Genomic DNA, 115,343 nt, shown 5'->3' with positions numbered 1-115,343 from the left:
CGACGTACGTGGACAGCGCCCGCAGCTTCCAGTTGCGCTCGTCGATGCCGGCCAGGCCGTCGGTGGACACGCTCTCGAAGCCGATCAGCATCATCATGCAGCCGCTCTCGTGCATGAGTTCGAGGATCTCGGGGTCCTTGTAGAAGGAGACGTCGGACTGACCGCTCCATTTGATGCCCAGCGGGACCAGCCGCCGCAGCAACTCCTTGGTCCGGGCCCGGTCGACCACGAAGTTGTCGTCGGAGAAGAGGACGTACGGGTTGTCGAAACGCTCGCGGACCAGCTCCACCTCCGCGATCACCTGGTCCACCGTCTTGTGGCCGAGCTTGTCGCGGTAGCGGATGGTGGCCGCGCAGAACCGGCAGGTGTGGGGGCAGCCGCGCGAGGTCTCCACCCACACGCTCGGGTAGTAGCGCTCCTGGGCCAGTTCCCAGCGGGGCCGCGGCGCCTGGGTGAGGTCGGCCCGGCCGCGCTGCCGGTAGACCGGTTTCAGCTCGCCCTGCTCGAAGTCGTGCAGCACCTGCGGCCACACCGACTCGGCCTCGCCGACGCACACCGCGTCGACGTGCAGCGCCACCTCCTTGGGGAGGAGGTTGGCGTGCAGCCCGCCCGCGACCACGGGGACGCCCCGGGCCCGGAACGCGGCCGCGATCTCGTACATCCGGTCCGCCTGCGCGGTCATTCCGGTGAGCGCGACCAGGTCCGCCTCGGCGTCGAAGTCGACCGGCTCGATGTTCTCGTCGACGTACCGGACGTCGTACTCGGGCGGGGTGAGGGAGCCGACGATGATCAGCCCGGTGGCGAAGCCGGTCCAGGTGTAGTCGAAGAACTGGAACTCGCGCGATTCCCTCTTGAACTGCTGGTGCTTCGGGTTCCGTCCGAAGAACGTGGCCCGGGGTGAGATGAGCAGGAGTTTCTTCGAGCGCCGCATGTGCCTGGTCCCTTCGGGTCGCTGTGCCGTCGCGGTGCTTTCGTGCGCGTCTCGGAGCCTGTGCCGGCCCGTCTCAGCCGGCCTCGACGATCCTGCGGCAGGCGGCGACGAACTGGCCGACGGTGTCGATGTCGAAGAGCTCCTCCTCGTCGATCTCGATGCCCAGCTCGTTCTCCATCGTGACGACGATCTCCAGCAGCACGATCGAGTCCACGTTCTGCAGTCCGCTCACCGGCGCGTCCGGTACGACCGTCTCCGGCGGCACCTTGGCGATCCGCGTGATCACCTCGCGCAGGGTGTCGAAGATCTTGTCCTCGGTTCCGGTGGTCATCGGTCTCCTCCTCGCTCGTCCCGCAGCGCGAACGACTGGCCCGCGCCGCCTCTCATGCCGCCCAGCCCGCTGGGCCGGGGCAGGTAGTCGGGCTCCGGAATGGCGATCCGCAGTCCCGGCCTGAGCCGGGCCGCCACGAACCCGGGTACGTCCTTGTTGTGTTCGGCCAGGTCGGTGTAGCGGCGCGCGTCCCCGTAGGCGAGGAAGGCGATCTCGGTGATCGTGTCCCCCTCCCGCACCGTGTACGTGCCGCCGATCTCCGGTCGGGCTGTGCTCATCGGTGCCTTCCTTCCGTCGGATTGCCTCTCTTACGGCCCGGTCGGCGGCGTCTTCGCTCAGCCGGCCGGGGGCAGCGCGCCGGCCGCGAGCAGCTCCGCGGTGTGCCGGCGGCGCGGCTTGCCCGAACTGGTCTTGGGCAGGGTGCCCTTCGGGATGACGAGCACGTCGGCGACGGGCACCCCGAGGCCGCGCTGCACCGCCCGGGTCACCCGGTGCGGCAGGTCCGCGGCCGGCGGGTAGGTCCGCGACTCCAGCACGATGCGCACGGCGGCGCTGTCGCCGTGCTCGGCCGCCACCGCGATCACGTTGTTCGGGCGTACGTCCTCGACCTGCTCGGCGATCCGCTCGATGTCGTGCGGCTGGTAGTTGCGGCCGTTGACGATGATCAGGTCGCGGATCCGCCCGGTGACATGGAGCTCTCCGCCGAGCAGGAACCCCGTGTCCCCGGTGTGCAGCCGGCCGTCCCGCCAGGTGCGCGCGGTGAGTTCCGGATCACCGTGGTAGGCGCTCGCCAGATGGTCACCGGACACGACGATCTCCCCCACCGTGCCGTCGGGGACGGTACGGCCCCTGGTGTCGACGACGCCGACAGACGTACCGGGGAGCGGACGGCCGCTGGAGACGAGTTCCAGCGCGCGCGGGTCGTCCGGCGCCGCGGGCCGTGCGACGGCCCCGCCGGTGAGCAGGTCCGCGTCCACCGTCCGGGTGATCATGCCCTCGCCCGGTGCCGCGGTGCACACGGCGAGGGTGGCCTCCGCCAGGCCGTAGCAGGGGAAGAGGGCCTGCGCACGGAAGCCGGCGGGGGAGTACGCGTCGACGAACCGGCGCAGGGTCTGCGCGCGGACCGGCTCGGCGCCGCAGCCGGCGATCCGCCAGCCGGACAGGTCCAGATCGTCCGGAACTCCGTCCCGGGCATACCGGGTGAGCAGTCCGTACGCGAAGTTCGGGGCGTAGCAGATGGTGCCGCGCACGTCCGAGACCAGCCGCAGGAAGCCGAGCGGGTCCCTGAGGAACTGCAGCGGGTTCATGTACCAGGTGGAGGTCTGGGTGACCACCGCCACCAGGAGTTTCCCGATCAGCCCCATGTCGTGGTACATCGGCAGCCAGCTCACCCCCCGGTCCCGCTCGCAGTCGATCTCCAGCGCCGTGGCCAGGGCCCGGGTGTGGGCCGTCAGCGCCCGGTGGGTGACCAGCACGCCCTTGGGGTCGGAGGTGCTGCCGCTGGTGAACTGCAGCAGCGCCGGGTCCCCGGGGCCGGGGGCCGGGGGAGTCGGGCCCGGCGGCGCCGAGGCGAGGTCCTCGAAGGTGCCCACACGGCAGGGCAGTCCGGCGTCGCGCAGGGCGGTCACGGAGTGGTCGCCGGCCAGACACAGCACCGCCTGCGACGCCCCGCAGATCCGCTTCAGCGCGGTGACCTGCTCGTTCCCCCTGCCGAACGCCAGCGGCGGGAACGCGGGCGCGGGCACGACACCGGCCCGCATGGCGGCGAGCAGCCCGAGGGTGAACTCCCTGAGGTCCGTGGCCACCAGCACCACCCGGTCGCCGGGCCGCACCCCGAGCCCGGCCCAACGCCGTGCCAGGTCCTCGGTGGTGCGGGCCAGTTCGGTGAAGGCGAGGGGGGTGCCGCCGGAGTCGAGGAAGGTCAGGCCCCGGTGGGGGCTGTCGAGTGCGGCCAGTACGTGCGACATGGTGTCGGGTGCGGTCACTTCGTCTGCCTCCCGGGGCGCGGTCCGGTGCGAGAACGGTGTGCGACTGCCCGCGTCGAGCGATTCCGGGCAGGTGGGGGCCCGCGTGGGGCCGTGTACGGCAGGCGCGACGTCGGGTCCGGTGTTCCTGAAGGTCCGCGCCGGGGCGGGGTACTCACGATCCCCGGCGCGATCCGCGGGCGACGCCTACGGCTGGGGGAGCGGCCGGCCCTCGACACGGCCGAGGACGGCCGGGCGCGGATCGGTGCCGTCCGGCGTACGGCGGTGCACGCCGATGGTGGCGACCGTCGAGCCCTCCGACAGATGGAGCGTCGACCTGAGGACGTAGGGGTCGCCCGCCTGGAAGGGGGCCTTGAAGACGACCGTCACCCGTTCCGTGAAGTGGCTGTCGACGGCGACGCCGGCCCGGTGCAGCAGCAGCGCGTGATGGCTCTCGAGCAGGGCGACGTACTCGCCGGTGTAGACGAACTGGTTGATGTCCGTGTGGTGCAGGCCGAAGACGCCGGTGTGCTCGGTGCCGTCGTCGGCCGAGGGCGCCGGTACCGCGCCGTCGGGGACGGCGGTCAGCGTCTGGAGGGTGGGGTGCGGCTCCTCCAGGGGCTGCACGGGCAGGTGCCGGATCTCCTCCAGCGGCTCGGAGACCAGCCGGGCGGCCGGTCCGGCGTGGGGCCGCAGCATGGCGAACACGATCCGCCCGGAGGCGCAGGGGGCGGGCTCCGCCGAGGTCGTCTCGCGGTAGCGGCGTGGATCGCCCGTGCCGGGCGGGGAGGAGAAGGTGTGGACGGACTCGTAGCCGAGCCGGGTGAGCCGGGAGCCGAGGCCGTGCCCGGACAGCTCGCTGTGGTGCAGCTCCACCCGGTGGTGGAGGGGGCCCGCCACGGCCAGCGGGACGGGCCGACGCCGTAGGTCGATGCAGGACACCACGGTGATGACACCGCGGGCCCGTACCGCCGCCACGTCGATGCCGCGGGCGAACTCCTCGTAGCTCAGCCGCATGCACGAGGAGACCAGGGTGCCGGTCCGGAGGCGGAACCGCGCGTCCAGATCGGGGAAGTCGAGGGGGGTGACGCTTTCGGCGACCAGCTTCTGCGGCGGTGACACCTTCTGGGGCGGTGACACCTTCTGCGGCGGTAACACCTTCTGCGGCGGTAAGGACGACGTGGAGTCGGACAAAGGTGCTCCTCTGGCACGAATGCGGCCGGCACGATGCGGCTGCCGGACCGGAAAGCGCTTCCTCGGCGGGGACCCATCATGCTGACCCACCACGTCCGTGGCTACCCCCCGGTACGCAGGACGGAGGATCTCGGGCCGTCGCCCCCCGGGATCCCTCGATTTGTCTCCGTCCGGCCCCGCCGCCGGAGATTATTGCGTTCCGGTTCCGCGGCGCGGCGGTGCCGTCGAGTTGCGCACCACGAGCTGGGTGCCCACCTCCATGTGCTCCATGAGCAGCCGCTGGCCCTCGATCAGGGACAGCAGGGCGCGGGCCGCCTTCTGGCCCATGTCGTGCAGCGGCTGGCGCACGGTGGTCAGCCCGGGGAAGCTCTGCGCCGCCTGCGGCAGGTCGTCGAAGCCGACGACGGAGAAGTCGGAGGGCACGGTGAGCCCGCGGGCCCGCGCGGCGTCGACGGCGCCCAGCGCCATCAGGTCGGCGCCGGCGACGACCGCCGTGGGGCGGTGTTCGGCGATCAGCCGGGAGGCGGCCCGGAAGCCGCTTGCGTAGGAGAAGTCGCAGGAGGCGACGAGCTGTTCCTCGACCTTCAGGCCGGCGAGCCGCATCGCGTCCTCGAAGCCCTGGAAGCGGATGGAGGTGCTCTCCAGGTCCTCCTCGCCGCGGAGGTAGGCGATCCGGGTGTGCCCGAGGTCGATCAGATGCTGGGTGCCCTGGCGCATCCCGTGGTAGTTGTCGACGCTCAGCCGGGGCAGGGGCACGTCCAGGCGGCGCGGGTCGATGATGACGCACGGCAGCTTCTGCCGGCGCAGCAACTCGACCGTGTCGTTCTCCAGGACGGGCGCGATCAGCAGGACGCCGTCGACCAGGCCGCGGCCCAGGAACTCGATCCGGTCCTTCTCCCGCACCGCGTCGTGGTACGAGGCGTTCACCAGCAGTTCCTGCTCGGCGTCGGCCAGCTCGTCGGCGACACCGCGCAGGATCTCCAGTCCGTACTGGCTGGTCAGATCCAGGGCGATGAGGCCGATGAGCCCACTGCGGCCGGCCTTGAGGTTGCGGGCCGAGACGTTCGGCCGGTAGCCGAGGCGTGCGGCCACCTCCATGACCCGGCGCCGGGTCTCCTCGGAGGCGCCCGGCTTGCCGTTCATGACGTTGGACACGGTCATCGCGGAGACACCGGCCTCCTCGGCCACCTGCGCGATGGTCACCCGCCCTGCCACCCCAACTCCTTCTGCCTGGTGCCGCTCGGCACACGACGACTTTAGAGCCTGCACCGTCCAGACCGTGCCATATATCGCTGGAAACTTTAACGATAAGTTGCCCGAGTGGTCAACGAAGCTCCCGGTGATGGCAGGGTTCGACCCTGCGAACAGGGCGGGAGTCGCTGTCCCAGGGGTGGAGTCGGGGATATGCGGAGTCACGCCCATCTGCTCGGATGGCCACGGAAAGTTACGTATAGATGTCGCGTAAGTTTTGCGTTACAGTCCCGGCCAACGGAAACCCCTGCAGACGTGACAAGTCGGTCCGTACCGACGATGGGTGAGGTGTGCAATGAAGCGCTCTGGGAGATGTCTCGCGGTCGCCACCACGGTCGCCGCCATGGCGATGTCGCTGGCCGCGTGCGGCGGTGACTCGTCCGGCGCGTCCGCCGACGGCACGGTGACCCTGCATGTGCAGGCATGGAAGGGCGGCGGTGCGGAGCCGGCGAACGTCGCCGAGATCAACAAGGCGTTCGAGAAGGCCAACCCGAAGATCAAGGTCGACTTCGAGTACATCACCGCGAACGACACCTACGTCCAGAAGCTCCAGCCCGAACTGCTGGGCGGCAAGGCCGGCGACGTCATCATGGTCGACACGGACAAGATGAAGAAGTGGGGCGCCTCCGGCTACCTCGCCGACCTGTCCGGGGAGTCGTGGACGAGCCGGATAGCCCCGGACGCCAAGCCGTTCGCCCAGACCGACGGCAAGACCCTCGCGATGCCGATGGAGCTGATCGGCATCGGCCTGTACGCCAACATGGACCTGTTGAAGAAGGCGGGCATCACCGAAGTCCCCGCCGACTGGCCGACGTTCCTCGCCGACCTCGCCCAGGTCAAGAAGGCCGGCATCACCCCGATCGCGCTGCCCGACAAGTCCGCCTGGACCGGCAGCTCCGTCTTCCAGGCCGCCGGATCGACCCTCGTCTACAACGGGAACAAGAAGTGGGACGCCGACTTCCTGGACGGCAAGGCCTCCTTCGACCCCGACTGGAAGGAGTCGCTGGAGCAGCTGAAGACCCTCGAGGACAAGGGGTACGTCAGCTGGAAGAACGAGCTCGGCGTCGACGAATGGGCGCAGGGCCCGCAGGACTTCAGCGCCGGCAAGAGCGCCTTCTGGTACCAGGGCGCCTGGCAGGTCTCCAACGTCAAGAAGGCCGGCTTCCCCGTCTCCTTCGCGCCCTGGCCGGGCGGCGCCGCCGGCACCAAGCCCAACGGCATGCTCTTCTCCGGCACCATGTGGGCCGTCAACTCCCAGTCCCAGCAGGGTGACGCGGCGCGCGAGTACGTCAAGTTCTGGTCGCAGAACCAGAACCTCGCCAAGTACCTCGAGGCCGAGCACGCGGAGTCGCCCTTCATCGGCGGACTGACCCCGGAGAGCACCGAGACCACGGCCTTCACCGACGCCTTCAAGGACGGCCGTTACCGGATCCTCCCGTCCAACTCCTGGTACGGCGCCGCCTCCGAGACCGCCACCGGATCCAAGATCCAGGCCTATCTGCTGGGCAAGGCGTCCGAGGCGCAGACCCTCAAGGACATCCAGACCGCGGCGTCCGCGAAGTAACACCCTGACCGGCTGTGGCGGGGGCGCGAAGAACGGCTCCTGACCGCCCCCGCCACGGCCACATCCGGGCAAGAGATCCGGGCAAGAGGAGGACCCCCGTGTTCCACCGACGGCGCGCCACCATGGCCGCCTTCCTGCTGCCGGCCATCGTCGTCTACGGCGTCTTCATGCTGTATCCGCTGGCCCGCGGCGTCTACCTGAGCATGACCGACAGCCTCGGCGGCCCGATCGCCCACTTCGTCGGCACCCGGCAGTACCGCGCCATGGCCGACGACGACGCCGTCACCGCCGCCCTCTGGCACACCGTGCTCTACGCGGTCGTCGTGGTGGTCGTGCAGAACGGCCTCGGCCTGCTCTTCGCGAGCATGCTGTTCCGCCGCCCCCGGGTCCGCAAGGTACTCAACGTCGTCCTGCTCACCCCGACGCTGATCTCCCCCGTGATGGCCGCCTTCATCTGGTCGTACCTGTTCGCCCCGACCGGCGGCATCAACGCCCTCCTCGACCTGGTCGGCCTGCACGGCCTGAACCACGTCTGGCTCGGCGACACCTCCACCGCGCTGTACTCGGTGGCCGCCGTCAACATCTGGATGTTCACCGGCTACTCCTGCGCGATCTTCCTCGCCAGCTACATGAGCCTGCCGGCCGAACTCCTCGAGGCGGCGGCCCTGGACGGCGCGAGCGGCTGGCGGCGCTTCCGCAGCGTCGAGTGGCCGCTGCTCGCCCCGGCGCTCACCGTCAACGTGACGCTCAGCCTGATCGGTTCGCTGAAGGTCTTCGAGTTCCCCCTCGTGCTGACCAACGGCGGCCCCGCCGGAGCCACGGACACCCTGACCCTGCTGGTCTACCGGAACGTCTTCGGCGGCGGGAAGTTCGCCTACGGCGTCGCGCTGTCGGTCGTCCTCCTCGCGACCGTGGTCGTCCTGTCCAGCGCCACCTCCTCCCTGCTCCGGCTGCGCGAGCGACGCATCTGATGGAACCCGACGGAAGCGGACGGACCGCCACCATGACTTCAGACCTCACCTCGCCGCCGGCCGAGACCCTGCCGCCCGCCGTCGTCAAGCACCCGGCCCCCGCCCGCCCCTCTCCGGGCAGCCCGCTGCGCCGGCTGACCGGCGGCCTCGGCACCGTCCTGCTCTGCCTCGGCACGCTGCTGTTCGTCCTGCCGTTCCTCTTCACGGTCGCCACCTCGCTGCGCACCGCCGCCGACGTGGCCCGCTCCCCGCTGGGCATCCCGCACTCGCTGACCCTGAAGAACTTCTCCGCGGCCTTCAGCCAGATCCACTACGGGCGCAGCACCCTCAACACCCTGCTCATCACCGGCCTGTCGTGCGTCGCCATCACCGTGATCGGCTCGCTCGCCGCGTACCCCCTCGCCCGGATCACCCAGCACTGGTCCACCGCCGTGTACCGGCTGTTCATCCTGGGCACCTCGATCCCGGTGTTCGTGGTGGCCGCCCCCCTGTACCTGCTGATGCGCGACCTGAACCTGCTGGACAGCTACACGGGCGTGGTCCTCATCTACACGGCCCTCAACCTCCCGGTCGCCGTGTTCTTCTACACCAGCTTCATCCGCTCCGTCCCCACCGACCTGGAGGAGGCGGCGGCACTCGACGGCTGCGGCGCGTTCCGCACGTTCTTCACGATCATCCTGCCGCTGCTGCGGCCGGTCACCAGCACCCTGCTGACCTTCGTCTCCCTGCAGATCTGGAACGACCTGCTGGTCCCGCTGGTGTTCCTGCAGGACCCCGACAAGCGGACCGTCATGGTGAACGCGTACTCGTTCATCGACCCGCACACCGTGCAGCCGACCACCCTCTTCCCGGCCGCGCTCCTCGGCGTGCTGCCGCTCCTGCTCCTTTTCGTCTTCTTCCAGCGCCAGGTGGTCGCCGGCATGTCCGCCGGCGCGGTCAAGTAACCGACGCGGCGGCGGCTTCCGCCGCTGCGACCACGAGGGAGGGACCCGGGCGCCGCGCTCCCCGGGCCTGCCCGTCCCCTCCTCCTCGGGCGCCGCGTCACCCGGCCCGCCACCCCTGCGCCGACCGGCGCCGCTCCGTGCCGCCCCGAGCCCCCCACTCCACCACGACCTCACCGTCCCGGGGCACCCCTGCCCCTGACGTACCGGAAGGACCCGCCACCGATGTACGTGGTCTCCTACTTCACCGACGCCGAAGAGGCGCTGCACCTGGCCTACAGCCACGACGGCCATGAGTTCGTGCCCGTGAACGGCGGGCGGCCCGTCCTGCGGGGCACGGTCGGCACCGGCAGACTGCGGGATCCGTTCATCGGGGTGGGCCCCGAGGGGCTGTTCCATCTGCTGGCCACGGACGGGTGGACGAGCCCGTACATCGTGCACGCCACCTCGGCCGATCTGCTCACCTGGTCCGACCAGGAACTCCTCCCGGTCATGGCCGAGGTGGACGGCGCCCACAACGCCTGGGCGCCGGAGTTCTTCCGGGAGCCCGCGACCGGCGTCCACCACCTCATCTGGTCGTCGGTCGTCGAGGCCGGCAGCAGCGCCGAGGGCCGGGACTTCGAACACCACACGCAGAACCACCGCATCTGGCACTGCACCACCGAGGACTTCCGTACGTTCTCGGCCCCCGACATCTTCTTCGACCCCGGCCACTCGGTCATCGACGCCACCGTGCGGGAGCTGGAGGGCGGCGGCTTCCTCATGGCGTACAAGGACGAGCGCGGCACCAACGACCTCGCCACCGCCCACAAGGACATCCATCTCACCACCTTCGACACCCCGGGCGGACCGTGGACGTCCTCCGTGGGACCGGTCACCCCCTCCGTGGTCGAGGGTCCGTCGATCTTCCGGCGCGGGGACGAGATGGTCATGATCTTCGACCACTTCCTCGAAGGGAGATACGGAGCGGCCCGCAGCAAGGACGGCGTGGACTGGGAGCCGGTCCCCCTCGCCCTGCCCCCGGGCATGCGACACGCCTCCGTCCTCGAAACGCCCCTCCCGCCAGCCCTGCCGACGCGCTGAGGCGACCGCATGAACTCCGGGCGGGCCGGGTCCGGTACCCCGCCCCGCCCGGGACCCGAAGAGCCGTGTCGCGTCCCGCGGCGCGGAGAACCCTTCACCCACCAAGGAGCGTCGCGATGAAGCGTCGCAGAACGGACCGCCCGGGCCTCAGGGCCTCGCGCATCCTCACCCTGCTCGCCACCCTGGCGGGCGCCCTCCTCCTCCCGGCCCACACCGCCCTCGCCGCCGGCACCACCTACTACGTCGACTGCTCGGCCGCCGCCAACGGCAGCGGCACCCAGGCCAGCCCCTGGAACTCGGTGAGCGGCGTCAACAGCACCACCTTCGCCGCCGGCGACAGCGTCCTGTTCGCCGCCGGCACCACCTGCACCGGCCAGCTGACCCCCGGCGGCTCCGGCTCCTCCGGCAGCCCCATCACCATGGGCGCGTACGGCAGCGGCGCCAAGCCGGTCATCGACGCACAGGGCGCCACCGGCCCCGTCATCCATCTCCTCAACCAGCAGTACTGGGAGATCGGCGGCCTGGAGCTCACCAACGCGGCCTCCTCCCCGAACTACCGCTCCGGCGTCCTCGCGGAGAACAGCTCCGGCGGGATCCTGCACCACATCCGGGTGCACGACATGTACATCCACGACATCACCGGCTACGGCGGCGGCTGGTACGCCACCAACGCGGGCGTCGGCGTCCAGACCGACCACACCACCCCCGTCTCCACCTTTGACGACATCGTGGTCGAGAACAACACCTTCGACCACGTCGACCGGATCGCCGTCGCCGTCACCCCGGACGGGGACGGCCAGGGCACCGGCCTGACCACCGGCACCGTCATCCGCGGCAACACGATGACCTACGACGGCGCGGACGACATCCTCGTTGTCAAGAACGACGGCGCCCTCATCGACGGCAACAAGGCGGGCTACGGCGGCGCGAAGAACACCTGCCCGCCCTCCGGCCAGTACTGCAACGGCGCCTCCGCCGGCATCTGGATGTCCGGCAGCTCCAACACCGTCGTGCAGAACAACGAGGTGTACTGCCACGTCAACGGAGCCGACGGCACCGGCTACGACGTCGACTGGGGCAACCACAACACCACGTTCCAGTACAACTACAGCCACCAGAACCTCGGCGGCTTCATGCTGATCATGCCGCCGTTCACCATCGCCAACGAGCCCACCTCGACCGTCCCGAGCGACGGCACGGTGATCCGCTACAACATCAGCGAGAACGACGGCACCAACACCGGCTGCCCCGCCTCCGGCACCCCCACCCACGGCACCGGCGTCTTCCACTTCGTGGGCAACATCCCCAACCAGAGCGGCAGTTCGGCCGCCGTCCCGCTCATCTACAACAACAGCGTCTACGTCAACAAGAGCGGCCTGAACACCCCGATCCTGTACTCCCGGCGCGGTTCCAGCGTCACCGGCACCCTGTCCTTCCAGAACAACGCCGTCTTCAACTACGGCACCGGCGGCTACTTCACGACCAGCGCCGGCTCCGTCTACTCCCACAACCTCTTCTACGGCAACCACCCCTCCTCCGAGCCCGCCGACGCGGCGAAGGTGACGGCCGACCCGCAGTTCCGCAACCCCGGCAACGCCAACGGCTCCTCCTCCTACACCGGCGAGAACGCCTACCAGGTCCACCCGTCCTCGCCCGTGCTCCGGGCCGGAGCGGTGATCGGCTCCAACGGCGGCAAGGACGCCTTCGGCAACACCGTCTCCGCGACGGCCGCGCCCAACATCGGCGCCTACAACGGCACCGGCGGCAACCTCCTCTCCAACCCCGGCTTCGAGACGGGCGCCTTGAGCCCGTGGACCCAGGCCAGCGGCAACGCCTCGTCCGTCACCGGCTCCAACGCCCGTACCGGCACGTACGCGCTGACCACGACGGCGAGCAGCAGCGGAGCCAACCAGACATTGACCGGCCTCAGCCCCAACACCACCTATCTGCTGACCGGTTGGGCCAAGGTCGCGAACGCGGGCGAGACGCTCGCCGTCGGCGTGAAGAACTTCGGCGGCACCGAGACCTACACCAACATCGCCACCACCTCGTACACCCAGGCGGCGGTGGTGTTCACCACCGGCTCCTCGAACACCTCGGCCCTGATCTACTGCTGGAAGAACGCGGGCGGCAGCGGCGCGGGATACTGCGACGACCTCGCGGTGGAACCCCTGTCCTCCGCGACCAACGCGCTCACCAACGCCGGCTTCGAGACGGGCGCCCTCACCCCGTGGGCCCAGAGCACCGGTACGGCGTCCGCCGTCGTCGCCTCCAACGCCCGCACCGGCACCTACGCCCTGCAGACCGGCGTCAGCGCCAGCGGCGCCATCCAGACGGTGAGCGGTCTGACCGCCGGCGGCACCTATCTCCTCGCCGGCTGGGCGAAGGCGGCCACCGCCGGTGAGGAGGTCGCGGTCGGCGTGAAGAGCTTCGGCGGCACGGAGACGTACCTGCGCACCTCCACCACCTCCTACGCCCAGCAGCCGATCTTCTTCACCACGGGCGCGTCCACCACCTCGGCCGGCGTCTACTGCTACAAGAACGCGGGCTCGGCGGCCGGATACTGCGACGACTACACCCTGATCAAGCTGCCCTGACCCTCGCCCCCCTGAGACCGTGGGCGGGCCGGTGCATCCGGCCCGCCCACGGGTGTTTGCCACGCCGGGACACCTTGCCCAGGCTTCCCTGACCGCGCGCGACGGCCGCGAGCTGCGGATCGCGCTCGACGAGGACTGCGGCACCCTCCTCGGTACGGTCGGTCCGCCGGCCTGCGACCCCCCTCCGGCCGCCGCACCCGTGTCACCGGCCGTCAGCGGTAACAGGTGGTCACACCCGGGCGCCACGGGCAGGCGAGGGCGGCGAAGCCGCCGTTGGCGGTGATGCCCACGGTCAGGGTGTCGCCGCCGTGCAGCACCCGGCTGTCCTGGACCAGCCCGTCGGCGCCGTCCCTGATCGTCTCCACCAGCCAGCGGCCCCGACCGATGTCCAGCGGCACCTCGGCGGTACGGGCGGCGCCCGCGTACACCGCGCCGACGAACCAGCGGTCCCCGCTGCGGCGCGCGAGCACCGCCTCCCGGCCGGGGGCGCCGGCGAGCAGCCGGGTGTCGTCCCAGGCGGCCGGGACCTGGTCGAAGTAGGCCCGGGCGAGCGGTCGTTCGTCGTACGACTCGGGGGTGCCCGCGAACATCTGCAGCCCCGATTCGTAGGCGACGGTCAGTCCCACCTCGGCCGCGTCGGAGTTGGGCCGCAGCCCGACGCGCTGGAAGGCGCCGGGGGTGAAGTCCATGCCGCCGACGACGTTCCGGGTGAAGGGCAGGGTGGTGAGGTGGGCGGCGGTGTTGGTGCGCTTCTCCTCGCCGCCGACCCCCTCCAGCGTCATCACGTGCGGCCAGGTGCGCTGGACGCCCTTGGGGATCGTGGAGCCGTGGAAGTCCACCATGAGGTGGTGGGCGGCGGTCTCCGGGAGGATCGCGTCGTACCACTGGAGCATGGACCGCGCCTCGGAGTTCATGAAGTCGATCTTGACCCCCTTGACACCCCACCGCTCCAGCGTGGGCAGCCACAGCGCGCGTTCCTCGGGTGTGTCGAGGTCGCGCTGATGGATCCAGACGATGATCCCGACGCCCTTGTCCCGTGCGTACCGGACGAGTTCGGGCATCCAGCTGGTGGCCGGCCAGTCGGGATCGGTGACGTCCCACTCGTCCTTCTTGAAGTACCAGCCCGAGTCGACCGCCTCGTAGGGCCAGCCCCGCTCGGCGGCGTAGTCGACGTACGCCTTCTGCGCCGCGAGGCTCTGCCCCGCCGTGCGCCCGCCGGCCAGCCAGGTCCACAGCACGGTGCCGGGGCGGATCCAGGAGGGGTCGGCGACCCGGGAGGCGGGCGCGAGGTCGTCGGTGAAGGTGGACCGGGTGACCGTAGCGAGGTCGCCGGTGACCAGGGCCCGCCACGGGGTGGCGAGGGGGCCGTCGGCGGGGACCCGCGCGTCGGCGAGCTGGACGCGGTAGGTGCCGGTGCCCTGGGTGTGGGCGAGCCGGGCGCCCGAGTAGGAGCCGGTCAGGTCGGACTCGGCGAGCAGGACGTACCCGCCCGGAGTGGCGAAGAGCGCCTGGTCGGAGTAGGCGCCGGTGGGAGCCGTGGCGGCGGTGTACGGGGCGAACTGCCCCTCGTTGTCGACCCGGTAGGTGCTCAGCCAGGCGTCCGCGTCCGGTGGCAGCTCGAAGGCGGAGGCCTCGCCGAGGACGTCGCCGTGACCGTCGGGCAGGACGTACCGGTAGGCGATCCCGTCGGCGGCGGCGCGGACCACGAGGTCGAGCCGGTCGCCCGCGGCGGTGGCGAACGACAGCCGGGTCTCCCGCATCCCGGCCCGGCGCTCCAGCCGCTTGCCGGACCTCGCCCGGTACCGCTCGTCGACCAGGCGGTCCGTGCGGTGCAGGAACCGTAACCCCCGTGACAGATCGGCCTGTTCGGTGACGATGCCGACGGGCGACGGCTCGACGGCCGTACGCCCGTCCCGGGACACCGAGAGGCTCAGCGTGCCGGTGTCGTCGTCGAGGGACACGCGTGCCAGGGGTGCGTGCGCCCCTGTCGAGACGGACCAGAGGTGGTCCTGCGGACCGGCCTGCGCGGGCCCGGTCGTCAGGAGTGCGGCCGTCAGCCCGGCGCAGAGCGCGGCGACCGCGGAACGGATCGGAACAGCCATGAGAACTCTCCCTGGGAGGGGTCCGGATCGGCGGTCGTCATCGGCGGTCGTCACGGAAGGCCCCAGGCCGCGCCCGGTTCGCCGACCGCGACGGGCGCGATGACCAGGTCGGGCCGGGCACCGGAGTGGATCAGCACCTCGCGGCCCCGGGGCAGGTCGATGGAGAGGACCCCGTCGCCCAGGTCGCGGGCGCGGGCCGGGGTGCCGTCGTCGAGGAGGACGGTGAGGGTGCCGCTCAGCCCGTGCCGGACCTCGAGGGGCTCGCCCGCGAGGCTCCGGATCCGGACGAACCGGGTCGCCCCGGCCTCACGGACCGCGCTGACGAGGAAGGCGCCCTGGGTACGGAAGTTGTGGAGGGTGAGGTCCGCCCAGGCGCTCGGGACGGCCGGGAAGACGCGGATCACCCCGCCCCAGCTCTGGCAGAACATGTCGTGCAGCGACTGTGAGGCGGACAGCGGTGTCTCGATCACCGGACCGGCCTCGGTGTAGTGGGTGTTGGCCTGGCAGGGGTAGCGGGTGGACGGGTCGAAGAACTTCCGCAGGCGGGCGAGCGCGGTGTCGCCGTCGCCGGTCATCGCGTACATCGAGGCGGCGCCGGTGTAGCTGTAGCCGCGGTGGGCGCCGGTCAGCGCGTGCCAGTGGGCGACGGACTTCGCGATCAGCTCCCGGTTCTCGGGCTGGTCCCAGTTGACCAGGTACAGCGGGTACACCATCAGCAGGTGCGAGTAGTGCCGGTGGGACTGCGCGTACGGGGTGTCGGCGCCGATCATGAAGCCGTTCGCGTCGACCGGGTACGGCGTGAGCTTTGCCAGTACCTCCTGCCAGTGGGGGGCCGACTCGTCCTGGATGCCGAGGAGTGCGGCGGAGTCGAGCAGGGTTCGGCAGCCCCAGCGGATCAGCGCGAGGTCGTAGTTGGTGTCCTGCGGCGGGACGACCGGGTACTCGGGGGACAGGGTGCTCGGCAGATGCAGCCTGCCGTCGCTGCCCGGGGTGAGGAAGTGCAGGTAGTAGGCGATGGCCCGGCGCAGCACGGGGTAGACCGTGTCGCGCAGCAGCGACTCGTCCATGGAGTGCCGGTAGGACAGCCACACGTTGTGCAGCGCCCAGGTGAGGTCGCCGGTCTCGGCGCCGGTGCCGGGGCGGCCCACCTCCCGGGCGGCGAACATGTCGGAGCTGCGTCCGACGCCGGAGCTGTCCGCGCGGTAGGGGGCGGGCACGTTGGCGATCAGCTGTTCCTGGTTCTGCCGCAGGGTGGTGGCGAGCGCGTCGAGCTCCGGGTGGTTGGAGCCGTGGATCAGCCAGTACTCCAGCTGCACATTGAGGTTCCACCACACGGCGGGCCACGGGGTGGGCTCCAGCCAGGGGCCACAGGTCGCCATGACGGGCCCGCCCGCGCGGCTGGCGGAGGCGACCTTGTAGAGCTGGATCCAGTGGAAGCTCTGCAGCCGCCCGTCGGGGAACGAGACGAAGCTCTTCGGGTAGAAGGCGTGCCACCAGCGCCTGTGTCGTCGTCTCAGGGCGCCGTACGAGACCGCGCGGCGCAGCTGGCGCAGGGAGTCGGCCTCGGCGGCGGCGCCGGAAGGGAATCCGTGGCCGACGCTCAGCAGCAGCTCGGCGCCGGTGCGGCGGTGGGCGGTGGCCGTCGCGCCGCCGCCGCTGAGGGGCTGGAGCACCTGCTCGGTGCCGTCGGCCGCGGTACGGGTGGTCCAGGGCGGGTTGGCGGTGTAGCCGGCGGGCGGGGCCTCGCTGATCCGGCGGGGGCTGACGGCGTCCTCGGGGTGGAAGGTCCAGACGGCCCGCTCGCCGCCGTCGGCCGTCACCCGGGCGGCCAGCACCTCGTCGTGGACGAACGCGGAGAGGGTGAGGGTGCCGGCCGTCGTGGTGACGGTGCCGGTGAGCTCGGCGTTCCACAGGCTCAGCCGCCAGTCGACGGCGGTGATGGTGCCGGCCGGTTCGAGTGTGAGATGTCCGACCGGCAGCCGGCAGGTGCCCCACCCGCTGCCGAACTGCGGCCGGTGGTCCTGGACCCGGGCGTGCTGGACGGTGAACCGGATCCGGTTCTCGCCCGGCTCCTGGTAGACCATGCTGCCGAGCCGACCGTCGCCGAGGAAGGGACCCTCGTACCAGCGGGTGGGCAGCCTGGTCCACAGCAGGTCCTGGCCGCGTAGGAAGTCCGTCCAGGCGCGGTCGGTGGTCATGGTGTCGCGGAGCTTCCAGGGGCGCCCGGCGGGTCCTCCGACGTCTGCCGCGGCAAGGGCCGGCGCGGGCAGTGCGGCGGTCGCCGCTCCGCCGAGGGCGGTGCCGATCACGGTGCGGCGGGGGATCGCCACGTCCTTCCCCGACTGCGAGGTCATCGTCGTCCTCCAGAGCTGATGGGTCATCAACACAGGTGATTCATCGGGTGTATTGGGGAACGTAGGCACCTTGTGTAGACCTGTCAATGACTCTGGCCCTTGACTGCTCCGATGTATTGGGGTTAAAGACACCTCATGAATCGGAGAAACCTCTTACGCGCGGGCGGCGGACTGCTCGCCGGCGGGGTCGTCGCGGCGGGTCCGGCCGCGACCGCCCCCACCGACGGCTGGACGCAGACCTCGTTCACCTACAGCTGGCACAAGCCCTGGAATCTCGACCTGAGCGAGCGCCACAGCTACAGCGGCGGCGTGCACCGCATGTGGGTGTACGCCACCGACGAACCGTTCCAGGAGGGCAGCGACACCGACCCGCGCACCGAGATGCGCTGGCAGGTCGACTACACCACCGGCGAGCGGATGTGGGACGCCGACGTCTATCTGCCCTCCGGCACCGACGGCGCGTCCTTCGTCCAGATCCTGCGCGGCGTCCACCCCTCGGGCACCCCGGCCACCGACATCATGCTCAACGTCTACGACACCGGCGGCGGCACCGTACGGCGCTACGACGGCACGGTGCTCAGGACGGACGCCTACGACACCTGGTTCAACGTGAAGATCGCCCATCAGGCGACCAGTGGCACCGGCACCATCAAGGTCTACCTCGACGACTCCCTCGCCCTCACCGTCGCCGACCGGGGCCCCGCCACCCGCTACTTCAAGAACGGCGTCTACGACCACGGCTCCGGCCGCGTCGAGGCCCGCTTCCGCAACATCCGCTACTGGACGCGCTGACCCCATGTGACGCACGTCATAACGGAGTTCTCCGGAGTGGCGTAATGACCGGCCCACTCCTCGCTCATCAGGGTGAGGCGGCGGAACCTGCCGCCGCCCCGCCCCTTTCGGAGACCGCCGTGTACATCAGCCTCGACCAGCCCATGGGCGCCTGCCTGCTCACCCATGACCAGCGGGAGCTGGCCGTGCCGGCCAACCTGCGCTGCACCTCCGACGACCCGCTCTCCGTACGGCTGGTGTTCCCCGCCAGTGCCGCGCTGGACGGCGAGGAGGTCACCTGGGTGCTGGCGCGCGCCCTCCTGGAAGAGGGGCTGGAGCGCCCGGCCGACGGGGGCAGTGTGCGGATCCGCCCGCACGGACCGGCCCACACCACCGTCGAGCTGCGCGCGGCGGAGGGCGCGGCCCTGATCCGCTTCGAGACGGCCGCCCTCCGGCGCTTTCTGCTCCGCTGGGCCACGGTAGGCGAGCGGGTCGCGGCCCCGGCCGAGCCGGTCGCCGTCGCGCCGGTGAGAACCATCGGGGAGCGGCGCACGCCTCCCCCGGCGAATCCCGCGTCCCGGCGGCAGGTGGCGGTACAGCGATCATGGGCGATGTGACGGCACGGGGGCCGCGGCCCGGCACCTGCATGATGCGGCTTGTCGGTTCGTGCTTCCAGGTCGTACCGTCCACACCTGTCGCGCCCCGACCGGATGGGCGTCCTCAACGAGCCGTTCGAACGTGAGACCGGTCAGTCGAACTCCTCCACGTACTCCTCCGGCGGCCCCAGCTCGGCGCGGTCCCGCAACTCCAGCGCCGTGCCCAGGCGTTCCAGCTCCAGGACCGTCACCGTGTTGTCGCCGGTCCGCAGCAGCGGGGCCGGGCAGTACAGGGTGAGTTGAGGGCCGGCCGCGCGGTAGCGGCCGAGCAGGAAGCCGTTCACCCAGACCAGGCCACGGACCGACCCCGGCAGTGCGAGGAACGTGTCCGCGGGGGTGCCGAGGTGGAACACCGCCGTGGCGAAACCCGCCCGGGTGCGTGCGGGGCCCGCGGCGACCGCGGCGGCCAGCTCGGCGGAGGCCCACTCCTGCAGCGCGACCGGTGCGCTGTCCCAGCCCTGGACGAGTCGCCGGTCGACCAGCACGGGACCGAGCAGGCCCTTGTGCCCGCCGATGCCGGGCCCGTAGTTCACCCGCCCGAGGTTCTCGACCAGCACGTCCAACCGTACGACCGCACCGGTGCCGTGAAGCGTCAGCTCCGGGTGGTCGGGATCGGCCACACCGAGCAGCGTGCCGTCGACGAGGACCAGGGCCCGGTCCCGTACGTCCTTCAGGACCAGCCGGTGCTCACCCGGCGGGACCAGGGGGTGGGCGGTGTACAGGACCATGCCCGCGTCCAGCCCGAGCCGCTCGAACGAGGCGGGACGCGGACCGGTGGTGACCGGGGCCGGCACGGCCCGCAGACCGGCCAGCACGTCCGCCCGGTGGACCAGCGGGAGCCGGGCCGCCGGGAGCTTGGGCGGGCGGACCTCCGAGCGGACCGGACCACGGGCCCCGAGCACCTCGCGCATCGCGAAGAACTTGGCGGTGAGACCGCCGTCCTCGGCGATCGGCGCGTCGGAGTCGTAGCTCGTGACCACGGGCCGCAGCCGGCCCTCCTCCTCGTTGGCGCCCGCCCAGAGCCCGAAGTTGGTGCCGCCGTGCGCCATGTAGAGGCTCACGCCGCCGCCGTCGGCGAGGATCCCGCGGAGCGTGCCGACCGCGCTCTCCACCTCCCGCACATGGTGCCGTCCGCCCCAGTGGTCGAACCAGCCGTTCCAGAACTCGGCGACCAGGAACGGCTCGTCGGGGCGGCGGGCGGCAAGGAGGCGCCGGGCGGCCTCGGGCCGGGAGCCCAGGGTGACGGCCGTCAGGGTGCCGGGCAGGGTGCCGCCGTCCAGCATGAGGTCGGTGGGGCCGTCGGCGGTGAACAGCAGTTCGCGGACGCCCCGTTCGACCAGCGCCCGCCGCAGCCGGCGCAGATACGCGTGATCGTCGCCGTAACTGCCGAACTCGTTCTCCACCTGTACCGCCACGACCGGCCCGCCCGCGCAGGCCTGGAGCGAGGCGATGCGCGGGATCAGCCGGTCGAACCAGCGGCCCACGGGGAAGACGAACGCGGGATCCGAACTGCGCAGGGCCACCTCCCGGGCGGTGAGCCAGCTCGGCAGACCGCCGTTGGACCACTCCGCGCAGATGTACGGGCCCGGCCGGACCACGGCGTCCAGGCCCTCCTCGGCCACCGTGTGCAGGAACCGCTCCACGTCCCGCCAGCCGTCGAAGCGCGGCTCCTCGTCCTCGCGGGGCTGGTGGAAGTTCCACGGCACATACGTGTCGACGGTGTTGAGGCCGAGGTCGGCCAGCCGGCGGATCCGGTCCCGCCACAGACCGGGATGGACCCGGAAGTAGTGCAGCGACCCGGAGAGGACGCGATGGGGGACGCCGTACCGGTGGAGGCGGCCCCCGTCCCAGGTGAGGGCCGCACTCGCCGCGTCGGTCGTGGTGTGGGCCGGACAGATGGGAGTCACGCTCGGCTCGGTCACCGTGCGAGCGTATGTTATCGATGCCATGTGTAACAAGAACGCTAGGATCGAGACCGGGGACCCAGATCTCGTCGGATCTCGGGATCCCCCTCGGGATCCAGGAGAGGCCGTCGCGAAGCCGGCGCCGGAGAGGGAGCGCCATGAGCGAGGGCACCACGCGGCCGAGGCAGCCGAGCATGGCCGACGTCGCCCGGACCGCCGGGGTGTCGGCGCAGACCGTCTCGCGCGCGCTGCGCGGCTCACCGAACGTCAACCCCGAGACCCGGCGGCGGGTGCTCGCCGCCGTGGAGCACACCGGCTACCGGTTCAACAGCGCCGCCCGCGCGCTGTCCTCCGGTCGCAGCCACACCATCGGGCTCGTGCTGCTGGCCTCCGGCGGCTACTACTCGCGCTCGGCGGTGACCGCCGGTGTCGAGGCCGCCGCGGGCGCGGCCGGGTACGCGGTGAACATCGCGACCATCGCCGCGCTCGACACCGGCCTCATGGAGCGGGCCCTGGCCCGCCTCGCCGACCAGGGCGTGGACGGCTTCGTGATCGCCGTACCGCTCATCTCGGTGACACCGAAGATGGAGGACATCACCCGCGACATCCCGACCGTCACCCTCGACGGCTCGCGCACGGCGGGCGCCCGGGTGCTCGGCATAGACCAGCGGGAGGCGGGCCGGGTCGCCACCCGGCATCTGCTCGACCTGGGGCACCGGCAGGTCTGGCACATCTCGGGACCCGACGAATGGATCGAGGCGCGCCGTCGCCGGCAGGGCTGGCAGGAGTGCCTGGCCGCGGCCGGCATCGAGGCGCCGCCACCCCTGGAGGGCGACTGGTCACCGGACTCCGGGTACCGGCTGGGACAGATCATCGCCATGATCCCGGAGGTCACCGCGGTCTTCGTGGCCGGCGACGAGATGGCCTTCGGAGTCATCCGCGCCCTGCGCGAACGCGGCCGCTCGGTGCCCGAGGACGTCTCGATCGTCGGCGTCGACGACATCGCCCTCGCCGCCTACTGCGCCCCGCCGCTGACCACCGTCCGCCAGGACTTCTACCGCTACGGCGCCGCGGCCGTCGCCCTGCTGCTGGAGGGCGACGAGGCCGGCGCCGAGGAGGCCGTGGCCACGCCGTCCCTGTCGGTGCGCGCCTCCACGGCGCCGCCGCGCAGCTCCTGAGACGCCCGCACCCACCGCACCGCGGCCCCTTGCGCCGCCCCCTGATCGGTGCCACCGTATGGCCTCATGTTATCGGTGCCACCGTAACAGGGAGGACCCCCATGAGGAGATCGCTCGTCCTCGCGGGCGCCGCGATCACGGTGCTCGGACTGCTCACCGGCTGCTCGGCCGGAGACGGGAGCGGTACGGACTCGGGAAGGACGACCCTGGAGGTCGCCGCCCTCGAAGGCGGCTACGGCCGGGACATGTACACCCAGGTCATCAAGGCGTACGAGACCGCCCACCCCGACATCGACGTCCGGCTGAAGATCTCGAAGAGCATCGAGGACGAGATCACCCCGAACATGAAGGCGGGCCGCTACCCGGACGTCGTGGTCCTCGGCCAGGGCCGCAAGGCCGCCCTCACCGAGACCCTCATCAAGGACAAGGCCCTGGAGGACCTCACCCCGGTCCTGAAGGAGAAGATCCCCGGCGAGTCGAAGACCGTGGGCGACAAACTCACCCAGGGCATCGTCGGCAACCTCAACACCAACCCCTACGGCACCGACAAGACGTATCTGCTGCCGATGTACTACGCCCCGACCGGCCTCTTCCACAACGAGGGCCTGTTCAAGGAGAAGGGCTGGAAGGTCCCGGCCACCTGGGACGAGATGTTCGCGCTCGGCGACACCGCCAAGAAGCAGGGCATCCCCCTCTTCACCTACCCGACCGCCGGCTACCTCGACTCGTACTTCTTCGCGCTCCTCGCCGACATCGGCGGCGAACAGTTCTACACGGACGTCATGACGTACAAGAAGGACGTCTGGAAGAGCGCGAACGCCCGCAAGGCCCTCGATCTCACCACCCGGCTGCTGAGCTATGCCGCCCCGACCACCGTCGGGTACGCCAACGAGCAGGACTTCACCAAGAACCAGCAGCTCATCCTCGACGACAAGGCGCTGTTCATGCCGAACGGCACCTGGATCGTGGGCGAGATGGCGGACGCGCCGCGCGCGAAGGGCTTCCAGTGGGCTCTGACCCCGCTGCCGGCGGTCACGGCGGGCGGCAAGCGCTACATCACCACCTCGGTCGAGTCGGTGTGGATCCCGACCGCGGCGCAACACAAGGACGCGGCCAAGGACTTCATCGCCTACCTCTACTCCGACGAGGCCGCGAAGATCTTCGCCAGGTCGAACGCCGTCCAGCCCATCGAGGGCATCGCGAGCAGCCTGACCGGCGAGAACGCCGCCTTCTACCAGGTCTACTCCGACCCGGACGTGTCCGCGCTGGTCGGCGGGTTCGCGAGCACCGCTCCCGTCGAGGGCGTCGACATCAAGGCCACCCTCTTCGACACCGCGAACAGCGTCATCAGCGGCGACACCACCGAGGACAAGTGGCAGTCCGCGCTGAACGAGGCCAGTGAGAAGCTCCGCGCGGCGGGCGACTGACGCGGTGACGACACTCTCCACCCCACCCCCGGGCTCCGCCCACCGCACACCCGGACGCCGGACCCCGCCGCCCGCACCTCCCCGGCGGGCGGCGGCCCGGGGGCGCGGCCCCACCGGCTTCGTCCTGGCCTGTCTGCTGCCCGCGCTGGTCCTCTTCACGGTCTTCATGGCCGTCCCGACCGTGAACGTGTTCCGGATGTCCTTCTACACCTGGAGCGGCTTCTCCCCGCGGAAGCGGTTCGTCGGGTGGAACAACTTCCAACACCTGCTGGACGACGACCAGTTCGTGCGCGCCTTCCAGAACACGGTCGCGCTCCTCGTCGTGGTGACCGTCGTGACGATGGGCGCCGGCCTGTTCCTCGCGGCGGTCATGACCCGCCAGCGGCTGCGCGGCCGGGGCCTCTACCGGTTCGTCCTCTACATCCCCAACGTGCTCTCGGTGGTCGTGATCGCGGCGATCTTCTCCGCCGTCTACGACCAGAGGAACGGCCTGCTCAACGGCACCCTCCGGCTGCTCTCCCTCGACGGCTGGCAGCGGATCTGGCTCGGCGACCAGAAGATCGTGCTCTACTCCGTCGCGATCGCCATGGTCTGGCAGTCGCTCGGCTACTACATGGTCCTCTACATGGCGGGCATGGCGAGCATCCCCGAGGAGCTCTACGAGGCGAGCGCGCTCGACGGGGCCTCCGCCGTCCGCCAGTTCTTCGCTCTCACCCTGCCGCTGATCTGGCAGAACCTGCGCACCACCCTGACCTTCTTCATCATGAGTTCCGTCAACCTCAGCTTCGTCCTCGTCCGGGCGATGACCGGCGGCGGCCCCGACGGCTCCTCCGAGGTGCTGCTCGACTACATGTACAAGCAGGCGTACACGAACTCGTCGTACGGCTACGGCATGGCGATCGGCGTCGTAGTCTTCGCGTTCTCGTTCCTCGTGTCGCTCCTGGTGAGCCGGGCGACCCGCCGCGAGCCCCTCCAGTTCTGAGGACCAGCCCATGACCACGCCAGCCGCCCACCGCCCCCGCGCAGCCCACCGCCCCCGCACCGCCCGGCTGCTCACCCACGCGCTCGTCGCCGCCCTCGCGCTCGCCGTCGCGGTACCGGTCGGCTGGGTGCTGCTCGCCTCCCTCAAACAGAAGAGCGAGTTCTTCGGCAGCCCCTGGACCCTGCCGAAGAGCGCGCATCTGCGCAACTACACCGACGCGTTCCTCGGCGCGCACATGGGCCGGTACTTCCTGACCTCGGCCCTCGTCACCCTGCTCGGCCTGGCCCTCGTCCTCGCCGTCTCGGTACCGGCGGCGTACGTCGTCGCCCGCTACGAGTTCCGCGGCCGCCGTCTCATCGAACTCGCCCTGATGGCAGGCCTGTTCGTCAACGTCAACTACATCGTCGTACCGATCTTCCTGATGCTCGTCGACTGGGACCGCGCACTGATCGACGTCTTCCCCGGCGGCTTCTTCATCGACAACCCGGCGATCCTGTCCCTCGTCTACGCCGCGACGTCCATCCCCTTCACCGTCTACCTGCTGACCGCCTTCTTCCGGTCGATCCCGGTCGAGTACGAGGAGGCCGCCGCGCTGGACGGCGCCTCCCGCCTGCGGATCATGACCAGGATCATGCTCCCGATGGCCCGCCCGGCCGTCACCACCGTCATCCTGTTCGACTTCCTCGCCTACTGGAACGACTTCATCATCTCGCTCACCCTGCTCCCGGGCGACGACAAGACCCTCCAGGTCGGCCTGCTCAATCTGTTCACCGCGCAGAAGGCGGCGGCCGACTACGGACGCCTCTACGCCGGCATGGTCATCGTCATCGTGCCGGTCCTCGTCGTCTACGCGCTCATCCAACGCCGCCTCATCGAGGGCATCGCCTCCGGCGGGGTGAAGGGCTGATCCGCACCCGCGCCACACCAGCGGAAGGACCATGGACATGAAGGAATCGACGCGTACGGCACTCCTGGTCGCCGCCCGTACGCTCGTCGCGGCGGCCTGTGTCGCGCTCGTCGTCACCGCCCGTACGACCGCCGGGTGGGGACATCTCCTGGTCATGCTCGCCGGACTGGCCGGTCTGCTGGCCCTGCTCGCCGCATACAACCGGCGGTTCCGGTGAACGCGCCCGCCGCGACCGGCCGCGAACTGGCCGCCGTCCGGCCGAGCCCCCGCCAACTCGCCTGGCAGGCCATGGAGTTCTACGGCTTCCTGCACTTCGGGATGAACACGATGACGGACCGGGAGTGGGGCGAGGGCCATGACGACCCGGCCCTCTTCGACCCGGCCTCCCTCGACGCCGAGCAATGGGTCGGTGCCCTCAAGCGCGCCGGGATGACCGGCGTGATCCTCACCTGCAAGCATCACGACGGCTTCTGCCTCTGGCCGAGCGACGTCACCGACCACTCGGTGGCCTCCTCGCCCTGGCGCGGCGGACAGGGCGACGTGGTCGCGGAGGTCGCCGAGGCGGCGCGACGGCACGGGCTGCGGTTCGGGATCTACCTCTCCCCGTGGGACCGCACCGAGGCCACCTACGGCTCCGGGACCGCCTACGACGACTTCTACGTCGCCCAGCTCACCGAACTCCTCACCCGCTACGGGCCGTTGTTCTCGGTATGGCTCGACGGCGCCAACGGCGAGGGCCCGAACGGCAAGCGGCAGGTCTACGACTGGGACCGGTACTACGCGGTCGTCCGGGAACTCCAGCCGGACGCGGTGATCAGCGTGTGCGGCCCCGACGTCCGCTGGTGCGGCAACGAGGCGGGGGAGACCCGCCCCGACGAGTGGAGCGTCGTCCCGCGCGCCCTCCAGGACGCCGAACGCACCGCCGACCGTTCCCAACACGCCGACGACACCGGCTTCGCCCGGCTGGTCCGCAGCGACGACCGCGACCTCGGCAGCCGGGCCGCGCTCGCCGGACACGAGGACGACCTGGTCTGGTACCCGGCCGAGGTCAACACCTCGATCCGTCCCGGCTGGTTCCACCACCCGGCCGAGGACGCCCGAGTACGGTCCGCGGAAGAGCTGTTCGCCATCTATCTGCGGGCCGTCGGCGGCAACTCCTGCTTCCTGCTGAACGTTCCGCCCGCCCGGGACGGCCGGCTCCGGGACGCCGACGTGACCGTGCTGGCGCAACTGGGGCGGCACATAGCGGACTTCGGGGCCCGACGCATCGAGGCGACCGTGACCGTGTCGTCCGGCGCCGCGGACGCGCTCGCGACCGGGTGGCGGCCCGACGCGGCGGATCCACGGCCGGCCGTCACCCTGTCCTTCGCGGGACCCCGAGCCGTCGAAGCGGTCGTCGTGGGCGAGGACATCGCCCAGGGCCAGCGCATCGAGCACCTCGTGGTCCGGGGCCGGCACCGGGACGGCCGGTGGACGACGCTCGCCGAGGCGCACGCGGTCGGCCACCGGCGCATCCTCACCTTCGCGCCCGTCGAGGTGGACGCGGTGGTCGTGGAGATACCGCAGACGCGGGACACACCCGTCGTCGACCGCGTCGCGGCCGTCGGAGCGGCGTCGTGAAGCGCCTGATCCTCGGCGTCACCGGCGCCTGTGTGCTCCTCGCCGCGCTGGCCGTCACCCTGGCCGCCGCCCTCGGCCACGACTCCTCCGACGACGTGGCCACCGTGGCCGGACACCCGGTGACCCGGGCCGAACTCCTCTTCCACATGCGCCGGTTGGCCCCGACCGTGCAGAACGAGCTGCGCACCCGGTACAGCCTGGTGGGCACCCCCACCTGGAACACCGAGGTCGGCGGCAGGACCGCGCTCCAGCGGCTGGAGGACCGGGCGCTGGAGGAGATCCGGCACGACAAGACCCTCCTCGTCCTCGCGAAGGAGCAGGGGCTGGTCGACTCCGTCGACCACAGGGCGTTCCTCGCCGACCTGGACGACGAGAACGACTCCCGGGCCCAGGCCATGGCGGCGGGGCGGACCGTGTACGGCGTCGCGCGGTTCTCCGCCGAGGAGTACTACACGCACCGCCTCACCGCACTCACCACGGCCCTCGAACAGCGGCTCGGCAAGGGCGCCGACGCGCCGCTGCACGTGACCGACGCCGAGGTCCGCCGCGCCTTCGACGCCGACCGCGACGACTGGAGCGCCAACGCCACCACGTACACGTACGCCCGACTCGTCGTACCCGTACGGAAGGGAACCTCCGCCGAGAGTCTGCAGCGCAGGGTGCGCGCGGCCGGCAGCCTCGCCGCCGTAGCCGACGCGGAACCCGGCGCGCGGCTGACGAGAGCGACGTACGACCCAGGCGCCTCCGGCGGACCGAACGCCCATGACCAGGACCTCGCGGCCGTGCTCGGCAAGCTCGCGCCGGGCGGGATCTCGGCCCCCGTCCGGGGCACCGGCCAGATCACCTACTACGAGCTCGACGGCAGGAAGGTCGACGAGGACAAGGCGTTCGCCGCCTACTCCCGGCGCATACGGCAGTCCCTCGTCCAGGAGAAGTTCGACCAGTACCTCCAGCGCCGTGTCGACCGGAGCGACATCGATGTCGACACCTCGGCGGTGGACGCCATCAAAGCGGAGGAAGTGCAGCCATGAGACCCGTCGACACCGGACCACCCCGCCGCCCACGGACGCTGTACGCGGGCTTCGTCGCCCTGCTCGCCGCCCTGCTCGTCGGAGCGCTCGTCCCCGCGGCCCACGCCGCCACCACCCGCCACCACGCCCCCTCCCGCACCGCCCTCGAGGCGGCCTGGCCGGGCAACACCCCCAACACCACCGGCGGCAAGGACTACTACCTCGACGCCACGCTCGGCCGCGACACCGCCGCCGGCACCTCCCCGGCGACCGCCTGGCGTACCCTCGCCAAGGCCACCGCGACGACGTTCGCCCCCGGCGACCGCATCCTGCTCAAGGCCGGCGAGCAGTGGCCGGACCAGCAGCTGTGGCCCAAGGGATCCGGCAGCGCGGGAAAGCCGATCACCATCTCGGCGTACGGCGATCCGAACGCCCGCCGCCCCTACATCGCGACCAACGGCAAGGTCCCCAGCCCCTTCAGGTCCGACGGCACCAAGAACCCGGCCACCGTCGGACTGACCGGCGCCATCGTGCTGCGCAACCAGCAGTACTGGGACATCGACAACGTCGAGCTGTCCAACGACGACGACTTCGCCACGGACATCACCTCGGGGACGTACGTCCGCGACGGCATCATGGTGTCCATCAACGCCGATCTGCTGGCGAGCGGCGCGGACAGCGTCATGGACCACTTCCGGATCTCGAACGTCCACGTCCACCACCTGGACGGCCCCAGCAGCTGGCAGAAGATCCACTACGGCGCCGTGGACTTCCAGGTCTTCGGCAGCAGGAACTACAAGCAGTACGGCACCGGCGGCTACTACTTCAAGGACGTCCGGATCGAGAACAACACCTTCGAGAACGTCGAACTGCACGCCGTCCAGTTCGCGTTCAACTGGTTCGCCGCCGACGGCACGGACGCCGGGCAGTACGACGAGAGCGGCAAGTGGCACGAAGGCTGGGAGCAGTTGTGGGTCCGTACCCGCGACCTCTACAGCCGTGACGTCTACATCGGCCACAACTACGCCGAGAGCATCGGCCAGGGCGCGATCCAGCTCGCCGACACCAAGAACATGACGGTCGAGTACAACGAGGTCAACGGCTTCCTCAAACGCTATGACGCGGTGTCCTGCGCGCTCTATCTGTGGGCGGGCGCCGACTCCGTCATGCAGTACAACGAGGTCTACGGCGGCCCGGACAACGAGTACGACGGCACGCCCTGGGACCTGGAGTACACCAACTTCAACGTCACGTACCAGTTCAACTACTCGCACGACAACGCGGCGGGCTGGATGGCCTACATGGGCAACAGCTCAGGCTCCGTGGCCCGTTACAACCTCAGCGTCAACGACAACGGCGTCCTGGTGAAGAACATGCTGTCGACGAACTACTCGCCGACCTACTTCACCAACAACACCTTCGTCTACGACGGCGCGGACCTCGACTACGTCCACGACGAGACGTTCCTGAGCCGCGTCTACTTCCTCAACAACGTCTTCCACAACACCTCGACCACGACCGCGACACCCTGGTACCGGCGTACGGGCGCGCTGCGGCAGGCGGTGTTCTCCCACAACGACTACTACGAGGCGAGCGGGACCCACTCCCCGCAGGAGCCCGCCGACCCGAGAGGGCTGCGGGCCGACCCGGGATTCGTCGGCGACCCCGACGACTACCTCACCGGACTGGGCGTGAACCGGATCCGGGAGGCGGCGGCGCACTTCGCGCTCCGCGCCGACTCGCCGCTGATCGACGCCGGTCGGTACAACCCGCACCTCGGCACCGAGGACTTCCTCGGCACCCACCTCTACTACGGCACCGCCCCGGACATCGGCATCGCCGAGCGCCCCGTCGGCACCAGGGTGGAGAACCCCGTCGACGACGACCCCGTCGAGGAGGAGACGGACCAGCGCGTCGACCTCGCGCTCGGCAAACCCGTCACCGCCAGCTCCACCCACCCCGGGGCGAACGGCACCCTCACCGCCGACAGACTCACCGACGGCAGCCTCACCACCCGCTGGGCGGCGGCCGACGACGCGGCCTACCCGGTCACCCTCGACATCGACTTCGGCGCGAACACCACCTTCGACCAGGTCTATCTGGACGAGTACACCGACTCCGGCACCAACCCGAGGGTGCGCACCTTCGCGCTGCAGCGGTGGGACGCCGGGACGGGGGCATGGGTGACGTTCGCGAGCCGGGACACCGGCATCGGCCATGACCTCACCGTCACCGGCTTCGGCACCGTCACCACCTCCCGGCTGCGGGTGGCGCTCACCGGGAAGATCGCCACGGAGCAGTACACGCCGACCATGACCGAGATCGCCGTGTACGACGGATGACCGTGAACGGTGGGTACGAGGGATGACCGCGACCGGTGGGTGGACGGCACCCGTCCACCCACCGGCTCCACCGCCTACTCGCCCTTCGGCGCCGCCTGCTGGACCACCTCGAAGGACCAGAGGGTGGCGGCCGAGGCGGCGGGCTTGGCCTGCTCGCCCTCCGCGCCGCCCCGGTGCGCGGACTTCATCGAGCCCTCCATCCACGCCTGGAACGACTCCTCGTCACGCCAGCGCGTGTAGACGAGATAGGTGTCGGTGCCCTCGACCGGGCGGAGCAGCTCGAACCACTCGAACCCGTCCGAGTTCTCCACGGCGTGCGCCCGCGCGGCGAACCGCTTCTCCAGGGTCTCCCGCTGCGCGGCCGGGACGGTCAGTACGTTGATCTTGACTACGCTCATGCCCCCATCCTGCCTCCCCGGGCGGCCGGGAGCGGGGACCACCCCCTACTCCTGCTCTTCGGGAGAGGGTTCGAGACGTTCCGCCTCCCGGGAGGTCCGTCGCGCCTCCCGGTCGGCGCGGGCGAGCGCGTCGGCCGTGGTGCGGTGCCGCTCGTCGGCCCGCTGTTCCTCGTCGGCCGCCGTCCGCAGTGCCTCCCGAGCCCGCCGCAGCGACTCCTCCGCCTCGTCCACCTCCCGCTGGGCCCGACCGCGCCGGTCCCGTGCCTGTTCTACGGCCGTCTCGGCGTCGGTGTGGTCCGCGCGCCGGTCGTCGAGCTTCCGTGCGGCGGCCTCCGCTTCCCGGCGGGCCCGGGTGAGACGTTCCCGGCGCCGCCGGGCGAGCTCGTCCGTACGATCCGTACGGGGAGGGTGCGGCGGCCTGCTGCGGACGGCGCCTTCCCGGACGGGCCCCGACGGGAAGCCCGACGGCGGGACGAGGGCGCTGTGCAGGCGGCCGGTGGCCCACCGGTCCGCCGCGTCGGGGTCGGCGAGCACGGCCTGCAAGGTGGCCGTGACCTCCGTCAGCACGGCGGCCGACAGCCGCTGTCCGGCGTCGCGCGCGAGGTCGGACGTCCGACGGGTCAGCGCGGCGACGATCGTGCGGCGCTGGGCGGACAGCTCCCTGACCCCGGCCGGGTCCAGTTCCCGGTGGGCCGTGCGCAGCGCCTGCCCCAGCTCCAGGAACCGGTGGCTCTCCTCGGGCTGTGACCGCAGGAGCAGGTTCGCGGCCCAGGCGGCGAGGGTGGGCCGGCGGGCCTCGTGGATCCGCCGGGCGTCCTCCGCCCGGCCCGCCGTCCGGGCGGCCATCGCGAGTTCCTCGCGGCGCGCCACGAAACCGGCCGGCGGGGTGGTGTAGAGCCCGTCGAGCACCGCCTCCACGTCGTCCGTCCCGTCATCGCGCTTCCGCTTGCCCGCCATGCTGCACAGCCTCCACCGGGCCACGGCCCCGCGCACGCCGGGCGGGACTCAGGCGACCGGCATGCCGGGCGTCTCGGCGGGGGGCCGGGTGCGCGTCCAGTCGAACAGCACCACCGAGCACACGGCCGCCAGCGCGCACCAGGTCGAGACGAACTCCAGCCGCCACAGTGCCCAGCACACCAGCGCGCCGACGGCGACGAGCAGGCCCAGCAGGGACAGCCGCCGGTCGCCGGAGAGAAGCAGGGATCCCACGGTGGCCAGCAGATAGCCCACGACGAGGAGCGGCGGACGGGGGAGGTCGAACGCGTAGCCGATCGTACGGCCGTGGATCTCGGCCGTCACCGGGCCGGTGGCCAGCCCGTACGCGAGGACCGCGGCGGTCGCGGTCCCCACCGCGAGGGGCACGGTCAGCCGGGGACGGGCGGGCGGCCCGGCCGCGCACCACACCCCGGCGGGCACCCACACCGCCAGCAGCGGCAGGGCGACGACGGCCCAGAGAACGGTCGCGGTCCCGCCGCCCCCGCCCCGGTGCCAGACGGCCGACTCGACGATCTGATGGGCCCCGAGCAGGAGCGGCAGCGCGGCGAGCGGCAGATCGCGGCTCTCCCGCACCCGCAGGACCGAGGCCGCCCCGACGGCCGCGATCCCGGTACCCGCCACCAGATCGGCCGTCGCACTCCAGCACATCCGGCCACCATAGGGGCGGCTTCCGGGGCAGGTCCGCCTGCCACACCCCGTGGCGTCCTCGTGCAGCACAGGCGGGCGCCGGTGCGCCGGTACGCTCCCGGTCACGACCTCGCCCGGACCAGCCCCGCGTCGTACGCCGTGATCACGGCCTGGATGCGGTCCCGCGCGCCGATCTTGGCGAGGACGCGGCCGACGTGCTTCTTCACGGTGGACTCGGTGAGGACGAGCCGTTCGGCGATCTCGGTGTTGGTCCAGCCCTGCCCGATGGCGACGAGGACCTCGCGCTCGCGGTCGGTGAGCGTCCGCAGCCGGGGATCCTCCGCCACGGGTGCCCCGCCGGGCGCGAGGACCTGATGGGCGTACGCGTCCAGCAGTCGCCGGGTCAGGCTCGGGGCGACGACGGCGTCGCCGGTCGCTACGGCGTGGATGCCCGCGACGAGTTCCTCGGGGCGCGCGTCCTTGAGCAGGAAGCCGCTGGCACCGGCCCGCAGCCCTTCGTACGCGTACTCGTCCAGGTCGAACGTGGTCACGATGAGGACGCGGGTGCGGCCGCCGCCCGCGACGATCCGGCGGGTGGCCTCCAGGCCGTCCATGCCGGGCATCCGGACGTCCATGAGGACGACGTCGGGGCGCAGTTCCGCGGCCAGCCGGACGGCCTCGGCGCCGTGCGCCGCCTCGCCGACCGAGTCCAGGCCCGGGGTGCCCTCGATCAGCATGCGGCCGAATGGCGGGCGTACGCCCGGCCGTTGACCGTGACCGTGCCCGCGGTGGGGGAGTCCAGTCCGATGATCATGCGCATCGTGGTGGACTTGCCCGCCCCGTTCGGCCCCAGGAAGGCGGTGACCTCGCCGGCCCTCACCGAGAAGCTCAGGTGGTCGACCGCCGTCCTGTCCCCGTATCGCTTGGTCAGCTCACGCGCTTCGATCATGGGAATGGGCCTTTCCTGCCTCGGACTCGCGGTGACGCGTTCGAAGGTAGGAGCGCGCGAGGCCCGATTCCTGGGCCCCCGGGGGAATCTTCGGTCCGCCCGTGGTACCCCGGTACCACGGGCGCCACCGCGTTCGGGCCGTCCTACGGTTCGGGGCAGTCCTCGTCGGTGCCCTCGACGCGCGTGCCGTCGGCGGCGGTCACGGTCACCGTCACCGGCTCCGTGACCCGCGTGGCGAGGCGACGGGCCCGGCCCGCCGTGCAGATCAGCTGCCGCTGGGCCAGGTCGGAGCGTTCGGCGAACACCCCCTGCGGCAGGGTGACCGACACCCGGCTGTCCTCCACCGTGGCCCGTACGGGCTCCGCGGCGGACGCGGACGCGGAGGGGGCCGTCCTGGCGTCCGGTTCGACCGGGTCGTCCTGGGGCTGCCCGGGTTCGGGGGTCGGGAAGAGGGAGGCGGGCTCCGCCGCCCGGGCCACCTGCGTGGTCCACCCCTTGGACCGCTCCACCACGTCCGGGCCCTCGAGCATCTGCTCGATGGCCACCGCGGCGTCCCCGGCCTCGGGGACCGCGCGCAGGACGGCGACCAGGGTGCCGTCCTGGACGAAGTAGAGCGGGGTCGTCGCGGTGATCCCGCTCGCGGGACCGCCCGCCTCGACCACGCCGGTCGAGGGGATGCCGCAGGCGGAGAGCGCGAGTCCCGCGGTGACGACGAGCAGCGCGGCTCGGTGGACCGGTCTCGTCACAGGTTCTCCCACGCCGACTCGTCCCGCCGCAGCGGGAGTTCCACGGTGAAGACGGCGCCGCCGCCGGGGTGGTTGGCCGCGCGGACCGTGCCGCCGTGCATCCGTACGTTCTCCTCGGTGATCGCCAGGCCCAGCCCGCTGCCCTCGGTGCGGGTGCGCGCGCTGTCGGACTTGTAGAAGCGGTCGAAGACATACGGCAGCACGTCCTCGGGGATGCCCGGCCCGCTGTCGGCCACCTCCAGGATCGCGTGCCGCAGCGTGGCGTGCGGCCCGCCCTCGGTCAGCGTGAGACGCACCGGACTGCCGCCGTGCCGCAGGGCGTTGCCGACCAGGTTGGCCACGACCACGTCCAGTCGGCGTGGATCGACCCGGCCGCGCAGCTCGTCGGGCCCCGGCAGCCGGGTCTCGACCAGGTCCGACCAGCCCCGGGAGGAGACCGTGCGCCGGATCGACTCGGCGAGGTCGATCTCGTCCAGGTGCAGTTCCGCGGCCCCCGCGTCGAAGCGGGATATCTCCATCAGGTCCTCCACCAGCCGGGCCAGTTTCACGGTCTCCTCGCTGATGAGCCGCACCGCGACCGCCGTGTCCGGGTCGAGCCGGGCGGCCTCCTCGTCCAGCACGTCGGTGACCGCCGACATGGCGGCCAGCGGGGTGCGCAGTTCGTGGGAGACGTCCGAGGCGAATCGGCGGGCCCGCGCCTCCATGCCGCGCAGCTCGGCGACGGAGTGTTCCAGCGCCGCCGCGGTCTCGTTGAACGTGTGGGACAGATCGGCGAGTTCGTCGGAGCCGTTGACGTCGAGCCGGGTGTCGAGCCGGCCCTCGGCGATGCTCCGGGTCGCCCGGCGCAGCGCCCGCACCGGCCGCAGCACCCCGCGCGCCGCGAACAGGGCGAGCAGCACGGCGACACCGAGGGCCGACGCGGTCGCCCGTTCGATGGCCGTGACCAGCGCGTCGACGGACCGCTGTTCGTCGGTCTGGGGCACGGTCAGGAAGACCTGGATCCCGGTGGGTGTCTGCGTGCCCTGGGCGGAGGCGAAGACGACCGTCATGCCGACGACCAGGGAGGTCCGTCCACCGCTGTTCACCCGCTGGAAGACGGTGGCCATACTGGAGCGGACGGCCTTGCGCAGGGCGGGCGACACCTCGCCGAAGCGGTCGCCGGGCGCCGAGGTCGCGCTGAGCCCCTCGTAGACGACGAGGACGCGCCAGGTGCCGGACGGCTCTGCGAGTGCCACGTTGGAGGCGAACTGGTTGAGCATGTCCTCGGTGGGCGGGTAGCCGATGCCCGTGGCGATCCGGCTGACCTGGGAGCGCAGCTGCCGGATCACGGTGTCCTGGCTCTGCTGGAGCACCCCGGTGCGCGCCTCGCGGAAGGTCAGTGCCCCGGTCGTCGTGGTGGCCAGGGCGGCGACCAGCCCGAACGCCACCACGAGCCGCACCCGCAGCCCGCGCAGCACCACCCGGGAAGGAGTGCGCGCCGCCTTCGCCGGGGTGCGGACCCGGTGCCGGGGAGTGGACGCCTGCTTCTGAGGCTGAGGGGTGGGGACGCTCGTGGCCCCTGTCCTGCGGGTCTCCGCCCGCGCCGCGCGTCTCACCGCGCCGCGAACCGGTAGCCGAAGCCGCGGACGGTCTGGATGTAGCGCGGTTCGCGCGGCGGGTCGCCCATCTTGGAGCGCAGCCGTTTGACACAGGCGTCCACCAGCCGGGCGTCGCCGTGGTAGCTGTGCTCCCAGACCGCCTCCAGCAGCTGCTGCCGGCTGAACACCTGCCCCGGCGAGGCGGAGAGGGTCAGCAGCAGCCGGAGTTCGGACGGGGCGAGCTGGACCGGGGTGCCCCGCACGGTGACGGACAGCCCGGCCCGGTCGACGGCCAGGTCCCCGTAGGTGTCGATCTTCGGCAGCCCGCCGTCGCCCGGGGCCGCCCCGCCCGCCCGGCGCAGCACGGCGCGGATTCGCGCGTCCAGCACCCTGGCCTGTACGGGCTTGACGACGTAGTCGTCCGCGCCCGCCTCCAGACCGACAACGATGTCCACGTCATCCCCCCGAGCGGTCGCCATGATGATCGGCAGGGTCTGGTCGACGGCGCGGACGGCGCGGCACACGTCCATGCCGCTCATGCCGGGCAGCATCAGATCGAGGACGACGACATCGGGCCGGAAGGACCGCAGCAGGTCCATGCCCTCCTCCCCGGTCGGGACGGCGGCGACCTCATGGCTCTGGCGGCGCAGCCCCAGTGCGACCCCTTCCCGGACGGCGCGGTCGTCTTCGATCAGCAGAACACGTGGCATGGGCTCAGTATCGGGAGCGGCCGTCCCCCGGCGGGCCACTGTTACCGGATGATCACATAGTAAGGATGATCATTCGTTACGAGTCCGTTACTCTCTGAGCCAGATCCTCTCACATGACATCCACAGTCTGGCTGCCGATGACCGAACATGAAGCAAGGCCCTCCTCCGCTCCCCGCCGCCGTCGGCGCGGCCCCGCGCACGCCTCCGCGCGGCGCAGGGGGAGGGCTCCGCTGTGGGGCGGGCTCGCCGCGACGACCGTCCTCGGGGTCGCGGGCTTCGCCGCCGTGGGATGGGCGCTGCCGGCCGGCAAGGACTTACCGGCACGGGCGGGAAGCTCCGAGAGCGCCGGGCCGAGCGCCTCCGAACCGAGCGCCTCCGAGCCGCGCGCCCCGGGGCCGAACGCCTCCGGGGCGGACGCCTCAGGGGCGAACGGCTCCGGGTCGAACGCCTCCGACCCGGCCGAGCCGACCCCCGGCCGCACCACCCCGCGCCCCGGCGCCTCCTCGTCGGCCTCGTCCGGCGCGGCGGCGACCGGCTCCTCCCCGAGCCCCTCCCGGACCACCGTCCCCATCCCCAGGACCGGCCCGGGCACCTTCGTCACCGCGTCCGGCGGCAGCGACCGGGTCGGCAAGGGGAAGCCGCTGACCTACCGGGTCGAGGTCGAGACCGGGCTCGATCTCTCCACCGCGGACGTGGCCGAGCAGGTGGAGGACATCCTGGCCGATCCGCGCGGCTGGACCGCCGACGGCGTCTCCGCCTTCCAGCGGGTCTCGAGCGGGACCACCGACTTCGTCGTCAAGGTGGCCACCCCCGCCACCGTCGACAAGATCTGCCTGGAGGGCGGGCTGGACACCCACGGCGACTTCAACTGCAACGTCTTCGGGAACGTCATGGTCAACCTGGAGCGCTGGGAACTGGCCACCCCCGTCTACGCCGCGGACGTCCCCTCCTACCGGGCGCTGATCATCAACCACGAGGTCGGCCACTTCCTCAAGCACGGTCACGTCGGCTGCCCCGGCGCCGGAAAACCCGCGCCCGCGATGATGCAGCAGATCAAGGGCATGAACGGCTGTGTCCCCAATGTCTGGCCCTACGACGCCGACGGCAGGCCGATCACCGGCCCCGCGGTGCCCTGACCGGCGCCGAGTACGATGACCGGGCACACGGGAGGATCGGTTCAGGTGAACGCTTCGGGCAGGCAGCGGCCCACGATGGCGGACGTCGCCGCGAAGGCGGGGGTCTCGCGGGCGCTGGTCTCGATCGTGTTCCGCAACCAGCCGGGGGCCAGCGAGGAGACCCGTGAGCGGGTGCTGAAGGTCGCCGACGAGATCGGCTACCGGCCCGACAGTGCGGCCCGGCTGCTCGCCCGCGGCCGCAGCCGCACCCTCGGCGTGATGTTCACCGTGCAGCAGACCTTCCACACCAACCTCATCGAGGGCATCTACCCCGAGGCCGAACGCCTCGGCTACGAAGTCCTGTTGTCGGGCTCCACCCGCAGCCGCAGCGAGGAGAAGGCGGTCGAGGCGCTGCTCAGCCACCGCTGCGAGGCGCTGATCCTGCTCGGCTCCTTCGTCGAGCCCGCGTTCCTCCACGACCTGGGGCGCCGCACGGTCGCCGTCTCCGTCGGCCGCCGCGTCCCCCACGCCCACGTCGACTTCGTCCACTCCGCCGAGGGCAAGGGCGTACGACAGGCCATGGAGCACCTCGTCGAACTGGGGCACCGCCGGATCGTGCACATCGACGGCGGCCAGGGCCCCGGCTCGGCCGAACGCCGGCGCGCCTACCGGGCAGCGATGCGCCGGCACGGACTGGAGTCCGAGGCCCGGGTCCTGCCCGGCGACCACACCGAGGTGTCGGGCATCGAGGCCGGCCGCACCCTCCTCGCCGAACGCGACCGGGGCCGGCCGCTGCCGACCGCGGTCCTCGCCGGCAACGACCGCTGCGCCATGGGCCTGCTGATGCCGCTGACCCGGGCCGGCGTCGAGGTGCCCCGCGATCTGTCCGTCGTCGGCTACGACGACAGCCACCTCTCCCACCTCATGCCCATCGGCCTGACCACCGTCCGCCAGGACGCGGTGCTGATGGCGGAACACGCCGTGCGCTATGCCGTCGAACGGCTGGAGAACCCCGAACTCCAGCCGAGGGAGGCGGTGTTGGAGCCGAAGCTGGTGGTACGCGAGAGCAGCGGTCCGGCACCGCGCGACCCGGCCTGAGCCGTACGGTTCCCGGCCGGGCTGCGGCTTCCCGGGTTACGCGGGCGGGGCCGGGTCGCCGTCGCGGTTTCTTACCGTCTCCGCCGCCTGCCGCAGTGCGGTGAGGGCCGTGCGTACGGCTCGGCGGGCCGCGCGTTCGGGGCGGTGCAGTACGTCGATGTGGCGGGTGGCGTGGATACCGCTGAGCGGGCGCAGTACCACCGCCGGGTGGGGGCGGGAGGTCCAGCGCGGCATCAGGGCGACGCCGCCGCCCGCGGCCACCACCTCCGCGACCACCGCGATCTCGTTGATGCGATGGACGATCTCCACCCTGCGTCCGGCGGCGGCGGAGACGGCCTCGACGGTGGCCATGAGCGGAAAGCCGTCGTGCACGGTGATCCAGGGCTCACCGGCGACGTCCTGGGGCGTCAGCGCGGGCTTGGCCGCCAGCGGGTGGCCGGCGGGCAGCGCGATGTCGAGGGGTTCCCGCAGCAGCGGGGTGGCCGTCGCGGTCCGCGGCCAGGGCGGCGCATGGTCGAGCCGGTGGGCGAGGACGAGGTCGTAGTGGCGGGTCAGCGCCGGGAAGTCGTCCTGCGCCACGTCCTCGTCGTGGAGGGAGACGCGCGGCGATCCCGGCGTGCTCAGCGCGCGCAGCAGCAGCGGGAAGAACGCGGCGGCGCCGCTGTGGAAGGCCGCCACCGACACCGCCCCGTCGGGCCGTTCGACGAACTCGTCCACGGCCTGGCGCGCCCGGGCCAGCGCGGTCTCCACCCCGATCGCCGCGTCGGCCAGCGCCTGCCCCGCGGCCGTGAGGACCAGCCGCCGCCCGTCGCGCTCGGTGAGCGGCACCGGAATCGTCCGCTGGAGCAGCCGCAGCTGCTGCGAGATCGCCGAGGGCGTCACCCGCATCGCCTCGGCGGCCGCGGTGACGCTGCCCAGCTCGCCCAGTTCCCGCAGCACCCGCAGCTGTCTCTCGTCCACCCCGTCAGTGTAGCTTCGCTTAAGGGTCCGTATAGCAACTGGTTGTTTACTTCAAAATGCAGCTCCGCAAGGGTGGATCCCATGCCACCCACCCGTCGTACGGACGTGGTGCTCCTGGCCGTCGCCGTCGTCTGGGGTTCCAGCTACCTGTCGGCGAAGACGGCCACGGCCACCACACCGGTGCTCCTCGTCCTCTTCGTTCGCTACGCCCTGTCCGCCCTCGCCAGTGTCGCCGCCGTCGCCGCCGTGCGCGGCAGGACCGGCCCCCTCACCCGGGACGAGGCGCTGCGCGGCTCCCTGCTCGGGGTCACCCAGGCCGCCGTCCTCGTCCTGGAGACCTACGGCGTCGCCCACACCACGGCCGCGAACGCGGGCCTGATCATCAGCCTCACCCTCGTCCTCACCCCGCTGCTGGACCGCGCCGGACGCCCCGGCGGACCGCCGCCCCCGTTCTTCCTCGCCGCCGGTGTGTGCGTCGCGGGCGTGGGCCTGCTCGTCTCCGGCACCGGTCTGCGCGCGCCCGGCGCCGGAGACCTGCTGATGCTCGCGGCGGCGGTGGTCCGGGCGGGCCATGTGGTGCTCGTCGGACGGCTCACCACGGGCCGGGCGATACGACCGCTGCAGCTGACGACCGTGCAGGTCGTCGTCGGCACGGCCCTGTTCCTGCCCTTCGCGGCGACCGGGCTGCCGGAGCTCGCCCGCATCGACGCCGTCACCTGGGCCCAGCTCGCCTACCTGGCCCTGTTCTGCGGTCTGTTCGCCTTCCTGGCGCAGACCTGGGCGGTGCAGCGCACCTCGGCGACCCGCGCGAGTCTGCTGCTGGGGACCGAACCGGTCTGGGCCCTCCTGGTCGGCATCGGCTTCGGCGGCGAACACCTCACCGCGCTCTCCGCTCTCGGAGCCGCGCTGATCGTCACCGGAACATACTGGGGGCAGGCCGTCGAACGCCGCACACGACAGCCCCGCCCGACCGTGACCGACCGCCTGCCCGAGCCGGAACCGACTGCCTGAGCGGGCCCCGGACCGGACCTAGCCCAGCGCCCGCAGGGCGGTCACGCGCTCGGCCAGGAAGCCCCGGCACCAGGTGGCGTGGTCCCCCTCGTATCCGCGCGGTCCGCACTCCACGACCAGCAACAGCCCCAGATAGAGGCCGTAGAGCGCCAGACGGTGACGGAGCGCCGGGGTGAAGTCGAGCCGGCCGCCGGCCTCGCGGTAACCGGCGACGAGAGCGCTGTCCGGGCCGACGTCCCCGCCGAGCTCCAGGGAGATCAGTTCGGCGGCCGGGTCGCCCCAGAAGGCCCGCTCGTGATCGATGAGACCGGTGATCCGGACGTCCGAGCCGTCGGCCCCGTCCTCGTCGGCGACGCCGACGAAGATGTTCCCCGGCCACAGGTCGAAGTGGACCAGACAGGGCCGGGTGACCTCGTCCAACGCGTCCGCGCCCGCCGCCACCAGGGCCCGTATCTCCGCCGGTGTCACGCCGAGTGCGGACCGCCAGTGGTCGGCGTCCTCCAGCAGCGCGTCCACCATGGCGGTGAACGCAGTCCGCCAGTCGGGAGCGGACAGCCCGGACTCCGGGGCCGGGTAGCCGAACCGGCCGTCCTCGGAGACCAGGGTGTGCAGCCGGGCGGTGATCGCGCCCAGCTCGCGCCGCAGCGCGCTCTCGGCCGCGGCGGGCAGCCGGTCGGCCGCCTTGTCCCACGGGGTGCCGTCCAGCACGGACACCGCGAGGAAGTCGTCGCCCGCGTACAGCAGTTCCGGGGTCGGCACCCCGCCGTCGGACAGCGACGCGAGCCGCCGGTACACCGCGGCCTCGGTCGCCATGATGCCCCGCTCGTAGCGCAGGACGGGGGTGCCGACGGACGGAGCGAGCTTCACCACCGCCGCGCGGCCGTCCTCGAACCGCACCCGGTAGGCGGTGTTGAACCAGCCGTCGGTCAGCTCCGCCTCCAGCCGGCACCCGGCACCCGTCGCCCCCCGCATCAGCGCGTCCAACTCCTCGGCGGACAGCCGTCGTTTGGTCAGGCTCTGCATGCGGCGGCTCACTTCCGGTCGTCGGCACGGGGGTGCTGGGAGCGCTCACATTCTGCGGGGTGCGCCGGTCCCGGTCCAGGTCTCAGCCGCCCGCGGCGCCGAACCACCTGGACAGCGCCACGTCCAGATTCCCCTGCTCCTCGCCGACCCAGACCACATGACCGTCGGGCCGCAGCAGCACCGCGGGCACGTCCACCTCCTCGCTGACGTCGACGACATGGTCGACCCGGTCCGCCCGGCCCGCCACCGAGAGCCGGCCGGTGCTGTCGAGCAGCAGCCCGCGCCCGCCGTGCAGCAGCCCGTACAGGCGCCCCCGCTCCTTCAGCGCCACGTCCCGCATCCGCCGCCCGAGCAGGTCGTGGCCGCCCTCGCCGAAGCCGACGTCGTAGCGGACCTCGACCGCGGTGATCATCCCGGTCAGGTACCGGTTCACCTCCTCGAAGTCCATCAGCCTCGAGAACAGCTCCCGCAGCGCGGTCGGACCCGGTTCCGCCCCCAGCAGCGTGATCGCCGCCCGGGTGTTGTCCAGCACCCGGGCGCCCACCGGATGCCGTTCGGTGTGATAGCTGTCCAGCAGCCCTTCCGGCGCCCACCCGGCGACCTCGGCGGCCAGCTTCCAGCCCAGGTTGAACGCGTCCTGGACGCCGAGATTGAGCCCCTGCCCGCCGGTCGGCGGATGGATGTGCGCCGCGTCGCCGGCCAGCAGCACCCGCCCCACGCGGTAGCGCTCGGCCTGCCGGGTGGCGTCACCGAACCGGGACAGCCAGCGCGGCGCGCGCGCCCCGAAGTCGGTGCCCGCGAAGGCCCGCAGCTGCTTCCCGAACTCCTCCAGGGTCGGCGGGGACGTCCGGTCCTCGGCCACCCCGTCGGCGGGCACGATGACCCGGTACGTCCCTTCGCCGACGGGGGCCGCGCCGAAACGCAGCTGGGTCCTGCGGACCTCCTCCACCACGGCGTCGATCCTCGCGGGATCCTCCGTCAGCTCCATCTCGCCCAGCAGTGTCTCCACGGTGGCGGGCTCACCGGGGAACCCGACCCCGAGCTGCTTGCGCACCAGGCTGCGGCCGCCGTCGCACCCGACGAGGTAGCGCGAACGCAGCCGCGTCCCGTCCGCCAGCTCGACCGACACCCCCTCCTCGTCCTGGCTCAGCCCGACCACTTCGCAGCCGCGCCGGATCTCGGCGCCGACCTCGACGGCCCATTCGTTCAGCAGTCGCTCGGTGACCGGCTGCGGGTGGGCGAGGCCGTACGGGTGCGCCGTGTCCAGCCCGTCAGGCCACGGCTTGACGATGCCGCCGAACAGGCCCCCGACCGAGAACCTCTTGCTGACCGCGGCGAACCGCTCCAGCAGCCCGCGCTGGTCCATGATCTCGACGCTCCGCGCGTGCAGGCCCTGCCCCCGGGACTGCGGGGTCGGCTCGGCCAGCCGCTCCAGCACCACCACGTGCACGTCGTGCAGCCGCAATTCGGCGGCCAGCATCAGGCCGGTCGGTCCGCCGCCCACCACGATCACGTCGATCATCGAAATACCCCCGGTTTCCGCAGGTTCCTGGCTCAGGCCGGAAATTCTGCAGGACACGGGGGGTCTTGCCGCAAGACCCCCCGTGTGCTATAGGTTGAGAGTGGCAGGGAGCGAACAACTCCCTGCCTTTTCGCGGGGCCTTTTCGTGCGCTATCCGACCTGTGCCCTCCGCCACTCCACTTCCTCGGCAGCCATCGGGGCCCGGATGCTGTACACGTCGCCGACCTGGAGATTGTCCGGAGTGCTGTACTCACCGTAGGTACCGATGACTGACACAGCCACTTCGGAATCGGGCTGCCAGAAAGTGCGGAAGTACGGGGAGTTCGCCGGGAATTCCGGGATCTCCAGAAGCGGGACGCCGCGCCGCTCCAGTAGGCGTTTCAGCTTTTCGAACCGAAGCCTGGGAGTGAACCGCCCGTACCGGGCGCGGATCGTCTCGTTGACGAGAGTGCGGTCCCGGTACGCGAGCCGGTGCACCTGAAGGGTGAAGTGGTTGCCCGACCAGGGATGGTCGGCACCCGCGCGGTCCCAGTAGAACTCGGCGAGGCCGTAGTCACGGCTCAGGCTGCGCTCGCCGAAGACGTTCTCGGCGAAGTCGGACCCCAGGACCCGGGTGACGCGGTCGGGAGAGTCCGCGGGGCCCACGCCGAGCAAGGTGCCGGTAGTGACGACTTCCATGTAGAACGCCAGGGAGTACGGGGTCAACCTCATCATCCTCTCGAGAGGGAGGTTTTGGGCCCTATTTTTCCGCCTGGAAGGCCTTCAGGATCCGTTCGGCCGCCAGTGTGGCCGTCAACTCGCCTTCCCGTACCCGCTGTTCGAGGTCCGGCGCCAGGGCCCGTACCGCGGGATCGGCGTGGAGGCGGCCCAGGAGTTCGTCGCGGACCATGCTCCAGGTCCAGCCGACCTGCTGGTCCCGCCGCTTGGCGGTCAGCCGGCCGGTCGAGTCCAGCAGCGCGCGATGCTGTTCGAGGCGTTCCCAGACCGTGTCCAGGCCGGTCGACTCCCGGGCGCTGCAACTGAGCACCGGCGGGGTCCAGGCCGGGTCGGGGCCGTGCATCAGCCGGAGGGCGCCGGAGAGTTCGCGCGCCGCGGCCTTCGCGTCGCGTTCGTGCGGGCCGTCCGCCTTGTTCACGGCGATCACGTCGGCGAGCTCCAGGACGCCCTTCTTGATGCCCTGGAGCTGGTCGCCGGTGCGGGCGAGGGTGAGCAGGAGGAAGGAGTCGACCATGTCGGCGACGGCGGTCTCGGACTGGCCGACGCCGACCGTCTCGACGAGGATCACGTCGTAGCCCGCCGCCTCCATCACCACCATCGACTCCCGGGTGGCCTTGGCGACCCCGCCGAGGGTGCCCGCGCTGGGGGAGGGCCGTACGAAGGCCGCCGGGTCGACCGCCAGGCGTTCCATCCGGGTCTTGTCGCCCAGGATCGAGCCGCCCGTACGGGTCGAGGACGGGTCGACGGCCAGGACCGCCACCCGGTGGCCCAGCGAGGTCAGCAGCGTGCCGAAGGCGTCGATGAACGTCGACTTGCCGACCCCCGGCACCCCGCTGATCCCGATCCGCCGCGCCCGGCCGCTGTGCGGCAGCAGCGCGGTCAGCAACTCCTGGGCCAGTGCCCGGTGCTGGGGCCGGGTGGACTCGACGAGCGTGATCGCGCGGGCGATCAGCGCCCGCTTCCCGTCGAGCACACCCTTCACATACGTGTCGACATCGATCACAGCTCGTGCCCGAGGTCGGCACCCAGCCTCGCCACCAGGTCGTGCGCCGCGTCCGGGATCACCGTCCCGGGCGGGAAGACGGCCGCCGCGCCCATCTCCAGGAGCGTCGGCACGTCCTGCGGCGGGATGACCCCGCCCACCACGATCACGATGTCCTCACGCCCCTCCTCGGCGAGCGCCTCGCGCAGCGCCGGGACGAGGGTGAGGTGTCCGGCGGCCAGGGACGAGACGCCGACGATGTGCACGTCGGCCTCCACGGCCTGCCGGGCCACCTCGGCCGGGGTCTGGAACAGCGGGCCGACGTCGACGTCGAAGCCGAGGTCGGCGAAGGCGGTGGCGATCACCTTCTGGCCGCGGTCGTGGCCGTCCTGGCCCATCTTGGCGACCAGGATGCGCGGACGGCGGCCCTCGGCCTCCGCGAAGGCGTCCACCAGGGCGCGGGTGCGCTCCACGGACGGGGACTCGCCTGCTTCGGTTCGGTACACGCCGGAGATGGTACGGATCTGGCTTGCGTGGCGCCCGTACACCTTCTCCAGGGCGTCGGAGATCTCGCCGATGGTGGCCTTCGCGCGGGCCGCGTCCACGGCCAGCTCCAGCAGGTTGCCCTCGCCGCCGGCCGCCCGGGTCAGCGCGTCCAGCGCGTCCTGGCAGGCCCGCTCGTCGCGCTCGGCGCGCAGCCGCCGCAGCTTCTCGATCTGCTGGGAGCGCACGGAGGAGTTGTCGACCTTGAGGACGTCGATCGCCTCGTCGTTCTCGACGCGGTACTTGTTGACGCCGATGACCGGCTGGCGGCCGGAGTCGATCCGGGCCTGGGTGCGGGCCGCGGCCTCCTCGATGCGCAGCTTGGGGATGCCGGCGTCGATCGCCCTGGCCATGCCGCCCGCCGCCTCCACCTCCTGGATGTGCTGCCAGGCCCGGCGGGCGAGGTCGTACGTCAGCTTCTCCACGTACGCGCTGCCGCCCCACGGGTCGATGACCCGGGTGGTGCCGGACTCCTGCTGGATCAGCAGCTGGGTGTTGCGGGCGATGCGCGCCGAGAAGTCGGTGGGCAGCGCGAGCGCCTCGTCGAGGGCGTTGGTGTGCAGCGACTGGGTGTGGCCCTGGGTCGCCGCCATGGCCTCCACACAGGTCCGCGTGACGTTGTTGAAGACGTCCTGCGCGGTCAGCGACCAGCCCGAGGTCTGCGAATGGGTGCGCAGCGACAGCGACTTGGTGTTCTTCGGGTCGAACTGCTTCACCAGCTTCGCCCACAGCAGGCGTGCCGCCCGCAGCTTGGCGACCTCCATGAAGAAGTTCATGCCGATCGCCCAGAAGAACGACAGCCGGGGCGCGAACGCGTCCACGTCCAGGCCCGCCTCCCGGCCCGCCCGGATGTACTCCACGCCGTCCGCGAGCGTGTACGCCAGCTCCAGGTCGGCCGTCGCACCGGCCTCCTGGATGTGATAGCCGGAGATGGAGATGGAGTTGTAGCGGGGCATCCGCTGCGAGGTGTACGCGAAGATGTCGGAGATGATCCGCATCGACGGCTTCGGCGGATAGATGTAGGTGTTGCGGACCATGAACTCCTTGAGGATGTCGTTCTGGATGGTCCCGGCCAGCTTCTCGGGCGGTACGCCCTGCTCCTCCGCCGCCACGATGTACAGCGCCAGGATCGGCAGCACGGCGCCGTTCATCGTCATCGACACGGTCATCCTGTCGAGGGGGATCCCGTCGAACAGCTGCCGCATGTCGTAGATCGAGTCGATCGCCACGCCCGCCATGCCGACGTCACCGGTCACCCGCGGGTGGTCGCTGTCATAGCCGCGGTGGGTCGGCAGGTCGAAGGCGACCGACAGGCCCTTCTGGCCGGCCGCGAGGTTGCGGCGGTAGAAGGCGTTGGACTCCTCGGCCGTGGAGAAACCCGCGTACTGGCGGATCGTCCAGGGCTGGTTGACGTACATCGTCGGGTACGGGCCGCGCAGATACGGGGCGATGCCCGGGTGGGTGCCCAGGAAGTCCAGGCCCTCCAGATCCTGCCCGGTGTACAGCGGCTGGACCGCGATGCCCTCCGGCGTCTCCCAGAGCAGATCGTCCCCGCCCGCCGCCTTCTTCACGGCCGTACGCCACTCGTCGGCCCCGGCGCCGACGGTCGGGGTCCCCAGCTCGATCCCGGAGAAGTCGGGGATGGAGGGGCCGGAAGGGGCGGTCATCAGGACACTCCCATGCGGTCGAGGGTGGCGGACAGGACGGCGACCGCGTCGCAGCCCGCGAAGACGTGGTCGTCGACATCCGGGTACGGCCCGGGACGCCCGGCGAGGAACACCTGCGCGGCACCGGCGGCCTTCAGTCGCGCGGCCTCCGCCCCGGCCCGCTCCTCGTACAGCGCGTCGCTGGAGCACAGACAGGCCTCCGTGGCCCCGCTCTCCTCGAACGTGCCCTCGGTGACCGGCTCGATGCCGCCCGCCTGGAAGAGGTTCGCGGCGAAGGTCAGCCGCGCGGTGTGCGCGGCGGCCGGACCGAGCGCCGCCAGGAAGATCCGCGGCCGGGAGCCGGCCCTGGCCAGATGGGCGTCCGAGCGGGCCCGCAGCTCCTCGAACGCCTCGTCGCGGCGCACCCGCGGCAGACCGCCGGAGCGCGGGGTCGGCGCGCTCTCCCGGACGACCGGCTTCTCGGCGAGGAACGGGAACTCGCTGACCCCGGTGATGGGTTCGCGGCGCTTGGCGAGCCGCTTGGAGCGCTCCGCCCAGGTCGTCGCCAGATCGGTGCGGATCCGGCCCGAGCGCAGGACGGCCGCCTGGCCGCCGTCGCGCTCGATCGTCCGGAAGAACTCCCAGCCCGCGCGGGCGAGTTCGTCCGTGAGCCGCTCCACGTACCAGGAGCCGCCCGCCGGGTCGATCACCCGGGCGAGGTGCGACTCCTCGATGAGGATCGTGGAGGTGTTGCGGGCGATACGGCGCGCGAACGCGTCCGGCAGCCCGACCGCCTCGTCGAACGGCAGCACGGTGACCGACTCGGCCCCGCCCGCCCCCGCGGCCAGCGTGGCGACGGTCGCGCGCAGCATGTTCACCCACGGGTCGCGGCGCGTCATCATCACCGGCGAGGTCACCGCGTGCTGGACCTGGGCGCCCGCGGCGGGCGCCCCGCACACCTCGGCCACCCGGGCCCACAGCCGGCGCGCGGCCCGCAGCTTGGCGATCGTCAGGAACTGGTCGGCGGTGGCCGCGTACCGGAACTCCAGCTGGGCGCAGGCCTGTTCGACACTCAGCCCGGCCTCGGTCAGCGCCCGCAGATACGCCACACCGGTCGCGAGGGAGGCGCCGAGCTCCTGGGCGGCCGAACCGCCCGCCTCGTGGTACGGCAGCGCGTCCACCGTCAGCGCCCGCAGCCCCGGGTACTCCTCGGCGCACAGCCGCGCCAGCGCGGCGGCCGGCGCGAAGTCCGACGCCTGCCCGGTACGGGCCTCGTGCCCGAGCGGGTCCGCCCCCAGATTGCCGCGCGCCGCGTCCTTGCCGACGCCCCGCTCCTCGTACAGCCGCAGCAGCTCCCGCGCGGCCGGCTCGACGTCGGTCCCGGCGTCGAGGACGACCGGCGCGAGGTCCAGATAGACCCCGTCGAGCACCCGGCCCAGCGACGACACGGGGATGCCCGCCTCGCCGACGACCAGCCACAGGGAGGTGACGCCGTTCTCCAGGTCCGCGAGCACCGCGCCGTTGTCGGCCACCGCGTGCCGCTGCCGTACGTCCCACCCCCCGAGCGTGTTCCCCTCCGGCCGGCCGGACCGGACGAAGGGGGCGAACCCGGGGAGACCCGGCTCGGGCGCGGCGTCGTGCGCGGTGTACAGAGGACGGGTGCGCAGCCCGTCCTCCAGCGCGGTGGACAGGGCTTCCTCGGCCTGAGCTCCCTCGACGTCCTTGCCCGACTTGCGCAGCACGCCCGCGACGAGGCGCTGCCACTGCTCGTGGGTGGAATCCGGGAACTCGGCGGCCAGCTCAAGCCCGTCGTCAGGCAGGACCGTCATGCTCGGATGGTAGGCCAGAGGCGCAAAGGGGCAGCAGAGGGCGCGGCTGTGACCTTGCCCTCCCCGAGAATGTGACCCCGTTCACCGGCCCTCCGATGCCCGCCGTTGGGCCGTTCGGCCCCGCCCCGGAGGCCCGTCACGATCACGGCTGGAACGGTGTCCGTAGGGGATCTCCCGTCCGGACGATCGCCGTGACCCGCCGTCGTGGGACCAGGGGGAGTGGTGAGTGACAGCCCGCAGGTCACGCTGACCGGCGCGCGCGGGGACGGCTCCGCGAAGACGGACCGCGCCCCGTGGCGGTCCCGGCCGGACGCCGGACCGCTGGTCGTGGCCGGCGCCTTCACACTGGCCCAACTCCTGCTCGTACGGCCCTGGATGGGGCTCGGCTGGGACGAGTCGGTCTACGTCAGCCAGGTCTCCTCGCACGCCCCCGCCGCGTTCTTCAGCGCCCCGCGCGCCCGTGGCGTCCCACTGCTGGTGGCGCCGGTCGCGGCCTGGTCGTCGTCCACCGCACTGCTGAGGATCTACCTGGCCGTGCTGTCCGGGCTCGGACTCCTCCTCGCCCTGCGCGCCTGGCGCGGTGTCTTCCCCGCCCGGGTGCTGACCACCGCCGGCGCCCTGTTCGCCACCCTGTGGGTGACGCTGTTCTACGGCCCGCAGGCCATGCCCAACTACTGGGTCGCCGTCGGCGCCCTGGCCGCCACGGGGTACTTCCTGCGCCCCCGGTCCCGGCGCGCCCTGTGCGGTCTGGCCCTGAGCGCAGCGCTCATGGCCTGGATGCGCCCCACGGACGCGGTCTGGGCGACCCTGCCCCTGCTCGTCCTGCTGGTGGGCGTACGGCGATGGCGGCGCCCGGCGCCGCTGCTGGCACTGGCCGGCGGGCTCGCCCTGGGGGCCGCCGAGTGGGTGATCGAGGCGTACGTCTCCTACGGCGGCCCGGCGCGGCGCCTTGCCGACGCGTCCCGCATCCAGGGCGGCCTGGGCTGGAACCTCGCCGTCGCGGACCAGCTGCGCGGCCTGTCGGGACGTACGCTGTGCCGCCCGTGCACCGGCGACCTGCCCCCGGTCGTGCTGACCCTGTGGTGGTGGGCCCTGCCGTTCCTCGCCGCCGGCGCGGCCGTCGTCGCCGTCCGCGCCCGGCGCCCGGCGCTCACCCTGGTACCGCTGGCCTGCGCCGCCTCGGCGGCCTTCCCCTACCTCTTCCTGATCGGCTACGCGGCCCCCCGCTTCCTGCTGCCCGCCTACGCGCTGCTCGCCGTGCCGGTCGCCGATCTCCTGGTGCACGGGGTCAGGGCGCCGGGGCGGATCCGGCGACGCCTGACGACGGCCCTGGTGACCCTCGCCCTGGCCGTGCACCTGGCCGTGCAGTTCGCGGTGCTGGACCACACCGTGCGGCGCACCACCGCCGCCCACCGCGAGTGGGCCCGCACCGCGGCCGCGCTGCACCGACTGGGCGTCCGCCCGCCCTGTCTGCTCACCGGGCGCGACTACGTCCCCGTCGCGTACTACGCGGGCTGCGCGTCCGCCGCGGTCACCGGCCACGACGCCAACACCACCGCCGACGCCATCGGCCGCGCCGCCCGGACCCGGCCCGTCGCGGCCCTCGTACCACCGGGCGGCGCGCCACCCGCCCACGCCCGCGCCTGGACCCCCGCCCGGGCGGGCGGCCTGCTGGCGTACCTCGCGCCGGGACCCCGAGCGCCGTCGCCGCCCTGACCGCCCGGTCCCGCACAAGGTATGCGCAAGATCGGTGCCGCATCCTCACGGGACCGGTCCTCGGTCCCGAGGCCGGATCACCCGCCTTGTACAGGGAGACAGAGGATGAAGCTCCGGAACTGGGCCGCCGCCACGTCCGTCCTGCTGGTCGCCGCCACCGGCGTCGCGCTCGCCCCTCCGGCCGGCGCCGCCGCCGACGCGAGCTGTTACGGGTCGAGCTGCGAGGGCAAGGACCCCGCCACCTACTGCGCCGACGACGCGATCACCCCGTCGGGCGGCGCCGTCTGGCTCGGCACGGCGTATCTCGAACTCCGCTACAGCCCGAGCTGCCGCGCGGCCTGGGCCCGCATCTCGCGCGCCGGCTACAACACGCTGGACCAGTCCACCCCGTACGCGATCGTCCACCGCACCAGCGACGGCCGTGAGTACAAGTGCACGGTGGCGACGTCGGGCACCGGCTGCTACACGAAGATGGTGAACGACATCGACGTCACCTCGTACGCCAAGGGCATGTGGGACAGCGGCTCCCGCGTCTACGAGGACCGGACCAGCGCGTACTGACTGGCCGGGGCCGGGCTTCAGCGCACCGGGAAGCCGAAGGAGTAGCCCTGCTCCTTGAGCCAGGGCAGGATCCGGCGCAGCGCCTCGACGGTCTGGGAGCGGTCGCCGCCCGCGTCGTGGAAGAGGATCGTCGGCCCGTTGGGCAGCTCCTGCTCGACGGTGGTGACGATCGCGTCGGCTCCCGGGCGCTCGAAGTCCTTGGAGTCCACGTTCCAGCCCAGCGGGCGCATGCCGCGGGAGGCGGCGAGCTTGCGGCTGTACGGGGTGAAGGCGCCGCCGGGCGCCCGGTAGTACATCGGCCGGACGCCTCCGGACGCCTTGGTGATCATCCGCTCGGCGTCGAGTATCTGCTGCGACTGGTAGGCCTCGGACTTCTTGTCCATGGTGGTGTCGTGCGACACCGAGTGGTCGCACAGCCGGTGCCCGGCCGCGACGACCTCCTTCACCAGGTCCGGGTGGGCCTGCGCCTGCGTGCCCACCATGCAGAAGGTGGCCTTCACCCCGTACTCCCGCAGCACGTCGAGGACCTGCGGGGTCCACTCGGGGTCGGGGCCGTCGTCGATGGTGATGTTGACGCCCCGCGCCCCCTTGTCCGAGGCGTGCGCGATGGTGATGTCCACCGGCTTGATGTCACCGCCCGGCTTGGCGGAGCTCTCCGCCCGGGACCCGGTACCCGTGGCGCCGGCCTGCGTGGCCCACACCGAGGCGCCGGCGGCCAGCACCGTCACCCCGAGCGCCGCCCCGACCATCTTGCCGTACCAGCCCCGCCCGTTGACGTGCCGCGCCATGTCCGCCCACTTTCCCGCTGTTCCTCGTCGACCTTCGGTCGCCTTCCGATCACCTGGCAGGACGAGGAACGGGGCCCCTGGGATCCGTTCGTTACGGATCACGGACAATTCCAGGGGAGTTCGCGGACAACTCGGCGGGCGGCGGCCGGACGGGCACGTCGTCCCTCACCGGCTCCGCGGGCGCGAACGCCCCGACGCGGCGGTGCCCCGATCGGCCGCGCCGCACATGCACCGTCAACTACTCCGAGTAAACTATCATCGCACTCCGTGATGACAGGGGTGTGGTGTGTCCGCATCGATGGTCCGACCCCTGCCGTCCTGGAGGCGATTCATGGCATCTGTGCCGCGTCGTGGAGTACTGAAGGGCCTGCCGCTCGCGGCCGGGGCGGCCATCGCCGGGAGGGCGACCGGCGCACACGCCGACGCGCGGTCCACGGCACGCGCGGCCACCGGCACCCCCTTCCCGCAGCCCGCGACCCGGACCGTCCGGTTCCGCCCGCGCCGGCTGGAGACCCGGCTGACGGTCGGGTTCACCGAGCAGCGGCTGCCCGGCGTCGGCACCGTGCTCACCCGCACCTACGACGGTTCCCTGCCGGGGCCGACCCTGCGCGTGCGCCCCGGGGACTCCCTGCACGTCACCCATGTCAACGCGCTCCCGCCGAACCCCGCCCCGGCCCACCACGACCTCGGCATGAACGTCCCGCACGGCTTCAACACCTTCAACCTGCATCTGCACGGCATGCACGTCGACCCCACCGGCGAGGCGGACAACGTCTTCCGCTCCTTCGAGCCGGCCGGCGCCCCCGGCAGGGCCGCCACCAGCTGGCGCAGTGTCGTCGACATCCCCCTCAACCACCCGGCCGGGACGTTCTGGTACCACCCGCACCACCACGGATCCACCGCGACCCAGCTGCTGAACGGCCTGGCCGGCGTGATCATCGTGGAGGGCGACATCGACGCGGTGCCCGAGGTCGCGGCGGCCAAGGACATCGTCGTCTGCATCAACGAACTGAAGGTGTCCGGCGGCAAGGTGCCCGACCTGTCCTCGGAGGCCGTCTACGACGGCATCGCCTCGACCTTCCTGGTCAACGGCGCGCCCAACCCCACCCTGACCATCGCCCCGGGCGAGGTGCAGCGCTGGCGGATCGTCAACGCCGGTGCGCTCACCACGCTCTATCTGACCCTGGACGGCCTGAAGGCGTACCAGATCGCCGCCGACGGCATCACCTTCATGAAGCCCGCCCCCGTGACCGCCTTCCAGCTCCCGGTCGGCGGCCGGGCCGACCTGCTGGTCCGCGGCGGCGAACCCGGCGTCCACCGGCTGACGGCGGGCGGAGTGAGCCAACCCCTGATGACCCTCAAGGTCACCGGCGTCCCCCGCACGATGTCACTGCCCACCCGGCTGCCCGGCCGGCCCACCACCCTGCCCGAACCGACCCGTCGGCGCTCGCTGATCTTCCGCAGCTACGAGAACGTCTTTCCGGGCGACTTCCCCAACGCCTACCGCATCCTCGGCGAGGGGGAGACCCCGCCCACCGACCCCCGGGCCGGGCGGTCCGATGTCCAGTGGGGCCGCTTCCGGCCGGACTACGTCAACCACCGTGTGCGGCTCGGCCAGGTCGAGGAGTGGACCGTCACCAACGACTCCCGGCGCCACGCCCACCACCCCCTCCATCTGCACACCAACCACTTCCTCGTCACCGAGATCAACCACCGTCCGCTGGCCACCCCCGTCTGGCACGACACCGTGGGCCTCCCGCCGCACGGTTCGATCACCTTCCGGCTGCGCGCCGAGGACTTCACGGGCCGCTCGATGGTCCACTGCCACCAGTCCCAGCACGAGGACGAGGGCATGATGCAGATCATCGAGTACGTGCGCTGACGGCACGAGGACGGCTCCCGGCCGAGGCGGCCGGGAGCCGTGTCGACGACGGTGTCGAGGACAGGGGAGCTACTCGACCTTGACCCAGTCGAGTGTGCGCTCCACCGCCCGCTTCCAGCCCTCGTAGCCCTCCGCGCGCTGGTCCTCCGACCACTGCGGCTCCCAGCGCTTGGACTCCAGCCAGTGGGTGCGCAGTTCGTCCTGGTCCTGCCAGAAACCGGTGGCCAGGCCCGCCGCGTAGGCGGCGCCGAGCGCGGTGGTCTCGGCGACGACCGGACGGCTCACCGGGACGCCGAGCACATCGGCCTGGATCTGCATGCACAGATCGTTCGAGGTGATCCCGCCGTCCACCTTCAGGACGTCGAGATGGACCCCGGAGTCCTGCTCCATGGCCTCGACGACATCGCGGCTCTGGTAGCAGATGGCCTCCAGGGTCGCCCGCGCCAGATGCTCGTTGGTGTTGTAGCGGGCGAGGCCGACGATCGCGCCGCGGGCGTCGGAGCGCCAGTACGGGGCGAACAGACCGGAGAAGGCGGGGACGAAGTACATGCCTCCGTTGTCCTCGACGCTCCGGGCCAGTGTCTCGCTCTCGGGCGCGCTGGAGATGATCTTCATCTGGTCGCGCAGCCACTGCACCGCGGACCCGGTCACCGCGATCGAGCCCTCCAGGGCGTAGATCGCCGGGCTGTCCTGGAACTGGTAGGCCACGGTGGTGAGCAGCCCGTTCTGCGAACGCACCAGCTCGGTACCGGTGTTGAGCACCAGGAAGTTGCCGGTGCCGTAGGTGTTCTTCGCCTCGCCCGGGGCGTAGCAGACCTGGCCGACGGTGGCCGCCTGCTGGTCGCCGAGCACACCGGCGATGGGGATGGCCTCGCGCAGCGGCCGGGAGGTCCGGGTGGTCCCGTACGCCTCCGCGTGCGAGGAGGGGTTGATCTTCGGCAGCATCGCCCGCGGAATATTGAAGAACCCCAGCAACTCGTCGTCCCAGTCGAGGGTCTCGAGGTCCATCAGCATGGTGCGGCTGGCGTTGGTCACATCGGTGGCGTGGATGCCGCCGTCGGGACCGCCGGTCAGGTTCCACAGCACCCAGGCGTCGGTGTTGCCGAAGAGCGCGTTGCCCTGCTCGGCCGCCTCACGCACGCCGTCGACGTTCTCCAGGATCCACTGGATCTTCCCGCCGGAGAAGTACGTCGCGGGCGGCAGCCCCGCCTTGCGGCGGATGACGTCGCCCTTGCCCTCGCGTTCCAGGGCCGCGGCGATGGAGTCGGTTCGGGTGTCCTGCCAGACGATGGCGTTGTAGTACGGCCGGCCGTTGCGCGGGTCCCACACCACGGTGGTCTCACGCTGGTTGGTGATGCCGATCGCCGCCAGGTCGGTGGGGGAGAGGTTCCCGTGCCGCAGGGCGTTCTGGATCACGGAGTTGGTGCGCTCCCAGATCTCCACCGGGTCGTGCTCGACCCATCCCGCCTTGGGGAGGATCTGCTCGTGTTCCAGCTGGTGCTTCGCCACCTCGTTGCCGTTGTGGTCGAAGATCATGAAACGGGAACTGGTGGTGCCTTGGTCCACCGCTCCCACGAAGTCCGCCATGGGGATGCCGCCTCTTTTGTCGGGGGTGTCAGTCCTCGGGGGCCGGTATGCGACCGGGAGGCTCGGGCTCCGCCGTGGGCAGGAACCGGCCGATGAAGAACTTGTAGAGGAAGGCGCCCAGCAGACCGCCGATCAGCGGACCGACGATCGGCACCCAGAAGTACAAGTTGTCGTACTGATCTCTCCAGGCTGTGCCGTACCCCGTGATGAAACTCGCGAGTCTGGGGCCGAAGTCACGTGCCGGGTTGATCGCGTATCCCGCGTTGGTGCCCCATGCCATACCGATCCCCACGACGATCAGGCCGACGATGAACGGGGCCAGGTTCGCCTGGGGCGGGTTGTTCAGCAGGTCCGTGACGGCCAGGATCAGCAGCAGCAGGATCGCGGTGCCGATGACCTGGTCACGGAACGCGCCCCACTCGTGGACCGGCAGATTGGGGTTGCCGTTGGCCGGGAGGGTGGAGAACACGCCCTGGGACTTGATGGTGTGGCCCGGGTCGTACTTCCCCAGTGCTTCGGTGTAGTTCCAACGCACGATGAGGGCCGCGACGAAGGCGCCGAGGAACTGGGCCACGACGTAGGGCGCCACCTTCTTCCAGGGGAAACCCTTGAACGTCGCCAGGGCGACCGTCACCGCGGGGTTGAGGTGTGCGCCGCTCAGGCGTCCCGCGGTGTAGACGCCCAGGGTGACGCCGAGACCCCAGGCCCAGGCGATGCTGTCGTGGTTGCCCAGCCCGCCCGGGGGTGTCGTCAGTCCTCCACCGGCCACGACCTGGGCCACCACGCCGCAGCCGAAGAGGATGAGAACCATGGTCCCGGCGAATTCGGCCGACACTTCGCCGACCAGTGCCGATCTTTTCAGCCGCTCAGCCATAGCAGCTCGATTCCCGCCGGCCTCAGGACCGGCCGTAGATTGCCCCGAGTCCTCACGGGATCAGAATAGGACGATCAAGCACTTACCGCACATACAGAATATTTATCTGCGGTGGACGGGGTGGGGCCCGGTGGCTGTTTCCCGTCGGTCTGGACGCCGTGCTTCCGGATTCCAAGGTGTGCTGGGGATTCGGTGCAGAAAGTTTGGTTGAATTCTGTAGTTCGTAGGGAGAGGAACGGCGCGTGAGTGAACCGACTGGTCTGGTCTGCCCGGAATGCGGTGTGCCGAGGGCGGCGGACGGCAGTCCGGCCTGCTCATGCGCCCGCCGCGCGGCCGACGCCCACCTGGAGACCCGCGCGGCGGAGACGGCGGCCGCCGAGGACTTCGATCCCCTGCGTATACGTCCCTTCGCGGAACCGGCGGTCGCGGAGGAGGGCACCGGGGACTTAGCGGCGCCGGTCGCCGGGCCGGGCCGCGACGGCGCGTCCGAGCCCACGGCGGCCCCCGGTGCACAGTCCCCCACTTTCGGTGATCGGCCCCAGGCGCCCCTTACCGGAAAGGCTGAAGGGGCCGGAGCTGCCGGAGCTGCCGAAGCAGCCGAGGCAACTGAAGCAGCCGAAGCGGTCGACGTGGCCGAAGCAGTCGAAGCAGATGAAGCAGATGAAGCAGATGAAGCAGCCGAGGCAGTCGAGGCAGTCGAGGCAGTCGAGGCAGTCGAGGCAGATGAAGCGGCCGAGGCGGTCGACGCGGTCGGAACGGGCGGAGAGCGGTGGCGGCCCCGGCGGCTCGTGCAGCTCAGCGGCGTGGGGGCGGCCGCCGCCGTGCTGGTGACCGGCGGCGCGATCGCCGCGCTGTTCACCTACCAGAGCCCCTCGCGGGAGGGCACGGGCCCCGACGACATCCGGGCGAGCGTGCCGGCCGGAGCCACCGGAACCGGCACGGCCTCCGCCGGCCCCTCCGCCACGGCGTCCCCCACCCAGACGTCCGCGAGCCCGACCGCGTCGCCGAGCGCCACCCCCTCCGAGAGCGCCGCCACCCCCACCGAGTCCGCCGCGCCGACCGCGTCCCCGACCGGCACCGGCGCCACCTCCACCGCGGCCCCCGCGCCCAGCCCGACCGGCGGGCAGGCCCCCGTGCTCCGCCCCGGCGACAGCGGAGCCGAGGTCACGGAACTCCAGCTCCGCCTGGCACAGGCCGGTTTCTACGACGGTGACGCCGACGGCGAGTACGGCAGCGAGGTCGAGAGCGCCGTCCGCCGCTACCAGCTCGCCCGGCTCGTCCTCACGGACGAGTCGGGCGTCTACGGGAAGGCGACCAGGGCCGCCCTGGAGTCCGAGACCTCGGAGCCCTGAGCCGGTCTACTCGCCCGAGGGGGCCGGCAGGGAGACGCCGAGGGCCACCGGGGTACCGAAGTTCGGGGTGCCGTCGGCGTTCCAGGTGAACTTCTGCGCCCGGGTCGTACGGTTCATGTCGCAGCCGCCGCTCGCCGAGGAGTTGGCGTGGTAGACCATCCAGTCCTCGGTCCCGTCCGGCGACTTGAAGAAGCCGTTGTGGCCGGGGCCGTACACGCCGTTGGCGTTGGACCGCTGGAAGACCGGATTCGGCGACTTGACCCAGGACGCGGAGCTGAGCGGGTCACCGCCGTTGTAGGTGAGCATGCCCAGCTTGTAGTCGGGCGTGGAGCAGTGGCTCGCCGAGTACACGATGAAGGTCTTCCCGCCGCGCTGGAGGACCTCCGCGCCCTCGTTGACCGCGCCGCCGACCGTCTCCCAGCCGTAGGCCGGGGTGGACAGGATCCGGCGGGTGCCGCTCGCGGTCCACGGGTTCGACAGCGGCCGGATGAACATCGGCTGCGAGCCGTTGTAGAAGGTGCCGAGCAGATAGAGGTTCCCGTTGAGCTGCAGGATGCTCGGGTCCAGCTCCCAGGTGTTGTCCTGGGTGGGGTCGAGCAGGTCGGCCTTGAAGCTGTAGGGCCCCATCGGGTCGAGCCCGGCGCTCTCCAGGACGTGGATGCGCTGGGTGCCCAGGTCGTACGGCTCCCGTCCGGCCGTGTAGTAGAAGTACCAGCGCTTGCCGTTCGGCCCGTCGAGCAGATGGAACTCCGGCGCCCACATCGTGCCGGCCCCGTTGGGCCGGGTGAGGTTGAAGATCACCTGGTCGGTGGCGGTGGCGAGACCGGCCAGGGTGCTCGCCTTGCGCATGGTGACCGTCGAGTTCCAGGTGGTCGTCGCCAGGTAGTAGTAGCCGTTGTAGTACGTCAGCCAGGGGTCGGGTCCGTGCTGGGAGAGCGGGTTGGTGAAGGTGCCGGCGGGTGTGGTGCCGCCGGCGGTGAAGCCGGGCAGCCGCCACACCCTGCCGTTCGCGGACGAGCACGGCAGCTGCACGAGGTTGGTGTTCGACGCGGACGAACCGCCGCTCGGCGCCACGCACTTGCCGGAGGCGACGGAGACCAGGTTGAAGGTCTTGTCCGTCCCGGACACGGTGACGGGAACGAGCCGCCACTGCTGGTTCGTGCCGCCGTGGCAGGGCCACTGGATGACCGCGGCGTTGTCCGCCGTGGACGCCCCGTAGACGTCGACGCACTGACCGGACTGGGTGGTGATCGTGTAGGTGTCGCCCGTCCCGCTGACGGGGGTGTGGCCGAAGTTCTGGTTGGCGGCGCCCGAGGAGCAGGTGAAGGCCCGCAGCTGGGCGCCGGCGGTGGTCGAACCGCCCGGCAGGTCCAGGCAGTTGCCGCCGTTCTGGTTGACCCCTGTCGAGCTGAAGGAGACGGCGGCGGACGCGGGCGGTGCCACCAGGAAGGCCACCGCCAGGGTGAACAGCGCGAGCAGCGCGCACAGGCATCTGGACCGGGTCACGGGCTGTACACCTTCGCTTCGAGGAGGCCGACGGAGTTGGAGCCGTTGCTCGTGAGCAGCACGCGCAGGCGGGTGGTGCTCGTGGCGGTGAAGGTGACGCTGTCGTACTGGTTCTTCGCCAGCGGATAGCCGCTCGCGCCGGGCACGTCCACGTACGAACTGCCGTTCCAGTACTGGAGTTTCCAGGACGCCGGCATGTCGATGCCCTGGTCGTCGTCGAAGAAGTACACATCGGCCCGGTTGACGGTCCTGGCGGTCGGCCAGGTCAGTTCGGCCCACTGCTGGCCCGTCTCCGGCCAGGTGCCCCAGCGCGGGTTCACGGTGTCGTTGGAGGAGGGCGGGTCGATGCCGTCGTTGACGGCGGTCACGGTCTCCCAGGGTGAGGTGTACGAGGCCGTGGCGGTCGCGGACGTGGCCTGGTTGGCGGGTGGCTGGACCCCGCCCCGGTTGAACACCTTGACCTCGGTGAGGCCCGTTCTAGCCCCGGAGGCGTTGGTGGCCAGGACCCGGATCCGCTGGGCGGTGACCGCCGGGAACCTCACCAGGTTGTAGTTGGCCCTGGGGGCGGCAGGGCTCTTGGTCTGGCTCGGCACGTCCACCCAGGAACTGCCGTTGTAGTACTGGAGGGTGTACGCGGAGGGCGCCCGGTAGGTCGTACTCGCCGGGCGGCTGTCCTTGAAGTACAGCCGGACCTCGTTGAGTTGACGTGCGGTGCCGAGGTTCAGCTCGTACCAGTCCTGTGCGCCCGAACCGCTCGCGCCCCAGAACGGCTCGTTGGTCGGATAGCCGTCGACCGCGCCGGAGGCGGCGGTGCCGGAGCCGGTGGAGGAGGCGGAGACGGTCGCCCCGGCGGCGAGGTTGGTGAGATCGGCGGTCAGGTCGACGCCGGCCTTGGCGAGCATGTCGGTCATCCGGGCGCTGTCCTGCACGACCTGGTTCGGCGCCTGGAGGCCGGGGACGGCCGTGTGGAAGGAGACCGTGCCGCTGGTCGTCACCTCACCGGTGGCCGGGTCCCAGGTGAACGGCACCAGGGAGTTCACGGTGGCGGCCCGGCTGCCGTTGACGTAGATCGAGTAGCCCTCCGGGACACCGGGGTAGCGCACCACACCGTCGGCCGGGTCGTCCCAGACGATCGACAGATCGGCGTTGCGGTACCGCAGGTTGTTGACCGTGAAGTGGCTCCAGCCGATGTCGATCGGGGAGAGCTCGACCTTGGCGTCGTTGCGCGGTCGCAGCCCCGCGGCGTCCTCGATCACCGTCCAGCTGCTGCTGCCCAGGATGTTGTGGTGGATCCAGGAGCGGTAGGTGATCGCGCTGCCGTTCCAGTTCGCCCAGAACTCGTTGGCGTCCGGCCAGGCGGTGTTGCCGCCGACGTACTGCGCCCAGGTGTTCCAGTACAGCAGCTTCTTGTAGTCGGTCGCGGTCATCCAGGAGTTGGGGTAGTTGCGCAGCACCGAGGAGTACAGCCGGAACTGGACCGTGGAGTTGATCGTGGAGAAGTTGTTGGAACCGGGTTCGCCGGCGTCGGCCGCCGCCTTCTTGTCGACCTGGTTGGCCGTGTAGAAGGGGAACACCGGGTACTGGGCCGGGTCGTCGTACAGCCGCAGCGCCTGCCGGTAGGTGGCGGTGTTGGGGACGGCCCCGACCGAGAACGGGTAGTAGTTGTTGATCTCCTTCCACGGCACCCATTCGTTGGTCGACTTGAGCCGGTGCTCGAACAGCTGGCGGTTCGGGTTCCACAGGACGTTGACGATCGCGTCCTTGATCTGGGTCGCGAGCGTGCGCATCTCGGTCGCCTTGGCCGTGTTGCCCACCGCCTCGTAGGCCTGGGCCGCGGCGAGCGCCCCGCTGTACTGGTAGGCCGACTCGGCGCGGTCCATGTTCCCGGGCTTCCAGTGGAAGGAGACGGCGTCGGCGTCGTTGCCGGTCAGCGCGCCCCAGTCGTACTCGATCAGCTTGTTGTTGTCGTGGTCGTAGTACGCGAGCTGGCCCTTGACGTCGCCCTCGGCGTAGTGGGCCAGGTTGCCCGCGATGCCGGGCTGGCCGCCGTGGATCTGATAGCTGCGCCAGGCCGCCTCGGCGATGTACTGCGTGTAGCTGTTGGACCAGTTCTCCGGATCGCCGGGGTTGTCGAGGAACCGCCCGCCCTTGGAGACCTGGCCGACGCTCAGCCAGTCCCCGTACGCGTAGGACGGATCGCGCAGGTACTTCAGGTCGTCGATGTGCATCGGCTGGGTCAGCGCGATCGCGTTGTTGTAGCCGAGGACGCCCTCGGTGGAGGTCGGGAACTGGAAGGTCTGCCCGGGGATGTCGGCGTCGAGGTTGTTGAAGCGCATCAGCCACCAGCGGTAGTAGATGTTCTTCTTGATCGCCGGTTCCGGTACGTCGATGTAGGGCACGTTCTTCGCCCACCACAGGTTGTAGGCCCGCACATGCGTGGCGAAGGCGGTCGCGGCCGAGTAGCCCGCGTAGGCGTTGTACTCGGTGAGCGACTCGGGGATCTCGTCGGTGACGAAGCCCATGACCACCTTGGCGGTCACGGTGGCGCCCGCCGCGACGGTCACCGACCGGTTCAGACCGCCGCTCGAGACGGTGAAACCGTCACCGGTCAGCCGGGGGCGGAGCGTGGTGAGGTTGTTGTACGCGTTCACCTGCCCGGTCAGCTCGCTGCCCGAGCCGGACGTGGCGTAGGGCGAGGTCGCCCGCAGCTGGAGCGTGGTGGACGCGCTGCCATTGTTCTTGATCGACAGGTTGGTCACGGCCACGTTGTTCTCGGTGATGAACTTGGTCTGGGTGACCGTGACCGAGCCGCTGGTGTGCACGCTCTGCCAGTTGCTGGGCGCCTGGCGGCGCTGGGAGACCTGCTCGGTGAAGGTGTCCGGGGTGATCGCGACGGTGTAGGCGTTGTTGTCGCTGATGCTCTCCCAGTAGGCGACATGGCCGCCGAAGCCCAGCACCGAGGGGTCGTGGGTCTTCATGAACAGCGCGCGTCCCCGGCTCATCAGCCAGGGCCCGGCCGGGTCGTCACCGGTGCGGGCCAGCAGCCGGTCCATCCAGAAGTCGGTGCCGGAGCTCTCCGCGTCGTAGATGCTCCGCATCATGTCGCCCGGGGTGTAGGCCACGGGCGGGGCGGGGATCGCGGGCCCGCTGAAGGTGGGGAACCCGATGGTCTGCGCGGCGTGCGCCGACGGCGTGACGAGGAGGGAACAGAAGGTCAGTAACAGGGCGACGAGCAGGGCGTGCGGTCTTCTCATCGGAGGCTCCCTGGGGCGGGGTGACGAGAGGCACGGAAAAGGGACCTGAAACGTTTTCGGGCACCGTAGGAGCGTGCTGATGGCGTGTCAAGAGAGCGCGATGAGACCGGAGTCGGGTGACGGTGCGGTGCGGAGCCGGTGTCGGGCTCTCAGGACAGCGGGGCCGTGGAGCCCCGGATGACCACCCGGCAGCGCAGGGTCTCCACCCCGGAGCGCCGGGCCCCGCCGATCGCCCCGGACAGGGCCTGTGCGGCGGCCCGCCCGACCTGCTCCAGGTTCATGTCGACGCTCGTCAGCGGCGGACGGGAGGCGGCGGTCAGGACCTGCCAGTTGTCGAAGCCCATGACCGCCACGTCCTCCGGCACCCGGTGCCCGCGCTCCCGCAGCACGTCCATCACGCCCCGGGCGATCTGGTCACTGCCGCACAGCACCGCGTCGACCTCGCGATGCCGGTCCAGCAGCAGCGCGGTGGCCGCCCGCCCCCACCCCTCCGACCAGGCCCCGAACCGTGCCTCGCCGACCGGGGCGAGACCGGCGGCGGCGAGCGCGGCCGCGGCCCCCTCGGCCCGGTCGTGCGCCGCGGCGTAGCCCAGGTCGCCGGTGATGTGCGCGATCCGGGTCCGGCCGCAGGCCAGCAGATGCTCCACCGCCATCCGCCCGGCGTCCACGTTGTCCGGGACGATGGAGAGGTCCTGCGGGTCGTCCGAGGGCGCGTACGCGTAGACCACCGGAACGGGCAGCTCACGGCCCAGGGACGGGCGGGGGTCGGTCCGGCTGCCCACCACGATCAGCCCGTCGACCCGGCGCCCGAGCAGCGCCCGGACATGGTGCTGCTCACGGATCGCGTCGCCCCGGGCGTCACAGAGGAAGACCGCGACCTCGCCCGCGCCGAAGGCGTCCTCCGCGCCCATCAGGATCGGGATGCTGAACCGGCCCTCCAGGTCGCTGGTGAGCAGTCCGACCGTGCCGGAGCGTCCCACGAGCAGTCCGCGGGCCAGCTGGTTGGGCCGGAACGACAGCCGCTCGGCCGCCTCGATCACCCGCTGCCGGGTCTCGGCGCGTACCTGGCTGCGGCCGTTGAGGGCCTTGGACGCGGTGGCGACGGACACGCCCGCCAGCCGGGCGACGTCGCTCAGGGTGGCGGGGTGCGAACGGGCGGAGCCGGCGGCCGGGGTCATGCGTAAACGGTACGCGAGAAGTTTCGGTACGACACCGAAAACCGTTGCGGACGGGGGGATTGACGACACGTCAGACCGGTTCTAGCTTTCAGAAAGCCTTTTCGGTTCCTTTCTGTCGAGGTCCTTTCTGTCGAGGGGGAACGCCATGGGGAGTACGACCCGATCACGTGGACCGATGAACCGGCTCGTCACCGGTGCCCTCGCGCTTCTCGTCGCCGCCGGTCTGGTGACGGCCTGCGGCTCGGGGAACGACAGTGGCTCCCCCGGCAGCGGCACGGCGGACGCCAAGGGTCTCGACGACGGCAGCAAGCTCACGATGTGGACCCGGGCCGCGACCCGGCCGCAGAGCGAGGCGCTGGTCGAGGCGTACAACGCGGCCCACAAGAACAAGATCGAGCTGACCGTCGTCCCCACGGACGACTACCAGGCGAAGGTCGGCGCGGCGGCCGGCTCCCACGACCTCCCCGACCTGTTCGCCTCCGACGTGGTGTTCGTCCCCAACTACACCTCCAGCGGGCTCTTCGCCGACCTCACCGGCCGCATCGACGCGCTGCCCTTCGCCGACAAGCTCGCCCAGTCGCACATCAAGGCCGGGACGTACGAGGGCAAGAAGTACGTCGTGCCGCACACCCTCGACCTCTCGGTGCTCTTCTACAACAAGGACCTCTACCGCAAGGCGAAGCTCGACCCCGAGAAGCCGCCCACCACCCTCGCCGAGTGGGATCAGCAGGCGCGGGCCGTGGACGCCCTGGGCGGAGACGTCAACGGCACCTTCTTCGGCGGCAACTGCGGCGGCTGCGGAGTCTTCACCTGGTGGCCGTCCATCTGGGCCGCCGGCGAGGAGGTCCTCAACGAGGACGGCACCGCGGCCGATCTCGACTCCGCCACCGCGCAGAAGGTCTACGACACCTACCGGGGCTGGGTGCGGGACGACATCGTCGCCCCGGGCGCCAAGGACGAGAACGGCACCACCTGGACCGGCGTCTTCCCGAAGGGGAAGGTCGGGGTCATGCCCATGCCGTCGACCACGCTGGGTCTGATGCCCAAGGGCCTCGACCTCGGCGTCGCCCCCATCCCCGGGCCCGACGGCGGGAAGTCCACCTTCGTCGGCGGCGACGCCATCGGCATCTCCGCCACCAGCAAGAAGGCCGACCAGGCCTGGAACTTCCTCGCCTGGTCCCTGGGCGAACAGGCCCAGGTCGACGTGGTCGCCGCCCACAAGGACGTGGTCGCCCGCACCGACCTCGCCGCCAACAAGTACTCCTCCGCCGACCCGCGCCAGGTCACCATCAACCAGCTCGTCGCCGACGGCCGCACCCCCTACGCGCTGAAGTTCGGCCAGACCTTCAACGACCCCAACGGGCCCTGGCTGACCCTCATGCGCGACGCCGTGTTCGGCGACGGCGGATCCCTGGAGAAGGACAACAAGGCCGTCACCGCCTCGCTGGCCGACTGACCGGAGGACAGCATGCAGGTGTCCCGCAAGGTCCAGGGACTCGGCTACGCGGCCCCCACCGCCCTGTTCGTCGCCGTCTTCTTCCTGCTGCCGCTGCTGCTCGTCGGGCAGATGTCCCTCAGCGACTGGCCGCTGCTCGCCGGCGACCGGGGCGCCAACGCCCCCGAGAACTACACCGACGTCACCGACGGCACCCTGTTCTGGCCCGCCGTCCGCTTCACCCTCCTCTACACCGCGATCGTCACCGTCGTCCTCCTCGGCCTCGCCCTCCTCCTCGCCCTCCTCGTCCAGGAGTCCCGCCCCGGCGCCGGGTTCTACCGCACGGTCTACTTCCTGCCCGGCGCCCTCGGCCTCGCCTCCGCCTCCCTCCTCTTCTGGGGCCTGTACAGCCCCACCACCGGACCCCTCAGCCGCCTCCCGCAGCACCTCGGACTCGCCGACGACCCGGTGTCCTTCCTCGGCACCCCCACCTCCGCCCTGCTGTCGACGGTGTTCCTCGTCGTCTGGAAGTTCGCCGGCTTCTACATGCTGATCCTGCTCGTGGGCCTCCAGCGCATCCCCCACGAGGTGTACGAGGCCGCCCGCATGGACGGAGCGAGCCGCGCCCAGACCTTCCGTTCGATCACCCTGCCCCTGCTGCGCCCGTCCCTCGCCCTGTCGCTCCTGCTCTGCGTGACCGGATCGCTGCTCGCCTTCGACCAGTTCTTCGTCCTCACCAAGGGCGGACCGGACAACAGCACCGTCACCGTCGTGCAGTTGATCTACCGGGAGGCCTTCCAGCGGATGGACCTCGGCACCGCGGCCGCCCTCTCCATCGTCGTACTCGCCGCGCTGCTCCTGCTCAACGCCCTGCAGTTCCGCGGTCTGCGCCACGCCGACGAGTCATGAACCCCACCACCTCGAAGGAGGGACACCCCCGGTGCCCACCCGCACCCCAGGCCGGACGCCCCACCACGTCCTCGCCGGAGGTCTCGCCGTCGTCTTCCTCTTCCCCCTGCTGTGGAACGCCTGGGCCTCGGTCAGCGCCCAGCCCGGCACCGCGCAGGAGTCCGGCTACGGCCTCGGCAACTACCGCACCCTGCTGGAGTACGACGCCGGCCTGGGGCGGTACCTCCTCAACAGCACGGTCGTCTCGGCCCTCACCGTCGCCCTGACCGTGAGTGTCTCCCTGCTGGGCGGCTACGCCTTCGCCCGCTTCACGTTCCCCGGCAGGAACCTGCTGTTCCTGCTGACCCTGGCCATCCTCATGGTCCCGTACGCCACCCTCCTCATCCCGCTCTACGTGCTGCTCGGCAGACTCCATCTGCAGAACTCGCTGATCGGGCTGAGCCTGGTCCTCGCCCTGTTCCAGCTGCCGTTCGCCACCTTCATGATGCGGATCTCCTTCGAGGCGGTCCCGCGGGAACTGGAGGAGTCCGCGCTCGTCGACGGCTGCGGCACGGCGGGCGCACTGCGCCGGGTCCTGCTCCCCGCGGTGCGACCGGGGCTGATCACCGTGGGGCTCTTCGCGTTCCTCGCGGCCTGGAACGACTTCATCGCACCGCTGATCCTCATCTCGGACAGCGAGAAGGCGCCCCTGCCGCTGGCCGTCGCCACCCTGCGCCAGCAGAGCATGGGCGCCGTCGACTACGGGGCCACCGAGGCGGGCGTGGTGGTCCTCGCCGTGCCCTGCCTGCTGGTCTTCCTGCTGCTGCAACGCCACTACGTACGGGGCTTCATGTCGGGCGCTCTGAAGGGATGATGGCGTGAAGGAGAACACCACGGGGTCCGCAGTCCTGCCGGTGGCGCCGAGCCGGGGGCGGCTGCGGCCGCTCGGCCTCGACGAGATCCGTATCACCGGCGGGTTCTGGGCCCGGCGCCGCCACGTCAACGCCACCGCCACCCTGGACCACTGCCGCGACTGGATGGAACGCGTCGGCTGGACCGGCAACTTCACCGCCGCCGTCGAGGGCCGGATCCACCGGGACCGGCGCGGCCGGGAGTTCGCCGACTCCGACGTCTACAAGCTCCTCGAAGCCATGTCCTGGGAGACGACCCACGGCGCCGACCCGGACCTGGAAACGGCCATCGCCGCCGCCCAGGAACCGGACGGCTATCTGAACACCGCCTTCGGCCGCCCCGGCCAGCAGCCCCGGTACAGCGACCTCGAATGGGGCCACGAGCTGTACTGCTACGGGCACTTGATCCAGGCGGGCGTGGCCCAGGCCCGGGCCCGGGGCGACGGCGAACTGGCGAAGACCGCCCGCCGGGCCGCCGACCACGTCTGCGCCACCTTCGGCCGGGGCGGCATCGAACGCGTCTGCGGGCACCCGGTGATCGAGACCGCCCTGGTCGAACTGGCCCGGCTCACGGGCGAGCAGCGCTATCTCGACCAGGCCGCCCTGTTCGTCGACCGCCGAGGGCACGGCACCCTCGCCGACGGCGAGTTCGGCCGCGTCTACCACCAGGACGACCTGCCGGTGCGGCAGGCCCGCGTCCTGCGCGGCCATGCCGTGCGCGCCCTCTACCTCGCCGCCGGCGCGGTCGACGTGGCCGTGGAGACCGGGGACGACGACCTGCTCGCCGCCGTCGTACGGCAGTGGGAGGCCACGGTCGCCCGGCGCACGTATGTCACCGGCGGCATGGGCTCGCACCACCGTGACGAGTCCTTCGGCGACGACTTCGTCCTGCCGCCCGACCGCGCCTACTCGGAGACCTGCGCCGGGGTGGCCTCCGTCCAGCTGAGCTGGCGGCTGCTGCTCGCCACCGGTGAGCCCCGGTTCGCCGACCTGGCGGAGCGGACCCTGTACAACGTCGTCGCGGCCTCCCCGTCCGAGGACGGCCGTGCCTTCTTCTACGCCAACACGCTGCACCGGCGCCGCCGCGGCACCGTACCCGCGAAGGACGCCGAGAGCCCGCGCGCCGAGTCCAGTCTGCGCGCGCCCTGGTTCGCCGTGTCCTGCTGCCCGACGAACGTGGCCCGAACCGTGGCCGCGCTGCCCACCTACCTGGCCACGACGGACGACCACGGCCTCCAGCTCCACCAGTACGCCGACGCGGAGATCTCCACCGGCGGCATCGGCCTGCGGATCCGCACCGACTATCCCTCGGACGGCCGGGTCACCGTACGGATCGACCGGTCGCCCGAGCACCCGTGGACGCTGTCCCTGCGGGTGCCGGCCTGGGCGGAGGGCGGGACGGCCCGGCTGGTCGAACCGGACGGCACGAGCCGGACCGTTGCGCCGGGCACGGCCACGGTCACCCGTTCCTTCCGCCCCGGGGACGAGATCCTTCTCGAACTCCCCGTCGCGCCTCACTGGATCGCGCCCGACCCGCGCATCGACGCCGTACGCGGCACGGTCGCCGTCCAGCGTGGGCCGCTCGTGTACTGCGCGGAGTCCGTGGACCTCCCGGACGGCCACGAGGCCGACGCGATCCGGGTGGACGCGTCCGCCGCGCCGCAGGACGGGCCCGACGGCACCGTGGTCGCGCCCGGTGACCTCACCGCACCCGCCGCACGGGCCTGGCCGTACCGGCCGCTCGACCGGACCCCCGCACCCGTCGCCGACCGCACGGGCATCGTCCTCGTCCCCTACCACTCCTGGGCGAACCGGGGCCCCTCGACGATGCGGGTGTGGCTGCCGACGACCGACCCACGCTGACCGCCGATCGGAGCCCCCACATGAGACGACCCCCCACCCGCAGGCGCCTGTTGGGCATCGCCGCCGGTACCGCCGCGGCCACCCCCCTCCTGCCGCTGACGGTCCCCGCGCGGGCCGCGGCGGCCACGGCACCCGCGGCCACCACCTGGCCGGTCCAGCCCTTCCCGCTGGACCGGGTCACCCTCGGCGACGGTGTGTTCCGCCGCAAGCGCGACCTCATGCTGGAGTACGCCCGCTCCTACCCCGCCGACCGCATCCTGGCCGTCTTCCGGGCCAACGCCGGTCTCGACACCCGCGGCGCCCAGCCGCCCGGCGGCTGGGAGACCTCCGACGGCAATCTGCGCGGGCACTTCGCGGGTCACTTCCTCACCCTCCTCGCCCAGGCGTACGCCGACACCCGGGAGGCCGCGCTCAAGTCCAAGCTGGACTACGTGATCGGCGCGCTGGCCGAGTGCCGGCAGGCCTTCGCCGAGCACGGCTCGCCCAGACCCAGCCACCCGGGCTATCTGGCGGCGTACCCGGAGACGCAGTTCGTCCTGCTGGAGAGCTACACGACCTACCCCACCATCTGGGCGCCGTACTACACCTGCCACAAGATCCTGCGCGGGCTGCTCGACGCCCACACCCTGGCCGGGAACGCCCAGGCGCTCACCCTCGCCTCGGGGCTGGGGGACTGGGTGCACAGCCGGCTCGCCCGGCTGCCGAAGGCGCAGCTGGAACGCATGTGGTCGATCTACATCGCCGGGGAGTACGGCGGGATGAACGAGGTGCTGGCGGACCTGTACGCCCTCACCGGCCGGGCCGAACACCTCGCCGCCGCCCGCTGTTTCGACAACACCACGTTGCTGGACGCCTGCGCCCAGGACCGCGACATCCTCGACGGCCGGCACGCCAATCAGCACATCCCCCAATTCACCGGCTATCTAAGGGTGTTCGACCACACGGGAGAGGCGCGGTACGCCGACGCGGCCTGGCATTTCTGGCGGATGGTCGCGGGGCCCCGGACGTACAGCCTGGGCGGTACCGGCCAGGGCGAGATGTTCCGCGCCCGGGGCGCCATCGCCGCCACCCTGGGCGACAACAACGCCGAGACCTGTGCGACGTACAACCTGCTGAAGCTGAGCCGGCAGCTGTTCTTCCGGGAGCCGGACCCGGTCTACATGGACCACTACGAGCGCGGCCTGACCAACCACATCCTCGCCTCGCGCCGGGACGCCCGCAGCACGAGCAGCCCGGAGGTCACCTACTTCGTGGGGATGGGCCCGGGGGTGGTGCGGGAGTACGACAACACTGGTACCTGCTGCGGCGGCACCGGCATGGAGAACCACACCAAGTACCAGGACTCGGTCTACTTCCGCTCGGCCGACGGCGGGACCCTGTTCGTCAACCTCTCCGTCGCCTCGACCCTGCGCTGGCCGGAGCGCGGGTTCGTCGTCGAGCAGACCAGCGCCTTCCCGGCGGAGGGGGTGCGCACCCTGACGTTCCGCGAGGGCGCCGGCGCCCTCGATCTCCGGCTGCGGATCCCGTCCTGGGCGACGACCGGGGTGACCGTCACCGTCAACGGGGTCCCGCACCCGGCCCCGGCCGTACCGGGCAGCTATCTCTCCGTGAACCGGACCTGGCGGCCCGGCGACCGGGTGCAGATCTCCACGCCGTACCGTCTGCGCGTCGAACGCGCCCTGGACGATCCCACCGTCCAGTCGGTGTTCCACGGACCGGTGCTGCTGGTCGCCCAGAGCCCGGCTCAAGGGTTCCGCGCGTTCTCCTTCTACAAGGACTTCACCCTCCAGGGAGATCTGGCCGCCGCGATCGGACCCGAGGGCCGGCCGCAGTACTTCACCACCCACGGCCTGACCCTCGCCCCGTTCTTCGTCGCGGACTCCACCCGCTACCACGCCTACTTCCGGCGCACCGAGCCCGTCGTGGTGTTCGGCACGGCCGACTCCGGCGTCCCCAACCGGGCCCGCGGCGACGGACTGACCTTCCTCGACGTCCTCTGGGCGGGGGCGCCCTTCGCCTCGCAGGCCCGCTTCCTGGACGCGGTGCGGGCCCTCGCCGACGCCTGGCTGGCCGAGGGCCGCCTCACCCGGGCCGAGCGCGACGCCGTGGTCGCCGCCGCGGTCCGGGCGAATCTACGGCGCTGAGGGCCGTCGGCGCGCACCCGTCAGCGCCGTACGAGCTCGATCCGGTACGTCGTCGTCCGTGACCCGTCCTCACCGGTCACGGCGACGACGGCCAGGTGCCTGCCGGACTCGCGAGTCCTCGTGACCGTCACCGTCGCATACGGGTCACGGGCCGTCGCCGTGACGACGGCGCGGGCCGGGTCGGCGGTGACCACGTGGTAGTCGGTCGTCCCGGGGTCGAAGGCCGCGACCGGGACACCGGCCACGTCGATCGACCCGGCGGCCGAGTCGGCGGAGACCCCGGCCGCCTTGGCGTACACCTCGATCTCGCTCATCGTGATGTACCCCCCGGCCCGTGCCGTCATCACCAGCCGCACCCCGGTCGCCGGCCCCGCCCTCAGCGGTACGTCCACCACCGGCGTGCCCTCGGTCCCGACCGCGATCTCGTCGCTCGCGTCGGCCCAGCCGCCGGCGGAGTCGCGCACCTGCGCCTTCAGGACCGCCGGGAAGGAGGGGTTGCTCCCGTCCCGGTAGAAGTGCGCCACGAGCCGGGTGAGATCGCGGGCCGCCGGCAGGGTGAAGGTGATGGTGTCGGACGGGTTCTTGGTGGTCCCCGGCTTCCAGTTGGACCAGGCCTTCTCGGAGGTGTCCCCGTTGCGCAGGCGCTCGGCGGAGTAGCCGCTCTCGGTGAAGGTGGCCGCGACGGACACCTCGGGGTCCGGGGCGAGATCGGTCTCGGCGGGCTCGGTGACCTGTACGCGGACGGTCGCCGCCGCCGTGCCGCCGTCGACGATCCGCGCGGTGCCGTGCAGCGTCACGACCCCGGTCGCCGCGAACGCGTCCTCGGGCGCCGGGTCCCAGGTCACCGGCAGTTCGGTCCGGCCGCCGTGCGCGCCCACGCCGACGACCGTGGCCGGCAGCCGTGGGCCGCCGCCGACGTAGGTCTTGGCGCGGCCGGGCAGCGTGGCGGCGACGGTGTCCACGGTGACGACGGCCCGCGCGGGGATCGCCCGGCCGAGCGGATCGACGGCCCGGCCGGTGACCCGTACCGTGCCCGGCACCCGCCAGGCCCCCTCCGACGGGAGCCGCCACACCACGGGGAGCGCGCCACGGGCGCCGTCCCGGTACACCGGGGTCACCGTGGTGGGGAGTTCCGGCGTCCGGCCGGGGGTGGTGAACACCTCGGCGGGCCGGGTGCGCAGCACGGTCTCGTCGGTCACGGTCCAGCGCTGGTTCGCCGCCGAGGTCGGGGTGTACGCGGACACCTGGGCGCCGTCCGCCGTGGACTGCCCGGTGACGTCGAGGAGGCGGCCGGTGGCGGCGTTGACGAGGGTCCAGGTGCCGTCGCCGGTGGTGGACAGGATCCACTGCGCGGCGGCGTCGGGCGCACCGCCGGCCGGGTCCTCCAGGACCGCCTTGCCGTCCCGCACGGCGAGTCGCCTGCCGGTGGCGGCGCCGACGACGGCGTAGCGCTCGCGGTTGCCGAGGCCCCGCGTCAGCTGCTCCACCCGCCACAGCTGTGGGGCGGCGGCCGGGTCGGTCGTACGGATCACGGGGGCGCCGCCGTCCGCGGAGGGCGTGAGCGACTTGCCGCTCTGTGCGCCCTGCACCCGGTAGACGTGTCCCTTCCGGACGAGTGCGGCGTCCTTCGCCACGCCGCCGACGCCCGAGACCTGGAAGGTCGTGACCGACTTCGCGGGGACGGTGAGCGTGGCCGACCGGCCGGTGACCGGGACCGGGGTGCCCCGGACGAGGGCGCCCTCCGCGCTCGTCACCACCGGGGTGACGGTGGCGCCCGGCGCGACCCCGGCGAAGCGGGAGAGATCGAGGGTGACGGCGCGGGCGGTCGTGCCGCCGTTGACGTGCACGACGGTCGCCGCGCGGCCGGACCGGGCGACGGCGGCCACGCTGGAGGTGTCGTCGACCTTCACGAAGTGGTCGCCGGGGCGGATGTAGTGGGTGAAGTTCCGGATCGTGTGGAACTTGGAGTTGGTGCGGATCGGGCAGGTCTCCAGGGTGTCGGCGGCCGTGCAGGTGAAGGGGACGTGGACGCTGCCCCAGTTCTTGCCCGCCGCGGCCTGCGGGAGCGCGTCCTCGATCGGCTGCCAGAACACCCAGGCGGAGGGCTCCAGTTCCCGCATGTCGTCGACCATCCGGGTGGCGATGCCGAGTCCCGGGTCCATGCCGGTGTAGTCGGTGCCGGTGCCCCAGGTGCCCTCGACCTCGCTCATCCACAGATTCTTGTCGGCGCCCTTGGCGATGTCCCGGGCGGCGGTGCGCATACCGGTGCCGTAGGTGTGGACGTTGAGCTGGTCGACGGCGGCGCGGGCGGAGGTGTCGTAGGCGTTCCAGTTCTGGGTGAAGATCGTGGGGTTGGTCTCGTCCATCGCCGAGACCCCGGCGCCGGTCGAGGCGCCGCGCAGGGCCTTGTCGAGGGCGAGGAGCACCTTCTGCTGGAGGGCGGGGCCGGCGTGCGCGCCCTCCTGGCGGCCGCCCGTGGGCCGGCCGTCGGCGCCCAACTGAGTTCCCCAGTAGGTGGTGTTGGGCTCGTTGAGCGGGTCGATGGTGTCGAAGGCGATGCCGTGTTCGCGCTCCAGCCGCTCGGTCACACGGACGAGGTAGGCCGCGAAGTCGTCCACGCGGTCCGCGCGGATCTGGTCGGCGCCGGAGTCGAAGCCGCCGGAGACGTATCCGCTGACCGTCTGGAACCACGGCGGTGAGTTGCTGAACGCCTCCCACCGGGTGACCTTGTCCTTGATCTGGTCCACCCACCAGCGCTGGCCCGCGTCGGCGTCCCCGTTCCAGTCGTCGGGATCGTTCGGGTCCCACCAGTCCGTGTCCGTACGGGTGGTGCCCTCCGGGGCCTTCCAGAAGCCCTCCATGGTTGCGCCGGCCTTCATGTAGTCCTGGCGGACGTCGGGGGCGTTGCCGCCGCCGATGTTGTAGCGCGCGATGTTCAGCCGCAGCCCGTCCTCGCCGAAGAGGAGGTCGACCAGGCGCCGCCGGACCGGCTCCGGGTAGCCGCCGGTGGCGTTGGCGAACCAGACCAGGCTCGTCCCCCAGCCCTCGAACTCCTGCTGCCGGTACGACGGATCGATCCGCACGGTCACCGCGGCCGTCGTCGCCGGGGTGACCGCGACGGCGGCGGGGGTGGAGGCGGTGACGAGACCCGCGCCGAGCATCAGGGGCACTGCCGGCACCATCGCCCGGATCATGCGCTGCCGTCGGAACACGGAACCCCCCAGAATCGACCAGAAGCGATCAGCTTCAGGTATGCTCAGCGACAGTAATGAGCACGTCAAGACGGTGGGTGTCCGCCGGGGACGGAAATCAGCCCGCGGCCGGGGTCAGCTCGGCCAGCAGCAGGGTGCGGTCGTCGGCTCCGGGCGTGCCCGAGGGCAGTTGCAGGAGCCGTTCGCACAGGGCGGGCAGCGCGGCCGGGTCGCCGGCGTCGGCGGGCTCGGCGACGGCCTCGTCCAGGGCGCGCGCCAGCCGGCCGATCTCCTGGTCTATGTCGGCCTCCCGGGACTCCACCAGACCGTCGCTGTAGAGGGCGAGCAGGGCCGGTTCCGGCACGGTCAGCACCGTCGGTTCGTAGCTGCCCGAGCCGAGACCGAGCGGCAGGCCCGCGCCGGTCAGCGCGACCGGGGAGGTGCGCCCGTCCGGGCCGCGCAGCAGCGGCGGCGGATGCCCCGCCCCCACCAGGGAACAGGTGCGCTCCCGCGCGTCCCACTCGGCGTACACACAGGTCGCGAACGAGGCCCCGGGCGTCTCGCTGGCGAGCGCGTCGAGCCGACGGATGACCTCCGCCGCCGGGATGTCCAGACCCGCCAGCGTACGCAGGGCCGTGCGCAGCTGGATCATCGCGACGGCCGACTCCGGGCCGTGCCCCATGGCGTCCCCGACGATCAGCCCGACCCGGTCGCCCGGCCGCCGCAGCACGTCGTACCAGTCGCCGCCGACCACACTGCCCTTCCCGGCGGGCAGACAGCCGTGCGCTATCCGGCACCCCTCGAGCTTCTGCGCCGGACCCGGCGGCAGACTGTCCCGGATGGCCAGGGCGGTGCGGCGCTCACGCTCGTAGCGGCGCGCGTTGTCCAGCGCGACACAGGCCTTGGCGGCCAGCGCCTCCACGGCGGCCACGTCGGCGGGCCGGAACGGCGCCCGCCCCTCTTTGCGCGTGCACGTCATGAAGCCGATCGGGACACCCCGCAGCCGCAGCGGGACGACCAGGAAGGCCCCCACCCGCAGCAGATCGCCGCGGCGCGCCTCGCCGTCCCCGGTGGCCGTCAGCCGCTCGGCCATGTACGGGTCCACCTTGTCGAGCACCTGCGCGTGCCCGGCCAGGAGGGCCTGCGCGTAGGGGGTGTCACGCGGGAAGGACACCATCTCCCCGACCGGCAGCACCCCCTCCCAGTCCTCGGCGGCCCCGGGCCCCACCCGCAGCGCCAGTCGGCGCGCCTCGACGCGCCGGGTGTCCGAGGCCGGCGGCGCGTCCTCCGCGCGCCGCCAGCGCTCCAGCAGGTACAGGGAGGCCGCGTCGCAGAATCCGGGCGTCAGCGCGTGCACGACATGGCTGCCGGTCAGCCGCAGATCGAGTTCCGAGCCGATGACATCGGCCGCGGGGGAGAACACCGACCGGCGGGGCGAGGACAGGGGGTCGGGTGAGTCGGAGCCGCGGCTGTGCGGGTCGTTCCGCAGGGTCGTGCCTTTCGGGTGGGACGGCCGCGTGGCGGGGACAACGGATCACCACGCGTAGTCGGCCACTATATGATGAAGCGTCAAGTCACGAGATCGCGCGGCAAGTTGCCGGCCGCGGAACGACCTCTTCCGGCCGTTGTCAGGACGGTTCCGGGCGGCCCGCGCGCCACTCCTTGTAGGCGGCCACCGCGGTGGGCAGCGTCGGGAAGATCAGCTCCTCGCCGACGGACCGAGTCAGACCGTACGCGTCCAGGTCGTGCCGCAGGTCCTGTTTCACCCGTGCCAGCGCGAACACCACGTCACGCCGGGCGAGTTCGCGGCGCAGCTCGTCGACCGCGTCGAGCGCGGTGATGTCCACCTCCACATTGGCCTCGGCGTTCAGCACGAACCACCGCACCGGATCCTGCTGTTCGTCGACCGCGGCCAGCGCCCGGCGCCGGAAGTCCTCCGCGTTGGCGAAGAACAGCGGGGAGTCGTACCGGTACACCAGCAGCCCAGGGATCGTGGTGGCCTGCGGATAGTCGTCGATGTCGTGCATCCCGGCCAGACCGGGCACCAGCCCCTGCACCGCGTCGTGCGGACGGGCCACCCGGGTCAGCAGCTCCGCCACCGACAGGCCGACGGCGACCAGCACGCCGTACAGGATGTCCAGGAGCAGCACGCCGGCCAGACAGCCGACGGCGAGCAGCAGCTCACGGCGGCGGAAGGAGGCCAGCCGGCGGAAGCCCGCCAGGTCGATCATGCGGATCGCGGCGTAGACGACGAGCGCGCCGAGGACCGCCGACGGCGTGTGGGTCAGCAGCGGCCCCAGGAAGAGCAGCACCGCGAGCACCACCGCCCCCGCGAACAGGGAGTACGCCTGGCTGCGGGCGCCCGCCGAGGAGGCGAGCGCGGTGCGGCTCGCGCTGCTGCTGACCGGGAAGCCGTGCAGCACGCCCGCGCCCAGGTTGGCCGTGCCCAGCGCCAGGAACTCCTGGTCGGCGTCGAGCTCGGGGCCCTCGGTCTCGGGGCCGGCGAACGCGCGCGCGGTGAGCACGAAGTCGGTGTAGGCCACCAGCAGCACGCCCACCGCGGGCAGGACGAGCTGCGGCAGGTCCGAGAGGTGCGGGACGGACAGGCTCGGCAGGCCCGAGGGGATCTCGCCGATCACCTTCAGGCCGTAGCGCTCGTCCAGGTCGAACAGGGCCACCGCCGAGGTGGAGAGGACCACCGCCAGCAGCGGGCCCGGAAGCCTGGGGAACCAGCGGGCCACCACGAACAGCAGGGCGAGGATGCCGGCCGAGAACAGCAGCGTGGCGAGGTGGAGGTCCGGCAGGTGCGTGACGAACGACCACACCTGCGGGAAGAACTTCGACCCCGTGGTCTCCACCCCGGTCAGCTTGGGCAGCTGGTCCACGATCATGATCAGGGCCACGCCGGCCAGATACCCGATCAGGACCGGCCGGGACAGCAGGTCCGCGACGAAGCCCAGCCGCAGGGCCCACGCCGCGAGACACAGCAGGCCCACCGTGACGGCCAGCGCGGCCGCCAGCACGGCGTAGCGCCCCGGATCACCGGCCGCGAGCGGGGCCACCACCGTGGCCGTCATCAGCGCGGTCGTCGACTCCGGGCCCACCGACAGCAGCCGCGAGGAGCCGAACAGCGCGTAGAGGCCGAGCGCGGGCAGGATCGCCCACAGCCCGGCCACCGGCGGCAGCCCGGCCACGCCCGCGTACGCCATCACCTGCGGCACCAGATACGCCGCGACCGTCACCCCGGCGAGCAGGTCGCCGCGCAGCCACGTACGGCGGTATCCGGCCAGGACCGCGAGCCCGGGCAGCGGGCGGAACCTCGACGGGGCGTGCGACATGGATCTCCTTCGGCGGACGCCTTCAGCATCCCCCTGGGTGGGAGTGCTGGCGACAGCATCGCAGGGCGTCGTGGCCCGGGAGGGACCCGGCGGGACCGGACGAAGACGGAGTCGTCGCCCGGCGCGGAGGCGTACGTCTCAGCTTGCGGAGGTTGATGAGATGTCAGGACCGCGCATGGTTCAGGCCCAGCAGCCGTTCACGGTCGCGGCGAGGCCGTCCATGGCGTCCTTGATGTCGCTCGCGTTGGCGGTGGAGCCGTTCTCGATGAAGGAGAACACCTTCCACTTGCCGTCCTTGCCCTGGGTGAGGCCGCTCAGCGCGATCGCCCCGGTCAGGGTGCCGGTCTTGGCGTGCACCTTGCCGACGGCGCACGAGGAGTTCACGTCGTCGAAGCGGCCCCACTCCGGGCCGAGGGTGCTGCCGGCCTCGCCGGAGACGGGCAGGCCGTCCAGGATCGAGCCCAGGGTGGGCGCGTACCGGTCCTGCGTCAGCAGTTCCAGGATCTCCGCGAGGGTGGCCGCCGGGATGCGGTCGGCGCGGGAGAGGCCACTGCCGTCGTACATCTCGAAGTTGGCGAGGGACACGCCGTACCGCTCGCTCAGCACCTGGCGCACCACCTCCGTGCCGCCCTCGAAGGTGGCCGGGCGGCCCGCGCCGAGGGCGGTCATCCGCAGCAGCGTCTCGGCGATGTTGTTGTCGCTCTTCTTCAGCATGGTGTGGACGATGTCCGACAGCGGCGCCGACTGGTGCCGGGCCACCGGCACGTCGTGCTCGCTCGCGGTGGCGCGGGTGACGTTCCCGTCGACGGTGACGCCGTTCGCGGCGAGCTGCCGGGCGAAGACCTGCCCGGCGTCCAGCGAGGTGTCGTCCACTCCGTGCCCGTCGACGACGAGCGCGCGCACCGGGGCGACCGAGTCCGGGTAGTAGCCGGTGTTCCAGCCGTTGGCCAGGCTCGGCTCGGGGAACAGGCTGTCGTCCACGGCGACCTTCACGGAGGTCAGGCCCGCCGCCTTGAGCCCGTCCACCGCCGTCTTCGCCAGCTCGGCGAGGTCGGCGCCGGTCAGGGTCCGGTCGCCGCCGCCGACGAGGGTCAGCCTGCCGTCGCCGTAGACGACGTTCGTGGTGAACCGGTGATCCGGGCCGAGGACCGTGAGGGCGCCGGTCGCGGTGGCGAGCTTGACGTTGGACGCGGGCATCAGCGCGGTGGCCGCGTTGTGGTCCCACAGCGTGGCGTCCGACTCCGCGTCCAGGACCACGCCGCTGACGTTGGAGCCCAGGCGCGTGTCGAGGACGCGGGTCTCGAGGTTGGTGACCATCTGCTGGTCGTCCGCGTCGAGGGTCGCGGTCTTGGCCGTGGTGCCGATGCCCTTGCCGGCCGCGAAGGCCGAGGGTCCCGACAGCGCCACCGAGGCGACGGGCACGGCCATGGCGAGCACGAGCGCCCGCCGCATGCCGGTGCCGTGCTGCCGGGGCCTGCGGTGCCGACGCCGGCCGCCGGGCTCGAAGGAGGCGGTCGAGGTCTCCGCGGTCATGTCACTCATGGGGTTCGAGACTTTCTGTGGGGGCACTGTGCAGCGAACTCCGGCGCACATTACCGGAATTGATCGCTCACCCGGCCGGCCCCGGGGTGGGTCTGCCCGCAGGCGCGTCCGTCCGTGCACCGGGGGACGGCGCCGACGGCGTGAGCGGGTGCCCTTACAGATCGATACGCTGTACCGTACGATGACTCGTATGCCCCGCCGCACCCCCGCCCTGGACCGCGCCACACCGGACCGGATCGCCGAGGCCGCCCTCCTCCTGATGGACGAGGACGGCCCCGAGGCGCTCACCTTCCGCGCCCTCGCCGCCCGGCTCGACATCTCCCTGGCCTCCCTCCAGCGCCGCTGCACCGATCTGTCCGGGCTGCTCGACCTGTGCCTCGACCACCTCGCCGCCCGGCTGCCCGAGCCCACGCCCGGCGGCGACTGGGCCACCGCCACCGAGGCCCGGTTCACCGCGCTGTACCGGCTGCTGGTGGATCACCCGGGTCTGCTCGTGCTGCGCGGCGCCCGCCCCTGGCTCGGGCAGCACCTGCTGGCCCGGCTGGTCGAGCCGCAGCTCGCCGACAGCCTCGCCGCCGGGATGAGCGCCGAGGAGGCGATCGCCGCCTACCGCCGGATGTATCTGCTGACCCTCGGCAGCGCGAGCTTCGTCGACCACCGAGACCCCCGGTCCGCCCAGGCGCTCACCCGCACCGCGCTCGCCGCCCTGGACCCCGAGGAGTTCCCGGCGCTGACGGGCCATCTGACCGCGATCGTCCCGGCGGTGACCCGGCACGACGTCTACTACGGCGCGCTGCGCCAGCTGATCCGGGCGGCCGCCCCGACCCCGGCCCCCGCCGACACCCCCTGAGGACCTCCATGACCACCCCCGCACGCATCTTCAGCAGCGACAACACCGCCGGCGCCTCCCCGGAGATCGTCGAGGCCGTGACCCGGGCCGCCGCCGGCCAGGCCAAGCCGTACGGCGCGGACGACCTCACCGCCGATGTCCGGCGCCGCCTGGGCGAGATATTCGAACGCGACGTCGACGTCCTGCTCGTCTCCACCGGCTCCGCCGCCAACGCCCTCTCCCTCGCCGCGCTCACCCCGCCCTGGGGCAGCGTGCTCTGCCACCGCGACAGCCACATCAACAACGACGAGTGCGGGGCGCCCGAGTTCTACACCGCGGGCGCGAAGCTCGTTCCGCTCGGCGGCGAGGACGCCAGGATCGACCCCGACGAGCTGCGGGCGGCCGTCCGGCACAAGGCCGGGGACGTGCACAGCGTGGAGCCCTCGGTGGTGAGCCTGACCCAGGCGACCGAGACCGGCGCCGTGTACACCCTCGACGAGATCGAGACCCTGGGCTCGCTCACCCGGGAGGCCGGGCTGCGCCTGCACATGGACGGGGCCCGGTTCGCCGGAGCCGTCGCCGCGCTCGGCCGCACCCCCGCCGAGCTGACCTGGCGGGCGGGCGTGGACCTGCTGTCGTTCGGCGCGACCAAGAACGGCACGATGACCGCCGACGCGATCGTCGTCTTCGACCGCTCCCTCACGCCCGAACTCGCCTTCCGCGCCAAGCGCGCCGGCCAGCTCGCCGCCAAGATGCGGTTCCACGCAGCCCAGCTGGACGCCTATCTCACCGACGACCTGTGGCTGCGCAACGCGGCCCACGCCAACGCCATGGCGGCCCGCCTCCAGGACGGGCTGAAGGCGCTGCCCGAGGTGGGCCTGCTCGGCGTCGCGGACGCGAACATCGTCTTCTGCCGGCTGCCCCTGCAGGTCACCGAAGGGCTCCTCGCCGAGGGCTACGTCTTCTACCACGACCGCTGGGAGCCGGGCGTGGCCCGTTTCGTCACCTCCTTCGCGACGACGGAGGCGGACGTCGACGGTCTGCTGGAGGCGGTCCGCCGGCACGCGGGTTGAACCGCGCCTCAGCCGACGATCCGGCCCAGTTCGATCCGCGCGAGGTCCGGGGCCGGTCCGTCGGCGTTCGCGAAGGTCACCGTGTTGGCGCCCGCGACCAGGTCGACGGGGACGGCCAGCGTCCAGAAGTCGTCCCGGCTCCAGGTGTTCTTGAAGGTCACCCGGAGCGGGGCGCCGTCGCCCACCGTGATGTCCGCCGTACGCGAGACGATGTCCGTGTTGTAGGCGTGGCCGTTGTCGCGCCGGTCGTCGTGGGCGTAGTGCACGACCAGCAGATGGCGGCCCGGCCGGGGCGCGTCCACGGTGAAGCGGGCCGTCCCCGCCGGGGCGCCGCCGAGCCCGGTGACCCGTCGGCCGCCGGGGGCGTGGGCGCAGTCGACCGGCCGGGCGCCGCCCGCGAGGACGGCGGTGGCGGCCCCCTGGACCAGGACGCCGGCCTGCGAGCCGTCGCCGGACACCTCCAGGGCGCGCAGCGCGGCCTGCCCCGCCGTGACGGTGACACGGTTGTTGCCGGCCGCGAGATACAGCCGGAGCGGCCGGCCGGGCACCGCCGTCACCGTCGCGCCGTGCAGGGCCAGCTCCACCTCCGACGAGGCCCGCGGCACGACCGTGAAGTAGCCGTCGCACGGGGCGTACACGTCGAAGACCGCCCCGTCGCCCGCGCCCAGCACGAGCGCGCCGGTGCCGGTCCCGGCCGACGAGGAGTAGTCGTACGACGGTGCGCCGACGGTCTCCGCCAGCGTCGCCTCGTACACGGTGGACGGGGGACCGGTGCGGGCGGTCAGATCCAGGCGGTCGAGGGTCGTCTCGCCGTCGTCCGCGGCGAGCGTGAGGACGTGTGTCCCCGCCGCCAGCTCCACCTGGAGCTCCTTCCGGCCGCCGTGGGCCCCGTTCTGGGTGGACGGGTACGTCACCGTGACCGGGGCGCCGCCGTCGATCGACAGCCGCTGGGTCGCGGGGCCGCCCGACCCGTTGCCGTACAGGATCGCCAGGTCGTAGGCGCCGTCGGCGGGGACCGTCACCGTGAGGTCCACCTTGCCGCTGGGGGAGCCGAGCGACTCGACGTTCCGCGTCCCGGAGGCCGCGTAGCCGTTGGCGTCGCCCACCGTGCCATGGGTGCGGACCCGCCCGCCGGTGACGGCCGCGTCCTCGGCCTCGTACGACGCCGACCAGGGGACGTGGGCGGGGGCCGGGGTACCCCGCCCGGCGGGGGTGAGGACGATCCGGTAGGCGGACATCCGGCGCAGGCCGCGCAGCGGCACGGTCACCGAACCGTCCCCGGCCACCCGCACCTTGGTCCGCGCGAGGACCCGCGGCGCCGCGTGCGGCCCCTCGTACCCGGACCAGGCGGCCTCGGCGACGGTCGCGACGACGGTACGGCCGAAGACGTCCGGGGCGATGTTCCGTACGACGACGTCGGCGTCCCCCGGCGCACCGCCGAGCAGGACCTGCGTCTGGCGCCGCCCGGTGTCGAGGGAGGCGAGACCCTGGAGGGTGTCGACGGTGTGCGGCTCGGGCGGTGTCACCCGGACGGTGTCGCCGGTCAGGCCCGCGTACCAACGGAAGAACCACCAGCCGCCGTTGGGGACGTTCATCCGCACCACGTTGCCGCTGAGATTGCCGGCGGCGTCCCAGTAGGCCTGGTGGGCGTACACCTTGTTCCGCTCGAACATCGCGACCCACTGCACGAGTTGGCCCGGCACCGACAGGTCACGGCGGTTGCCGTACTCGTCGATGTTCACCGCGAGCGGCCCGACGCCCAGCTCCCGTTCGATGGACCGGTACTCGTCGTGGTGGGCCTGGAAGTCCCGCAGCGAGGAGGAGTCCAGCTCGTGCCAGGTCATCACCTGCGGCAGGACGTCCTCGCGCCGGGCGAAGGCGAGGAAGTCGGTCAACAGGCGGGCGTGGTAGGCCGCTTCGTTGGGCCCGGCGATCCGCGCGTCCGGGTGGAGCGCCCGGATGCGCCGGTACACCGTCCGCCAGTCCCGCAGGAACCGGTCCCGGCCGGCCTCGTACTCCGCCGGGTCGGGGGCGTCGAGGCGGTACCAGATCTGGTCGGGCTCGTTGAAGGGGACGTACACGAACCGGTCGCGGTCCGGGCGGGCCGCGACCTCCCGGACGATCCCGTCCACCCGGGGCAGATAGTCGTCGATCCCCAGCTCCTCGTACGGCCACCGGGCGTAGACGTCCTGCAGCAGCACGTTGATCTCGCCGCCGCCGTTGCGGAAGAAGGACTCCGCGACGGTGAGCGCGTCCCCGTTGGGGTGCTGGGCGCCGCCCTCCGGTTTCTGCGAGACGCCGGTGATCCGGAGCGGGGCGAGCACGGCGTCGCCGGGGACCCCGTCGTCGCTGAGTCCGTACAGCGCCCCGTTGGCGCCGTGCAGCACCGGGCCCTCGGACGCGGCGAGGTCGACGGTCAGGCGGCGCGGGACGGAGGCCGGCGCGGGCGGGGGCCCCGAGCTCTCCCGCACCAGCAACTTCGGCTCGCGGACGGGGTACATGTGCGGCGGCACCGGCTGCTCCGACGGTGGCGAGGTCTCCTCCAGCGCCGAGTGCAGCAGGGCGAACGCCGCCCGTCCCAGACCGGCGAAGTCCAGCCGTACGGTGGTCAGTCCCGGGGTCAGGAACGCGGCGTGCGGGGCGTCGTCGAACCCGGCCACGCTGACCTCGCCGGGAACCGCCCGGCCGCACTCGTGCAGGGCGCGCAGCACCCCGAGCGCGAGGTCGTCGTTGCCGCACAGGACCGCCGTGACGGCCGGGTCCCGGGCCAGCCGCAGGCCCTCCGCATGACCGGCCTCGGGCCCCCAGCCGCCTTGCAGGGGACGGGGCTGCGGCGCGCCCGCGTCCCGGAGCGCCTGGCGCCAGCCGCTGGTGCGCGGGCCGGTGCGGCGGGCGCCGGAGGGGAGCGCGACGTAGTGCACGGTCTCATGGCCGAGGGAGAGCAGATGCCGGGTCGCCTCGTAGGCCGCCCGGCGGTCGTCGGTCCACACCCAGGGCCGGCCGTCGCGGGGCGGGCTCGCGGGCGTCTCGACCACCCCGACGACCGGCAGTCCGGGCGGGACGCAGTCCAGTGCCCGCACTCCGGCGGGGTCGTAGGCGATCACGATCAGTCCGCCGCCGTTGTCCGCCGCCCGCCGCACCTCGGCGGTCACGGCGGCCTCCTCCGCCGATTCCAGGACCCCGATCCCGACGGAGTAGGAGGCGGCGCGGGCGGCCTCCTCGACTCCCCGCAGCACGGAGGCGTACCCGTAGTGGGTGGTGTTCGCGGTCAGCACGGTCACCGCCCTGCGGCGCCCGCTGGCCAGCGCGAACGCGGTGGCGTTGCGCCGGAAGCCGAGCGCCTCGACGGCGGCGAGCACCCGCTCGCGGGTGGCCGGGCGCACCCGTGGATGATCGTTGATCACCCGGGACACGGTCTGGTACGAGACTCCGGCGGCGGTGGCGACATCCCGGATGCTGGCTGGCCGCCCGGTGTGACCGGTCACATGCATGACGGGATTGTTACCGGTCACACGGGGGCCGTCAAGAGGTGTCTGCGCGGTCGGTCTACCAGGTGTGCGCGACGTCCACCACGAGATGGCCGTCGAGCTGGAGCACCCGGAAGGGCAGCCGGGCCCGCACCCCGAGGCCGAACTGGGTCTGCCCCTCGAAGCTGCTCGCGAACCTGGTGTCCCGGAAGGTGCGGTAGCCGGTCAGGTCCACACCCGGCAGGGGCTGTCCGGCCCGGGCGGGGTAGGTGGACGTACCGGTGTTCGGGTTGTAGGCGGGTGCCCGCACGATGACTTCCAGGATGGCCCCGCCGCCCACCGGGATGGGCTTGCCCGACGGGTCCTGGATGAGCTCGTCGACGTAGTGCACGGTGTACCCGAGCTGGTCGGCGGAGGCGGCCGGGACGTCGACGACGAACCGGTCGTAGCAGTCGTGGCGGCCGGTCCTGACGTTGGTGATGTACTCGCCGGACGTGCTGGCCCAGCTGGTCTTGTCCAGGCTGCCCCAGCCGGTCGGGCAGGCGGCCGCCGCCCGGGGAGCGGCGGCCGGGGCGGCCACGGCCGGAACCGCGGCCGCGCCCAGCGTCGCGGTCAGCAGGACTGCGGTCGCCCAGACGGTCTTGCTTCGTACCATCTTGTTCCCCCAAGGGTGTGAGTGTCTGGTATCAGGGGAGACAGTCTGGTTGGCCCGAAGGTTGCACGTCGTTTACCCGAAAGTCGGGGAATTCCGCTTTCTGCCCTACGACAGGCTCGTGGTGGTGTAGGCGCACTCCGTGTAGATGTACCCGGGCTCCAGCTTGGCCGTGTCCGAGGCCGGTGAGGCGAGGCTGTCGCCGTTCGGCTTGTGCAGGAAGTACGTGGTGCCGACGGGCAGGCTGATGGTGCGCTCCGGGTAGTTCCTGTTCGCGTTGCACGGCTTGAAGCCGATCGAGAGCGTGTCGGCGAAGGAGTACGTCTTGCAGCTGCCGCAGCCCTTGAGCTTGAAGCTGCCGGTCACCGGGCCCGTGTACATGACCGTGATGTCGTCGGGGCTGTCGTTCTGCACGGTCACCGAGATGCTGCCGCCGGAGCGGGTGGTGGGCAGCTTCTTGCCGGCGGCCGGAACCGTCTGGGCGATCTCCGCGGCGATGGCGATCTTCTTCGCCAGGGCGGCGTTCTTGGCGCTCTTGTGGGCGGAGGCGTACTCCTCCATGGTTGTCTGCGCCTTGTCGAAGTCGCCGTCCTTGTACTGGTCCACTCCGCAGTTGTACGTGCCCGACGCGGCGCTGACGGAGGCCCGGTCGGCGTCCTTGGCCAGCGCGCCGGTGACGCTCCCGTCCTCGGCCGAGATGGTCTGGATCTGGCCGCTGAGGGTCTTGAGCTGCTCGACCGCCGTGCACGGGTCGCTGCCGCTCAGCCCCTTGACCTTCGCGGAGACGGCCGAGCCCACGGCCGGCTCGACCTTCGCGGCCGGCGCCGAGTCGGGGAACGTGCTGAGCAGCTCACCGAACTGCGCGGCCCAGGTGGACTGCCCGCTGGTCAGCCCGTCCGAGGCGCACTCGTAGAGCGAGGTGGCCAGCCGGTCGTCGGGCCAGGTCTTCAGGTCGCTCAGGTCGGTCTCGGGCATCTTCTTCGGAACCGTCCGCAGATAGTCGAGCGGGGCGATCGCCTCGCAGTAGTCGCCCTTCTCGTAGGCGGCTCCGACGGTCGCGTAGTACGTCTTCATCCGCGCCGGCACCTTGGCGGCCGCCCGTGAGTCCGGGTGGTCGGCGCTCAGGTTCTCGTAGACCTCCAGCGCCTCGCGGTAGTCGGACTGCGCCGAGGAGAACGCCCGCCCGCCGGCCGCCTCCACCTGCCGGTCGGCCTGGTCGAGCCGGTCGAGGAGCATCTGCTGCGTCGCCTCGTCGCGCGCCCCGTCGTAGGCCACGACACCCCCGGCCGGCGCGACGAGCAGCACCAGCCCCAGCGCGAGCGCCAGCGGCGCGGACGGCGGCCAGGCCAGCCGGGTCCGCAGCCCCACCACGGCGCCGTGCGCCGCCACGGCGACGAGGAACAGGACGTACAGCACCAGCGCGAACCCCGGCACCCCGTCCGGATCGGCGGGCAGCGCCACGAACAGCAGCACGGCGGTCGCGGCGAGACAGGCCGCCATCAGCACCCAGCGGCGCACCAGCGCGTAACCGAGCCCGAGCCCGCTGAGGTTGAGCACCGCCACCGCGACCGCCCGCACCCCGTCCGCCGGGGCCGGCGGCGGCGCCACCGGCATCGGCGGCACCGGCGGCATGACGAATCCCTGGTCGTATCTGCCGTACTGGTCCCCGGACATGGCGGCCTCCCCCGTCAACTGCACCCGCGTAGCTCTGATTTGTCAGTCTATCGGGCGAAGAAGAGGCAATGACAGGCCGTTTTGTCGATCGGGCGGACCGTTCAGCCGTTCGTGACGTTCGCCGTGACCAGACGGAGGAGGTGCTTGGCGAGGGCGTCCTGTTCCGGGGTGAGGCCCATGGCGTCGCCGATGGCGAGGGGGACGCCGGTCGCGCGGTCGCGGAGGCGGGCGCCGGCCTCGGTGAGCCGCAGGGCGACCGAGCGCTCGTCGTCGGGGCGGCGCTCGCGCCGCAGGAGTCCCTGTGCCTCCAGCCGCTTGAGGAGGGGGGAGAGGGTGCTGGACTCCAGCTGGAGCGCCGCGCCGAGCTCACGGACGGAGATCGAGTCCTGCTCCCACAGCACCAGCATCACCAGGTACTGCGGGTAGGTGAGGCCGAGCTCGTCCAGCAGCGGACGGTAGCGGGCCGTGACCGCGCGGGACGCGGCATACAGGGCGAAGCAGAACTGGTCGTCCAGGAGCAGGGATCCGTCGGTCGGTGCGGCGGCTTCGTCCACTGCGCTGCTCCCGGTGTCTGCGCTGGTCATGGCGGCACCACCCTATCGTTCGAGTCCTCTCGATTCTATCGCCTGCAAATTTATCGAGAGCTAATTAGTTGTGCACGACTTAATCGCGGGCTACTGTTCTGGACGTGCCGCCCTCCCCGACCGGGACTACCGTCGGAGACTGCCCGCGGCACCCCGACCGAGGAGGTCGTCATGACCGACACAGCCGCCCCGCGCCCCGTTCTCGAACCCGCCGCCCAGTCCTTCGTCGAGGCGACCGCGAACCCGCCGTACCTGTTCGACCTCGGCCCCGCCGACGGCCGGAAGGCGGTCGACGAGGTGCAGTCGGGTGATGTCGTCAAGCCGGTGGTGGAGGAGGAGTGGATCACTGTCCAGGGTGGTCCGACGGGGAGTGTGCGGGTGCGGATCGTGCGCCCGGCCGGAGCCGAGGGCACCCTTCCGGTGATCTTCTACATTCATGGTGCGGGGTGGGTGTTCGGCAATGCGCACACGCATGACCGGCTGGTGCGTGAGCTGGCGGTGGGTGCCCAGGCGGCGGTGGTGTTCCCGGAGTACGACCTGTCGCCGGAGGTGCGTTATCCGGTGGCGATCGAGCAGAACTTCGCGGTGGCCCGGTGGGTGGTGGCGGAGGGTGCCTCGAAGGGGCTGGACGGTTCGCGGATCGCGGTGGCCGGTGACTCCGTCGGCGGGAACATGACTGCGGCGCTCACCCTGATGGCGAAGGAGCGGGGCGGGGTCCCGCTGGTGCAGCAGGTGTTGTTCTATCCGGTGACGGACGCCTCGTTCGACACGGCCTCGTATCACCAGTTCGCCGAGGGGTTTTTCCTGCGGCGGGACGGGATGCAGTGGTTCTGGGACCAGTACACGACCGATGAGGGCGAGCGGGCCGAGATCACGGCGTCGCCGTTGCGGGCGAGTGTGGAGCAGCTGAGGGATCTGCCGCCGGCGCTGGTCATCACGGGTGAGGCGGATGTGCTGCGGGACGAGGGTGAGGCGTATGCCAACAAGCTGCGTGAGGCCGGTGTCCTGGTGACCGCCGTCCGGTTCCAGGGGATCATCCACGACTTCGTGATGCTCGACGCCCTGCGCGAGACGCAGGCCGCGCAGGCTGCCATCACCCTCGCGGTCGGCACCCTGCGCGACGCCCTGCGTCAGTGACCGCGGCCGTTACGGGGCCGTGAGGTCGAAGGTCAGTACCCCGCCCCGGGCGGGGAAGGAGTCCGGCAGCCAACGGGGGTCCGTGGGAAGGCCGTTGAGACGGACCTCGCGGACCCGGGAGTGGGTGTCCGAGGCCTGCGGGGCGACGACGGTGATGTTCACGCCGTTGCCCCGGTGGATCACGGTGACGGGGAAGAGCGGGCTGGCCAGGGCCAGTTGGGGACTGCCGGGGATCTGGGGGTACATGCCGAGGGCCGCCCAGACGGCCCAGGAGGACATGGCGCCGAGGTCGTCGTTGCCGACCAGACCGTCCGGGCCGTCCCCGAAGAGTGTGATGAGGATGCCCCGTACGGTGTCCTGGGTGCGGTCCGGGCGGCCCAGGTAGTCGTACGCCCAAGGGGTGTTGAAGGACGGCTCGTTGCCGAGGTAGGCGTACGGCTGGTCGGCGCCCCCGTTGTACTCGGTGAAGAAGGCGTCGAGGCGGGCGGTGACGGCCGCGTCGCCGCCCATGGCCGTGAACAGGCCGGGCAGGTCGTGCGGGACCATCCAGGTGTACTGCGCCGCGTTGCCCTCGACGTAGTCCCGGCGCTGCGTCGGCCTGAAGGCCGGCCAGGTGCCGTCGGCGCGGCGGGGCTGGAGGTAACGGCTGTCCGGATGGAGCAGGTTGCGCCAGTTGCCCGACGCGCGCTCCAGCGCCGCCCGGGTCTCCGTCTCGCCGAGCCGGCCGGCCAGCTGGGCGAGGGCGGCGTCGGACACCGCGTACTCCAGGGTGGTGGCCGCCGCGCCCCAGACGCCCTTCGTTCCGGCGGGGATGTAGCCGAGCGTGTCGTACGACGCGTGTCCGGGGCGCTGCCGGTCGTCCTGGCGGCCGGCGACGGCCGTGCGCAGCAGCTCGCGGGCCTCGAAGCCGGTGCCGCCGAAGGCGTGGACCGAGGCGGCCATCGCGGGCAGCGGATCGCCGACCATGACGCCGGTGCCGCCGTTGGCGAGCGTCCAGCGGTCGAAGTAGCCTGCCTGGCGGCCCTGTTCCAGGATGGACTGGGCGACGTCCGAGGCCTCGCGCGGGGCGAGGAGCGCCAGCAACTGGATCTGCGAGCGGTACACGTCCCAGCCGGAGAAGTTCGCGTACTGCACATGTCCCGGCCGGGTGCGGTGGACCAGGCCGTCGAAGCCCCGGTACCGGCCGTCGGCGTCGCTGAAGGCGCCGGGATGCAGCAGGGAGTGGTACAGCGCGGTGTAGAACATCCGGCGCCGTGACTCGCTGCCACCGGCGACCGTGATCCGGCCGAGCCAGCCGTTCCACTGCTCGCGCGCGGCCCGCCGTACCTCGTCGAGCGAGCGGCCACGCTGCTCCACGAGCGTGTTGCGGCGGGCGGCGTCCTCGCTGACGAAGGAGATGCCGACCCGCACGGTCACCTCGCGGGTGCCGGGGGCGAACGACACGTACGCCCCGGACGTCCGCCCGTCCAGCGGCTCGCCGTGCGCGAAGGGGCGGTCGAACTCCGCGTGGAAGTAGAGGCGGTAGCGCACCGACGTACCGCAGAAGCCGCCGCTGTCCGTGAAGCCGGACAGGGACCGGGCGCCGACCGTGACCGCGCCGGTGGCCTTGTTCCAGGCCCGCCCGGCGTCGACGGTCAGCCCGGCCGGCTCCTGGACGCCCGCCGGGAAGGTCAGCCGGGCGACGCCGGAGCGCTGGGTGGCGGCGATCTCGGTGCGGATCCCGTTGTCGAAGTCGACCCGGTAACTGCCGGGCGCCGCCCGCTCGTTGGCATGGGAGAACGTGGCGTACCGGGCCTCCGGGTCCGGCGCGGGCCGACCCGTCAGCGGCATGAAAGGTACGTTCCCGTAGTCGCCGCAGCCCGCGCCCGACAGATGGGTGAGGCTGAAGCCGCGGATCCGCCGGTCGGCGTAGGCATAGCCGCCGAACTGGCGGGTGACCGTGTCCGGGCTCCACTGGATGCCGCCCAGCGGTGCCGAGGCACCGGGGAAGGTGTTCCCGCCGCCGCCTCCGTGGCCCCAGTCCACCCCACCCGGCTTCGTGCCGACGAAGGGGTTGACGTAACGGGCCGGGTCGGCGACGGACGGCACGGACGTGACGTCGGCCCGCGCGGGCGGGGCCAGCAGCACGGCCGCCGCCACGGCGGCCCCTAGGCCGCGTCCGCAACGTCCCGCCTGCCTCGCGACGCCCGCCCTGCGGGCGAACGACGGGACTTTGCGGACACGGCCCAGAGGTGACAGGCGCAAGGAGATCTCCTTCGTCGCGGGAGGCCGGCTAGCGCACGGCGGGGGAGACGCCCACTGTCACCGCCCCGGCCGCGCACACCGAGCCGCCGTGCCGGACGACACCCGGAAGTCAGGCACACGGCGCAGTCCCGGCCGGCCGCGACCCCTGTGAACAGGGCGGACGCCTGGTTCGTAACTCTGGGTAACCCCGTCCGTGACGTAAGGTCGAGACGGGGGGGAGAAGGCCGGAAGGGGAGGGGATCGCGTGCCGCCGGAGCCGGTGCGGTTCATGGTGCTGGGCGCCCTGCGGGTGTGCCGGGGGGAGACGGAGCTGGACGTCGGCGGGCCGCAGGAGCGCGCCTTCCTGGCGCTGCTTCTGACCAGGGCGGGGCAACCGGTCGCCGTGGGCGAGATCGTGGACGTGCTGTGGGGCGCGGAGCCGCCGCGCAGCGCGGTCAACGTCGTCCGCCGGCACGTGGGTTCGCTGCGCCGGCTCCTGGAACCCGGGCTCCCCGCCCGCGCCGAGGGCCGCTGGCTGATCCGGGACGCGGGCGGCTACCGGCTCGTCACCGACGCCGACTCCGCCGACCTCCCGCGGTTCCGCGCGCTGCGCGAGGCGGCCCGCCACAGCGGGGACACCGCACCTGACCGCACGGTCGAACTCCTCACCGAGGCACTGGAGTTGTGGCACGGACCGATCGGCGAAGGCGTCCCCGCGCCCGCCCGCAGCCACCCGGCGTTCGAGGCGGTCGAGCGGGAACGCCGCACGGCCGCACGGGAGCTGGCCGACGCGGCGCTGCGCGCCGGACTGCCGGAGCGGGCCCTGCCGCCGCTGCGCCGGGCCGCGGCCGACCATCCGCTCGACGAACCCGTCCACACGGGCCTCCTCCGGCTGCTCGCCGCGGCCGGTCACCGCACCGAGGCGCTCACCGCGTACGAGACCGTACGGACCCGGCTCGCCGAGGAGTTGGGGATCGACCCCGGCCCGGAACTGAGGGACGCCCACGACGCCCTCGCCGCCCACGCCGCGCCCCACGCCCAGGACACCCCCGCCGCCCTCCCTCATGTCACCCCGTCCCAACTGCCGTACGACCTTCCCCTCTTCACCGGCCGAAGGGCCGAACTCGACGAGGTGCTCGCGCTGTTCGACGCCGAGCTGCCCCGTCCCGGGACCGTGGTGATCGGCGCCGTCGGCGGCATGGCGGGCGTCGGCAAGACCACCCTCGCCGTGCACTGGGCGCATCGGATCGCCGACCGGTTCCCGGACGGGCAGCTCTATGTGAACCTGCGCGGCTTCGACCCGTCCGGCGCGGTGCTGGAACCGGGGGAGGCCGTCCGCGGCTTCCTCGACGCCCTCGGCGTACCCCCCGAACGCGTCCCGCGCGGACCGGACGCGCAGACCGCGCTCTACCGGAGCCTGCTGGCCGGACGGCGGGTCCTGGTCGTGCTCGACAACGCCCGCGACGCGGCGCACGTGCAACCGCTGCTGCCCGGCTCACCCGGTTGTCTGACCATCGTCACCAGCCGCGACGAACTGCCCGGCCTGGTCGCCGCCCACGGGGCCCGCTCCCTGACCCTGCACCCCTTCGACGCGGACCAGACCCGCGCCTTCCTCGTCCGCCGGCTCGGCGCGGCACGGGTGGCCGCCGAGCCACGGGCCGCCGGGGAGATCGGCGCCCTGTGCGCCGGGCTGCCCCTCGCCCTCGCCTGTGTCGCCGCCCGAGCCGCCGCCCACCCCCACTTCCGGCTCGCCGACGTCGCGGCCGAACTGCGCGAGGCGCACGGCAGCCTCGACGCCTTCGCCCGCGCCGACGCCTCCGTCGACGTGAGCACGGTCTTCTCCTGGTCCACGAACGCCGTGTCCCCCGACGCGGCCCGCCTGTTCCGGCTCCTGGCCCTGCATCCCGGCCCCGACGTCACCCTCCCGGCCGCGGCCGCCCTCGCCGGCCTCCCGGAGCGCCGGACCCGCCGACTGCTCGCCGAACTGACCGGCCTCCACCTCGTCGCCGAGCACAGCCCCGCCCGCTACTCCTTCCACGACCTGCTGCGCGCCCACGCCGGCGAACTCGTCCACGAGCACGAGACCGAGACCGAGCGGGAGACCGCGCTCGACCGGCTCCACCACCACTATCTGCACACCGCGCACGCCGCCGACCGCCTCCTCGCCCCCAACTCCGACCCGCTGCCCCCGCCGCCCGCACCCGAGGGCGCCCGGCCCGAACCGCTCGCCGACGACCACCGCGCCCTGGCCTGGCTCACCGCCGAACACGCCGTCCTGCTCGCCGTCGTCGCCACCGCCGCCGCCTCCGGCCGGCCCGCACGGGAACGCCTCGCCTGCCAACTGGCCTGGTCCCTGGAGCCGTTCTTCGACCGGCGCGGCCACTGGCACGACGCGCTCACCGCACAGCGCACCGCTCTCGACACCGCCCGGCGGCTCGCCGACCCCGTCCTCCTCGCCCGCGGTCTGCGCGGACTGGCCCGCATCGAGGGCCGCCTCGGCCTGCACACCCGCGCCGTCCCCCGCCTCGAACAGGCCCTCGACCTCTTCACGGAACTCGGCGACGACACCGGCCGCGCCCACACCCACCGCAGCCTCGGCTGGGAGTGCGACCAGCGGGGCGACCTGCCCGGCGCCCTGCACCACAACCAGCTCGCCCTCGCCCTGTTCCGCGCCCTCGGCGACCGGGCGGCCCAGGCCAGCGTCCTGAACTCCGTCGGCTGGTACCACGCCCTGCTCGGCGAGTACCGGCAGGCGCTGACCCACTGCCACGAGGCCCTGCGCATGCTCCAGGACCTCGGCGACCGGTACGGCCAGGCCGCCACCTGGGACAGCATCGCCTACGCCCACCACCACCTCGGCCGCCACCCGCATGCCCTCCTCGGCTACCGCAACGCCCTCGCCCTGCTGCGGGACCTGGGCGTGCCCTACGTGGAGGCCGACATCCTGACCCGCTCCGGGGACACCCATCTCGCCATGGGCGACCAGGGGTCCGCCCACGAGGCGTGGACGCAGGCGCTGGCCCTGCTCAGGGAGCTGGGCCACCCCGACGCGGAGGCGGTCGAGACGCGGTTGAGGGGTGGGGAGGGACGGGCCGGTGCCTGCTGAGCCGCCCCGGTTCCAGGTGCTCGGGCCGGTGCGGGTGTGGCGCGGCGGCCGGGAACTCGACCTCGGCTTCCCCCAGCAACGCGCCCTGCTCGCCCTGCTCCTGCTGCACACGGGCCGGACCGTGCCGACCGGCGAGATCCTCGACACGCTGTGGGCGAAACGGCCGCCCGCCAGCGCCCCGAACGTCGTACGCCGTTACGTCGCCACCCTGCGCCGCCTGCTGGAACCCGGACTGCCGCCCCGCGCCCCCGGCCGCCGTCTGCTGCGCCGCACCGGCGGCTACCTCCTCGAGGCGGAGACGGACGAGGTCGACCTCCTGCGGTTCCGTGAACTCACCCGGCAGGGCAGGCGGGCCGCGGCCACCGGCCGGGCCGAGACGGCGGCCCACCGGTTCACCCGGGCCCTGGGGGAGTGGCGCGGCCCGCTGGCGATGGGCATCCCCGAATCCGTGCGCACCCACGTCCAGTTCACGGCCGTACACCGTGAACTCCTGGACACCGCCCGCCTCGCGGCCGACGCCGCCCTGCTGTCCGGGTACGCCGACCCGGTCCTCCCCGCCCTGCGCGCCGCCGCCGCGCAGGAACCCCTCGACGAGCCCCTGCACGCCCGTCTCGTGCTCGCCCTCGCCGCGTGCGGTCTGCAGGCGGAGGCGCTCAGGGCGTACGACGACATCCGCCGCCGTCTCGGCACCGACCTCGCCCTCACCCCCGGCCCGGAACTGACGGCGGCCCACACCCGCGTTCTGCGGCAGGAGGTGCGCCGCTCGGGTGCCCCGAGCGAGGCCGGGAGGCCCGCACGCGTCCCCTCCGCGGGCGAGGCCTGGGCGTCCTCCGGCGCGGGCCTCTTCGTGGGACGGAAGGACGAGTCGGAGCGGCTGTCGGAGCTGGCGCGCGGCTCGGGCGTGGTGCTCGTCGGGGGGATGCCCGGGGTGGGGAAGAGCGCCCTCGCGGCCCACTGGGCGCACCGGGCGGCAGCCCGGTACCCGGACGGGCCTCTGTACGTGAACCTGCGCGGATCCGCGCAGGGCCGGCCCGCCCTCGAACCGGGCGACGCCCTGCGGGAGTTGCTGACGGCCCTCGGGGTGCCCGACCGGCGTGTGCCCGACGGGCCGGCCGCCCGGGCCGGGCTGTACCGCACGCTGCTGGCCGAGCGCCGCGCCCTGGTGGTGCTCGACGACGCCCTCGGCACCGAGCAGCTGCGCCCGCTGCTGCCCGCCGCGGCCGGTTGCCTCACCCTCGTCACCAGCCGCAACGCCCTGCCCGGACTGGTCGCCGCGGGCGCCCGGCCGCTACGGCTCGAACCCCCGTCCGCCGAGGACGCCCAAGCGATCCTCGCCCGTCGTATCGGCCCCGGACGGATCGCCGCGGAACCGACGGCCGCCGACGAGATCCTCACCCACTGCGGCCGGCTGCCGCTGGCCCTCACGGTCGTCGCCGCCCGGCTCGCCGGCCACCCGTGCCTCCCTCTCACGACCGTCGCCGCCGAACTGCGTGCCGCGCACGGCGGCCTCGACGCCCTGTCCGCCCTGCGCCCGGCCCTCCTCGCCTCCCACCACCGGCTTCCGGACGACAGCGCGCACCTGTTCCGGGCATTGTCCCGGCACCCCGGCCTCCTGATCACCGCGGCGACGGCCGCGGCACTCACCGGGCTGCCGGTCCGCCGGACCCGCCTCCTCCTCGGCCGGCTCGCCGAATCCCACCTCCTCGCCGAACCCGCGCCCGGCCACTACACCCTGCACGCCCTGCTGCGGGCCCTGGCGACCGAACTCACCGGCACCGGTGAGCGACCCGCGCCGAACTGACCGCCGAGGCCGAACCACCGCCTTCGAGGCCGCCCACACCCGGCCCGCGCCCCCGGCCGCACCCTCGGCCCGCATCCCGCCCCCACCCCGCCCTCACTCCGCTGTCACTTCTTTTGCACATCCGGCGACCTACCGTCCGGGCACGTGACCACCACCATTTCCGTCCGTACGCCCCTGGGCGTCGAGATCCTCACCCACGAACACGGCGGGGAGCCTCGCAAGCCGCTGCCCGCCGAGGGCCACCCGCACCCCGCGCACCGGCTCCTGGCCCGGACCACCGGCGAGTACCTCTTCGTGGGCCTGCGGGCCGCCACCGCGACACCCGCCCCCCGGCCCCACACCCTCGCCCTCAGCCCCGGGGACATCTGCTTCTACGACGTCCGGTACGCCCCCGTCCTGGACTTCCCCGAGCGGTTCCGGGCGACGGTGTTCCTCGTGCCGACCGACCTGTTGGGGCTCACCGAGGCCGACGCCGGGCGGATCACGCGCACCCCGGTCGCCCACGCCTCCCGGCTGGGCTCCCTGCTCTCCCCGCTTCTCGCCGACCTCGCCCGTGCGGCGGCCGAGGCCCGTCCCCAGGTCGGTGAGATGCTCGCCTGGAACGCGGTGAACCTCCTGTCCACCCTCGCCGTCGAGCAGCTCGGCGCACGGACGCCCGACCCGGAGTCCACCCGGTCGCCGGCGCTGACGCGCGTCCTGGAGTACGTCGAACTGCACCTGACGGAACCGGAGTTGTCACCGGAGGGCATCGCTCGCGCCCACCACTTCTCCGTGCGCTACCTGCACAAACTGTTCAAGGACGAGGGCACCACGGTCGGCCGCTGGATCCTGCGCCGCCGCCTCGACGAATGCCGGCGCGACCTGATGCGCCACGGCCGCGGCAGCCGCACCATCGCGGCGGTGGCCGCCCGCTGGGGCTTCCTGAGCGCCACCCATTTCAGCCGGGTCTTCCGGGCCGCCTACGGCATGTCCCCCCGTGAATGGCGCGACACCGCGGGCCGCGCCGACCGTTTCCCCCGCTGATCCGCCGGCGCCGGGACGGCGAGTGCCGTGCGCTGTGAGGACATCGCCGGTGCGCCTGCGGGCAAATTCCGGCGACCCGGCGGAATTAGCGTCCGTGACGAGAACAACGCACAACGACAACAGCAGGAGATGCCATGTCCGACGTCGTAGAGCCGGTCGTGCCGGTGCTCGAGCCCGAGGCCGCGGCGTTCGCCGAGGCGACCGCTAACCCGCCGTACCTTTTCGAGCTGGCTCCGGCGGAGGGTCGTAAGGCGGTCGACGAGGTGCAGTCGGGTGATGTCGTCAAGCCGGTGGTGGAGGAGGAGTGGATCACTGTCCAGGGTGGTCCGACGGGGAGTGTGCGGGTGCGGATCGTGCGCCCGGCCGGAGCCGAGGGCACCCTTCCGGTGATCTTCTACATTCATGGTGCGGGGTGGGTGTTCGGCAATGCGCACACGCATGACCGGCTGGTGCGTGAGCTGGCGGTGGGTGCCCAGGCGGCGGTGGTGTTCCCGGAGTACGACCTGTCGCCGGAGGTGCGTTATCCGGTGGCGATCGAGCAGAACTTCGCGGTGGCCCGGTGGGTGGTGGCGGAGGGTGCCTCGAAGGGGCTGGACGGTTCGCGGATCGCGGTGGCCGGTGACTCCGTCGGCGGGAACATGACTGCGGCGCTCACCCTGATGGCGAAGGAGCGGGGCGGGGTCCCGCTGGTGCAGCAGGTGTTGTTCTATCCGGTGACGGACGCCTCGTTCGACACGGCCTCGTATCGCCAGTTCGCCGAGGGGTATTTCCTGCGGCGGGACGGGATGCAGTGGTTCTGGGACCAGTACACGACCGACGAGGGTGAGCGGGCTCAGATCACCGCTTCCCCGCTGCGGGCCACGGTCGAGCAGCTGAAGGACCTGCCGCCGGCGCTGGTCATCACGGGTGAGGCGGATGTGCTGCGGGACGAGGGTGAGGCGTATGCGAACAAGCTGCGTGAGGCCGGTGTTCCGGTGACCGCCGTCCGGTTCCAGGGGATCATCCACGACTTCGTGATGCTCGACGCCCTGCGCCCGACCCACGCAGCCGACGCGGCCATCACCCTCGCGGTCGGCACCCTGCGCGACGCCCTGCACGTCTGACCTCCACGGCGCGTTCGCCGACGCCACCAGCTGGTCCGGCGTCTACGTTCTGGAGGAGGGCGGGCCTCGGTGAGCTCCAGGGCCGCTTCCCGCTGCCGCGGTTCGGCGCCGAGCGGGCCGGGGCCACCGTCGTCGAGCTGGAGGGCGCCTCGCACGCCGTCGCCGTGTCCCGCCCCAAGGAGGTCGCCGACCTGATCCGCGACGCGGTGCGCGCCACGGGCTGACGGCCTCGCCAACACCGCGCGGACGGCTCCCCCCTGTGCACGTCCGCGCGGTGTCCGGCCGGCCCCGGAGGCGCTACCAGCTCACCGGCAGCTCGTGGACGCCGTACACGATCCCGTCGTTCTTGAACGGGATCTCCGCCAGTCCCGCGGCGACCCGCAGCCCCGGCACACGGCGGAACAAGGTGGCGTACACCACCTGGAGTTCGATACGGGCCAGCGGCTGGCCCAGGCACTGGTGGATGCCGAAGCCGAACGCCATGTGCCGGCGGGCGTCGCGGCGCACGTCCAGCCGGCCCGGGTCGGGGAAGCGGTCCGGGCTCCAGTTGCCGGTGGCGCCCGGGATGATGACGCCCTCCCCGGCGCGGATGTGCTGCCCGCCGACCTCGAGGTCCTCGAGGGCGAGCCGCCGCTGACCGCTGTGCACGACGGTCAGATAGCGCAGCAGCTCCTCCACCGCGCCCGCCAGGACCTTGTCGTCGTCGGCGTCCCGGACGACCGCGAGCTGCTCGGGATGCTCCAGCAGCGCCAGCACGCCCAGGGAGATCATGTTGGCGGTGGTCTCGTGCCCGGCGCCGAGCAGCAGCACGCCCAGCATCGCCGCCTCGTGGCGGGTCAGGTCGCCGGAGGCGGTCCGGGCGGCGAGGTCGGAGAGCATGTCGTCGGCCGGGTCGGCGAGCTTCGCGTCGAGCAGCCGCTCCAGGTACCGGTAGAGGGCGATGTTGGCGGCCCTGGTCTCCTCCGCGGTCGAGTCGCGGCTCACCCCGACCTTGCTGTGCCGCTGGAAGAAGTCGTGGTCCTCGTAGGGGACGCCCAGGAGTTCGCAGATCACCAGCGACGGCAGCGGCAGCGCGAGGGCGTCGACCAGGTCGACCGGGTTCGGCCCGGCGAGCATCGCGTCGATCAGCTCGTCCGTGATGCGCCGGACCGCCGGCCGCAGCGCTTCCATCCGCTTGATGGTGAACGGCGCGGTGACCATCCGGCGGATTCGGGCGTGGTCGGGGTCGTCCATGTTCAGGAACGACGGCGGCGTCTTCCCGGCGGTCTCCTTGAACCCGGCGCTGAGGTACGGGAAGCCGGGCCTGGTGACGTCGACGCTGAGCCTCGCGTCGCCGTACAGGGCGCGCTGGTCGTCATAGCGGGTGACGAGCCAGTGCGTACTGCCGTCCCAGAGGCGGACCCGGGAGACCGGCTGCTCGTCGTGCAGGCGCATCATCTCCGGGGGCGGCGCGAACGGACAGGCCGGGTCCCTCGGCATGGGGAAGTCGGGGACGGACTCGGACGGGTCGTGCGCGAGGATGGGGGTCATGGCACTCCTGGTGGGGGGAACGTCCACCGTCATGCAACCGCAGCCACCTGACAACTCCCCGTCAGAATACTGACGTTCGCCGGTACGTGACCCAGGTCACGGCCGCCCGCGGGTGTGCCTGCGACGGCGTACGAGATCGTCGGCGGCCCCCGGCCAGTGCGGGTGGTCGAAGGTGAAGCCCGCGGCGAGGAGCCGCCCGGGGACGACACGGCGGCTCTTCAGGAGCAGCTCGGTGTCCGAGCGCAGGGCGAGCGCGCCGAGCTCCGCCATCCAGGCCGTCGCGGGCAGCCCCACCGGGACGCCCCACGCGCGGCGCAGCGCCCGCATGAAGTCGCGCTGCGGCAGGGGGCCGGGGGCGGCCAGGTTCACCGGTCCGGCGAGATCGTCCCGTGCGACGAGGAACTCCACCGCGCGCACGAAGTCCCGGTCGTGGATCCACGAGACGTACTGCGCGCCGCCCGCCACCGGGCCGCCCAGGCCCAGCCGGGTCAGCCACGACAGCACGTCGAACACCCCGCCCCGGTCCGGGCTCATCGCCATCGCGGAGCGCAGCGCCACCTTGCGGGTGTGCGGGGTGTCTGCTGCCTCCAGTTCCCGCTCCCAGGCGGTGGCGATGCCGACGCTGTAGCCCCAGTAGTCCGGCACGTCGGGCTCGTGACCGCCGACGACCCCGGTGTCCTCGTCGTTGGGCGCGTCGAAGCGGTGGGCGTAGATCGTCGCGGTGCTCATCTGCAGCCACACCTTCGGCGGCCGTACGGCGGCGGCGATCGCCTCGCCCACGACCCGCGCCGAGTCCACCCGCGAGTCCATCATGGCCTTGAGGTTCTCCGGCGTGTAGCGGCAACTCACGCTCCGCCCGGCCAGGTTGATCACGACATCGCTGCCGTCGACCTCCTCGAACCAGGCCCCCGGGGTCCCCCCGTCCCACGCGACCTCGCCGGGCCCGGACGGCCGCCGGCTGAGCACGACGACCTCGTGCCCGCCCGCCGTCAGGGCTCGGCGCAGCACACTTCCCACCTGCCCGGTCCCCCCGGGCAACACGAACTTCACGAGCAGGCTCCCCTCGCTGTGTACGGGGGAGCCTATCCGATGTTTTGAACGTGTTCAAAACATCGGGTCTACCAACAGGGCTTGAAGGAGCTGATGCGGTCGTTGGCGCCCTCCACCAGGACACCGGCGGCGGAGCGGGCGGGGATCCACATCAGCATGTCCCCCTGGTAGTCGATGTTTTGGTAGAAACAGATGTCCCGGTCGGTCCGGTTGACGATGGAGCTGGTCCGGTCGTTCATGTAATCGCCGATGTTGGACCGGTACGGATCGGTCTGGCCGACCATGCGTCCCTGGAAGTAGATGTCCTGGAAGACGCACACCATCGCCGCGGGGCAGTCGCTCTCGGCGGCACTCGCCGAAGGGGCCGCGGCCAGTGTGCCGCCGGCCAGAGCGGCCGTCATCGCCGCGGGAACGGCGGCTCGTCGGACGATTCGCTTGAGCATCATGGGTTCTGTCCTTCGTTCAGGAATGTTCCAGAAGGAAGGGAATCACCGTCCGATTGTTCAACTGTTGTCCGCTGTCCTGGAGTTCACCTCGGCCGCCGTTCCTCTCCGCTCATCAGGTCAAGCGTCCCGGACTCTTGACTCGGAAAGGCGTCAGTCCGCATTCTCATCGCACTATCTTGCGTCGGTCATGACAACACCAAGGGCGGTCAAAGCGCCCTCGTCGACCGCGCGACCCGCCGACCGAGGGACGTGGGCTGTGACCATGAGCGGACGCCCGTACCGCAGACGCCGAGACATCACCGTCGTCTCGCTGCTCCTTCTCGTCCTGGCCTCGATCCTCGGCCCCGCGCAGAGTTCGGCGGCCGGGACCGACTGGTGGACGCCCACCTCCCGGCCGTCCCCGGACTCCCAGATCAATGTGACCGGTGAGCCCTTCACCGGCACCAACTCCGCCGGGGAGGTGCGCGGTTTCGTCGACGCGCACAACCACCTGTTCTCCAACGAGGCCTTCGGCGGCCGGCTGATCTGCGGCAAGGTGTTCTCCACGTCCGGTGTCGCCGACGCGCTCAAGGACTGTCCCGAGCACTACCCCGACGGCACGCTCGCGCTCTTCGACTACATCACCCACGGCGGCGACGGCAAGCACGACCCGGTCGGCTGGCCGACGTTCGCGGACTGGCCGGCGTACGACTCGATGACCCACCAGGCGAACTACTACGCCTGGGTGGAGCGCGCCTGGCGCGGTGGACAGCGGGTGCTGGTCAACGACCTCGTCACCAACGGCATGATCTGCTCCGTCTACCCCTTCAAGGACCGCAGCTGTGACGAGATGACCTCGATCCGGCTGCAGGCGAAGCTGACGTACGACCTCCAGGCCTACGTCGACGCGATGTACGGCGGCACCGGCAAGGGCTGGTTCCGGATCGTCACCGACAGCGCGCAGGCCCGTGAGGTGATCAAGGCGGGCAAGCTGGCCGTGATCCTGGGCGTCGAGACCTCCGAGCCGTTCGGCTGCAAGCAGATCTTCGACATCGCGCAGTGCAGCAAGGCCGACATCGACAAGGGCCTCGACGAGCTGTACTCCCTCGGTGTGCGCAGCATGTTCCTGTGCCACAAGTTCGACAACGCGCTGTGCGGCGTCCGCTTCGACGAGGGCGGCCTCGGCACGGCCATCAACGTCGGGCAGTTCCTGTCCACCGGCACCTTCTGGCAGACCGAGAAGTGCACCACCGCGATGCACGACAACCCCATCGGCACCGCCGCCTCCGACGCCGAGGCCGACCTGCCGGCCGGCACCGAGGTCCCGGACTACGACGAGAACGCCCAGTGCAACACCCGCGGACTCACCTCCCTCGGCGAGTACGCCGTGCGCGGGATGATGAAGCGCAAGATGATGCTCGAGATCGACCACATGAGCGTCAAGGCCACCGGCCAGGCCCTGGACATCTTCGAGGCCGCCGGCTACTCGGGCGTGCTCTCCTCGCACAGCTGGATGGACCTCAACTGGACCGAACGGGTCTACTCCCTCGGCGGGTTCGTCGCCCAGTACATGCACGGCTCCACGGACTTCGTCACCGAGGCGAAGCGCACCGAGGCGCTGCGCGACGAGTACGGCGTCGGGTACGGCTTCGGCACCGACTTCAACGGCATCGGCGACCACCCCGCCCCGCGCGGCGCCGACGCCGCGAACAAGGTGACGTACCCCTTCAAGAGCGTCGACGGCGGCTCGGTCATCGACAAGCAGACCACCGGCTCCCGCACCTTCGACTTCAACACCGACGGCGCCGCCCAGGTCGGCATGATCCCCGACTGGATCGAGGACATCCGCAAGGTCGGCGGGCAGGACGTGGTCGACGACCTCTTCCGGGGCGCCGAGACCTACCTGGACACCTGGGGGGCGACCGAACAGCACCAGGCGTCCGTCAACCTCGCCCAGGGGCAGACCGCCACGGCCAGTTCGTCCGAGTCCAACCCGTTCACCAGCTACCAGCCCGGCCGGGCCGTGGACGGCGACGACGGAACCCGCTGGGCCAGCGACTGGAGCGACGACCAGTACTGGCAGGTCGACCTGGGCTCCACCAACCGAGTCTCCCGCGTCACCCTCGACTGGGAGCGCGCCTACGGCAAGTCGTACCGCATCGAGCTCTCCACGGACGGCACCACCTGGACGACCGCCTGGTCCACCACCTCCGGCGACGGCGGCCTGGACACGGCCAAGTTCACCGGCACACCCGCCCGCTACGTCCGGGTCCACGGTCTGGACCGTGGCACCGACTGGGGATACTCGCTGTACGAGGTGGGCGTCCACAGCGCCTAGCCGCACAGCACACGACACTCGGGGGACACGGATGGCGCGCATGCCGTCGGCGCAGCGGCGCAGGCAGTTGACGGAAGCGGCGATCAGGGCGATGGCCCGGGACGGCGTCCCCAGGACGACCACCCGGTCCATCGCCGCCGAGGCCGGCGTGTCCCTGAGCGTCTTCCACTACTGCTTCGACTCCAAGCAGGCCCTCGTCGAGTCCGTCATCACGACGCTCACCGCCCACTCGGTGAGCGTCGTGAAGGAGGCACTCCTGCCCAGGGCCACCCTGGGGGAGACGGTCCGGGCCGGGTTCCAGGCCTACTGGGACCACGTCCGCGCCCACCCCGACGCACACATGCTGACCTACGAACTCACCCAGTACGCCCTGCGCGAGCCCGGCTTCGCCCATCTGGCACGCCGGCAGTACGAGCTCTACGAGGAGGCGTACGCCGAGCTCATCGGGGAGCTGTGCCGGAGCATGGACCTCGAACTCGGCGTCCCCGTCCCGGTCCTGGCCCGCTATCTGGCCGCCCTGACCGACGGGCTCACCCTCAACTACCTGGTCCTCGGTGACGCGGCCGCCGGGACGGACGTCCTCGACATGGTCACCGCCCATGTCGCCGGCCTCGTGCGCGTCAGCGGCCCTTGACCTGCGCCACCAACGCCCTGAACTCCGCCCACTGGACCGCTGGTCGCGTCAGCCCGCGCCGCTCCAGATAGCGGGCGGTGGCGCGCCCGGTGTGGCCGAGGACCTTGAAGGCGTCGGTGGGGCGCCCCGAACCCATCGGCTCCACCACCCGCTCCGGCACCAGCAGCCAGGACTCCCCGGCCCTCCTCAACTCACCGCGCACCAAGGCGTTCTGCATGCGGTTGATCTTCTCGTCGTGCCGGTGCACGAGCAGCGAGGCGGGGCCCGGGGAGGCGGCGCAGTCGGCCGGGACCGGCACGGCGAAACCGCCGTCCGCCGGGACGGGCCGGGTCCGGGCCAGCACCGGTGCCCCGGAGGCGTCCCGCGCCGCCAGCACCGCGCTCGAATAGCGGGCGAGCCGATCGGCGCCCAGGAGACCGCCGCCACCGCCGACAGGGGTGCCCGAGGGGACGAACGGCTCGCGGACGACCACCTGTTCCGGCGTGACCGTGATCAGCAGCCGCAGGTAGTACCAGGCCATCATCCGGCGCAACGGCACCGAGACGTACGCGCGGCTGTGCGGCTGCCGCTCGAAGAGCATCCGCCAGTAGTCCTCGGCGCCCTGCGGACCCGTCCTGATCTCGTCCGGGCACTCGGCCCGGCCGCCGACGAACACCTCGGGCGCGGAGTCGAGACCGCTGCCGGTCGGATCGGAGAAGAGCAGGGCCACCCGGCCGTCGCGGCGGATGTTCAGGGCCTTCTGCGCGAACGCCAGGGACGTGGACAGCAACAGCGTCCCGTCCGGGCGCCGCCGTACCGCCGTCGGCCAGACCAGCGGCGTGCCGTCCTTGGCCAGCGTGACGAACTCGCAGGTGCGGTAGGCGTCCAGGACGTCGAGCGGGGCGGAGTCGAGTACGGCCATGTCCCTACCGCCCTTCCAGCGGGCCGCGGATGACCCGGACGGCGGCATCGTACTGGCGTCTGCCGACCGCCGCCCACAGCAGCCGGCCGAGCAGCGGGGCCTTGCCGAGGAAGAACCGCCGTTCCTCCGGCGTCGCTTCCTCCAGCAGCGCGCCCAGAGCGATGAACAACTTGTTCCTCGGTATGCGCTCCAGACCGCGCGTGCCCACCAGATCCCACTCGGCGACCGACAGATGCGCGGCGACCAGCGGGAGCACCGACCGCTCCTCGTCGTCGAGGTGTTCCAGCAGTACGGCGCGGTGGGCGTCCAGGGCCAGGGCGAGTTCCTCGCCCGCGATGCGGTCCGCCGCCCGCTCCCAGACGGGCGCCCACTCGCCGACCGCCTTCAGGGTGCCGTCGATGCGCCGGTGCTGCTCCTCCATCCGGTCGACGAGTTCGCCGTCCCGGGCGACCCGGGCGTGCAGCAGCGGCCAGACCAGTTCGTCCTCCAGCGCGTGGTGGTGGTGCAGGCCGTCCACGTACTCGCGCAGATGCCCGGCGACCTGCGCAGCGCGGGCCGTGCCGCCGTCGGGCACCGCCCGCACCAGCCGGGGCAGCAGCGCCGACTCACGGCGGAAGACACGGTGGACCACGACCATCTCGTGGGTGTACGGCCGCTCGGCCGGGGGAAGTTCGTCAGTCGTACTGCTGGGGGACACGCTCGGGAGCTCCAACACTCGGGTACCGGCAACGGTCTCCCAGGGTCCCGCCCCCGCTTGGTGACTGCTTGGCGTCCACTTGGCGCGTTTATCGTCTGTTGACGGGATCGGGCGGCGGCTCGGGTAGATTCCCGCGGCGTGCTGCGTATTCGAGTCCTGGGTTCGCTGGGTGCCGAGGTCGGGGGCACACCGGTCGGGCTGGGCGCGCCCCGGCAGCGGGCCGTGCTGGCGCTGCTGACGGCGGCCCGCGGCACCGTCGTACCGGTGGACCGCATGACGGACGCGCTGTGGCGCGGGGAACCGCCCGCCAAGGCCACGGTGTCCCTGCACACCTACGTCTCCCACCTGCGCCGCACCCTGGAGCCCGGACGGCCGCCCCGCACCCCGGCGACCGTCCTCGTCACCGCCCCGCCCGGCTACTCCCTGCGGCTTCCCCAGGACGCCGTGGACGCCTGGCGCTTCGAGGCGTCGGTGCGCCGGGCCCGCCGGGCGCCGGCCGAGGAGGCCCGCGCCCTGCTCGCCGAGGCCCTCGGCTGGTGGCAGGGGCCCGCCTACGCGGAACACGCGGACGAGAGCTGGGCCGCGTCGGAGGTCGCGCGACTGACGGAACTGCGCGCCGAGGCCCGTGAACTCGCCGCCGCGGCCGATCTGCGCACCGGCCGCGCCCCCGAGGCGGTTCCGGCGGCCGAAGTCCTCGTCCGCGAGAACCCGTTGCGCGAGGAGGGCTGGCGGCTGCTCGCCCTCGCCCACTGGGCCCTGGGCCGCCAGGCCGACGCCCTCTCCACCCTGCGCCGCGCGTCCCACGTCCTGCGCGAGGAACTGGGCTGCACCCCGGGCCCGGCCCTCACCGCACTGGAACAGGCGGTCCTGACCCAGCGCTTGGACCTCCTGCACGAGTCCGCCCCCACGCCGCCCACCCCCGCCCCGGCCGAACGCACGCTGCCCGCACGGGTGTTGCCCGCGCCCGGCCCGGTGCACGGGGCACCCGCGCCCATGCTGCCCGCGCCGGTGGCGCCCGGGGCGCCCGCGACCGGCCCGGTACCCACGTCGTCCACCCCCGCGCCCGGCGTGTCTCTGACCGCTCTCGCCGAGGTGGGCGGTGTCGTGTCCGCCGCCTCGTACTCCGCCCCTCATTCCACCGACCCCCGCCCGGCGGGTACCCCCTTCGTCGGGCGTACCCGTGAGCTGCTCGCCCTGGACGCCGCTGCCCGGAGTGCCCGGGGCGGGGGAGGGGTGGTGCTGGTGAGTGGGGAGGCCGGGGCCGGGAAGTCGGCGTTGCTGGAGCGGTTCGTCCGGCGGCTGAGGGGGGACGGGTGGGCCGTGGTCGTCGGGCGGTGCCCCGAGTACGAGGGCGCGCCGCCCGCCTGGGCCTGGGTGGAGGCGCTCGGCGCGCTGGCCCGGGACCTGCCCCCGGCCCGGCCCGCCGAACTCGACGTGCTGCTGCGCGAGCCGGCGAGCACCGCCGCCGCGACCCGCGACGAGGCGACCGCCGGACGCTTCCGTATGCACCGCGCGTTCGCCGCCTGGCTGCGGGCCGCCGCCGGCGCCGCCCCGCTCGCCGTGGTCCTGGAGGACCTGCACCGCGCCGACGGCGAGACCCTCGCCCTGCTCGAAGCCGCGGCCGCCGTGACCGGCGTCCCGCTGCTCACCGTCGCCAGCTACCGCCCCGCCGAGGTGGGCGAGCACCTGGTCAAGACCCTCGCCCAGCTCGCCCCCGGCGCCCCGCACCGGATCGCGCTGCGCGGGCTGCCCCCGGCCGACGTCGCCACCGTGGTGCACGCCGTCTGCGGCGAACCCGTCGACGCGAGCACCGTGGCCGCCCTCGCCGAGCGCACCGGCGGCAACCCCTTCTACGTCCTGGAGAGCGCCCGGCTGCTCGCCGGCGAGGGCGCCCTGGTCGCCGTGTCGGAGGTGCCCCAGGGCGTCCGGGACGTGCTGCGCCGCCGACTGGCCCTGCTGCCCGAGGGCGCCCGCGCCGCCGTACGGCTCACCGCGGCCGTGGGACTGGAGGCCGAGGTGGCGCTGCTGCTCGACGCGGCCGACGCCGACGAGGACGAGGTGCTGGAGGGGCTGGACGCCGCCCTCGCCGCCGACCTGCTCACCGAGCCGGGACCGGGCCGGGTGCGGTTCGTGCACGCGCTGGTCCGCGACACCGTCTACACCGACCTGTCCGGGGTCCGGCGCGCCCGGCTGCACGGCCGTATCGCCCGCGTCCTGCGCCGCCACGGCCCCGACGACCTCGCCGCCCTCGCCCACCACTTCGCCCGCTCCGCCAGCCCCGCCGACGCGCCCCTCGCCGTCGACTACGCCCTGCGGGCCGCCGAGGTCGCCGAGCGGCGCTACGCCCATGACATCGCCGTCGACCTGCTCCAGCAGGCGATCGACGTGCACACCACCGCCGTACGCGACCCCCGCGGGCGGCTCGACCGCACCGTGGGCCTGCTGGTGCGGCTGCTCGGGGCGCAGATCCGGGCCGGCTCCACCGACGCGGCCCGGCGTACCCGGCTGCGGGCCGTCGAACTGGCCGAGCAGGCCGACCGGGGCGACCTGGCCGCGGCGGTCTACGGCGCCTGGACCGAGCCCTCCCCGTGGCGCAGCCGGCTGGAGGGGCCGTACGACCGTACCTCGCTGGCCCGGCTGGACCGGCTCGCCGCCGATCCGGGCCTGGACGACGCGACCCGCGCCCGGGTGCTCCAGGTCCTCGTCGACGCGGTGGCCGCCGAGGACGCACCCCGCGCGCTGGACGCGGCCCGCACCCAGCTGCGGCTGGCCCGCGCGGGCGGCGACCCCCGCCTCCTCGCCGCCGCGCTGATGACCTCGGCCCGGCTGCTCCCGCACGAGGCGCAGGGCACCGACCGCACCCCGCTCGTCGCCGAACTGCGCGACCTCGCCCACGCCCATGACCTGCCCGCCTACCGCTGGATCTGCGAACACCTCGACGGCATGACCGCCGCCGCCCGCAACGATCCCGAGACGGTCCGCCGCCGCACCGCCGACGGGCTGGCCCTCGCCCGCCGCTACCGGATGCTCTGGGCGCAGGGCCTGGGCGCCGCGTCCTCGGCCATGCTGGCCGCCGTCGCCGGCCGCTTCGACGCCGCCGAGGCCGGCTACGCCGAGGCCGACGGACTGCTCCAGCGGGTCGGCGCGCACCACGCCACGGGCCTGCGCACCCTCGGCCTGATCACCGTCCGGCTCGCCCAGGGCCGGATCGCCGAGGTCGAACGGATGATCCGCGCGGTGTACGAGTTCGCGGGCCCCTCCGTGGGGGTCCTGCTCGCCCTCGTCCTCACCCGCCTCGGCCGACCGGACGAGGCGAGCGAGGTGCGCTTCCCGGCCGAACCGGTGACCGACCACCTCTACGGCCTCGAACTCGACTACCGCTCCCAGCTTGCCGTCCTCCAGGACGACCACGCCACCGCCGCCGCGCTGATCGAACGGATGCTGCCGTTCCGCGAGCAGCTCGCGGGCGCGGCCGGCACGGCGTACGCGACCCGTCCCGTCGCCCACGCCCTCGGCGATCTCCACCGCCTCCTCGGCGACGACCGGTCCGCCGCCGAGCACTACGCCCTCGCCGCCCGTACCGCCGCGTCCTGGCGCTCCCCGCACCTCACCGCGGACGCCCACCGGGCGACGGCCGACCTGAGGGCGGCCCACGCCAGGCGGCGCACGTTCGTTCCGTAGGGCCGGGGCGCACGCCTTGCCTGCCGCCCGCGCCCGGCGCACGCTGGTCCTATGGCTGGGCAGGACGGCCCCACCCTCATCACGTCCGTGCAGCGGGCCTTCCGGCTGCTGGAGGCGGTGAGCGCGCACGAGAACGGCGCGCCGGCGAAACAGCTGGCGCGGGAGACGGGGCTGCCCCTGGCCACCGCCTACCACCTGCTGCGCACGCTGGTCCACGACGGATACGTGCGCAAACTGGAGGACGGCGGCTTCATCCTGGGCGACAAACTGCGCACCCTGCACACCTCGGGCCGGGGACAGGCCCTGCTCAGCCGGGTCCGGCCCACCCTCGCCGCCCTGCGGGACGAGCTGGCGAGCGCCGCCTACCTCACCTTCTACGAGGAGGGCGAGATCCGCGTCGCCGAGATCGTCGACGGCCCCCGGACACCCCGCGTCGACCTCTGGGTGGGCTTCGAGGACGCCGGACACGCGACGGCGCTGGGCAAGTCCGTGCTGCGGGAGATGGACGAGGAGGCCCGCAAGGACTACCTCTCCCGCCACCAACTCGCCGATCTCACCCCGAGGACGATCACCAGCACCCCTGAGCTGCTGCGGCAGCTGGACGCCTCACCCGTGGCCCCGGCCGTCACGGACCTGGAGGAGTACGCCCTCGGCACGGTCTGCGTCGCCGTCCCCGTCTACAGCGGCGACATCCTCGGCTCGCTCGGCGTCTCCCTGCCGGCCGACCGGCTCCCGCGGCTCCAGGAGATCCGGGACCGGCTGATCCCGACCGCGAACCGGGTGACCAGGGGCCTGTCGCTCACTATCTGAAATCCCCTGCCTTGTGGCATCGCAGTCGAACCCGTTTTCCTATATGAAACGGACATTCCGGCGTACAGACGAGGACTGCGGACACGACATGAACCAGGCCCGACACCGTGGCGCCGACCACGGGCCGACGCACCTGTTCAGGCATGTGGTGGCGGGACCCGTCCTGCCCGTGCTGATCGTCCTCGGCGTGATCCTCATCGACGTCGTCGGCGGTGCCGGGATGACCTGGCTGCCCCTGCTCGCGGCCGGCCCCGCGCTGGCCGCCACCACCAACGGCCCGCGCGGTGTCCTGTACGTCGGTCTGCTGGCCGGCGTGCTCGGCGGAGTGCTCGGCGTCCGGGACGGCGTCCAGGCCCGGGAGCTGGCCGCCGTGCTGTCCGCCCTGGCGGCCGTCACCCTGGCGAGCGGGCTGGCCAGCGCCCTGCGCGGGCGCCGGGAGCGGGTCCTCGCGGCCGTCCGCTCGGTGGCGGAGGCCGCCCAGCACGCGCTGCTGCTGCCGGTGCCGGAGACCGTCGGCCCGTTCCAGGTGGCCGTCCGCTACAGCGCGGCCGCCGCCGAGGCCCGGATCGGCGGGGATCTCTACGCCCTGGTCTCCACCCCGTACGGGGTCCGGCTGCTCGTCGGCGACGTGCGCGGCAAGGGACTGCCGGCCGTCGGCACGGCCGCGCTGGTGCTCGGCGTCTTCCGCGAGGCCGCCCACGACGAACCCGACCTCCTCGCCGTCGTCGACCGCATCGAGCGGAGCCTCGCGCGCAACCTCGGCCACGACGACTTCGTGACCGCCGTGGTCGCCGGCCACCCGCGCGACGGCGAGCTGGAAGTGGCGAACTGCGGACACGCCCCGCCGCTCCTGGTCGGCGCCTCCGGGACCGTCACCCCCGTCGAACCCACGCACCCCGCCCCGCCCCTGGGCCTGCGCGCCCTGTCCGGCGAGACCCCCACCCTCCAGGTGCTCCCCTTCCACGACGGCGACCAGTTGCTGCTCTACACCGACGGGGTGACCGAGGCCCGCGACCACGGGCGGGAGTTCTATCCGCTCGTCGAGGGACTGGCCCGCCATGTCACCGACGAGCCCGCCCGCACCCTCGACGCCCTGCACGACGAACTGCTGGCGCACGTGGGCGGCAGGCTGCACGACGACGCGGCGCTGCTGCTCATCCGCAAACCGGCCGCCGCCGTTCCGGCTGTTCCCCAACCCGCCTGCGGGGGAGTGCTGTTGGGCGACCGGCCGGGGTGACCGGCCGAGGCACCTGCTGTGTGACCGCTGTGACGGGTGTTGCAGACTGGGCGCCATGACACGCATGAGGAAGTTCGCAGCCGCGCTGTTAGCAACGTCCGCCGCGCTGCTCGTGACACCCCCCACCGCCTCGGCCACCCCCACCACCCCCACCACCCCCATCACCCCCGGCACCCTGTTCCGGGAGAACTTCGACCGCCTCCCCCTCGGCCCGGTCACCGCCGGCCGCGGCTGGACCTCCGACACCTCCCACGGCTCGCTGACCGTCGCACCCGGCGCCACCGGACACGGCCGGGAACTGCGGCTGCACACCGAGGGCAACGGCCGCGCCTTCCTCGCCGTGGACGACCTCGCCCCCGCCGGCAACAGCTTCTGGGCCAGACTGCGGCTGCGGGTGGACGCCTTCCCCACCGCCCCCGACTGGGCCCACTGGACCCTCGCGGAGGCCTCCGGCTCCGACGGTCCCACCCTCGTACGCCCCCTCGGCGGCCAGTACGTCCCCACCGAGAAGGCCAACTTCTGGGGCGTCGGCTCCGACCTCGGGCCGACCGGGGACTGGACCGCCTGGAAGACCTCCGCCCCGGCCGCCGCCGGCCGGTGGCAGTGCCTGGAATTCCACCTGGACGCCACCGACAACCGCGTCACCGTCTACCTGGACGGCGTCGAGCGGCCCGAGCTCACCGTCTCCACCGAGGAGCACGGCGGCACGGCCGGCGACTTCGTGTTCCCCGCCTTCGACCGGCTCAAGCTGGGCTGGCAGCTCTACCAGGCCGACCCCACGCCCACCTCGTACGACCTCCGCATGGACGACGTGGCGCTGAGCACCCGGCGCGTGGGCGGGTGTGCCGCGTGAGCCGCGGCATCTCGCGCAGGGCGCTGCTCGGCGGGGTGGCCGGCGGGCTCGCCCTGGCACCGGTGGTGGCCGGCCCGGCCATCGCGAAGCCGTACGCCGCAGCGGGCGCCCGGGAGCCGTACGTACCGTTCGCCGTGGGCGCCGGGGGCGGTCCGGCCGGGACGGACCGGGTGCGGGTGCTGAAGGTCGGTTCCGACGCCGCGCCCACGGTGCTGGTGATGGTCCCGGGCATGTTCGGCGCCGCGGGCGACTTCCGGCTGCTCGCCCGCGATCTCGTCGCCGCCGTGCCCGGCGTCCAGGTGTGGGCGTTCGACCGGCGCGAGGAGAACCTGGCCGACCGCTCCGGGTTCGCGGGCGCCGACCCGGCCGCGTACTACCTGGACGGCCACTACCGCTCGCAGGACCCCGCCGCCTCCGGCTTCGCCGCCCGCTGGGGCCTGGCCCGCACCCTGGAGGACCTGGACACCGTCGTGCGGGCCGCGTCCTGCGGCGGTCGGCGCCGGGTGGTCCTCGGCGGCCACTCCTGGGGCGCGACGACGACGATGGCGTACGCGGCCTGGGACTTCGACGGCCGCCCCGGCCATCGGGGCCTCGCCGGACTGGTCCTGGTCGACGGCGGGGTGCGCGGGGCGTTCGACGGCACCGGGGCGCCGGTGCTCGACTCGCCCGACGAGGTGCGGGAACGGCTCGCGGCGATCGACGGCGGCGCCGTCTTCGACCTCACCCTCAGCGGGGTCGGGCTGGGATCCCGCGCCGAGTCCACCCAGATCTGGTACCAGCTCGCCGGCTGGTACGCGCACCACGACCCGGACGGCCGCTCGGTCCTGCAGCCCCGGATGCCCGATGCCCTGCGCCCCTCGGTCCCGGTCACCAACGCGGCCCTGCTGGGCGTCCTGGTGGACGCCGGATTCGGCTGGCCGAACGACATCAGCGTGCACTCCGGACACCTCGGGGAGAGCGGGAGCGACGGGGTGCGCGGCTGGGTCGACGAGGGCATCACGCCGCTCGGCCGGGTCGCGGAGGCGTACGCGGGCGGGCCCGCACCGGCCGTGTGGGAGTGGTACTGGCCGGCTCGGCTGTCGGTGGACCTCGACGTCACCGACGCCTACGCCGACACCGACCTGGCCCGCTCCCTCGGACTGCGGCTGCGGCACGGCACGGGTCTGGACACCCCGCTGTACGTCTTCGAGACGAGCTACGCCAAGGGCACGATCGTGTCGTCCGCCCGCCGGGTGGTGGCCGACTCCCGTATCCCGTACGCCACTTACCGGACCGACGAAGGGATGAACCACCTCGATCCGCTGTTCGCGGCGGAAGCGCACAACACGCTCACCCGTACCCTCGCGCCGTTCCTCGCCGGACTGGTCTGAGCAGCGCCGCGGGCCGACGCCCGCGGCGCCCTGCGGACGGGTCCCTCAGAACGGATACCGCTCGATCCTCGACTGCGCCGTCACCCACTGCACCTCGGTGAACGAGTCGAGGTTGGCGCCGCCCCCTCGTCGTCCACGGTCTGGTCGTTGGTGTGCACGGCCCCGGACTCGATGCGCTCGGCGAGTTCCAGCGCGCCGAACACGTCCCGCGTGAGCACGGACACCGACAGGCCGTACTCCGAGGAGTTGACGATCTCAAGGGCCTCCTCGACCGTCTCGTACGTCGCCACGGGCGCGACCGGCCCGAAGATCTCCTCGGTGAACGCGGGCGCGTCGTGCGGGACTTCGGCAGCCGACGCCCGACGTCCGCCGCGAGCTCGTCCGGCTCGCCCGCACCCACACCTCCAGGACGCAGGCCGACAGCACCAGCGCGTGCTCGGCCCCGCAGGCGGCGGCGACCTCGGCCCGTCCGGCCGCAACCGCAGCAGCCACTCGCTCGTCATGACGCCCACCTCGCCCGTCCTCCCCGCGATTGGCTCACGAGGGCGGCGAGCCCGGACGCGCTAGACGAAGGTCACCTCGGCGTCGGCGTGCCGGGCCTCGCGGTGGGTTGCGACGCGCAGCCGGGCACGGTCGCCGTCGGGGGTGCCGTCGGCGAGGAGGTGCTCGCCCGCGAACGCCGGCCGGTGCAGCCGGTACGACAGCGACCGCACCCGCCGCTCCGGGGCGTCCCGGCGCACCAGCTCCAGCATGAGCAGCGCCAGCAGCGGACCGTGCACGACGAGACCGGGGTAGCCCTCGACGTCACGGCAGTACGGGGTGTCGTAGTGGATGCGATGGGCGTTGGCGGTCAGCGCGCTGAACCGGAACAGCAGGGTCTCCTCCGGGCGCAGCCGGGTGTGCCACGGGCCCTCCGGCTCCGGTACGGCCGTGCCGTCGACCGCGGCCGGGTGGCTCGGCGGCGGGCCGTCCCCCGACCGGTACACGATGTCCTGTTCCTCGACCAGGCAGACCCGTCCGTGCTGGCGGAACTCCTGGCGTTCGGTGACGAACAGCAGCTCGCCGCTGCGCCCCCGCTTGGGCGTCACCGCGGTCAGGCTGCTGACGCGTTCGGCCGGTTCACCGAGCCGCAGCGGCTCGCCGATCTCGCAGCGGCCCCCCGCGAACATCCGCCGCCGGTCCGGGAGGGGCGGCAGGAAGCGGCCGTCGCGCAGATGCCCGTCCGGGCCGAGGGCCCGTTGCGCCGGCCAGTGCAGGAAGTACAGCCACTGCCACAGCGGCGGCAGCGGCTCACCGCAGGCCGCGGCGGGCCCGGGAAGGTCCAGCAGCGCCGACAGCGCCGCGGCCGGACCGGGGGGCAGGGCGTCCTCGTCCGTGACCGGCCCGGGATGCCAGGACTCCACGTGGGAGGCGAGGGACATGCGGTGTGCCTTTCGGGTCAGAAGGCCGGCAGGCCGAGTGCGGCGCGGAAGGAATTCTTGTTGGCGACACCGTCCCGGGGCGGCAGGGCGCGCGGCGGCTCGTCGGTGGTGATGAGGACCTGGGCGTACGTCGTCCCCGAGCGCGCCGCGATGCGGTCGGCGAGGTCCTCGGCCTGCGCGGGGTCGGTGATCCGCACGGCGTCCCGGATGCCGAAGCCGCGCGCCACGGCGACCGGGTCGGTGCCCAGACCGGTGTGGCTGGGCTGCATGCCGGTCTCGCCGAAGTGGGCGTTGTCGAGGACCACGAGCGTCAGGTTCGGCGGGAGCTGTGCGCCGATGGTGGCGAGGGCTCCGATGCCCATGAGGTGTTCGCCGTCCCCGGTGACCGCCACGACCGGGCGGTCGGGCCGGGCGAGGGCCAGGCCGAGGGCGAGCGGGGCGGCGGCGCCCATCGCGCCCCACAGATAGAAGTTCCCGGGTCGGTCTCCGGCGGCGAACACGTCGTAGGCCGGGGAGCCGAGGCCGGTGACGATCAGGGTGTCCTCGGGCAGCCGGCCGATCAGGTCGGCGACGAAACGGCGGCGGTCGAGCCGGGGCAGGGATGCCGTGGTCGAGGTCGTGGTCATCAGTCGCGCTCCCACTTCTTGCGGCCGATCAGCTTCTGTCCGAGCAGCACGGCGACCCGTTCGCCCGCCCCGAACACCGCGTCCAGCGCCGCCTCGACGGTCTCCGCGACCTCCTCGGGACGGTCGGCCCGCAGCACGGTGACGCCCATCAGTTCCAGCGCCTGCCGGGTGGTGCGGCCCATGGGGCCCTGCCACGGGTTGAACTCGGCGTACTCGCCGCGCATGGTCACCAGCGTCAGGAAGGGGAACCGGCACATCGCCGGCAGGGAGAGCATGTTGACGCAGTTTCCGACACCGCTGCTCTGCATCAGCAGCACGGCCCGCTGCCCGCCCAGCCAGGCCCCGGCGGCCACGGCGACCCCCTCCTCTTCTGTGGTCAGCACCACATCGTGGATCGCGGGGTCGCGCCGTGCCTCGCGGAGGGTGTGGGAGTGGCCGGCGTCGGGGACGTAGGCGATCTGCCGGACGTCGTACTTCTTCAGCGCGGTGAAGACGTCCTCCTGCCAGGAGGGCGGTGCGGGGGAGAGGGTCTGACTCATGCCGCTCATCATGGGCGGTG

At 72.2% G+C, this 115,343-nt stretch carries 88 protein-coding genes and 3 pseudogenes (1 of these 91 only partly in view); 42 read left to right on the top strand and 49 right to left on the bottom strand.

Translation table 11 applies throughout. From position 1 onward, the window contains the following. The 6 genes from ABZ464_RS26860 to ABZ464_RS26835 all read right to left on the bottom strand — a co-directional run. On the bottom strand, window positions 1–931 hold the 5' portion of the coding sequence (locus tag ABZ464_RS26860) for a radical SAM protein (RefSeq protein ID WP_359280470.1). It extends 431 nt beyond the left edge of the window; the window shows 931 of its 1,362 coding nt (coding positions 1–931); its start codon is at window positions 929–931; its stop codon lies beyond the left edge, outside the window. Window positions 932–1,004: 73 nt separating this feature from the next. After that, window positions 1,005–1,262: an acyl carrier protein gene (locus ABZ464_RS26855; protein WP_359280469.1), complete on the bottom strand. Its 258-nt coding sequence runs from the start codon at window positions 1,260–1,262 to the stop codon at window positions 1,005–1,007. Beyond that, window positions 1,259–1,540, bottom strand: a complete 282-nt coding sequence (locus ABZ464_RS26850) for a LysM domain-containing protein (RefSeq protein WP_359280468.1) — start codon at window positions 1,538–1,540, stop codon at window positions 1,259–1,261. Before ABZ464_RS26850 ends, ABZ464_RS26855 begins: the two co-directional genes overlap by 4 nt. Window positions 1,541–1,597: 57 nt before the next feature. After that, window positions 1,598–3,247 (bottom strand): AMP-binding protein, encoded by a 1,650-nt coding sequence (locus ABZ464_RS26845; protein WP_359280467.1) that lies wholly within the window; start codon window positions 3,245–3,247, stop codon window positions 1,598–1,600. Window positions 3,248–3,433: 186 nt separating this feature from the next. After that, window positions 3,434–4,366 (bottom strand): hypothetical protein, encoded by a 933-nt coding sequence (locus ABZ464_RS26840; protein WP_359280466.1) that lies wholly within the window; start codon window positions 4,364–4,366, stop codon window positions 3,434–3,436. Window positions 4,367–4,609: 243 nt separating this feature from the next. Next, the gene (locus tag ABZ464_RS26835) at window positions 4,610–5,635 is read right to left on the bottom strand and encodes a LacI family DNA-binding transcriptional regulator (protein WP_359280464.1); all 1,026 of its coding nucleotides are present in this window, start codon (window positions 5,633–5,635) and stop codon (window positions 4,610–4,612) included. Between the two features lie 331 nt (window positions 5,636–5,966). Here ABZ464_RS26835 and ABZ464_RS26830 point away from each other — a divergent pair, with 331 nt between their 5' ends. From ABZ464_RS26830 to ABZ464_RS26810, 5 genes are all read left to right on the top strand, one after another. Further along, window positions 5,967–7,235 carry an extracellular solute-binding protein gene (locus ABZ464_RS26830; protein WP_359280463.1) on the top strand — a complete coding sequence of 423 codons (1,269 nt, stop codon included), beginning with the start codon at window positions 5,967–5,969 and terminating at the stop codon, window positions 7,233–7,235. Between the two features lie 98 nt (window positions 7,236–7,333). Next, on the top strand, window positions 7,334–8,206 hold the full coding sequence (locus ABZ464_RS26825) for a sugar ABC transporter permease (RefSeq protein ID WP_359280461.1): 873 nt from the start codon (window positions 7,334–7,336) through the stop codon (window positions 8,204–8,206). 32 nt (window positions 8,207–8,238) lie between these two features. Next, window positions 8,239–9,150 (top strand): carbohydrate ABC transporter permease, encoded by a 912-nt coding sequence (locus ABZ464_RS26820; protein WP_359280460.1) that lies wholly within the window; start codon window positions 8,239–8,241, stop codon window positions 9,148–9,150. A gap of 222 nt (window positions 9,151–9,372) precedes the next feature. Further along, window positions 9,373–10,230, top strand: a complete 858-nt coding sequence (locus tag ABZ464_RS26815) for a glycoside hydrolase family 43 protein (protein WP_359280459.1) — start codon at window positions 9,373–9,375, stop codon at window positions 10,228–10,230. A 116-nt stretch (window positions 10,231–10,346) separates the two neighbouring features. Further along, complete coding sequence (locus tag ABZ464_RS26810) at window positions 10,347–12,827, top strand: carbohydrate binding domain-containing protein (protein ID WP_359280457.1); 2,481 nt, start codon at window positions 10,347–10,349, stop codon at window positions 12,825–12,827. Between the two features lie 212 nt (window positions 12,828–13,039). Here the strand turns inward: ABZ464_RS26810 and ABZ464_RS26805 are convergent, their stop codons facing one another. Continuing rightward, window positions 13,040–14,929 carry a glycoside hydrolase family 97 catalytic domain-containing protein gene (locus ABZ464_RS26805; RefSeq protein WP_359280455.1) on the bottom strand — a complete coding sequence of 630 codons (1,890 nt, stop codon included), beginning with the start codon at window positions 14,927–14,929 and terminating at the stop codon, window positions 13,040–13,042. Between the two features lie 50 nt (window positions 14,930–14,979). After that, the gene (locus ABZ464_RS26800; RefSeq protein ID WP_359280493.1) at window positions 14,980–17,283 is read right to left on the bottom strand and encodes a Tat pathway signal sequence domain protein; all 2,304 of its coding nucleotides are present in this window, start codon (window positions 17,281–17,283) and stop codon (window positions 14,980–14,982) included. 135 nt (window positions 17,284–17,418) lie between these two features. Here ABZ464_RS26800 and ABZ464_RS26795 point away from each other — a divergent pair, with 135 nt between their 5' ends. Both ABZ464_RS26795 and ABZ464_RS26790 read left to right on the top strand, forming a co-directional pair. After that, complete coding sequence (locus tag ABZ464_RS26795) at window positions 17,419–18,075, top strand: polysaccharide lyase family 7 protein (protein WP_359280453.1); 657 nt, start codon at window positions 17,419–17,421, stop codon at window positions 18,073–18,075. Between the two features lie 44 nt (window positions 18,076–18,119). Continuing rightward, window positions 18,120–18,671, top strand: a complete 552-nt coding sequence (locus tag ABZ464_RS26790) for an SsgA family sporulation/cell division regulator (RefSeq protein WP_359280452.1) — start codon at window positions 18,120–18,122, stop codon at window positions 18,669–18,671. Between the two features lie 131 nt (window positions 18,672–18,802). Here ABZ464_RS26790 and ABZ464_RS26785 read toward each other — a convergent pair whose 3' ends face one another. Further along, window positions 18,803–20,659 carry a glycoside hydrolase family 35 protein gene (locus ABZ464_RS26785; protein ID WP_359280450.1) on the bottom strand — a complete coding sequence of 619 codons (1,857 nt, stop codon included), beginning with the start codon at window positions 20,657–20,659 and terminating at the stop codon, window positions 18,803–18,805. A 113-nt stretch (window positions 20,660–20,772) separates the two neighbouring features. Between ABZ464_RS26785 and ABZ464_RS26780 the strand changes: the two genes are divergently transcribed. From ABZ464_RS26780 to ABZ464_RS26745, 8 genes are all read left to right on the top strand, one after another. Then, entirely contained in the window at window positions 20,773–21,792 is a 1,020-nt protein-coding gene (locus ABZ464_RS26780; RefSeq protein ID WP_359280448.1) for a LacI family DNA-binding transcriptional regulator, read from the top strand. Between the two features lie 101 nt (window positions 21,793–21,893). Next, complete coding sequence (locus ABZ464_RS26775) at window positions 21,894–23,219, top strand: carbohydrate ABC transporter substrate-binding protein (RefSeq protein WP_359280446.1); 1,326 nt, start codon at window positions 21,894–21,896, stop codon at window positions 23,217–23,219. A 4-nt stretch (window positions 23,220–23,223) separates the two neighbouring features. Beyond that, window positions 23,224–24,201, top strand: a complete 978-nt coding sequence (locus ABZ464_RS26770; RefSeq protein ID WP_359280445.1) for a sugar ABC transporter permease — start codon at window positions 23,224–23,226, stop codon at window positions 24,199–24,201. Between the two features lie 10 nt (window positions 24,202–24,211). After that, window positions 24,212–25,108 (top strand): carbohydrate ABC transporter permease, encoded by an 897-nt coding sequence (locus tag ABZ464_RS26765; protein ID WP_359280443.1) that lies wholly within the window; start codon window positions 24,212–24,214, stop codon window positions 25,106–25,108. A 37-nt stretch (window positions 25,109–25,145) separates the two neighbouring features. After that, window positions 25,146–25,325: a hypothetical protein gene (locus tag ABZ464_RS26760; RefSeq protein WP_359280441.1), complete on the top strand. Its 180-nt coding sequence runs from the start codon at window positions 25,146–25,148 to the stop codon at window positions 25,323–25,325. Continuing rightward, complete coding sequence (locus ABZ464_RS26755) at window positions 25,322–26,728, top strand: alpha-L-fucosidase (RefSeq protein WP_359280439.1); 1,407 nt, start codon at window positions 25,322–25,324, stop codon at window positions 26,726–26,728. Before ABZ464_RS26760 ends, ABZ464_RS26755 begins: the two co-directional genes overlap by 4 nt. Beyond that, window positions 26,725–27,759, top strand: a complete 1,035-nt coding sequence (locus ABZ464_RS26750; RefSeq protein ID WP_359280438.1) for a peptidyl-prolyl cis-trans isomerase — start codon at window positions 26,725–26,727, stop codon at window positions 27,757–27,759. Before ABZ464_RS26755 ends, ABZ464_RS26750 begins: the two co-directional genes overlap by 4 nt. Beyond that, window positions 27,756–30,080, top strand: a complete 2,325-nt coding sequence (locus tag ABZ464_RS26745) for a discoidin domain-containing protein (RefSeq protein ID WP_359280436.1) — start codon at window positions 27,756–27,758, stop codon at window positions 30,078–30,080. The genes ABZ464_RS26750 and ABZ464_RS26745 overlap by 4 nt, the downstream gene beginning before the upstream one ends. A gap of 74 nt (window positions 30,081–30,154) precedes the next feature. Here ABZ464_RS26745 and ABZ464_RS26740 read toward each other — a convergent pair whose 3' ends face one another. The 8 genes and pseudogenes from ABZ464_RS26740 to ABZ464_RS26705 all read right to left on the bottom strand — a co-directional run bounded on the left by ABZ464_RS26740 (window position 30,155) and on the right by ABZ464_RS26705 (window position 36,083). Further along, a complete protein-coding gene (locus tag ABZ464_RS26740) occupies window positions 30,155–30,478 on the bottom strand; it encodes an antibiotic biosynthesis monooxygenase (RefSeq protein WP_359280434.1) in 324 nt (107 codons plus the stop codon). Between the two features lie 45 nt (window positions 30,479–30,523). Further along, on the bottom strand, window positions 30,524–31,435 hold the full coding sequence (locus tag ABZ464_RS26735; RefSeq protein WP_359280433.1) for a hypothetical protein: 912 nt from the start codon (window positions 31,433–31,435) through the stop codon (window positions 30,524–30,526). Between the two features lie 48 nt (window positions 31,436–31,483). Beyond that, window positions 31,484–32,122, bottom strand: a complete 639-nt coding sequence (locus ABZ464_RS26730) for a DUF6629 family protein (RefSeq protein WP_359280431.1) — start codon at window positions 32,120–32,122, stop codon at window positions 31,484–31,486. 101 nt (window positions 32,123–32,223) lie between these two features. Beyond that, entirely contained in the window at window positions 32,224–32,838 is a 615-nt protein-coding gene (locus ABZ464_RS26725; RefSeq protein ID WP_359280430.1) for a response regulator transcription factor, read from the bottom strand. Window positions 32,839–32,840: 2 nt separating this feature from the next. Then, a pseudogene (locus tag ABZ464_RS26720) lies at window positions 32,841–33,050 on the bottom strand (ATP-binding cassette domain-containing protein); the annotation flags it as partial. 143 nt (window positions 33,051–33,193) lie between these two features. Beyond that, window positions 33,194–33,796 (bottom strand): hypothetical protein, encoded by a 603-nt coding sequence (locus ABZ464_RS26715; protein ID WP_359280428.1) that lies wholly within the window; start codon window positions 33,794–33,796, stop codon window positions 33,194–33,196. Next, a complete protein-coding gene (locus ABZ464_RS26710) occupies window positions 33,793–35,226 on the bottom strand; it encodes a HAMP domain-containing sensor histidine kinase (protein ID WP_359280492.1) in 1,434 nt (477 codons plus the stop codon). The genes ABZ464_RS26715 and ABZ464_RS26710 overlap by 4 nt, the downstream gene beginning before the upstream one ends. A 161-nt stretch (window positions 35,227–35,387) precedes the next feature. Beyond that, window positions 35,388–36,083 carry a response regulator transcription factor gene (locus tag ABZ464_RS26705; RefSeq protein ID WP_359280426.1) on the bottom strand — a complete coding sequence of 232 codons (696 nt, stop codon included), beginning with the start codon at window positions 36,081–36,083 and terminating at the stop codon, window positions 35,388–35,390. 137 nt (window positions 36,084–36,220) lie between these two features. Here ABZ464_RS26705 and ABZ464_RS26700 point away from each other — a divergent pair, with 137 nt between their 5' ends. Together ABZ464_RS26700 and ABZ464_RS26695 are read left to right on the top strand one after the other, a co-directional pair. Then, a complete protein-coding gene (locus ABZ464_RS26700; protein WP_359280424.1) occupies window positions 36,221–37,219 on the top strand; it encodes a DUF3152 domain-containing protein in 999 nt (332 codons plus the stop codon). Window positions 37,220–37,294: 75 nt separating this feature from the next. Then, entirely contained in the window at window positions 37,295–38,296 is a 1,002-nt protein-coding gene (locus tag ABZ464_RS26695; RefSeq protein ID WP_359280490.1) for a LacI family DNA-binding transcriptional regulator, read from the top strand. Window positions 38,297–38,332: 36 nt separating this feature from the next. On the opposite strand, the gene ABZ464_RS26690 is transcribed toward ABZ464_RS26695, so the two are convergent. Next, complete coding sequence (locus tag ABZ464_RS26690; RefSeq protein ID WP_359280422.1) at window positions 38,333–39,256, bottom strand: LysR family transcriptional regulator; 924 nt, start codon at window positions 39,254–39,256, stop codon at window positions 38,333–38,335. A gap of 81 nt (window positions 39,257–39,337) precedes the next feature. Between ABZ464_RS26690 and ABZ464_RS26685 the strand changes: the two genes are divergently transcribed. Continuing rightward, entirely contained in the window at window positions 39,338–40,267 is a 930-nt protein-coding gene (locus ABZ464_RS26685; protein ID WP_359280419.1) for a DMT family transporter, read from the top strand. An 18-nt stretch (window positions 40,268–40,285) separates the two neighbouring features. Here the strand turns inward: ABZ464_RS26685 and ABZ464_RS26680 are convergent, their stop codons facing one another. From ABZ464_RS26680 to ABZ464_RS26655, 6 genes are all read right to left on the bottom strand, one after another. Further along, window positions 40,286–41,290: an aminoglycoside phosphotransferase family protein gene (locus ABZ464_RS26680; RefSeq protein WP_359280417.1), complete on the bottom strand. Its 1,005-nt coding sequence runs from the start codon at window positions 41,288–41,290 to the stop codon at window positions 40,286–40,288. Window positions 41,291–41,372: 82 nt separating this feature from the next. Beyond that, on the bottom strand, window positions 41,373–42,812 hold the full coding sequence (gene rox / locus ABZ464_RS26675; RefSeq protein ID WP_359280415.1) for a rifampin monooxygenase: 1,440 nt from the start codon (window positions 42,810–42,812) through the stop codon (window positions 41,373–41,375). 150 nt (window positions 42,813–42,962) lie between these two features. Further along, window positions 42,963–43,517: a hypothetical protein gene (locus ABZ464_RS26670; protein ID WP_359280413.1), complete on the bottom strand. Its 555-nt coding sequence runs from the start codon at window positions 43,515–43,517 to the stop codon at window positions 42,963–42,965. Between the two features lie 34 nt (window positions 43,518–43,551). Beyond that, window positions 43,552–44,532 carry a methylmalonyl Co-A mutase-associated GTPase MeaB gene (gene meaB, locus ABZ464_RS26665; protein ID WP_359280411.1) on the bottom strand — a complete coding sequence of 327 codons (981 nt, stop codon included), beginning with the start codon at window positions 44,530–44,532 and terminating at the stop codon, window positions 43,552–43,554. Next, window positions 44,529–46,721, bottom strand: a complete 2,193-nt coding sequence (gene scpA, locus ABZ464_RS26660) for a methylmalonyl-CoA mutase (protein WP_359280410.1) — start codon at window positions 46,719–46,721, stop codon at window positions 44,529–44,531. Before scpA ends, meaB begins: the two co-directional genes overlap by 4 nt. Continuing rightward, window positions 46,721–48,529, bottom strand: a complete 1,809-nt coding sequence (locus tag ABZ464_RS26655; RefSeq protein WP_359280409.1) for a methylmalonyl-CoA mutase subunit beta — start codon at window positions 48,527–48,529, stop codon at window positions 46,721–46,723. The genes scpA and ABZ464_RS26655 overlap by 1 nt, the downstream gene beginning before the upstream one ends. Window positions 48,530–48,751: 222 nt before the next feature. Here ABZ464_RS26655 and ABZ464_RS26650 point away from each other — a divergent pair, with 222 nt between their 5' ends. Then, on the top strand, window positions 48,752–50,245 hold the full coding sequence (locus ABZ464_RS26650) for a hypothetical protein (RefSeq protein ID WP_359280407.1): 1,494 nt from the start codon (window positions 48,752–48,754) through the stop codon (window positions 50,243–50,245). Between the two features lie 105 nt (window positions 50,246–50,350). Continuing rightward, window positions 50,351–50,806 carry a DUF2690 domain-containing protein gene (locus ABZ464_RS26645; protein WP_359280405.1) on the top strand — a complete coding sequence of 152 codons (456 nt, stop codon included), beginning with the start codon at window positions 50,351–50,353 and terminating at the stop codon, window positions 50,804–50,806. Window positions 50,807–50,823: 17 nt separating this feature from the next. Here the strand turns inward: ABZ464_RS26645 and ABZ464_RS26640 are convergent, their stop codons facing one another. After that, the gene (locus tag ABZ464_RS26640) at window positions 50,824–51,594 is read right to left on the bottom strand and encodes a polysaccharide deacetylase family protein (protein ID WP_359280403.1); all 771 of its coding nucleotides are present in this window, start codon (window positions 51,592–51,594) and stop codon (window positions 50,824–50,826) included. Window positions 51,595–51,925: 331 nt separating this feature from the next. Between ABZ464_RS26640 and ABZ464_RS26635 the strand changes: the two genes are divergently transcribed. After that, the gene (locus tag ABZ464_RS26635; RefSeq protein ID WP_359280401.1) at window positions 51,926–53,476 is read left to right on the top strand and encodes a multicopper oxidase domain-containing protein; all 1,551 of its coding nucleotides are present in this window, start codon (window positions 51,926–51,928) and stop codon (window positions 53,474–53,476) included. 69 nt (window positions 53,477–53,545) lie between these two features. Here ABZ464_RS26635 and glpK read toward each other — a convergent pair whose 3' ends face one another. Beyond that, on the bottom strand, window positions 53,546–55,063 hold the full coding sequence (glpK, locus tag ABZ464_RS26630) for a glycerol kinase GlpK (protein WP_359280399.1): 1,518 nt from the start codon (window positions 55,061–55,063) through the stop codon (window positions 53,546–53,548). Between the two features lie 28 nt (window positions 55,064–55,091). Then, a complete protein-coding gene (locus ABZ464_RS26625; protein WP_359280398.1) occupies window positions 55,092–55,937 on the bottom strand; it encodes an MIP/aquaporin family protein in 846 nt (281 codons plus the stop codon). Between the two features lie 242 nt (window positions 55,938–56,179). Between ABZ464_RS26625 and ABZ464_RS26620 the strand changes: the two genes are divergently transcribed. Beyond that, window positions 56,180–57,289: a peptidoglycan-binding protein gene (locus ABZ464_RS26620; protein ID WP_359280396.1), complete on the top strand. Its 1,110-nt coding sequence runs from the start codon at window positions 56,180–56,182 to the stop codon at window positions 57,287–57,289. 6 nt (window positions 57,290–57,295) lie between these two features. Here ABZ464_RS26620 and ABZ464_RS26615 read toward each other — a convergent pair whose 3' ends face one another. The 3 genes from ABZ464_RS26615 to ABZ464_RS26605 all read right to left on the bottom strand — a co-directional run bounded on the left by ABZ464_RS26615 (window position 57,296) and on the right by ABZ464_RS26605 (window position 63,227). After that, window positions 57,296–58,795 carry a family 43 glycosylhydrolase gene (locus ABZ464_RS26615; protein ID WP_359280395.1) on the bottom strand — a complete coding sequence of 500 codons (1,500 nt, stop codon included), beginning with the start codon at window positions 58,793–58,795 and terminating at the stop codon, window positions 57,296–57,298. Further along, window positions 58,792–62,049 carry a discoidin domain-containing protein gene (locus tag ABZ464_RS26610; RefSeq protein ID WP_359280394.1) on the bottom strand — a complete coding sequence of 1,086 codons (3,258 nt, stop codon included), beginning with the start codon at window positions 62,047–62,049 and terminating at the stop codon, window positions 58,792–58,794. The genes ABZ464_RS26615 and ABZ464_RS26610 overlap by 4 nt, the downstream gene beginning before the upstream one ends. Before the next feature lie 149 nt (window positions 62,050–62,198). Next, a complete protein-coding gene (locus ABZ464_RS26605; protein ID WP_359280393.1) occupies window positions 62,199–63,227 on the bottom strand; it encodes a LacI family DNA-binding transcriptional regulator in 1,029 nt (342 codons plus the stop codon). 145 nt (window positions 63,228–63,372) lie between these two features. Between ABZ464_RS26605 and ABZ464_RS26600 the strand changes: the two genes are divergently transcribed. The 5 genes from ABZ464_RS26600 to ABZ464_RS26580 are packed head-to-tail and all read left to right on the top strand — an operon-like array spanning window position 63,373 to window position 70,468. Continuing rightward, window positions 63,373–64,683, top strand: a complete 1,311-nt coding sequence (locus ABZ464_RS26600; RefSeq protein WP_359280392.1) for a sugar ABC transporter substrate-binding protein — start codon at window positions 63,373–63,375, stop codon at window positions 64,681–64,683. A gap of 12 nt (window positions 64,684–64,695) precedes the next feature. Next, window positions 64,696–65,571: a sugar ABC transporter permease gene (locus ABZ464_RS26595; protein WP_359280391.1), complete on the top strand. Its 876-nt coding sequence runs from the start codon at window positions 64,696–64,698 to the stop codon at window positions 65,569–65,571. A 31-nt stretch (window positions 65,572–65,602) separates the two neighbouring features. After that, window positions 65,603–66,424 carry a carbohydrate ABC transporter permease gene (locus tag ABZ464_RS26590; protein WP_359280389.1) on the top strand — a complete coding sequence of 274 codons (822 nt, stop codon included), beginning with the start codon at window positions 65,603–65,605 and terminating at the stop codon, window positions 66,422–66,424. A gap of 4 nt (window positions 66,425–66,428) precedes the next feature. Further along, window positions 66,429–68,324, top strand: a complete 1,896-nt coding sequence (locus ABZ464_RS26585) for a beta-L-arabinofuranosidase domain-containing protein (protein ID WP_359280387.1) — start codon at window positions 66,429–66,431, stop codon at window positions 68,322–68,324. A 20-nt stretch (window positions 68,325–68,344) separates the two neighbouring features. Continuing rightward, window positions 68,345–70,468, top strand: coding sequence for a beta-L-arabinofuranosidase domain-containing protein (locus ABZ464_RS26580; RefSeq protein WP_359280385.1), 2,124 nt, complete (start codon window positions 68,345–68,347; stop codon window positions 70,466–70,468). Between the two features lie 20 nt (window positions 70,469–70,488). Here ABZ464_RS26580 and ABZ464_RS26575 read toward each other — a convergent pair whose 3' ends face one another. The 4 genes from ABZ464_RS26575 to dacB form a co-directional block, all read right to left on the bottom strand. Continuing rightward, on the bottom strand, window positions 70,489–73,650 hold the full coding sequence (locus ABZ464_RS26575; protein ID WP_359280383.1) for a glycoside hydrolase: 3,162 nt from the start codon (window positions 73,648–73,650) through the stop codon (window positions 70,489–70,491). 127 nt (window positions 73,651–73,777) lie between these two features. Further along, window positions 73,778–75,082 carry a PP2C family protein-serine/threonine phosphatase gene (locus ABZ464_RS26570; protein ID WP_359280382.1) on the bottom strand — a complete coding sequence of 435 codons (1,305 nt, stop codon included), beginning with the start codon at window positions 75,080–75,082 and terminating at the stop codon, window positions 73,778–73,780. 205 nt (window positions 75,083–75,287) lie between these two features. Then, window positions 75,288–76,997 (bottom strand): sulfate permease, encoded by a 1,710-nt coding sequence (sulP, locus tag ABZ464_RS26565; protein WP_359280381.1) that lies wholly within the window; start codon window positions 76,995–76,997, stop codon window positions 75,288–75,290. A gap of 180 nt (window positions 76,998–77,177) precedes the next feature. Next, window positions 77,178–78,539: a D-alanyl-D-alanine carboxypeptidase/D-alanyl-D-alanine-endopeptidase gene (gene dacB / locus ABZ464_RS26560; RefSeq protein WP_359280380.1), complete on the bottom strand. Its 1,362-nt coding sequence runs from the start codon at window positions 78,537–78,539 to the stop codon at window positions 77,178–77,180. Between the two features lie 190 nt (window positions 78,540–78,729). Here dacB and ABZ464_RS26555 point away from each other — a divergent pair, with 190 nt between their 5' ends. Then, window positions 78,730–79,389 carry a TetR/AcrR family transcriptional regulator C-terminal domain-containing protein gene (locus ABZ464_RS26555; RefSeq protein ID WP_359280379.1) on the top strand — a complete coding sequence of 220 codons (660 nt, stop codon included), beginning with the start codon at window positions 78,730–78,732 and terminating at the stop codon, window positions 79,387–79,389. An 8-nt stretch (window positions 79,390–79,397) separates the two neighbouring features. Then, window positions 79,398–80,441, top strand: a complete 1,044-nt coding sequence (locus ABZ464_RS26550) for a low specificity L-threonine aldolase (protein WP_359280377.1) — start codon at window positions 79,398–79,400, stop codon at window positions 80,439–80,441. Between the two features lie 8 nt (window positions 80,442–80,449). On the opposite strand, the gene ABZ464_RS26545 is transcribed toward ABZ464_RS26550, so the two are convergent. The 5 genes and pseudogenes from ABZ464_RS26545 to ABZ464_RS26525 all read right to left on the bottom strand — a co-directional run bounded on the left by ABZ464_RS26545 (window position 80,450) and on the right by ABZ464_RS26525 (window position 86,818). After that, window positions 80,450–82,861: a cellulosome protein gene (locus tag ABZ464_RS26545; RefSeq protein ID WP_359280489.1), complete on the bottom strand. Its 2,412-nt coding sequence runs from the start codon at window positions 82,859–82,861 to the stop codon at window positions 80,450–80,452. A gap of 21 nt (window positions 82,862–82,882) precedes the next feature. After that, window positions 82,883–83,932: pseudogene (locus tag ABZ464_RS26540) on the bottom strand (LacI family DNA-binding transcriptional regulator); the annotation flags it as partial. A 55-nt stretch (window positions 83,933–83,987) separates the two neighbouring features. After that, window positions 83,988–84,563, bottom strand: coding sequence for a hypothetical protein (locus tag ABZ464_RS26535; RefSeq protein ID WP_359280376.1), 576 nt, complete (start codon window positions 84,561–84,563; stop codon window positions 83,988–83,990). 105 nt (window positions 84,564–84,668) lie between these two features. Then, window positions 84,669–86,234 (bottom strand): hypothetical protein, encoded by a 1,566-nt coding sequence (locus tag ABZ464_RS26530; RefSeq protein ID WP_359280374.1) that lies wholly within the window; start codon window positions 86,232–86,234, stop codon window positions 84,669–84,671. Window positions 86,235–86,335: 101 nt separating this feature from the next. Continuing rightward, complete coding sequence (locus ABZ464_RS26525; RefSeq protein ID WP_359280373.1) at window positions 86,336–86,818, bottom strand: MarR family transcriptional regulator; 483 nt, start codon at window positions 86,816–86,818, stop codon at window positions 86,336–86,338. 171 nt (window positions 86,819–86,989) lie between these two features. Between ABZ464_RS26525 and ABZ464_RS26520 the strand changes: the two genes are divergently transcribed. Further along, window positions 86,990–87,955, top strand: coding sequence for an alpha/beta hydrolase (locus ABZ464_RS26520; RefSeq protein ID WP_359280371.1), 966 nt, complete (start codon window positions 86,990–86,992; stop codon window positions 87,953–87,955). Between the two features lie 9 nt (window positions 87,956–87,964). Here ABZ464_RS26520 and ABZ464_RS26515 read toward each other — a convergent pair whose 3' ends face one another. Then, entirely contained in the window at window positions 87,965–90,094 is a 2,130-nt protein-coding gene (locus ABZ464_RS26515) for a GH92 family glycosyl hydrolase (protein WP_359280370.1), read from the bottom strand. Window positions 90,095–90,443: 349 nt separating this feature from the next. On the opposite strand from ABZ464_RS26515, the gene ABZ464_RS26510 reads away from it, so the two are divergent. The 5 genes and pseudogenes from ABZ464_RS26510 to ABZ464_RS26490 form a co-directional block, all read left to right on the top strand. Further along, the gene (locus tag ABZ464_RS26510; protein WP_359280369.1) at window positions 90,444–93,284 is read left to right on the top strand and encodes a BTAD domain-containing putative transcriptional regulator; all 2,841 of its coding nucleotides are present in this window, start codon (window positions 90,444–90,446) and stop codon (window positions 93,282–93,284) included. Next, window positions 93,274–95,085 (top strand): BTAD domain-containing putative transcriptional regulator, encoded by a 1,812-nt coding sequence (locus ABZ464_RS26505; RefSeq protein WP_359280368.1) that lies wholly within the window; start codon window positions 93,274–93,276, stop codon window positions 95,083–95,085. Before ABZ464_RS26510 ends, ABZ464_RS26505 begins: the two co-directional genes overlap by 11 nt. A 144-nt stretch (window positions 95,086–95,229) precedes the next feature. Next, entirely contained in the window at window positions 95,230–96,108 is an 879-nt protein-coding gene (locus ABZ464_RS26500) for a helix-turn-helix domain-containing protein (protein WP_359280367.1), read from the top strand. A gap of 134 nt (window positions 96,109–96,242) precedes the next feature. Further along, window positions 96,243–97,211: an alpha/beta hydrolase gene (locus ABZ464_RS26495; protein ID WP_359280365.1), complete on the top strand. Its 969-nt coding sequence runs from the start codon at window positions 96,243–96,245 to the stop codon at window positions 97,209–97,211. Between the two features lie 92 nt (window positions 97,212–97,303). Beyond that, a pseudogene (locus ABZ464_RS26490) lies at window positions 97,304–97,435 on the top strand (alpha/beta hydrolase); the annotation flags it as partial. A gap of 73 nt (window positions 97,436–97,508) precedes the next feature. Here the strand turns inward: ABZ464_RS26490 and ABZ464_RS26485 are convergent. The 3 genes from ABZ464_RS26485 to ABZ464_RS26475 all read right to left on the bottom strand — a co-directional run bounded on the left by ABZ464_RS26485 (window position 97,509) and on the right by ABZ464_RS26475 (window position 100,237). Then, the gene (locus ABZ464_RS26485) at window positions 97,509–98,741 is read right to left on the bottom strand and encodes a cytochrome P450 (protein WP_359280364.1); all 1,233 of its coding nucleotides are present in this window, start codon (window positions 98,739–98,741) and stop codon (window positions 97,509–97,511) included. A 96-nt stretch (window positions 98,742–98,837) separates the two neighbouring features. Further along, entirely contained in the window at window positions 98,838–99,791 is a 954-nt protein-coding gene (locus tag ABZ464_RS26480) for a DUF1731 domain-containing protein (protein WP_359280363.1), read from the bottom strand. Window positions 99,792–99,859: 68 nt separating this feature from the next. Continuing rightward, window positions 99,860–100,237 (bottom strand): peptidase inhibitor family I36 protein, encoded by a 378-nt coding sequence (locus tag ABZ464_RS26475; protein ID WP_359280362.1) that lies wholly within the window; start codon window positions 100,235–100,237, stop codon window positions 99,860–99,862. A gap of 262 nt (window positions 100,238–100,499) precedes the next feature. Here ABZ464_RS26475 and ABZ464_RS26470 point away from each other — a divergent pair, with 262 nt between their 5' ends. After that, complete coding sequence (locus ABZ464_RS26470; protein ID WP_359280360.1) at window positions 100,500–102,554, top strand: discoidin domain-containing protein; 2,055 nt, start codon at window positions 100,500–100,502, stop codon at window positions 102,552–102,554. 31 nt (window positions 102,555–102,585) lie between these two features. Next, window positions 102,586–103,188: a TetR/AcrR family transcriptional regulator gene (locus ABZ464_RS26465; RefSeq protein WP_359280358.1), complete on the top strand. Its 603-nt coding sequence runs from the start codon at window positions 102,586–102,588 to the stop codon at window positions 103,186–103,188. Here ABZ464_RS26465 and ABZ464_RS26460 read toward each other — a convergent pair. Together ABZ464_RS26460 and ABZ464_RS26455 are read right to left on the bottom strand one after the other, a co-directional pair. Continuing rightward, a complete protein-coding gene (locus tag ABZ464_RS26460) occupies window positions 103,175–104,089 on the bottom strand; it encodes a pyridoxamine 5'-phosphate oxidase family protein (RefSeq protein ID WP_359280356.1) in 915 nt (304 codons plus the stop codon). The two genes, ABZ464_RS26465 and ABZ464_RS26460, sit on opposite strands and share 14 nt — an antisense overlap. Window positions 104,090–104,093: 4 nt before the next feature. Then, window positions 104,094–104,786 carry a hemerythrin domain-containing protein gene (locus tag ABZ464_RS26455; RefSeq protein WP_359280354.1) on the bottom strand — a complete coding sequence of 231 codons (693 nt, stop codon included), beginning with the start codon at window positions 104,784–104,786 and terminating at the stop codon, window positions 104,094–104,096. 138 nt (window positions 104,787–104,924) lie between these two features. Here ABZ464_RS26455 and ABZ464_RS26450 point away from each other — a divergent pair, with 138 nt between their 5' ends. The 5 genes from ABZ464_RS26450 (at window position 104,925) to ABZ464_RS26430 (ending at window position 112,737) form a co-directional block, all read left to right on the top strand. Continuing rightward, window positions 104,925–108,467, top strand: a complete 3,543-nt coding sequence (locus tag ABZ464_RS26450) for a BTAD domain-containing putative transcriptional regulator (RefSeq protein WP_359280352.1) — start codon at window positions 104,925–104,927, stop codon at window positions 108,465–108,467. A 51-nt stretch (window positions 108,468–108,518) separates the two neighbouring features. Then, window positions 108,519–109,277, top strand: coding sequence for an IclR family transcriptional regulator (locus tag ABZ464_RS26445; protein ID WP_359280351.1), 759 nt, complete (start codon window positions 108,519–108,521; stop codon window positions 109,275–109,277). 88 nt (window positions 109,278–109,365) lie between these two features. After that, on the top strand, window positions 109,366–110,514 hold the full coding sequence (locus ABZ464_RS26440; protein ID WP_359280349.1) for a PP2C family protein-serine/threonine phosphatase: 1,149 nt from the start codon (window positions 109,366–109,368) through the stop codon (window positions 110,512–110,514). Window positions 110,515–110,569: 55 nt separating this feature from the next. Further along, the gene (locus ABZ464_RS26435; protein ID WP_359280347.1) at window positions 110,570–111,367 is read left to right on the top strand and encodes a hypothetical protein; all 798 of its coding nucleotides are present in this window, start codon (window positions 110,570–110,572) and stop codon (window positions 111,365–111,367) included. Further along, window positions 111,364–112,737, top strand: coding sequence for an alpha/beta hydrolase (locus ABZ464_RS26430; protein WP_359280345.1), 1,374 nt, complete (start codon window positions 111,364–111,366; stop codon window positions 112,735–112,737). Before ABZ464_RS26435 ends, ABZ464_RS26430 begins: the two co-directional genes overlap by 4 nt. 80 nt (window positions 112,738–112,817) lie before the next feature. Here the strand turns inward: ABZ464_RS26430 and ABZ464_RS26425 are convergent, their stop codons facing one another. The 4 genes from ABZ464_RS26425 to ABZ464_RS26410 are packed head-to-tail and all read right to left on the bottom strand — an operon-like array spanning window position 112,818 to window position 115,323. Further along, window positions 112,818–113,240: an aldehyde dehydrogenase family protein gene (locus ABZ464_RS26425; RefSeq protein ID WP_359280343.1), complete on the bottom strand. Its 423-nt coding sequence runs from the start codon at window positions 113,238–113,240 to the stop codon at window positions 112,818–112,820. A 60-nt stretch (window positions 113,241–113,300) separates the two neighbouring features. Next, entirely contained in the window at window positions 113,301–114,158 is an 858-nt protein-coding gene (locus tag ABZ464_RS26420; protein WP_359280342.1) for a hypothetical protein, read from the bottom strand. A gap of 17 nt (window positions 114,159–114,175) precedes the next feature. Next, the gene (locus ABZ464_RS26415) at window positions 114,176–114,784 is read right to left on the bottom strand and encodes a thiamine pyrophosphate-dependent enzyme (RefSeq protein ID WP_359280340.1); all 609 of its coding nucleotides are present in this window, start codon (window positions 114,782–114,784) and stop codon (window positions 114,176–114,178) included. After that, window positions 114,784–115,323 carry a phosphonopyruvate decarboxylase gene (locus ABZ464_RS26410; protein WP_359280339.1) on the bottom strand — a complete coding sequence of 180 codons (540 nt, stop codon included), beginning with the start codon at window positions 115,321–115,323 and terminating at the stop codon, window positions 114,784–114,786. The genes ABZ464_RS26415 and ABZ464_RS26410 overlap by 1 nt, the downstream gene beginning before the upstream one ends. Between the last annotated feature and the right edge of the window lie 20 nt (window positions 115,324–115,343).

The organism is Streptomyces sp. NPDC005820 (assembly GCF_040630255.1).
Lineage (GTDB): Bacteria > Actinomycetota > Actinomycetes > Streptomycetales > Streptomycetaceae > Streptomyces.
Note: the sequence above shows the minus strand (reverse complement) of the source record. Positions and strands in the feature narration are given on the sequence as shown.

Excerpts from the sequence above, each read along its gene's own strand:
- ABZ464_RS26535 (WP_359280376.1), bottom strand. The coding sequence starts at position 84,563 with ATGGTACGAAGCAAGACCGTCTGGGCGACCGCAGTCCTGCTGACCGCG.
- ABZ464_RS26625 (WP_359280398.1), bottom strand. The coding sequence starts at position 55,937 with ATGGCTGAGCGGCTGAAAAGATCGGCACTGGTCGGCGAAGTGTCGGCC.
- ABZ464_RS26680 (WP_359280417.1), bottom strand. The coding sequence starts at position 41,290 with ATGCAGAGCCTGACCAAACGACGGCTGTCCGCCGAGGAGTTGGACGCG.
- ABZ464_RS26425 (WP_359280343.1), bottom strand. The coding sequence starts at position 113,240 with ATGACGAGCGAGTGGCTGCTGCGGTTGCGGCCGGACGGGCCGAGGTCG.
- ABZ464_RS26520 (WP_359280371.1), top strand. The coding sequence starts at position 86,990 with ATGACCGACACAGCCGCCCCGCGCCCCGTTCTCGAACCCGCCGCCCAG.
- ABZ464_RS26655 (WP_359280409.1), bottom strand. The coding sequence starts at position 48,529 with ATGACGGTCCTGCCTGACGACGGGCTTGAGCTGGCCGCCGAGTTCCCG.
- ABZ464_RS26725 (WP_359280430.1), bottom strand. The coding sequence starts at position 32,838 with ATGCTGATCGAGGGCACCCCGGGCCTGGACTCGGTCGGCGAGGCGGCG.
- ABZ464_RS26415 (WP_359280340.1), bottom strand. The coding sequence starts at position 114,784 with ATGACCACGACCTCGACCACGGCATCCCTGCCCCGGCTCGACCGCCGC.
- ABZ464_RS26440 (WP_359280349.1), top strand. The coding sequence starts at position 109,366 with ATGAACCAGGCCCGACACCGTGGCGCCGACCACGGGCCGACGCACCTG.
- ABZ464_RS26810 (WP_359280457.1), top strand. The coding sequence starts at position 10,347 with ATGAAGCGTCGCAGAACGGACCGCCCGGGCCTCAGGGCCTCGCGCATC.
- glpK (WP_359280399.1), bottom strand. The coding sequence starts at position 55,063 with ATGGCGGACTTCGTGGGAGCGGTGGACCAAGGCACCACCAGTTCCCGT.
- ABZ464_RS26775 (WP_359280446.1), top strand. The coding sequence starts at position 21,894 with ATGAGGAGATCGCTCGTCCTCGCGGGCGCCGCGATCACGGTGCTCGGA.
- ABZ464_RS26435 (WP_359280347.1), top strand. The coding sequence starts at position 110,570 with ATGACACGCATGAGGAAGTTCGCAGCCGCGCTGTTAGCAACGTCCGCC.
- ABZ464_RS26815 (WP_359280459.1), top strand. The coding sequence starts at position 9,373 with ATGTACGTGGTCTCCTACTTCACCGACGCCGAAGAGGCGCTGCACCTG.
- ABZ464_RS26765 (WP_359280443.1), top strand. The coding sequence starts at position 24,212 with ATGACCACGCCAGCCGCCCACCGCCCCCGCGCAGCCCACCGCCCCCGC.
- ABZ464_RS26785 (WP_359280450.1), bottom strand. The coding sequence starts at position 20,659 with ATGGCATCGATAACATACGCTCGCACGGTGACCGAGCCGAGCGTGACT.
- ABZ464_RS26445 (WP_359280351.1), top strand. The coding sequence starts at position 108,519 with ATGGCTGGGCAGGACGGCCCCACCCTCATCACGTCCGTGCAGCGGGCC.
- ABZ464_RS26600 (WP_359280392.1), top strand. The coding sequence starts at position 63,373 with ATGGGGAGTACGACCCGATCACGTGGACCGATGAACCGGCTCGTCACC.
- ABZ464_RS26610 (WP_359280394.1), bottom strand. The coding sequence starts at position 62,049 with ATGAGAAGACCGCACGCCCTGCTCGTCGCCCTGTTACTGACCTTCTGT.
- ABZ464_RS26740 (WP_359280434.1), bottom strand. The coding sequence starts at position 30,478 with ATGAGCGTAGTCAAGATCAACGTACTGACCGTCCCGGCCGCGCAGCGG.
- ABZ464_RS26850 (WP_359280468.1), bottom strand. The coding sequence starts at position 1,540 with ATGAGCACAGCCCGACCGGAGATCGGCGGCACGTACACGGTGCGGGAG.
- ABZ464_RS26855 (WP_359280469.1), bottom strand. The coding sequence starts at position 1,262 with ATGACCACCGGAACCGAGGACAAGATCTTCGACACCCTGCGCGAGGTG.
- ABZ464_RS26525 (WP_359280373.1), bottom strand. The coding sequence starts at position 86,818 with ATGACCAGCGCAGACACCGGGAGCAGCGCAGTGGACGAAGCCGCCGCA.
- ABZ464_RS26795 (WP_359280453.1), top strand. The coding sequence starts at position 17,419 with ATGAATCGGAGAAACCTCTTACGCGCGGGCGGCGGACTGCTCGCCGGC.
- ABZ464_RS26700 (WP_359280424.1), top strand. The coding sequence starts at position 36,221 with ATGACCGAACATGAAGCAAGGCCCTCCTCCGCTCCCCGCCGCCGTCGG.
- ABZ464_RS26780 (WP_359280448.1), top strand. The coding sequence starts at position 20,773 with ATGAGCGAGGGCACCACGCGGCCGAGGCAGCCGAGCATGGCCGACGTC.
- ABZ464_RS26605 (WP_359280393.1), bottom strand. The coding sequence starts at position 63,227 with ATGACCCCGGCCGCCGGCTCCGCCCGTTCGCACCCCGCCACCCTGAGC.
- rox (WP_359280415.1), bottom strand. The coding sequence starts at position 42,812 with ATGATCGACGTGATCGTGGTGGGCGGCGGACCGACCGGCCTGATGCTG.
- sulP (WP_359280381.1), bottom strand. The coding sequence starts at position 76,997 with ATGTCGCACGCCCCGTCGAGGTTCCGCCCGCTGCCCGGGCTCGCGGTC.
- ABZ464_RS26805 (WP_359280455.1), bottom strand. The coding sequence starts at position 14,929 with ATGGCTGTTCCGATCCGTTCCGCGGTCGCCGCGCTCTGCGCCGGGCTG.
- ABZ464_RS26410 (WP_359280339.1), bottom strand. The coding sequence starts at position 115,323 with ATGAGTCAGACCCTCTCCCCCGCACCGCCCTCCTGGCAGGAGGACGTC.
- ABZ464_RS26685 (WP_359280419.1), top strand. The coding sequence starts at position 39,338 with ATGCCACCCACCCGTCGTACGGACGTGGTGCTCCTGGCCGTCGCCGTC.
- ABZ464_RS26640 (WP_359280403.1), bottom strand. The coding sequence starts at position 51,594 with ATGGCGCGGCACGTCAACGGGCGGGGCTGGTACGGCAAGATGGTCGGG.
- dacB (WP_359280380.1), bottom strand. The coding sequence starts at position 78,539 with ATGAGTGACATGACCGCGGAGACCTCGACCGCCTCCTTCGAGCCCGGC.
- ABZ464_RS26820 (WP_359280460.1), top strand. The coding sequence starts at position 8,239 with ATGACTTCAGACCTCACCTCGCCGCCGGCCGAGACCCTGCCGCCCGCC.
- ABZ464_RS26745 (WP_359280436.1), top strand. The coding sequence starts at position 27,756 with ATGAGACCCGTCGACACCGGACCACCCCGCCGCCCACGGACGCTGTAC.
- ABZ464_RS26830 (WP_359280463.1), top strand. The coding sequence starts at position 5,967 with ATGAAGCGCTCTGGGAGATGTCTCGCGGTCGCCACCACGGTCGCCGCC.
- ABZ464_RS26555 (WP_359280379.1), top strand. The coding sequence starts at position 78,730 with ATGCCCCGCCGCACCCCCGCCCTGGACCGCGCCACACCGGACCGGATC.
- ABZ464_RS26465 (WP_359280358.1), top strand. The coding sequence starts at position 102,586 with ATGGCGCGCATGCCGTCGGCGCAGCGGCGCAGGCAGTTGACGGAAGCG.
- ABZ464_RS26695 (WP_359280490.1), top strand. The coding sequence starts at position 37,295 with ATGGCGGACGTCGCCGCGAAGGCGGGGGTCTCGCGGGCGCTGGTCTCG.
- ABZ464_RS26645 (WP_359280405.1), top strand. The coding sequence starts at position 50,351 with ATGAAGCTCCGGAACTGGGCCGCCGCCACGTCCGTCCTGCTGGTCGCC.
- ABZ464_RS26635 (WP_359280401.1), top strand. The coding sequence starts at position 51,926 with ATGGCATCTGTGCCGCGTCGTGGAGTACTGAAGGGCCTGCCGCTCGCG.
- ABZ464_RS26760 (WP_359280441.1), top strand. The coding sequence starts at position 25,146 with ATGAAGGAATCGACGCGTACGGCACTCCTGGTCGCCGCCCGTACGCTC.
- ABZ464_RS26735 (WP_359280433.1), bottom strand. The coding sequence starts at position 31,435 with ATGGCGGGCAAGCGGAAGCGCGATGACGGGACGGACGACGTGGAGGCG.
- ABZ464_RS26575 (WP_359280383.1), bottom strand. The coding sequence starts at position 73,650 with ATGGTGCCGGCAGTGCCCCTGATGCTCGGCGCGGGTCTCGTCACCGCC.
- ABZ464_RS26485 (WP_359280364.1), bottom strand. The coding sequence starts at position 98,741 with ATGACCCCCATCCTCGCGCACGACCCGTCCGAGTCCGTCCCCGACTTC.
- scpA (WP_359280410.1), bottom strand. The coding sequence starts at position 46,721 with ATGACCGCCCCTTCCGGCCCCTCCATCCCCGACTTCTCCGGGATCGAG.
- ABZ464_RS26595 (WP_359280391.1), top strand. The coding sequence starts at position 64,696 with ATGCAGGTGTCCCGCAAGGTCCAGGGACTCGGCTACGCGGCCCCCACC.
- ABZ464_RS26730 (WP_359280431.1), bottom strand. The coding sequence starts at position 32,122 with ATGTGCTGGAGTGCGACGGCCGATCTGGTGGCGGGTACCGGGATCGCG.
- ABZ464_RS26460 (WP_359280356.1), bottom strand. The coding sequence starts at position 104,089 with ATGGCCGTACTCGACTCCGCCCCGCTCGACGTCCTGGACGCCTACCGC.
- ABZ464_RS26420 (WP_359280342.1), bottom strand. The coding sequence starts at position 114,158 with ATGTCCCTCGCCTCCCACGTGGAGTCCTGGCATCCCGGGCCGGTCACG.
- ABZ464_RS26550 (WP_359280377.1), top strand. The coding sequence starts at position 79,398 with ATGACCACCCCCGCACGCATCTTCAGCAGCGACAACACCGCCGGCGCC.
- ABZ464_RS26790 (WP_359280452.1), top strand. The coding sequence starts at position 18,120 with ATGACCGGCCCACTCCTCGCTCATCAGGGTGAGGCGGCGGAACCTGCC.
- ABZ464_RS26495 (WP_359280365.1), top strand. The coding sequence starts at position 96,243 with ATGTCCGACGTCGTAGAGCCGGTCGTGCCGGTGCTCGAGCCCGAGGCC.
- ABZ464_RS26530 (WP_359280374.1), bottom strand. The coding sequence starts at position 86,234 with ATGTCCGGGGACCAGTACGGCAGATACGACCAGGGATTCGTCATGCCG.
- ABZ464_RS26800 (WP_359280493.1), bottom strand. The coding sequence starts at position 17,283 with ATGACCTCGCAGTCGGGGAAGGACGTGGCGATCCCCCGCCGCACCGTG.
- ABZ464_RS26475 (WP_359280362.1), bottom strand. The coding sequence starts at position 100,237 with ATGATGCTCAAGCGAATCGTCCGACGAGCCGCCGTTCCCGCGGCGATG.
- ABZ464_RS26705 (WP_359280426.1), bottom strand. The coding sequence starts at position 36,083 with ATGCCACGTGTTCTGCTGATCGAAGACGACCGCGCCGTCCGGGAAGGG.
- ABZ464_RS26470 (WP_359280360.1), top strand. The coding sequence starts at position 100,500 with ATGAGCGGACGCCCGTACCGCAGACGCCGAGACATCACCGTCGTCTCG.
- ABZ464_RS26580 (WP_359280385.1), top strand. The coding sequence starts at position 68,345 with ATGAGACGACCCCCCACCCGCAGGCGCCTGTTGGGCATCGCCGCCGGT.